Source organism: Synechococcus sp. W65.1, from assembly GCF_047461615.1.
Lineage (GTDB): Bacteria > Cyanobacteriota > Cyanobacteriia > Thermostichales > Thermostichaceae > Thermostichus.
In genome coordinates this window covers 4,562-116,177 of the sequence record NZ_JANSHI010000008.1, presented here as the reverse complement: position 1 = coordinate 116,177, position 111,616 = coordinate 4,562, and the positions used below count along the sequence as shown (strand labels likewise).

Below are 111,616 nucleotides of genomic sequence, written 5' to 3'. Positions count from 1 at the left end.
CTCGCCGTTGCAGATGACTTTGGCCTCGGGGTACCACTGGGGGTGAATGCCTTTCTTGGGCATGAGAGCCTCCTCCCTGGGTGGATATAAGCCTGTAATAAATGTCTATCAACCCAATACCTACCGCCGCAATGCCGGCCCTTACCGCTTCGAGTACTGAGTAGCCTTGCGGGCTTTGCGCAAGCCGTACTTCTTGCGCTCCACAGCGCGAGGATCGCGGGTGAGGTAGCCCTCGGCCTTGAGGGGGCCGCGGTTGGAGGGATCCAGCTGGCAGAGGGCGCGGGCTACCCCCAGCTTGATGGCATCGGCCTGGCCGTGGAGGCCGCCCCCATGGGCTCGCACCAAGATGTCGTAGGAGTCCTCTAGGCCAAGGAGCTCCAGCGGCGCCTTGACGCTGGCCAGGAACGCCGCCTGGTACTGCAGGTACTCCTCGCCAGGCCGGTCGTTGATGATGATCTTGCCCGTGCCAGGAACCAGGCGCACGCGAGCAATGGCAGTTTTGCGGCGCCCAGTTCCCCAGTAGACGGCTCGCGGGTTGCTGGCTGTCTGGGTCATGCTTGGGCTCCTGGGATCGTGTGGATGGGATAGACCTGTGGCTGCTGGGCCTGGTGGGGGTGGTGGGGGCCGGCGTACACTTTCAGCTTGGTAAATTGCCGCCGCCCTAGGCGGGTGTGGGGCAACATCCCCTTCACCGCCTTCTCGATCACCCGCTCTGGCAGGCGGGCTTGCAGTTGGGCAAAGGTCTCCACCTTCATCCCGCCGGGACGGCCAGAGTGGCGGCGGTAGAGCTTTTGGGTGCGCTTTTTGCCGGTAACCACCACTTTCTCAGCGTTGATGACGATCACGTAGTCCCCCGTATCCAGGTGGGGGGTGAAGTTGGGCTTGTGCTTGCCGCGCAAGAGGTTGGCCACCACTACCGCTAGGCGGCCAAGGCGCTGGCCAGCCGCATCAATTACGTACCAGCGCGGGGCTAAGGTGGAAGGGGTAGGAAGGGGAGTCTTGTTCATGGCAGCTAGGAGAGAGAAGGGACAAGAGAAAGAACACCTGCCGGCCAAGAAAGGGATCCCCAGAAGGGCAGAGACTGCGGAAAGCGTTGGCCAAAGGGATCCCTAGCATAGCCCACATCCAACAGGCACAGGCCCTGTGGAGGGGCGCTGTAGCGGGTGCGCATCTGGCTCCAGTCGTTGTGTTGCCAGAGGTGGACAAATTGCTGGGGGCTGAGCTCGCCCCGGCCCACCACCTCGAGAGACCCCACCAGCAGCCGCATCATCCGGTAGAGGAAGCCGCTGGCCTGCACTTCGATGCTGATGAGATCCCCTACTCGTTGGCAGAGCACCTCCTCCACCCGCACCCACGAGTGCGGTCGATCGGATCCCCGCCGGCGGAAGGCTTCCAGGTTGTGCTCCCCCAAAAGGGAGCGCAGCGCCTCGGCCATTGGCTCCACCTGCAAAGGCGAGCGCACTTGCCAGCTAAAGGGCCGCCAGAACACATCTGGCCGCTCGCGATTGAGAATGAGGTAGCGGTAGCGGCGCCACCTGGCGGAAAAGCGGGCATGCCAGTCCTCGGCCACAGGCGCTGAAGCCAGTACCACTATATCTTCCGGTAGGCAGTCGTTGAGCACCCGTGCCCACTCCGTGGGCGGAATGCCGCAGGTGGTGTCGAAGTGAGCTACTTGGCCAGCCGCATGTACCCCGGTGTCGGTGCGCCCTGCTCCGTAGAGGGTAACGGGGTGCCCGGCCCGCGAGGCAATGGCCTCCTCTAGTACCCCTTGTACGGTGCGGTGGCCCGCTTGCCGTTGCCAGCCGCGAAAGTCCCTGCCCAGGTACTGAATCTTTAGGGCAATGCGACGGCTTTGCATGAAGCCTACACCAACTCGATGACGGCCATTTCTGCCCCATCGCCCCGCCGGCGCACGGTGCGCAAGATGCGGGTGTAGCCTCCCGCTCGATCTCGGTAGCGCTCGGGCGCCTGCTCAAACAAGGATCGCACTAGATCCTTGTCGTAGATGTAGGCCAGTGCCTGCCGCCGCGCTGCCAGGGAGCCATCCTTGGCTAGGGTAATCATCTTCTCGGCTGTGGCCCGAACAGCTTTGGCGCGGGCTTTGGTGGTAACAATTCGCCCTTCCCGTAGCAAGGCCGTGGTCAGGGCCCGCAGCAGAGCCTTGCGTTGGTCAGCAGGCTTGTTGAGATGAGGAGTACGACGGCGGTGACGCATGGTAGCCTCTGCTTTTTGTCCTCGAGTTTCAGGCAGCTTGGGGTTTTGAGCCCCACCCTGGGCAGGCTAGGTCCTGCTCCTTTCGCGGGGCAGCGTCAGGCCAAAGCGGTTTTTCAAAGCTTGCACCACCTCTTCGGCGGATTTCTGGCCAAAGTTTTTGATCTCCAGCAAATCTTCCTCGGTATGGAGCAGCAGATCCGCCAGGGTGTGGATCTGGGCTCGCTTGAGGCAGTTGTAGGCCCGCACCGAGAGCTGCAGCTCCTCGATGGGGATTTGGTTTTTCTGGGTGTCCTCCGCTGGCTGGGGGGCTGCTGGGGTGTCAAAGCTAACCTCCTGCAGCGGCGAGAACAGACCTACCAAAATGCGAGCTGCTTGGCTAAGCGCTTCCTGGGGAGTAAGGCTGCCGTTGGTCCAGATCTCCAGAACTAGGCGATCTTTTTCCAAAGACTGCCCCACCCGGGCTGGCTCGACGGTGTAGTTGACCTTGCGCACCGGCATGAAGACGGAGTCAATTTGGAGAAAGTCAATGGCCATGGATTTGCTGTCGGCGTAATCGACGGCGCGATAGCCCCGTCCACGGCCAATCATGAACTCCATCTCCAGGATGGCTCCCTCCGCCAGCGTGGCAATGTGGTGACGGGGGTTGATCACCTCTACGCCGCTGGGCAGCTGCAGCTTTTCAGCGGTCACTTCCCCCGGCCCCTGCGCTACTAGGCGGCCCACCTGCGGCTCAGGAGAGCTGGAGCGCAGAACCAGCTCCTTCATGTTGAGCAGGATCTCCATCACGTCTTCCCGCACCCCGGGCACGGTGGAAAACTCGTGGCTTACCCCGGCAATGCGCACGGCCGTCACTGCCGTGCCTTCGAGGTTGGAAAGCAGCACCCGGCGCAAGGCGTTGCCTACCGTGATCCCCTGACCGCGCTCCAGCGGCCCCAGGGCAAATTTGCCATAGTAAGCCCCATTGGCTTCCTGATGGGATTCGAGGCACTCAGTCTGATAGGGAGCAGCACTGGCTGCTGCTTTGCTGGTTGAATGGTGGAGGGTTCGGCTGGTTGGCATCATGGCGTAGCCCTGTCTGTCTGGCTAGCTATGCGTTGGAGAAGGTAGTCCCCCTCTGGTGCTAGGGGGCTAGGATTCTAAAAACAAGCTCTTGGCTTCCCTAAAAGTCGGGATCCTAGACGCGCCGCCGCTTAGGGGGCCGGCAGCCGTTGTGGGGAATGGGAGTGATGTCACGAATGAGGGTGATTTCTAGGCCTGCCGCCTGGAGAGCTCGAATGGCTGTCTCTCGACCGGCTCCGGGACCGCTGACCATGACCTCAATCTGCCGCATGCCGTTCTCCATGGCTTGCCGCGCTGCGCTCTCTGCTGCCACCTGGGCGGCAAAGGGAGTACCCTTCTTGGCACCTTTGAATCCGGTAGAACCTGCCGAAGCCCAACACACGACGTTGCCGTTGGGATCGGTAATGGTGACGATGGTGTTGTTAAAGGTGGACTGGATGTAGGCCACGCCGTTGGGGATATTTTTCTTGACCTTGCGTCCGCGCCGTTGCTGCTGAGCCATGACCTCTGCGTCCTTGTTGACTTAAAGTAAGGTGTACGGAGATTGGGGGGAACAGGACTTACTTCTTGGCTGGCGGTTTCTTCTTGCCAGCTACCGTTTTCCTAACTCCTTTGCGGGTGCGGGCGTTGGTGCGGGTGCGCTGGCCACGCACGGGCAACCGCAGGCGGTGACGCCGACCTCGGTAGGTGCCGATGTCAATGAGGCGCTTGATGTTCATCGCCTCCTGACGGCGCAGATCCCCCTCCACTTGGTACTCGTTTTCCACCACAGCCCTTAGGGCGGCTATCTCCGCGTCGGTGAGGTCGCGGGTGCGGGTATCGGGGTTGATGCCCGTTTTGGCCAGAATTTGGCGGGAGCGGGTTAGCCCAATGCCGTAGATGTAAGTGAGGGCAATCTCAATTCGCTTGTCTCGGGGGATGTCAACGCCCGCAATTCGTGCCATGGTTAGGGGTACCTTTCCAACAAACTCAAGTAAACTGGCTTCCTAAAGTTGAGTTATTGCAGTCGGGAAGTGCTTTGCCAAAGGCATGGCTTAGGCTGCACCAACTGCCCCTTGTTTCCAGCGCTGCCTCACTCCTCCGTCCCCTGCTTTTACCCTTGCCGCTGTTTGTGCTTTGGGTTGGCAGGACAAATGACCATCACCCGGCCACGGCGGCGAATGACTCGGCACTTTTCGCAGATTCGTCGGACGGAGGGCCGCACCTTCATGGCTATCCTGCCAAAACCAGCGAATATCCATTCTAAGGTCACCGGGACAAGCTGTCAAAAATCGTTTGGGCTTTCTCAGTGGGTTGGCTATGCTGGTTGGGCAGAGGAGCAGAGCAGGGCTGGGGATCAAATGCGCTGGCAGTGGCTGATTGTGGTGAGCGGCCTGCTAGGTCTGGGATCCACGGTTTGGGCCCAGGAGATGCCGGTGGCCTCTCAAGACGCTGCCAGCCCCCTGAGGGCGGAGAAGTTATTACCACTCCCCAGCTCGGCGGATCGCATTGACGGCGTGCCGGAGCGGGGCTGGCTGGCGGTGGGGCTGCTGGAAGCCCAGGCGGTAATGCTGCTGGATGGGTCGAGCGGGGATCCCCTGTGGCAAGTGGCGGTGGGTTTTGCCCCCAGCGTGGTGCGGGTGGATGCGCCACGGCAGGTGGTCTATGCCTCTGGCCTCGAGGCTCCTGGGGTGGTGGCCCTCGATCTGCCAACTGGGGAGCTGCTCCGGACTTATGAACTGCCGGCAGGAGTCTTGGATATGGCTGTGGATCCTGCCAGGGGACGGGTTTTTGCCTCCCTGCCCGCCGCCCAAAGCTTGGCGGTGATCCATTGGGGGGAAGCGGAGCAGCCTCAGGCTCGCCACTTGCCGCTGCCCGGCCCCCCTTTGGCTTTGGCCTATGACGCCCGGCAGGGAGTGCTATTTGTGGGCCTGGGTGGCGGGGATCCCCTCAGTGTGCTGGTGGTCAACCCCGACAATGGCGAGCTGCTGGCCCGCTGGCGCGGCGGTCATACTCCAGAGGCGATGGCTCTGGATGCCCAGCGGCAACGCCTGGTGGTGCTCAACTCGGGTAGCCAAGAGCTGACCGTGCTGGATCTAAGCCGCAGCGGCAAGCTCCTGCAGCGAGTTGGCCTAGATTGGCGGCCGACGCGGCTGGCCCTTTCCCCCGATGGGCGCTGGGCCTACGTGAGTGCCCGCAGCAGCGACCGCCTGCAAATTGTGGATCTAGAGGCGGGGCGACTGGTTACCTCCCTACGGCTGGAGGGACAGCCGACAGGCTTGGCGATGCTGGGCGATGGGGATCTGTGGGTGGTGGCGGCAGGGATCCCAGCTCTGCGCCGTCTAGAAGCGCAAGTGGGCAAGAGCAAGACGGAGGCCCGCCAGGAGGAGCTTCCCTCTGCAGGCCAGCGCGGTGTGGTGACGGGACGGGTGCTGGATATTGCCGGCCAGCCTGTCCAGACTGGGGTTGTCCGCCTTGCTGCCACCGCCACCCAACCCCAACAGACAGTTCCCATTGCCGCCGACGGCACCTATGTCTTGCCAGAGCTGCCGGCGGGGCTGTACCTGGTGGATGTGGAGGTGCCAGGGTTTCCCCCCACTAGCACCCAGGTGGAGGTGCGGGCTGGTTTTGTGTCCACCCAAAACATTCGCCTGCCGCCAGGGCAGCCGGCCCACCAGCCGGAGGGCATTGGCCTGTTGCCGGATGAGCCGGTTTACTCGGATGAGCTGGCCCGGCACCTCAGCGTTGCCCTTCAGGAGCTGCAGCCACAGCGGCCCGTGATCCTCCTAAAGGGACCGCTAGGGCCAGATCCCCGCTTTGAGCCGCTCCTGCCACTTGTCCAGGGCCTAACCTTGTTGGATCGGGATGAGCGCTACACCGCCGACTTGGCCAAGCTGAAGGCCATCGGCGACGCCCTCGGCTTGCGCTACATTCTCCTAACCCACCTGCAAATCTCGCGGGATTACAACCGACAGGGCAGCCCGCTGCTGAATATGGCCCTGCGCTTGCTGGCGCCGGCAATCCCGGTGGAGATCCCCAACTTTACCCCTAACCAGCTGCGCAGCCGTGGTGTGGTGGTGGTGGTGGACTTGCAGAAGGATCGGCCAGGGGATCGGGCTCGCTACTACGAGGCCTATGGGCGGGATGACGTGGGCGGGGAGCCGCTGTTTGAAGATGCGGCGGCGGGCCTGTTTCGGCTGCAGGTGCGCAACATGGTGCCCCTCTTTATCCAGCAATGGCAGGCCAATAACCCCTTTGCTGGGTAAACTACCCCACGGCTAAATCTGGGGGCTGCCGCGCCGCCTCCTTCAGTGAGGAGCTTGCCTGTGGAGAACCCCCTGCAATTGGCGGACGTCGTCATGGCTGTTCTCGTTTTCCTTTTCTCGCTGCAGCGCAGGATTGGCCGGGGCGGCCTGGCGCTTGGCAGTTGGCTAGCCCTGGCTGCGGAAGTCTCGGCCCAGGCTCTGGCCACCCCCCCTCTCCCTCTGACGGCGTTGTTTCCCCACCGGGATCAGGCGGAATCCCAGGCGCGTCTGGTGGGGCAGGTGAGCAACAGCCTGGGGCAGCCGGTGGCCGGGGCGCAGGTGCACTTAGAGGGCTTGGAGAACCTCGCTCAGCCCATCCAAACGGACGAGCAGGGCGCCTTCGAGCTCAACCAAGCTCCGGCTGGGCGCCGGCTGCTGACGGTGTGGCACCCCGATTACGAAAAGGCAGAGCAGGAGATCCTGCTGCAGGCAGGCCTGACCACCCCTGTGGAGGTGGTTTTGCAGGTGCCCCTCCGGCCCCAGCCGCGGCGTCGCCTTGGCATTTTGGGGGTGGGAGGGCTGGACCATACCCGGCTTTTGAGCCAGCGCCTGGCCATAGAGGTGGTGCGCCTGGGTCTGATCCCCAACACCGAGAAGGTGGTGCCCCTGGACAACCGCCGCCTGCAGCCGATCCTGCGCCAGGTGGGCTGGCCCATCTACGAGCTGTTTGAGTGGGATCGCCGCAAGCCAGAAGCGGTGAGCCGGTTTTTCGACTACCTAGGCCTGGAGGCCATTGTCATCGCCCGCGTCGATGTCCTCACCCGCCCGACTTCGCCCACTGAGGTAAGCCTGCGCTCCCGCAGCCGCCTGGAGCTGTGGAGATTTGACGAGCAGGGCAACCTCGTGGCGGAGGTTCTGGCGGAGGCCAGCCGCAACCAGGTGGAACGGGGCAACCTCAACGCCGACGACCTGGCCCAGCTCTACCAAATCCAGGTCACGCAAATGGCCGCCGAAATCGGATCCCGCTGGAAAAAGAACCACCCGCTGGCCTCTTACCTAGAGCTGGCCCCAGGCGAGGCCCCAGTGCCACCTTCGCGCCTGGATACAGCCGTGGAGCTGGTCATTCCCACCTCCTAAGGGCTTTAAGTAGGGACTGGCATAGCAACGGCGGCAGGTTAAAGTAGCACTGAGGATCCCTGCTGACGTCTCCTGCCCATGGCTTCACCCCACCAACCCGCAAGGCCGGAAGGGGATAAGCCCCTCCTTGCTGCCTCTGACCCTGAAGGGGTAGCCACTGGCAACTTGCCTCCAGAGGCAGCAACTGCCGCTCTGGCTGCAATTGGGTCCGCAGGAGAGCGCCGCTGGCTGCTGGGGGGAGCGCTTGGGATCTTTCTGATGAGCCTGGGGCTGCGCCTATGGCGACTGGCCGAGTTGCCGGCGCCGGTGTTCGACGAGGTGTATTTCCCTCAGTTTGCCCAAAATTACCTCGACGGGAAGCCCTTCTACGACGTACATCCGCCCCTGGGGAAGTACTTCATCGCTCTCAGCATCCAACTCTTTGGCCGCAACGAGTGGGGCTTTCGCCTAGCTACCGCCTTGTGCGGGTCCTTGATTCCGCTTTTGCTGGCTGGCTTGGCCTATCGCCTCACCTACCACGTGGGCTTTGCGCTCCTAAGTGGGGCTCTGCTGCTCACGGACGGGGTGTTTCTGGTGGAGTCCCGCTTTGGCCTGATTAACGTGTACTTGGTTGCCTTTGGCCTGGCGGCCTTGATTTTGCTCCTAAGCGGGCTGGAACGCCGCGGTTGGCAGCGGACTCTTCACCTCACCGGCTCCGGCATCCTCCTGGGGGCGGCGGCTTCTGTGAAGTGGAATGGCCTCTGGTTTGCTTTCATGTTTGCCCTCCTGGGGATCCTGGTCTGGGGGGTGGTCTGGCTGCGCCCGCAGTGGCTCCCAAGGCTGGGGATCTTGAGCCAGATCCGCCGCCTGCGCTGGTGGCACTATGCCTTTTGCTTTGCCCTTGCGCCGCTGGCCTTTTATGCCCTTCAGTGGATCCCACACCTGCAGCTCAACCCGCAGCAGGGGCTGACGCTGGATTGGAGCTGGACTGGGATCCAGAACTACTTTCGCTCTCTAGTGCTCATCAATCAGGCGGTTTACAGCGGGCACCTGCATGCTGATCTTGTGGTCGATGAGAACACCCCCGTTCACCCCTATTGCTCCACCAGCTTGCGCTCCCTGGTGGCCTGGTTCCCAGCGCTACGACCTTGGCTGACCACCCCCTTGGCCTCGGCGGGGGCCTGGTCTTGGCCAATTATGGGCCGCCCGGTGGGCTACTACTTCAGCAGTCAGGGCAACCTGTGGCGAGCAGTCCATGGCCTGGGCAATCCCTGGCTGTGGTGGCTGGGGACAGGCTCGATCCTGGTGCTGGTCTGGCGCGGGATCCGCCGCTTCCACGGCCTGGAAGCCTTTATCTTAATCGGCTACGCGGCCAACTACCTGCCCTGGTTCCTCGTCAGCCGCTGCGTCTTCATCTACCACTACATGAGTGCTCTGGCATTCAGCACCCTGGCCCTGGCCTGGCTGGTGCTGCTGGGCTGGCGGCACTACCGTCGCTTCTGGCGGCGGGTGAGCTGGATGGCGGTGAGCTTGGTTTTGGCGTCTTTTCTCTTCTTCTTCCCTGTTTGGTTTGGCCTTCCCCTCAGGCCAGACCAGTTTTATGCGCGCATGTGGTTCCGCCCCACCCCGACACCGCTCTTCTGCTTTAGCCCCCAGGCCTGCGAGCGAGCACCCCTACGCCTGCCGCCTGTTCCTGGCTTGAACTGGATTTGAGGGGGGCATGGTAAGCTTTGGGCAGTTTGTCTAGGAGAAGCTGGGCTTCCTTGCCGGAAGGCGGGGTGTGGTTTGTTAAGCGCTTGTGGTGGAGGTAGTGGTAACCTATGGCTCGATCCTGCCCGCGTCCTGCCAACTCTCCCCGCCGTTACCCTGGCCAGCCGGTTCCTGTCGGCGTCATCGGGGTCGGCAACATGGGCCAGCACCATGCTCGCGTCTTTAGCCTGATGAAGGACGTGCAAGTGGTGGGCGTGGCCGACATCAACGTGGAGCGGGGCCTGGATGTAGCCAGCCGCTATCGAGTCCACTTCTACGAAGACTACCGGGAGCTGCTGCCCCACGTGGCCGCCGTGGCCATCGCCGTTCCCACCGTTCTTCACCACGAGGTGGGTATGGCCTGCCTGGAGGCGGGGGTACACGTGCTCATTGAAAAGCCCATTGCCGCCAGTATTGCCGAGGCAGAATCCCTGGTCAACCGCGCCGCCGACTGCAATTGCATTCTGCAGGTAGGACACATCGAGCGCTTCAGCCCCGTCTTTCAAAGGCTGGGGCAAGTTTTGCAGCGCGAAGAGCCGCTGGCTTTTGAGGCCCACCGACTCAGCCCCTATTCCGACCGGGCCAGCGACGTGTCGGTGGTGTTTGACCTGATGATCCACGACATCGACCTGTTGCTGGAGCTGATCCCTTCCCCTGTAACCCAGATTACTGCTAGCGGCAACCGCGCCTCCAACTTAGGCTACCTCGACTACGTCACAGCCACCCTCACCTTTGCCAACGGCGCCATCGCCACCCTCACTGCCAGCAAGGTTACCCACCGCAAGGTGCGCACCATCGCCGTCCACTGCAAAAATGCCCTCGTGGAAGCCGATTTTCTCCACAACGAGATCTCGATTTACCGCCAGGGAGGCGGCAGTAGCCACGACTACGGCCAGGCGCCCTACCCGCGGGAGGGCCTTATCGAGAAGGTTTATATCGAACCTATTGATAAGCTGCATGCCGAGCTAGAGCATTTCATCAACTGTGTGCGGGGCGGCAGCCAGCCTTCGGTGGGCGGGGAGCAGGCCCTAAAGGCCCTAAAGCTGGCCTCGGAGGTGGAGCGGATTGCTCTGGACGGCTGTGCCTGGCGCGAAGCCAAGCCTCGCTGCAGTTTCTTGCCGTAGCTCCCTAGGGGAGGAGAGCCAAAGCCTTGGTAGGAAAAAATCTAGCTTTGGCAATGGGCGGCGTGGCAACAGGGATCTTGGCCGGCCTTTTGGGTATCGGCGGCGGCACGATCCTGGTGCCCTTGCAGGTCAGCTTGGGGATCCCGCCGCTGCAGGCGGTTGCCACGAGCAACTTTTCCATGCTCCTCACCTCCCTCGCAGGCAGCTTCCAAAACTGGCGCAGGGGAATGCTGGATCCCAAGCGGGTAATTCTGCTGGGGATCCCGGCTCTGTTCACAGCCCAAGGGGGGGCAATCCTTGCCAGTCACCTGCCCGGCTATCTGTTACTAGCGGCCTTTGGGGTGCTGTTGCTAGCGAACATTTACCTGGTGGAGCTGGGCAAAACCGCGGTCGCCCACGCCCAAGGGTTGGGGAGGCCAGGTGCTGCGGCCGGCAGGGCGAAGTCCCCCGATGCAGGGAAACTCGGCAACCGCTCTGCTATTAGGATCCCGATGCCTCCCTGGCTGGCCCGCATCCTGACCGGGGGCGCTGCCGGCTTGTTGGCGGGGCTTTTCGGCATTGGCGGTGGCATTATCCTGGTACCGCTGCAGATCCTGCTGTTGGGGGAAGCCCTCAAGGTGGCCATCCAAACCAGCTTGGGAGTGATTGGGATTACAGCCGCTGCTGCCACCTTCGGCCATGCTGGCCTGGGCGATTGGATGGCGAACGCCCTGGGTTTTGGGGAGGGCACCCTCCGCCAGAACGTGCTCTGGATTCCCGGCCTCATCTTGGGGATGGGGGGATTAGCCGGCGTTCAGGTCAGCACCCGCCTCTTGCCCAGATTGCCCGAGGCAGTGGTCAGGCTACTGTTGCGCAGCTTTCTGGCCCTGGTTTCTCTCTACGTTTTTTGGCAGGCCTGGCAAAGCTACGAATAAACCGGATTGCCTTGGCCAAGCAGATCCCTGTAGTTCTGCTTGCTGAGGTCATGGACAGGGTAGCTGCCAAAAAGTTTGAGGATCTCGGCAATGGCCTCCAAGGCCGCAATGACCTCATCAGGCAGATAGGGTTGGCCGACCGGGTTTTCCAGATCGACAAAGAAGACGTAGGTTCCCGCCGATTTCTTGGTGGGGCGGGACTCAATGCGCGACATGTTCAGGCCCCGCTCGGCAAAAACTTGCAGCGGCTTCAGCAGCGCTCCTGGCACATTGTGGGGCAGGCTAAAGGCCAGGGAAGTGTGGGATCCCCCCGGTGAAGATCCGCAGCGGCCCACCACCCAAAAGCGGGTGGAATTGTCCGGGTGGTCGTTGATTGGGCAGGCCAAGACCGGCAGTTGGTAAAGCTCTGCAGCCCGCTCTGAGGCGATGACAGCAGCTTTGGGCTGGCTTGGCAGCCGCTCCAGTTCTTCGGTGGTGGAGCGGGTTGGGATCAAGGTGGCCTGCGGCAGGTGGGATCGCAACCAAGCCTGACATTGGGCCAAAGCTTGCGGGTGGGAGTAGACCTGCTCAATCTGCTCTAGCCGGGAGGCACAGCTGATGAGGGCATGGCGAATTGGCAGAATGAGCGCCTGGCGAATGCTTAGCCCTTCCAGTTGCCAGAGGGCATCTAGGGTCATCGAGACGCCGCCCTCGACGGAGTTTTCTACCGGCACCACTGCCCAGGCCTGCTCGCCGGCAGCCACCGCTTCCAAGCAGGCGCTAATGGTGGGGTAGGGCACCAAGGGGTGGGATCCCTGGCTGTGGAGGTGGGGCTGCTCGGGACAGGCCAGCAGGGCGGCTAGCTCCGTATAGGTTCCGGCAGGGCCTAGAAAGGCCACTGGCGCAGAGGAGACGATGGAGTCCATCCCTTCAGCTTTCTTGTTCAGGATTGCTGTGGGCTAGCTCTAACTCTACCGTCTTGGCGTTGCGCAGCTGCAGGGGACAGTCAGGTTCTGGACAGAGAGGATTGGCCGCCACCCGCTCCATGGCCTTGGTCACTTCCAGGCGAATTTGCCTCTGCAACTCCTGATCCGCCTGGATAGCCTCTAGGGTGTATATAGAGCCTTCAAAACTAGTAGTGTAGCGGGGCTGGAGGTTGTTGAGGGCCAGCGCAGCGGCATCGTGACAGAATCTTTCGCACAAGCAGTAGCGCTGCTGGCTTTCCATGAGCAGCAGCTCGTTCACCATCTCCAGAACAGCCCGCTCCATCTGATTTTCCAGTTTCTTCAGAGGTTTGCGTGCTTCCATGGGTGGGATCCCCTCGCCGTTGTTTTCGTTGTCTTAAAAGTCTTATAAAGGCTTAAGGCCGCTGCCAACCTCTCTGGAAAAGTTGCCGCTCTTTGGCTGGGAAATAACTTCTCCCGCTTTCCTTCCTTCACATAGAGATGGGACTCGGGACTTGTGTTCCCAGTTTCGGGAGCGCTTGCACCTAACGTACCCAAAAGCAACGCGGTTATCAACTTGCGTCTCAAAGGGTCTGGGGGGGAAGAACTAGTCGCCCGGCCAGGGAAGTCCGACCCTAGATTCCCGGGTCAGCCTCCTGCTGCAACCCTGCCTTAGAGCCTTGCAAGAAGCCGGCCATACTAAGCCTATACTAAGCCTCCCCTTCCAGCGGCTGGGAGTGTCACTCTATCTCTAGGGGACTGGCGTCTCCTGCGCTACAGCCCCCAACCCGTCGTCCTAGACTGCTACTGGAGGATTGCTATGACCACACGGGTAGCCATCAATGGATTTGGTCGCATTGGCCGCTCGTTTTTGCGAGCGCTGCTCTCCCAGCCAGAGCGGGGGCTGGAGGTGGTAGCGGTTAACGATCTAACCGAGCCGGAAAATCTGGCTTACCTACTCCAATTTGACTCTGCCTACGGCCGCCTGCCCCAGACGGTGAGCGTTGCCGATGGCCACCTGCACGTCGGCAGCCACAAGATCCGAGTTCTGGCAGAACGGGATCCGGCGCAACTGCCCTGGAAAGATCTGGGCGTCGAACTGGTAATAGAGTCCACTGGCCTGTTTACCAAGCGGGAGGGAGCAGCCAAACACCTGGAAGCTGGCGCCAAAAAGGTGATCATCTCTGCTCCTGCCAAGGGTGCCGACCTAACAGTGGTGATAGGGGTCAACGACGACCAGTACGACCCCGAGCGGCATCACATCGTCTCCAACGCCTCCTGTACCACCAACTGTCTGGCGCCGCTGGCCAAGGTCTTGCTGGATCACTTTGGCATCGAGACGGGCTTTCTCACCACGTGCCATGCCTACACTGCCACCCAGGCCATTGTGGATCGCCCGGATCCCAAGGACTATCGCCGGGGCCGCTCGGCGGCGGTGTCGATTGTGCCTTCCACAACAGGGGCAGCTACGGCAGTTGCCGAGGTCTTGCCTGCCCTGAAAGGGAAGATGGACGGCCTGGCACTGCGGGTGCCCACCCTAACCGGCTCGATCGTGGACTTTGTGGTGCGCACTGAGCGGCCCATCACCAAAGAGGCGGTTAACCGAGCTTTTGTCGAGGCTGCTGAGGGGCCGATGCGCGGGATCCTGGCCATTGCCCCGCCGCACATTGTCTCGGCAGATATCATCGGCGATCCCCACTCTTCAATTGTGGATCTGGAGTCGACGATGACGCTAGGGGATCGCACAGTGAAGGTGCTCTCCTGGTACGACAACGAATACGGCTACGCCTCGCGGCTGGTGGATCTGGCAGCCAAAATGGCGGCTGCACTGTAGAGCTTTAGTCCCAGCCTAGGTCGGTGCGCTCGAGCCAGGAGCTATCCAGGGCAGCCAGCGCCTCGGCTGCGGCTATGCCGGTTTCCGGGTGGCGCCAGTGGGGATTGATTTCGCACAGGGGGGCCAGGACGAAGGGGCGCTCCATCATGCGAGGGTGGGGCAGGGTCAGGGCGGGGCTGTTAAGAACCCAATTGCCCATGGTCAGCAGATCCAAGTCCAGCGTTCTGGCCTCCCAGCGTATGCGCCGCACCCGCCCTGCTTCCTGCTCGATGGCCAGCAGCGCCCTGAGCAACTCCAGGGGGGATTGGTAAGGCGGAAAGGGATCCAGGGCCACCACGGCGTTGAGGTAGTCGGGCTGGCCCGGCGGCCCTCCTTGGGCAGGGCTGCGGTAGAGGCTGGAGCGGGCCACCACCTCTCCCAGACGCGGCAACTTCTGCATGGCCGTGCGCAACTGCTGCAGCGGATCCCCGAGGTTGCTCCCCAGAGCTATGTAGGCCAGGTCAGGCTTCATGGAGGGGTGGAGCGACGGCGGACGATCTCCACGTACACATCGTCAAACAGCCCTGCCAGGGGGGCTTGCGGCTTGTGCACCCGCACCGTCAGGGCTTCCACCTGGGGATAGCTCTGCCACAGCCGCTCGGCAATCCGGTCTGCCAACGTCTCAATCAACCGGTAGCGCTGCTGGGTCACCTCTTCCCGCACTGCCTCGTACACCTGGGCGTAGTCCACGGTGTGGGCCAAGTCATCCTCTTGGGGAACCAAGGCAAGCTGCAGCTCCACATCCACCACAAAGCGCGCCCCCAACAGGGCCTCCTCAGGACGATAGCCGTGGTGGGCATGGAAGCTAAGACCCCGCAGCACCAGCCTAGTTTGGCTCACGGTGCAGCCCTTCCCAAGCCGCTAGAGCGGAGACATGAGCAGGGACGTTGTGCGCCCGCACCAGGGTAGCGCCCCGGCTGGCGGCAAAGAGGTGCACGGCTACGCTGGCGCTATCCCGCTCTTTGGGCACAGCAATGCCGGAAAGCTGGCCGACAAAACTTTTGCGCGAGGCTCCCACCAAAACGGGGTAGCCATAGGCCACTAGCCGCGGCAGGGCTCTGAGGAGGGCAATGTTCTGCTCGGCGGTTTTGGCAAAGCCCAGGCCAGGATCCAAAATGACACTGGGCACACCGGCTGCCAGAGCCCGCTCCGCTTGGTCCTTGAGAAAACCAAAAACTTCTCCCTCAAGGTCGTCGTAGTCGGTGAGCTGCTGCATGGTGCGCGGCTCTCCCCGCATGTGCATGATGACCGCTGGCACCCCCTTCTCGGCACACACCTGCATCATCTGTGGATCCCGCAGCCCGGTGACATCGTTGATGATGTGTGCCCCCGCTGCCAGAGCAGCAGCAGCCACCTCTGTTCGCCGTGTATCGACGCTGAGGAGAATTCCGGATCCTTCTAGAGCCCGAATTACAGGCAAAACCCGGTCGCACTCCACCTCTACCGGCACCGGCTCCGCCCCCGGCCGGGTAGACTCGCCGCCGATATCCACAATCAGAGCTCCCGCTGCTGCCATGGCCTTGGCCGCTTGCACGGCTGCCTCCACGGATCCCCACTGGCCGCCGTCGCTGAAGCTATCGGGGGTTACATTGAGTACCCCCATCACCGCCACTCCCCGCCAAGAAAGACGGTACCCCTCCTCTGTCCGTTCCGCTCCAGGCAGGGGACGCCGGGAGATCAAGCTAGTAACGCCCATAACTCTTGTAAGCTACTTCGCTGTCAGAGCGGCTGCCCAAGAGGGAGGAAGTGCGAGCCTAGCTGAATTCCCTTGCTCTGTTGGGACGCAGACTGCTTGGAGTGGCACGGCATCTGGGTGTATCCGTCCTAGTAGGGGGATTGAGGGGGGACATCACCTGAGGTTGACAAGGAGGGATCCGCTGCCAGCCAAAGGGTAGCTTCAGCAGAGGAATCCCTCCCGCTTGAGCTAGAACATAATGTCGTCTTCCGAACGACCCCAGATGCACCAGATGATGGAAGCAAAAATTGCCAGGTAAACCCAGGCCATTGGCCCGTATTGCAGCAGGTCCATCAATGCGTCCCTTAAAGCACTTGTTTATCTAGTCCAATTATTGTGATGTTTCGTTACAGCGTCAACGGCTTTCTCAGGAAAGGGCCCCTAGACATGGAAGCGGAAGAGCATTACATCTCCTTCCTGAACCACGTAGTCTCTGCCCTCGCTGCGCACCAGACCCTTCTCCCGAGCAGCACTCAGGGATCCCGCTGCCACTAGATCCTCATACGCTATCGTTTCCGCCCGGATAAAGCCCCGCTCAAAATCCGAGTGAATGACCCCCGCCGCCTGGGGAGCAGTGGCACCGGCAGGGATTGTCCAGGCGCGGGTTTCTTTGGGACCAGAGGTAAAGTAGGTGCGCAGGCCCAACAGCTCGTAGGTGGCGCGGATCAAGGATTTCAGCCCCCCTTCTTTCACCCCCAGCGACTCTAGATAAGCCTGTCGCTCTTCAGGCGGCAACTCCACCAATTCCGCCTCCACCTGGGCCGAGACCACCACCACACGCGCCTCCTCTGCCTGGGCCACTTGCCGCACCTGCTCTACCCAGTCGTTGCCAGTGGCTAGCTCCGTTTCTGCCACGTTGGCGGCGTAGATGACCTTCTTGCGGGTGAGCAGCCCCAAGCCTTTGATGGCGACCTCCTCCTCTGCGCTAAGGGGCACCAGGCGAGCCGGCTTGCCCTCGTCCAGAGCAGCCTGCAGCTTCTCCAGGGCCTGCAGCTCTACTTGAGCCGTTTTGTCAGACTTGGCCTGCTTGCGCACCCGTTCCAAGCGTCGCTCAATCTGGGCCAGATCCGCTAGAGCCAGCTCTAGGTTAATCACCCCTATGTCTCGCACGGGATCCACCGAGCCAGCCACGTGGACAATGTTCTCGTCTTTAAAGCAGCGCACCACATGCACGATGGCGTCCACCTGGCGGATGTGGGAGAGAAATTGGTTGCCCAAGCCCTCCCCCTTGCTGGCACCAGCCACCAGCCCGGCAATATCGACAAACTCGATTTGGGCGGGAACAATGGCCGCCGAGCCACTGATCTTAGCCAGCACCTCCAGGCGCTCGTCTGGCACGGCCACCCGTCCGATGTTGGGCTCGATGGTACAGAAAGGAAAGTTGGCCGCCTCCGCTTTGGCATTTTCGCAGAGAGCGTTGAATAGAGTCGATTTGCCCACATTGGGCAGGCCGACAATTCCAGCTCTAAGCATTGAGAGTGGGAGGGAAAAAGTCCGTTGCGAAACTTTACTTTGACGTTAGCATTTGTCGCCTCCGGCTAGTGCGCCTACCCAGAGGGCAGCTCCGCGGCAAGCTGGGCAAGGTTCCTCAGACCCGTTCCAAAAAGACCACTCCCTCTACATGGCCTGTTTGGGGAAAGAAGTCAGCAGCTCGCCATTGGGTTAGGCGGTAGGATCCCTCGGCCATGAGGATTTGCAGGTCGCGCGCCAAGGTGGCAGGATGACAGCTAATGTAAACGATCTGCCGGGGCCGTTGCTGCTTTAGGATCTCAAGCACCTGCCGCTCGCAGCCCCGCCGCGGCGGATCCAACACCACAACATCGGCAGGAGGCAGAGTCGGCAAAACCGCTTCTACTGCGCCCTGGAAAAACTGGGCCGAAGTGATGCCGTTGAACTGGGCATTGTAGCGGGCCTGGGCCACCGCCGCGGGCAGAACTTCCACCCCCATCGCCCGTTTGGCCCGCTGGGCCAAGAGCAGGGTTAGGGTGCCGATGCCACAGTAGGCATCTAGAACGGTCTCCTCGCCGCGCAGATGGAGCTGATCCACTATCCAGGTAAAAAAGGCCTCCGCCTGCTCTGTGTTGACCTGGAAGAAGGAGGTGCTATCAATCCAAAAGGAAAGACCGGCCAGTTCTTCCCGCAGGGATCCCCGTCCAGCAATGACCTCCGTTTGCTGGCCAAAGATGACGTTGGTGCGGGCTGGGTTGAGGTTGAGGCAGACCCCCACCAAGTCGGGGTAGCGCTGCATCCAGCGTTTGGCCCACCTTTCCAGGTGAGGTAGGTCGCGGCTGCAACTCACTAGAGTGAGAAGCACCTCGCGGGTGCGGCGGCCAATGCGCAGGCCCAGATGGCGCAACTGGCCTTGGTGGCGGCTTTCGTCGTACACACTCCAGCCGGTTTCTTGCAGATCCCGCTTGATTTCCCTCAGGAACACGTCCAGTCGCTCGTCCTGGACAGGGCACTGGTTGAGGTTTACCAAGCGGTGGCTGCCCCGTCGGTAGTAGCCCATGCGCAGCGGCTGGCCCTCTGCTTTGGCAATGGGGTAGGTGACCTTGTTGCGGTAGCGCAGCGGCTGCGGGGATCCCAAAATGGGGACGGGCTCCGGCAGGGAAAGGCCGCCAATCCGCTCTAGCGCGTTGCGGAGAATTTGCTGCTTGGTGGCCAACTGCTGCTCGTAGCTGACGTGCTGCCACTGGCAGCCACCGCACTTGTCGGCAACAATGCAGGCTGGACGCACTCGGTGCGGCGAGGGAGTAACGAGCGAACGAATTCGCCCGACCAGGTAGTTGCGCTTGATCTCGAGAACCTGGGCCACCACCCGATCCCCGGGCACGCCTTGGGCTACAAACACCACCCGTCCCCGCCCGTAGCCAAGCGTGTGGGCAATGCCATCTCCTTCGGGAGTTAGGTCGGTGATCTCCAGGGATAGGAGATCCCCTGGCTTGATGGGATCAGGGGCCAGCAAGGGGATTGGCTGCTCCATGGAAGAAGGTGGGGCACTCCAGATACCACTGAACTTTTTCGGAAATGGGTTAGCAACAGCTTTTTACTCCCCTTCTGGAGAGGCATGCTCTCACCTCCCATCCCCTCTCTCCGAGGAAAAGGGGAGATTGGATGAGGGGGGACGTGAGTCAATCGTGGGTGAGACAATCCAATCGATACGCAAGAAAATCCGGCAACCGAGACAGAATAAACAGAGTAATCCCAGAAAACGCAAGGACGGAACTCTATTGTGGCATTGGCTGGGACACCTGGCTTGGGAAGGGAGCCGCTGGAACTCCATTTTGCTCGCTGTGGAGCGGATTGAGGCTGGCTCCCCAAACGGCCCCCAAAAGCAAGGTCATCAACAGGTGAAGGCGGCCATCCAAGATCACCACGTCCACTATCCCGGCAGCAAAAAACGCTGTTAGGGCCAGCACCATGCCCAGAAGGAGCCCCTCCTGGGAGCAGCGCCAGGCTCGCCAGCCCCGCGCCAAGATCCAGCCCCACAAGGCCAGATAGCCCAGCAGCAGAGGGATCCCGCCTTCCGCCGCCAAGTGCAAGTACAAGTTGTGGCAGTGGCCTAGCAGCTCGGGCGGGTCCTGGGCATTGTAGAGCTCGGGAAAGCTCTGCCAGCCCCAGCCGGTCAGGGGCCGCTCCCGCACCATCTGCAGGGCAAAGCGCCAGGCATCGAGGCGGTTGGCGGTTGAGCTAAAGTGGGGGGCCTGGGGATCCCAGGTGTCCGCCAGACGGCTCCAAATCAACGAAGGCACAACTGCCCGCCAGCCGGGCCAATCCAAAGCCGCCGCCAAGCTGGCTAGCCCCAGGCCGGCCAAGAGGGCGATCCCCCACCAACAGCGCCGCAGCACCAACCCAATGAGTAGAGCCAATCCCCCTGCCCCCCAGCCGCTGCGGGAGGCTGTCAGCAGCAACAGCAGAGATCCCAGCCCCAGCATCGCCACTAGCCCTGCTCGGGTGAGGCGGGATCGAGTTACCCCCCACAGCCCTGCCGCCAAGCACAGGTGGATCACTAGGTAAATGGCCAGGAGGTTGGGGGAGGTAAAGGCCGCTGCCGGTCGCTCCCCGCCAGCCACTCCCGTAATCCAGAGCGGCCCCAAGAAGAGATGGCCCTGCCACCCCCACAGGACCTCTCCCCAGCCCAACAGCAGCATCAGCCCACTGCCCAGCACCAACACCTGCGCCAGGCGCCGGCGACTTTCAGGATCGGCCAGCGCTGCCCCAAAGGCCGGCAGCATCAGCAGAAAGGGCCAGTAGTTAAACATCCCCGGCAAGCTCAGCCGCCAGTCTTCCCCCAGCAGCGCCGTTGCCACTGCCGCCGCGCTCAGCAGGCCCGCCAAGCCCAACAAGGGATCCCGCCGGATCTGCTCCCAGTAGCGGCCATAGCTCTGCACCGTCCCCACCACCGCCAGCAACAGACTAGGGGCCAGGTTGACTGGGATCAGGGCCGCCGACCCCAACAGCCAGCCCTGAGGTTGCGAAGGCCGGGGATCCGGCAACAGGTCTTTAGAGGCAACTGAGGCAGAGAAATTACTCATCGTCGATGGGGATCCCCGCTCGTACCCGCCCCTGGCCAAAGTAGCGGCCAAACTGCAGCTCGTAGACCTCGTCTTCGTCTTGGGTTTCCACCCACAGCTCGGAGCGGGCATAGCCCACGCACAGCAGCCCGTAGCCCTGCTCCTTCAGCTCCCGCGAGATCCCCATTGCCTCCGGCTGGTAGAGGGATCCCCGCCGGATCCGCACCGCACAGGTGGTGCAGGCACCGTTGCGACAGGCAAAGGGAAGCTGGATCCCTTGGGCTTCGGCAGCCTCCAGGATATATTGGTCGGCGGGCACCTGGATGAGATAGTGGGCGTCTTTCTGGCGGTCGTGGATGTGAACCGGGTAGGAACGCATGGAGGAGCAAGATGAGGAGACTTCTCCATGATCCCACAAGACTTGAGGGGAGTTGGGCTACTTTCCAGCTCCGTAGGATAAGCTGAAGGCAGGGCGCCCAGGAGAGCAGCCTATGCTAGAAACCCCTAATTCCCCCCTGCCCTCAGAGGAAAAACTGCCAGCCACCTTCTCGGCTGAAGTTTTTCACAAGCTCCTCGAGAGCAATACGGAAACTCGCCCCTGGGGCAGCTTTACGGTGCTGGACGAGGGCCCTGGCTACAAAATCAAGCGGATTGTGGTGCTGCCCAAGCGTCGTCTTAGCTTGCAGATGCACTACCACCGCAGCGAACACTGGATCGTCGTTGCCGGCACCGCCAAAGTAACCTGCGGCAACGAAGAGCGGCTGATCACCACCAACCAGTCTACCTACGTGCCCCCCTGCACCAAGCACCGCCTGGAAAACCCCGGTGTCATCCCGTTGGTGATCATCGAGGTGCAAAACGGCCAGTACCTGGGCGAAGACGACATTGTCCGCTTCAGCGACGACTACGCCCGTGCTACCGGTGAGCAAGCGACTGCCTCCTGAGCAGGCCCCCTAGAAAGGGGAAAAGGCCATCAACAGCAGGGCACCAAGCAAGCCCAGTGCCACCTGCACCGCCTGCCCAAAAGGAGGGTGGCTGGTCACCACTTCGCCATAGCGGCTCTGGAAGCGGGACAGATCCAGATAGGGAGCCACCCCCCGCCGGAACCACCCGACCACTGTTCCCTCTTTGCCAATCAGCCCTGCGGCCTGCCTGGCCCCAAACAGGAAGTTGCCCAGTGGCCCAAAGCGGGAAGCGTAGCGCAAGAACATCATCCCCGTCTCATCCTGGAACTTGAGGTCGGCGCCAAGGCGATAGCCCGGATTCCCCCGCCCAATTACCCGCCCCTGCAACTGCATTGGCAACCCGCGCAAGGGGCTGGTGTAGGGGTTGCTCAGCGCCTTCAACACCGTCAACGCCGGCGGGTTCTCCAAGCTGGGGTACATCACTGGCATCTTCAGCAGCAGGCCCAGGCTGGCTCCCGCCAGGGCCAGGCCGGCAAACATGCCGTAAGATCCTGCCTGTAGAGCTGGGATCCCAAGCCCCATTCCCAAGATTGCTCCCAGCCACTCGGCATTCAACAGCAGCATGTCCAGGAGGAAACTGCCATAGAGCTGCTGGCGGTTGAGCTGCTTGCCTTGGGCCACCACGCTGGCTATATCGAATTCCACCGGCAGATCCAGTTGCTCGGCATAGGTGGCTAGCGCCCGCACCCGCTTGCCGGTGAGGGGATGGGTGGAGTTCAGCTCCATCCACCAGGCCCAGGGGTTAAACGGATCCCACAAAAACACCCTGCCCACCTGGCTGGGATCCGAAGCAAGCCGGTAGGCTGTCCCCACCGTCCCTGCTGCCTTGGCGTCGTAGATCCCCAAGGCCCGCATCCCCTCCAACAGGCGGGTGCTGCGCCGACGAGTTTCCTCGTCCTGCTCCCGCTCTCCCTCCTGAACAATGCCCAAGGCAATTTTCACCAGAGCCCGTGCAAGGGCATTGGGGTTGCCGGTGGTTTCGGCAGCAAAGTAATCGGCAAAGTACTCCCGCACCCGCGACAGATACAGCACCAAATAGGAGCCAGCCACGTAGAAGAGGTAGGCCACCAGCGCCAGGAAAGCCAGGTTTTTCCCCCCTCTGCGGTTACGGCCCTCACTGCTCCCGCGATCGCGCACATAGACATAGAGAAGGTAGAGGAGCTGCAATAGCGTGGAAGCTAGGGTCATGACAGCGAAATCCCAGTGGATAACATGCCCCAGCTCGTGGGCATAGACCGTGGCCACCTCTTCATCTTCCAGGTAGGTAAATAGGCCCTCGCTGACAACAATGCGGGCGTTATTGGGCAGGCTGCCATAGGTGAAGGTGGTGGGGTTTTGATCGGGGATCAGACCCAGCTTCGGCTGCTTTAGCTTGTGCTGCCGGCAGACGCGTTCAATCACCTCCGCGCTTTCGGGGCTGCGGCACTCAATTTCCCCCAAGCTCACCCACTGGGTGCCGTAGAGGCTCTGCTGGATCCAGTCCATCACCCAGGGGGACAAAAAGAAGACTAGGGCGTTGAAGGCCAGGGCAAGCAAAACGGCGAGAAGGAAAGAGCCGAAAGAGAGCCCTCCTTCCAGGGTGCCGAAAACAGCCAGGGCCAGCACAAACACCATGCCAAACAATAGGCCTAGGGTCAGGCCTGCGGCCACTGTCAGGTTGCCGGCAAAGCTGGCCAAAACCAGCGCCACCCCCCCTTGGGGAGCGCGATAGTTGCGTTTTGCCTGGCCGATTTTGCAGCCTGAGGCGGCGGGATCCAAATCAGCCAAGGTGCGGCTAGGGCTGAAACAGTAGCGGCTTAGCCAAATGCTCAGCAGGCGCAGCTCATAGGGGCTAAGACTCTTCAGAGGTTCCAGCCACAGAGATGCTTCCACTGACAGCGTCACCGTGGAGACAGCGCTGGGGTTGCGAAACAAGGTGGGCAGTAGGGGCAGCACCTCCTCTTTTTGCCCAGAAGTGAGGCCGTGAAAACCCAAGACTGCCTGGCGCACCACGCTGGAGGGTTGAGGCAGGTCGGCAGTGAGCAACTGGCGGTCTAGGACAAAGCAGTAGTGGCTGAGATCTGGCTGCAGAGTCCCTTCTGTGGTTAGCCCCGGCCCCAGTCTCACCTGCGTCTTCCAGTCAGCCTGCTGCTGACCCATAGGGCGACTGTAGAGAGCTAAGCGCTTGACTTGGGGGTAGCGGCTAGCTACAACCTTCCGGAACCAAGCGGTTAGCTGCTCGTAGTTGAGGGCAGCATTGGCAGGGCGATTGAGCATGACCACCAAAGCATAGTCCCCAGGGCTGTCTTGGAGGGGCTGGGCCTTGACTTGGACTCTCAGGCGCAGATCGGCCAGGGCCCTCTCCAGCCAGTGCGCCACTTCCTGCTCGTTCATAGTCATCTCCCGCAGTAGGGGGTTGACGTTCTCCTCAGCCCTGAAGGGCGGGGATTCTTCCCCTACTTGCTGTGCTACACAGCGTGCGGCTTGTACCGCAAGATCTCAACCAGTGTCCGTTTGTCCTAGGTCTAGAGGATCACCAGCGGTGGGCTGCGCTTGCCGCTGAAGAGGAGTGGCAGATGGGCTCTTCCCCTGCACCCGGTAGGAGCAATGCTGCCAGGGCGGTTTGGCCTCGGGTCGCCGGCACTGGCGCCACGATCTACTGAAGTGCCCAGTTTGAGCTTGCAGACGGTGTCCACGGCCAAGGCTAACGGGCTGAGTTGGTAACAACAGGTGGCTTATCCCCCTCCCAGCGGCAGCACTGCTCCACTAGGTCGGAGAGCAACCTAAGCAAAGCTCAGCCTTAGAAGTTTTTGGCTACACAATCGAGCGCTGTCCCTCGGGGCTAATGCCAATGATGGTGAGCTGGCAATCGAGCAGCTTAAAGCCGTATTTTTCCGCCACCTTTTGGCTGATGCTGAGGATGGCATTGTTTTTAAACTCAATGACCTTGTTGGTTTTAATGCAAACCAAATGGTGGTGGTGGCGGGGAGCCGGATGGTTGATCTCGTAGTGTTTGTGACCTTCCGTCAGCTCCAGCTCCCGCAAAATGCCCATGCGTGTCATTAGCTTGACAGTGCGGTAGATAGTGGAGAGGCTAACTTTATGGCCTTCTTCCTGCAACTTCTTGTGCAGCTCCTCGGCACTCAGGTGAGTCCCCTCGGGTAGGTTTTGAAAGGTCTGTAGGATAATCTCCCGTTGCCGAGTGGCTCGCCAGCCCCTCGCGTTTAGCTCCGCCTTGAAAGCTTCTTCCGTATAGACCATGACCCTGCCCCTCCACTCCTAGGCAACGCGGCCGTGACCGTCAATAAGTTCTGTAATTGATAATAGCTTCTGATAGCTTCCCTAAGAGCCCTGCCAGCAGTTTTCCCTCCTGGAGCAGTTGCAGCGTCTGGTCTAGCTTGTCCCCCTAGGATGAGCTAGCCTACTCTTGCAGCATCTTGCTGGCGGCAAGTTTGGGCTACCATGCTCAGGAAAAGGCCTGTCCTAGCAGTGTTGGCAAGTATTGAGGAAGGCGGAAAAAGATGCGCTTTGAGCAGCCCAAAACCTATTCCATTTCTCTAACTGGCTGGGGTTTTTGGCTGGGATCCCTGGCCGTGGCAGCTTTGCTAACCGGGCTCGGCCTGGGCTGGCTGATGGTTGGCTTGGTATCCCTGCTTTTGTTTTTGCTCTCTCTACCGCTGTTGGTGCTGCTGGCCTTCCGCTGGTGGGCCCGCCGCTGGATTACGACAGATCGCTGCCCGGTCTGTGGGTCAGAGGCGCAAGCTCTTGAAGGCAGCCACTTCTTTTGTCCCAGTTGTGGCGAGCCCCTGTTTGTTGCCGATGGATACTTCTACCGGCAAACGCCCCCTGGCACCATCGACGTGGAGTCTGGGGAAGAGAGCAGCTGGGAGTTACCCAGCTGAAGGATTTATCCTCGCGGCGCTTTGAGGGTTGATGAGCCGGTGGAGACGCGGAGTAAGAGCAGGGGTTGGGCTGCTCTCAGCAGCAGGGCTCTGGCTAGGGGCGCTGCCCTCTTCGCCGGGATCCCTGCAACCTCAGGTGCAAATCCATCTAGCGCAGTTAGCTAGGCGGGGGTTTTCGCCTAGGGGGCAGGGGGTTTGGCTGCAAAGAGGCGACCAAGTTTTGGGGCAGCACCAGGGATCCACCCCTCTGCCGGCCGCCTCGCTGACTAAGGTGGCCACTACCCTGGCTGCTTTGCAGCAGCTTGGCCCGCAGCACCGCTTTGTTACCACCTGGTTGGCCACTGGCCCCCTAACCGCTAAGGGAGTTTTGCAGGGGGATCTCTGGGTTTTGGGAGGAGAGGATCCTTTTTTCGTGTGGGAAGAGGCCTTCTTGGTGGGCAACGCCCTCAACGCCCGGGGGATCCGCCAAGTGCGCGGGGATCTGGTGGTGGTAGGCCGCTTTTACATGAACTTTTCCCTGGATGTAGCTCGCTCGGGAGCTCTGCTGCAGCGGGGGCTGGATGCGCGGCGCTGGCCGCCAGAAGCCCAGATCCAGTTTCAAACCTTGCCTCCCGGCACACCCAAGCCCCAGGTGGAGATCTTGGGCTCGGTGCGGATTGCCCAGCAAATCCCAGCTAACGCCCAAGTTTTGCTCAGACATGAGTCGCCCCCCCTTATTCACTTGCTCAAGCTGATGAATCTCTACAGCAACAACTCCATGGCCGAGATGTTGGCCACGGCGGTGGGGGGAGCAGACCAGGTGGCTCAACTGGCCCGTGAGGCCGCAGGGATCCCGCCTACCGAGCTACAGCTAGTTAACGGCTCGGGGTTGGGAGTGGAAAACCGCATTTCTCCACGGGCCAGTGTGGCTTTGTTTCAGGCAATCCAACTGCTTCTGGAAAAGCAAGGGCTTTCTCTAGCCGATGCTTTTGCTGTCGTCGGCCAAGATGGGGGAGTGTTGGAGCGGCGGCTGTTGCCGGAGGGGATGATTGCCAAATCCGGCACCCTCAGCGGCATCAGCACCTTGGCGGGAGTCTTGCCAACCGAAAGGGGGGACATTTGGTTTGCCCTGATGAACAGCGGCGCCCCTTTGGCTGACTTGCGTGCCTGGCAGGAACAATTTCTCAGCCAGCTCCAGTCCCAATACGGAGCCCCCGCCACCTTGCCTGAGCGTTGGAGGGAGGTGAAGATCCCACTAGGCTTGAGCTTCTACGCCGCAGCGAGTCAGTTTCAGCCAGGGGGATCGCTTTGCCAGTGGGGCGTACAGGAGTCGAACCTGTGTAAGGCAAATTATGAGTTTGCTGCCTAAACCGCTCGGCCAACGCCCCTTCTTTACTCTACTTTAGCGCCCCTAGCTCTATCCTGATCCTCCCCGCCCAGAGCCTTGCAGCGCCAGCTGACTCTGACCTACTCCTCTTCCTCCATCTCGAAGTCCTCGACGAAGTCGTCGCCGATCAAGTCGTCAATCTCCTCGAGATCGTCGTCTAGGGTAATCTCAGGAACTTCAATTGGCTGTTCCAGCAAGCGACCTTCCTGGCGTAGCCAGTCCAAGATAGAGAGGCCGCCTCTGGAGGGCAGGAGCACCGGAGGTTGATCCCGCGGCTCCTCCCGCAGAGAAGGGTTGTGGTAGTACATACTGTCCAGGCAAAGGGAAAAAATCGAAACTGCTCCCCTCAAGCGGGGGGGTGAGTCTGGCTAGCGGCTATTTCCTAGCTTAGCGTAGGCCTGCCAGGCCTGCAAAAAGCGCTGCAGCACCCGCTCTAACTGAATGGCTCGCGCTGCTTTAAATAGCAGCCGATCCCCCGCCTGCACCTGGTGCAGCAAGATTTCCAATAGGGTTGATTCGTCCCTACAGCGCTCTACCTGAGCCGCTGGCCTCTGCTCAATGAGCGGCTGCATTTCCCCCTCGGGATCCAAAAGCAAAAGCCGCTCCAACCCCAAAGGGGCAGCAGCGCGCCCCACCTCTGCGTAAAGGTAAGGGGCATGCTCCCCCAGCTCCCGCATGGGGCCGAGAATGGCCCAGCGCCGTTTTCCGGGGGTTTGGGCCAGAAGCTGGAGAGCCGCGATCATGGCCTCTGGCGAGGCATTGTAGGTCTCATCCCAAATTTCCACATCTCCTGCCAGCTTGAGGTGGCGGTTACGCCCCTCCAGGGGCGTGGGCAAGAGGATAGGCTCTCGCAAGCGTTCCCAATCCAACCCCAAGCTGCGCACAGCGGCCAGCACCCCCATCCAGTTGAGGGCATGGTGCCTGCCTGGCAGGGGCACCGGCAAGGTCAAGCCCTCCACGGTAACCGTCTGCGCCTGCGGATCCCACTGCCCTCGCAGCTCACCCTGGTCAAGGCCGTAGGTGAGGGTTGGCCCCGACCACACCCTGGCGGCAGTGGCCAGCAGCAAGGGATCCTCACCGTTGAGCAGAGCCACTCCCCCTTGGCCTAGCTCTTGCAGCAGCTCGCACTTGGCGGCGGCAATGGCCTCGCGGGATCCCAGTCTGCCGATGTGGGCAGTGCCGATATGGGTAATCAAGGCGTGGGTAGGCTGAGCCGTCTGGGCCAGGCGGCGAATTTCGCCGGGGCCGCGCATGGCCATTTCCAGCACGGCAAACTGGTGCTCAGGTCGCATCTGCAGCAGTGTCTGGGCCACGCCAATGTCGTTGTTGTGGTTGGCTTCGCTTTTGAGAACGCTGCCGTAGCGGGAGAGGGCAGCCGCCAGCATTTCCTTGGTCGTGGTCTTGCCCACTGAGCCGGTGATGGCCACCACGGGAATGGCAAACTGCTCCCGCCAGGCTCTGGCTAGGCGCTGGTAGGCAGCTAGGGTATCTGGAACCCGAAAGTGAGGTGCAGCCACCGGCTGCTGGCTGATGACAGCAATGGCCCCTTTGCTCATGGCGTGGGGAATGAAATCGTGCCCGTCAAAGCGCTCTCCCTTGAGGGCAACAAAGATCGATCCCGGCTGCAAGCGGCGGCTGTCGGTGCAGAGGGTCTGAACCGGCCAGCTCAACAGCTGGGGATCCCCTTGCAGAGGGGTTTGCAGCAGCTCGGCCACAGCTTGTAACGTCAGCATGGGGGTCAATGAGTTGAGCCTGGCTATCGCGTAGGATAGCCAAAAGAAGGCTCACCTGCTTCTCCAACCAAGTTAGCTAGGCTGCTGGCATCCGCAGGTGTTGCACGAGCGCCTGTAGTCCTAGCAAGTAGCTATGGGCCCCAAATCCGCTGATTTGCCCAAGGGCTACAGCCGCGATGTAGGAGTGCTGGCGGAAAGGCTCGCGGCGGTAGATGTTGCTTAGGTGAACTTCTACAGTAGGCAATCCCACAGCGGCAATGGCGTCGCGCAGAGCAATGCTGGTGTGGGTATAGGCGCCTGGGTTGATCAAAATGCCGGCATGCTGCTGGCGAGCGCGGTGAATGGCGTCGATGAGCACTCCCTCATGGTTGGACTGGAGGATCTCCAGCTTTACCCCCAGCAGCTCTGCTTGCCGATGCAGAGCCTGATCCACCTGCTCCAGGGAAACTGAGCCGTAGATGCTGACCTCCCGCTCCCCCAGTAGGTTAAGGTTGGGGCCGTGCAACACCAAGATGCTCAAAAGCTCGCCGCTGGTGGCTAGGGCGGTCGGATTAACGACGACGAGGGGATCCATTTTCTACCGGAATGGGTGCAGGTTGGGGCTGAGGACTTCCCAGCAAAGCGTCAATGACACGTTCCACCCACTCGCGGATCTTTTCGAGAACCTTTTCTACCCAATCCATCCGACCTGCCTCGTAGGAGTTACAAAGCTCTCGGGGGAGTTTAACCCGTGGACTTCCATGATAGCGCTTCTTTCCAAGAAACAGGGAAATGCCCTAGTGGAGAGCACCTAAAAGCAGAATGTCCACGGCCAGCAGGGCCCCAGCAAAGGCTAGTAGGCTGCGCACGATCTGGCGTTCTTGCTTGGAGCGATGGGATCCCCCCAGCCGCAGCCAGCGTAGGGACTTGGGAAAGCGGTAGAGCATACAGAAAGCTCCTCGAGCCACTTGGGGAGTGTTGACGCTACAAATAATCATGCCCCATTCTCCAAGTGGCCGATCCCACCTAACTTCCCTTCGCTGGGGGGAAGGTGGGCCGCAGTGGCCAATTCCCTTTGGAGTGATTTTCTGTCGATGACCACTCCCCTAGCCCAAGCCGAAACGGTTTTTCAGCGCTGCTGGGATCACTGGCAACCGCTGGCCAAGCGTCCCGACCTGCAGCCGGAGCTGAAGGCTCTGTCTGCTCTGCGCAGGCGACTGAGGGCGCGGTTATTTTCCATTGCCGTGTTTGGGCTGGTCAACCGCGGCAAGTCAGCAGTCGTGAATGCCCTAGTTGGCGAGGCTCGGCTGGAAGTGGGGCCCCTAAATGGCGTGACTCAAAAGCCGCAATCGCTGCTGTGGCGACCGGGGCCAGGGATCCCTTGGCAAGTGCGGCTCATCGATACGCCTGGCTTAAACGAGGTCAACGGAGAAGCGCGCGAACAGTTGGCCTGGGAGGTGGCCCGGGCGGCGGACTTGATCCTGTTTGTAATCGCCGGCGACTTGACCCAGCTGGAGTACCAGGCGCTACTGGAGTTGCGCACCCTGCACAAGCCCCTCCTGCTGGTGTTGAATAAGTGCGATCTCTACTCGGAGGCGGAGCTGCAGGCAATTCGCGAACAAATTAGCCGCCACCTGGGCTGGGTGTCGCCGCAGGAGATCCTGACAGTGTCCGCTTGCCCAAAACCCCAGAAAGTCCGCACCCACTGGCCAGATGGCCGCGTCACCCTGGACTGGGAGCGACCTGCCCCCCAGATCGAAGCTCTGCAAGGCCAAATTGTGGAGATTTTGCAGACGGAGGCGGAGTCCCTCCTGGCCCTCAATGGGCTGAAGCGGCTGGAGCGCCTCCAGGCTCAGCTTTGGCAGAAGCAGTGGCAGTATCACGCTCGCCATCTGGAGCAGTGGGGTACAGCCTGCGCCCTTGGCAAGGGGGTTGCCGTGGGCTTAGCGCCCCTGGGCTTGGATCTGCTGCTTGCGCCCCTCCTGGATAGTCTGTGGCTGTTGGGCTTGGGGATGCGGCTGCGCCTGCCCTGGGGATCCCTCCGCAGGGCTCTAGAGGACTTGGGGCGACCGCTGCTGCTTAATGGAATGCTGCTGCTGTTGGCCGAAGGGCTGGGCACCTGGCTGGGAGGCAGTTGGGGCAACGGTCTCCTGGCGGGAGTGGTGGCAGGGGCAAGCCTATACCGTCTGGGATCCCTGACGCCGCCCCTGCTGAGCCGCTGGGTCAGCGAAGGGTTTGGCCTGGGGGCCGTCCTGCGGGATCTCGTGGGCAGCAAGGAGCTAGCTGCCAAGGTCTAGGGGGCCTAGTCCTGCCCCATCTCGGCAGCGTGGTAGGAGCTGCGCACCAAGGGCCCAGAGCGCACCTGGCGAAACCCCATCTGGCGGGCAATCTCGCCCAGCTCAGCAAACTCCTCTGGCGTCCAGTAGCGCTGCACTGGGCGGTGGGCCAAGGAAGGCTGTAGGTACTGCCCCAGGGTGAGCCGCTCGCACCCCACTGCCAACAGATCCCGAAATGTCTCCAACACTTCTTCGCGGGTCTCCCCGTGCCCTAGCATGAGGCCGGACTTGGTGGGCAGGTTGGGATCCAGCTCCTTCACAGTTTGCAAAACCCGCAGGGATAGGTCGTAGCCAGAACTGCGCCGCACTGCCTGCGACAGCCGCCGCACCGTCTCAATGTTGTGGTTGTAGCAGGCCGGCCTGGCCGCCACCACCCGGGCAATGCAGTCGCGATCCCCCCGAAAGTCAGGGGTAAGCACCTCGATCTGGATCCCAGGACAGCGCCGCCGGATAGCCTCCATCACCTCCACGAAGCGACCAGATCCCTGGTCGGGCAGGTCATCGCGGGCCACCGAGGTAAGCACTACATAGCGCAGCCCCAGCAGCTCCACCGCTTCGGCCACCTTTTCCGGCTCTTCCGGGTCGAGGGGAGCAGGCCGTCCGCTGGCCACTTGACAGAAAGAACAGGCGCGGGTGCAGATCCCGCCCATCAGCAGAAAGGTGGCAGTCCTTTGGCTGTAGCACTCGGCCCGATTGGGGCAGCGTCCCTCCTCGCAGATGGTGTGCAGTCCCCGCTGCTTGATCACCCGCTGAACTGCCGAGATATCGCTGGCCTTGCCGATAGAGCGCTTGACCCAACTGGGAAGGAGGCTACCGGGCATGGGAGAACCGCTTGCTAGGGCTAAGTACCTGGGAAAGAAGCCTTATTCGAGATAGCGTCCACTGGGGCATAGACGCCTTCCCTGCCCTTGGCTGGAAAAGGGCTAGGTTACCTGAGGAGAGGCTAGCATCTGGTTGACGATGCGCTGCACAATTTGAAAGCCAGTTACCGCCTGCCAGCCCAGGATCCCCAAGATCACCACATTGAGCAGCAGGTGGACATTGCGGGCCCAGACTTTTTGGCCATCCTTCATCAGGGGTGCCAAAGCGGCAGAGGTGGTTACCAGGGCTACAATGCCCAGGCCGGCCAGCAGGTGGGGCCCAACAAACAGCTTGTGGCTTCTAATGTAGGTCACGGCCATGCCTCCCAGGGCCCCAAACACCATCAACAGCAAGAAGAGAGATCCCGCCAGGAAATGCCGCTGGCCAAACTTGCCCTTAATCAACTCCTTGCGCTCTTCCGCCGAGGCGGTGCGCAGCCGCCGCACCTGGAGACCCAGATAGAGAGTATAGAGAGCTAGGGCAGAGGCCAAGATCATCAGCACCGGGTGAAAGAAGGGCAGAGCCAATTCCAGCCAGCGGGGAAGTTGAATGGTGCTCATAAAAGCCACGCAAAGAAGAGGAAGTTGCCCCTAACTTAACCAATTTCCCTCTCCTGAAGCAAGGGCGTATATGGACTCCAACAGTTGGGGTGCTATCTGGGTTAGGTGCTGGTAGAGGCGGATCTGCCGCCGGCAGCGGGCGAGGTTGTGATCCCGGCGACTGGCGTACCGCTGCGGATCCCAATTCCAGTAGCAGTCCTCGAACCAATCCAGCAAAAAGCGCATCCCCAACTCCAGCGTCATCAACTGGATCCCTTGCAGAAGGAGCTCTGGCTGCAGAGCGCGCAGGTTGCCGGTTTGGGCGTAGCCGCGCAGCCCTGCTAGGATTGCCTCGGCCTCAACGGCCTCCCCTCTCCGGCCCCAGGAGCGCAAGGCATCTCCTAGCTCAACGTACAGGTTGTGGTCCATAAAGGTGTCGAGATCCACCAGGCCGGCAAATTTTCCCCTTTCGTCAAACAAAAAGTTGTTGAATTTGAGATCGGCATGGATAATCTGAGTCGGAAGTCCTGGCGGCAAAAGCAACCTGGGCACGGTCTCGACAAAAAATTGCCACTCTGCCCTTATTTCTGGGTCGGGGCTGCGCTGGCAGAGCTGCTGCCAAAAATAGGCCGTGTCGTGAAAATGTGGGATCTGAAAGCGAAAAGAGTAGTGCCATCCGGCCAAAAGGCGATGTAGGCGCCCAACTGCCGCCCCTGCTTGTTCCAGATAGCTCCAGGCAGGAGGAGTTGAGTAGGAGGAGCCCGGCAGGCAGTCCATAACCCGCCACAGCCCTCCCCCCCAGCTTAGGTGCAGGGAGCCATCGCAAGCGCGGCGGAATTGGGGAACCGGAAAGCCCTGCTGCCGTAGCCAAGAGCCAATGGCCTGGCCATCTTCGGTAACCGCCGGGTCAAATTGGGGGTGGAGGTGCTGGACAACGAAGGATCCCTGGCCTGTCTTGAGCTTCCAGGTTTGGTGAACAAGGCCCCCACCGAGGGTTTCGAGCAGCTCGGGCTCCCCTAGTTGAAAGTGGCGAATCAAGGGATCCAGCCAGGCAAAATCTGGCGTAGGCAAGTCACCCGCCCAAGTCCTAGCCATGGATGCGCGGATCCGGCTGAGCGGGGAGGCCAGGCCCACCCGGCTGCAGGGCAGACACTGGCCCAGGCTGGTTCAGCGGCAAGGGATCCCCGGCTGCCAGAGCCAGCAAGTTGGCCCGCAAAACCGAAGCTGGCTGTTCTCCAATGGCCGATCCCACCACTTCCCCTTGGCTGTCCAAGAAGAGAAAGTGAGGGATTCCGTTAACCCGATAGCGGCTCAGCTCCGGCAGCCACTTGGGGTTGTCCACATTGAGCATGACGAAGTTAATTTGCTGGGCAAATTCCCTCTTCAGGTTGGCCAGAAGAGGCGCCATGGAGCGGCAGGTGATGCACCAGTCGGCATAAAACTCCACTAGGGAAGGCTTGCCGTTGGCCTGCGCTTCCTCCCAAGGCACAGCCTCTGCCGCCAGCGTTGCCAAGCTCGTGCCAGCCTGACGCGCTTGGTTGGCCAAAAACAGACCTGCTGCCAAAAGCACGGCTATGGCGGCAACCAGGCCGTTGCGCAGTCGTTTTGCCCAGCTTTCCCCCTCGATTCCTTCCTTTGCCATGACAGTCTTCCTCCGGGTACCTCCAGGTAAGAGAGGGGGAGCTTTGTTCTCGATTGCAGCTCTGAGGCAAGTTGTCAATTGGCAGCTTTACGGCGATTGCGACGGGCTGCTACTGCTTTCCGCTTGCGCTTTTCCAGGCTGCTTTCAAAGTGCCGATGGTTGCGCAGATCCCGCAAAATGCCCGCCTTGGCAACTTGGCGCTTAAAGCGACGCAGCGCCGACTCAATCCCTTCGTTTTCGCCGATTGTCACCTGGGTCATAGAGAGATCGTCTCCTTCCTGAATTAACTGAAGTTGTCGGGATCTCTATCCTAAACTATCTCTTGCCACCCGATGGCGACTACTGGGCACGGCTGCCAAAGGTAATCCCAGAAACTACCTCCCCCTCCCGTAAGTTCACCGTCACGGAGGCTGTCGCTCCCTCCCGGGGAGAAGGGGAAGGCATTGGTAGCGGTGTTGGCCTGGGGGCACCACCAATTACCGATTCCACAAACCCGACAAAGCTGGATACCCGTGTATACACCCCATAGAAATTGGGCTGGGCGCAACCTTGGCCAAAGCTGGTGATCCCGGCTAGGGCAAAGCCACTGCTGGTAGGAACAACCAAGGGCCCACCGCTATCACCCTTGCAAGTATCCACACCCCCCTGAGGAAAACCGGCGCAGAGCATGGTGTCTAGAATGACGCCGTTGTAAGACTGGGGAGCATTGCACACCTCGTTGCTGACGAGGGGAACTTCGGCCTGCTGTAGAGCCCTGGGAAAGCCGCTGGGCTCCTCCTCGAGAGTGCGGGGGAAGGTGGCTCCCCAGCCAAGGATGGTGGCGAGAGTACCAGGGGCAGTCAGGTTGGTTTGGTTGGACTGCACCAGCGGCAGGGTAGGCAGGGCCACTGGCCGAGAGAGGCGCACCAGGGCAATGTCATTCCCCCCCTCTGGCCCTCGTCGGGGGTCGTAGTTGGGGTGGATAACAATTTGCGCAGCCCGAATTCGCTGGCCGGCACCGATTTGCAAGACGGTGGTACCCAACAGCAGATCCAGACTTTGGACATCCACGTCCGGCTCGCCTCGAGGGTCGAAAAAGCAGTGGGCGGCGGTAAGCACCCACTCCGGGGCAATCAGGGATCCCCCGCAAAACTGCGCCTGAAAAGGATCCGGTTCAGTCGCGTCTAGCAAGGCCACCATCCAGGGAAAGGCTCCCGGCTGAGCCGGCCTACCACCGACAATCCGCCCCGCTCCTGGGCGCGGCGTGGTGAACACTCGCCCTGGCGGCAAAAGGGCAGTGACGTGGTAGGTGCCAGGGGGCAAGTTGGAGAAACGAAAGTTGCCGTTGGCATCGCTGACGGTGCTGGGTTCCCCTGGGTTGAGGCGTCCATTGCTGTTCAAATCCAGAAAGGTGGTGATGCCTGCTAGCCCTGGCTCTCCTGGATCGCGCAGACCATTGCCGTTGAGATCGTCGAAATGGGATCCCTCGATGCGCCCTGCAGGAGGGGCTGGAAGCGGCGGCAGGGGACGACTGGAACCCCCACCACCACAGGCACTTACGCTCAGAGCCAAACCCAACCCCAGGAGCACAGACCATGAGCGAGCTAGGCCAAAGAAGGGATGGAATCGGGAGGAATAAGGCATGGTCAGATTCTGCAAGGCTAGCCGGCTATGCTAGCCAAGCATACCCTGCCGACCGATGAAGAGTTAGGAAAGGTCTGCAGTCGGGAAAAAAGGGCCTCACTATCCCCTGCAGCCGGTATAAGGCAGGGATCCTCAAACGCGAAGCGGGGCCGTTCGCCCTTTGGGCAGGCTGTAGGAGGGTGAGTCTGCGCTGAAAGAGTGTTACGCTCTTTAGCTAGGTGCAAAGGGATCCTTAAAGTATGCAAGCCATCACCCTGCTCGGCTCCACCGGCTCCATCGGCACCCAAACCCTGGACTTGGTAGCCCAGTATCCTGATCGCTTTCGGGTTGTTGGCTTGAGCAGCCACAGCAACGTCACTCTTCTGGCCGAGCAGGTGCGGCGGTTTCGGCCTCAAATTGTAGCCATCGGGCGGGAGGAGCTGCTGCCGGAGCTGCGATCCCTGCTGAGCGGCCTGCAACCTCTGCCAGAGCTAGTGGCAGGAATGGAGGGGCTGTGTCAGGTGGCGGCCCACCCCGAGGCTCAGCGGGTGGTGGCGGGGATCGTCGGCTGTGCTGGCCTGTTGCCCACCCTGGCTGCCATCCGCGCCGGCAAGGACATTGCCCTGGCCAACAAAGAAACCCTGGTGGCAGGCGGTCCGGTGGTGCTGCCCCTGGTGCAAAAGCACGGCGTGAAGCTCATCCCCGTGGACTCGGAGCATTCGGCCATCTTTCAATGTCTGCAGGGAGTGCCAGCGGGATCCCTGCGCCGCATCTGGCTGACCGCCTCAGGGGGAGCCTTTCGCGATTGGCCGGTGGAGAAACTGAACCAGGCGACGCTGGCCGATGCTCTCAAACACCCCAACTGGGTGATGGGGCGCAAGATCACCATTGATTCAGCCACCCTGCTGAACAAGGGCCTGGAGGTGATCGAGGCCCACTGGCTGTTTGGCCTGGACTATGACCGGATCGAGATCCTCATCCACCCCCAGAGCATTGTCCACTCCTTGGTCGAGCTGGCAGATACTTCTGTTCTGGCCCAGTTGGGCTGGCCGGATATGCACCTGCCCATTCTCTACGGCCTCAGTTGGCCGGAGCGCCTCTCCACCCCCTGGGAGCCTCTGGATTTGGTAAAGCTGGGATCTCTTACCTTTAGGGCGCCGGATCACCGCAAGTACCCCTGCCTACAACTGGCTTATGCTGCTGGGCGGGCAGGAGGAACCCTGCCAGCGGTGTTGAATGCGGCCAACGAGGCGGCGGTGAACCTCTTTCTGCAAGAGCGCATCCGCTTTCTGGATATCCCTCGCCTTTTGGAGCAGGTGTGCGAGCGGCATCAGGTCATTGCCAATCCCAGCCTGGAGGACATTCTGGCAGTGGATGCCTGGGCGCGACAGCAGGTGGAACTCTTGGCGCAGCAGGCCCCAGCCCAGGTTCTAGCCTGATCCCTACCGGGGGGATCCGGCCCAGCGCTAGAGTGGGAAAAGGCTTGAGGAGCACCTGAGTGGCCAGATCCCACTGGCAACAGTTGCTTCACTATCTGCGCCCCCACTGGCAGCAGGTGGTGTTGGGCATTGCCTCCCTGCTGGTGGTCAACAGCCTGGGGGTGTTCCTGCCCTGGTATGTCAAGCTGGCCGTTGACGATCTCAGCCAGAACCTGGCCACCCTGGCGCCCAGCCGCATCGCCCTCCACGCCCTGGTGGTGTTGGGTGTCTCCACCCTGATGATGGTTATTCGCATTGCCTCGCGGGTGTGGATGTTTGGGGCAGGACGGCAGGTGGAGTTTCGCCTCAAGCAGGCCATCTTCGAGCATTTGCTCACCCTGCAGCCTTCCTATTTTTTTGCCCAGCAGACCATCGGGGACATCCTCACCCGCATCACCAGCGATGTGGAAAATGTCCGCCGCCTGTTGGGCTTTGCCCTGCTTAACTTGGCCAACACGATCTTTGCCTACGGCAGTACGCTGCCGGCCATGTTTGCTATTGAGCCGCGTCTAAGCGCTCTGGCCCTGTCGGTGTTTCCGGTGATGCTGGTGCTGGTGAAGTTAAGCAGCAACCGCCTGCAGCAGGAGCAGCTTCAGGTGCAGCAGGAGCTGGCGGATCTCAGCGATCTCATCCAGGAGGACATAAACGGCATCACCTCGATCAAGGTGTATGCCCAGGAAGAGCACGAGCAGCAGGAGTTCCGTCGCCGCAACGACCGCTTGTTGCAGGCCAATTTGCGCTTGGCCCTCACCCGCAACCTGCTGTTCCCTTCTCTGGTGGCTTTGGTTAGCCTCAGCCTGTTGCTGCTGCTCACCGTGGGCGGGCCCCAGATTGCCGCGGGGCGGCTGACGATTGGGGATTTCTCGGCGCTCACCCTCTACGTAGAACGGCTGGTGTTTCCCACCGCTTTGCTGGGCTTTACCCTTACCGCCTACCAGCGGGGCCAGGTTAGTCTGGAGCGGATCGATGCCTTGCTGCAGGTAGAGCCCACCATCCGCGATGCCCCGGAGGCTTTGCCCCTTCCTCTAGAGAAGGTGCAGGGCCGTATCGAGGCTAGGGGTCTGACTTTTGCCTACACCGACACGGGATCCCCAGCGCCAGCTCTACAGGATCTGCACTTTTGTCTCGAGCCGGGCCAACTGGTGGCGGTGGTGGGGCCAATTGGGGCGGGCAAGTCCACCCTGGCCAATGCCCTTCCTCGCCTACTGGAGATCCAGCCGGGGCAACTGTTTTTGGACGGACAGGACATCACCCGGATCCAACTGAGATCCCTGCGCCGGGCCATCGCCTATGTGCCCCAGGAGAGCTTTCTATTCAGCGCCACGGTTCGGGACAACATCCGCTACGGCAAGCCGGACGCTGAAGACTGGGAAGTGGAATGGGCCGCCAAAGCCGCCCACATCCACGCCGAGATCCTCAACTTTCCCAAGGGCTACGACACGCTGGTGGGAGAGCGGGGCATTACCCTCTCCGGCGGCCAACGACAGCGACTGGCCCTGGCGCGAGCTTTGCTAGTCGACGCGCCAATTTTGATTTTGGACGACTGCCTCTCCAGCGTGGACAACCAGACCGCCCAGGCCATTCTTCGCCACCTGCGCCAGGCCACGGCTCAGAAGACGGTGCTCTTTATCACCCATCGCCTCACGGTGGCGGTGGAGGCAGATCAAATCTGGGTCATGGACAAAGGTCGCATTGTGCAGCAGGGATCCCATGCCGAGCTGCTGGCCGACCCGCAGGGGCTCTACGCTACCCTCTGGGCTAAGCAAAAGCTGGAGGAGGCCCTGGCCTAGGCTGCAGTTAGCAGCTACCCTAACCAGCAAAGCGGTGGGGAGTGGCAAAAGCATGAGAAGTCTGGGTCAATTGCTAGAACAAGCCGGGATCCAACCCCAAGTGGTCCAGGGATCCCTAGAAGGAGTGTGGGTAAAAGGCCTCTGCGCCGATTCCCGCCAGGTGCAGGCGGGGGATCTGTTTTTGGGGATGCTGGGATCCCGCGTCGATGGCGGCGAGTTTGTCGGGGAAGCGCTCACTAGAGGAGCGGTGGCGGCCCTTCTTTCCCGGGAGGCTTGGAAGAAGGTTAGCGGAGAGGCTGAGTGGGGGAGTCAGCCCCTTCTGGTTTTGCCTCGCGTCGGCCTCAACAAAGCCGTGGCCCAGGTGGCGGCAGCCTTCTACGGTTTTCCAGCTCGCCAACTGACCCTAGTGGGGGTAACCGGCACCAACGGCAAGACGACCACCACCCACCTCATCGAGCACCTGCTGCAGGCTGCTGGCCGTCCTGTAGCCCTGCTGGGCACCCTCTACAACCGCTGGCCAGGCCACTATGAAGTTACACCCCACACCACCCTGTTTCCCCTAGAGCTGCAGCGCAGCCTGAGACAGGCCAAGGAAGCCGGCGCCGAGGTGGCGGTGATGGAGGTGAGCTCTCACGCTTTGGCCCAGGATCGGGCGTGGGGCTGTGCCTTTGCCGCTGCCGTCTGGACCAACCTCACCCAAGATCACCTGGATTTCCACGGCAGCATGGAGAACTACTGGCAGGCCAAGGCCACCCTCTTCCGGCCAGAGTATTTGCAGGGGCGGGCAGTGGTCAATGCCGACGACGCGGGCGGACGGCGGCTGCTTGGAGCCATTTCAGCCTCTCTGGAGCCCTGGGCCTATTCCCTCAAGCCCCTAGAAGGGATCCCCGGCCTATGGCCCAGCCAAGTTCACCTACATCCCACCGGCCTCAAGGCAACCCTGCACACCCCTATGGGCAGCTTTGCTGTGGAGGCGCCCCTGGTGGGATCCTTCAACCTTTCCAACTTGCTGGCGGCGGTAGGGGTAGCGCTGCACTTGGGGATCCCCCCTGAGGCCATCCAGTCGGCCTTGCCCCGTTTTCCCGGAGTACCGGGGCGAATGGAGCGGGTGAGCCTGCCAGGGCAGGACATCACGGTAATCGTGGACTATGCCCACACCCCCGATGGGCTGGAAAACCTGCTCAAGGCGCTGCGCCCGCAAGTTCAAGGCCGGCTGATCTGCGTCTTTGGCTGTGGCGGGGATCGCGACCGGGGTAAGCGCCCGCAAATGGGCCGCATTGCCGCCACCTGGGCAGATCAGGTGATCGTGACCTCAGATAACCCGCGCACTGAAGATCCGCAGCGGATCTTGCAGGATATCTTGGCTGGGATCCCTGGAGCCCCCTGGGCCGTGGAGGTGGATCGGCGGCAGGCCATTCGTCTAGCCATCCTCGAAGCTCAGCCAGGGGATACGGTGGTCATTGCCGGTAAAGGCCACGAAGACTACCAGATCCTAGGCACTGAGAAGATTCACTTTGACGACCGGGAAGAAGCGCGCGAGGCCCTTGCTCTGCGTCTAGCCCATCTATCCCGCTAAACGGCGGTGCTGCAGCATCAGCTCCACAAACTCGCGGAAGAGGTGATCGGCATCGTGAGGGCCGGGGCTGGCCTCTGGGTGGTACTGCACTGAAAAGAGGGGCAACTGGCGGTGGCGGATCCCGGCCACCGTGCGGTCATTTAAGTTGAGGTAGGTGATCTGCACGTCCTCAGCCGGGATCGAAGCAGCGTCTACTGCAAACCCATGGTTTTGGCTGGTGATTTCCACTTGCCGCTCTAGCCCACAGGGATGGTTGAGGCCGCGGTGGCCAAACTTGAGCTTGTAGGTGGATCCTCCGAGGGCTAGGCTGAGGATCTGGTGGCCCAGGCAAATCCCAAACAAGGGCTTCCCGCTTTGCAGCAGCGCCTGGGCGGTGCGGATGGCCGCGGTCTCTGCCGCCGGATCCCCAGGCCCGTTGGAGAGAAGGATCCCGTCGGGGTTGTAACTCAAGATCTCCTCAGGAGTGGCGTGGGCCGGCAACACCACCACCCGGCAGCCGTAGCGAGCTAGGCGGCGCAAGATATTGCGCTTGATGCCAAAATCTAGCGCCACCACCCGCAAGGGGGGATCTGGGACCGGGATCCCTTGGCTGCGGCCATAGTCCCAGTCGGCAGGGGTGGGCTCCAGCCACTCGTAAGGCTTGGGCGTTGTAACCTCTGCCGCCAGGCTTAGCCCCTGCATGGAAGGGGCTTGGCGCACCTGCTCCAGCAACGCCTGCGGGTCCAGGATCTCGGTCGAAATAGCTCCATTCATCACCCCCTGGGAGCGCAGCCGCCGCGTCAAAGCCCGCGTATCCACCCCGGCAATGGCCGGGATTCCATGCTGTTTGAGGTAGTCAGGCAGCGTCCCCATGGCCCGCCAGGAGCTAGCTAGGCGAGACACGTTGCGGGCAATCACTCCCGCGACCTGGGGCCGGGCCGATTCTTGATCCAGCTCATTGACTCCGGTGTTTCCCAGCTCAGGGCAGGTAAAGGTCACAATCTGCCCCCGGTAGCTGGGATCGGTCATCACCTCCTGGTAGCCGGTCATGCCCGTGTTGAACACCACCTCACCCACCGCCGTGCCCGGCGCCCCAAAAGACCAGCCGGCAAAGGAAGTGCCATCGGCCAGCACGAGCAGAGCCGGCTGCCGAGTTTGCCAGGGGAAGGCTTTTTGTGGAGCTTCAAGAGTTGGGGAAGAGGTAAGCATAGCCAATGACCTACGGCAGCTTAGGACAGGAGCCTGGCAACCTTTCAGCCACGGCCTGACCATCCTACCCCAGCTATCCTTCCTCTGGCTCGCTGGTTACATTGCCACACTCCGGATTGTTGTCCTTGCGAAGAGTGCCGATCAAAGTGCTCACCACCACGCAGCGGTTTTCTCCCTGAGAGTAGGTGCTGCTGACGACAAAGCGTCCTAGCTGACGCGCTCGCCCTTCCGAGTCGAAAACAGCTCTGCCATCAGGGAAGTTGTTGCGTACCGTTACAAAGTTATTCAGGCGCACCCGCTGACAGGGGGTAGGCTCATCGCAACGGCCTTCCTCGTCTTGGATCACTAGCGTGGGAACCCTTGGATCCGCATTGTCGATCCCAACCACCCAAGCACGACCTTGGAGAGAGGCTTTGGCGTTAGTGCGGGCGGTGTGCAGGGCGCGCTCCACCTTGTTTTGGGCATCCTCCAGTTGGATCCGCGCCCAGATGTTGATCCCAGAAGGAACCGCCAGCCCGGCCAGGATGCCGATGATGACCACCACCGCTAGGACTTCTGTCAGCGTAAAGCCCCGGGATCGAAAAGGCTGAGCTCGGCCAATTGCTTTTTTCTCCAAGGCCAACATGGTGGACATTCCCCCTAGGAGAGCTGACGGTTGATAACACCGCGGGCAAGAACCCGTGTTTGCATTGGCAGCAAGTAGCGCGACACCTCTGAGATATCGACGCTGGTGGCATTTCGGATGTAGCGACGGAAAAGGCCAGGGTTGGCCCGCTCCATGGCCGTGGCGGTGATGTTGATGATCACATCCTGCGGTCGGTCAGCGCCGACGCTTTGCCGCACGCAGACAAAGAAGCCCACGTCGTTTTCGTTATCTCCCAGCCCTGGGAAGGTGACGCCGTTGGGCCTGCCGCCACCAAAGGCATAGCCCTGCGGGCAAGCGGGCGCAACCTGCGGACTTCCCTCCCGGCTGCTGAAGATGTTGGAGACTAGAGTTGTCAGGCGGGGGCCTCGATTGCCCGCCTCGGCAATAGGCTGCTGGGGCTCTTGGAGCCTTTGCAGAGCCTGCTGAGAGGGCCAGGCAAGAAAACCCTCCTGGAAAGGATCGGGATCAACCCTAAAGAATGGGCTGCGCCCAGCACAGTTATTTTGACCCTCAGTGTTGAAGGGTTGCAACTCAAAACGGTCGATCCGCGCGTTGCCTTCCCAGGGAGTGCGCCCCGTTGGGTTGCCGGCGTTGTTGTAGTTGCGGCGTAGGTAGTACACCACCAGGGTGTAGATGCCGCGGCGGCTGACAAGAGTGTCCCAATCCGCATTTCTACCGTTCTGATCGCGCGGGAACTCAGGAGGTGGTTGGACAGGTAGGATGGCGCGGCCTTCTCGAATCTGTTGCAAGTTGGGGATTTGGTCTCCCGGAGTACCGTCCTCTCGCCGAGTACGGTAACATCCCTGCGGGATCGGCTCTAGCTTCCAAAAGGCAACAACCGGGATAGCGTCATCGGGCCGGCGGATCCAGCCCGGCGTGTAGAGCCGTTGAATGACATCCGGGATCCCGTCTCCGCTAGGCTGTTCGGTGTCGTTGTAAATGTAGAGAGCTTCTGCCAGATCCTGCTGGATAGATTCCATGGCCTGGGTCAGCTCCGCCTGCACCTGGGTACGGCCCGTCTCTTCCCGATCCAGCCGCATCGTCTCGATGACAATCATCGCGGTGGCCAGGAGAAAGATGGAGGCAACCAGCAGTGAGACCAACAGCTCAATGAGGGTAAACCCCGCACTCTGGTAAACCCTGCGGCGAAAAACCTTGAACATAGGAAAACACCACCTTTTTGTGAGCCTGCAGGAGGAGCTTACCCGTCGCTTCAAAGCGAGGTAGGGCTTGGGCTGGGCAGCGGGAAGGCATTGCAGTTGTTGGTCGGTGTTCCACCTCTGGCTTGAACATCGGCCAAAACGGCGCGGCAAACATCCCCCAAGTTGGCAGCAGGGTTAACTTCTACAAAGGAGGTGGCTAGTGGAAAGAGCCAGACATCGGCATTGGCCAAGTTCTGGTTAGCCGAAACCACCTCCCTCCTCAAGCCAGGCAGCGCTCGGCGAGTGTTTGGATCAAAAGAAAAGCGGTGGTAAACCCTCACCCCCATGCGAAAGCTGCAGGGCACCCCCTCAATGACCCTGTTTTCACGGCGGTCGATGCAAGGTGCCCCTGCGTCGCGGAAGGTTTGGATGACGTATTCTTCAGGGTTACGCCCCGGCACTTGGACCCGAGCCACGCGAATGGAATAGTTGTTCCCATCTGTGTCCATATCGGTAGGAGGTGGGGTATTTGCCAGCGGGTTGGCTCCCACCTTGGGCAGGCGGGCTAGTTGAGCCGGATGCCGAAAAGCACGAGGGTCGTCAGATAGCTCGATATCCACCAGGGTGCGGATGCGGTCCACCTCCTCCTGGGCCAGGCGGTTGGCCAGCTCCACCCGCTCGCTCATGGCACGCCGGTAGGCAATCACCGTGAGGGTAGGGGCCAGGGCAGCCATGGCCAGGGCCACGAGGACTACCGAAGCCAAGACTTCAATGAGGGTGAAACCCTCTGCTTGTTGTTGCTGCCAAAGCCGCCACTTGTTCATGGATCCCTCGCCCTTCTGCCCCTATCCTAAATCTGCCCCTAACCGGGCAGGTCAATATCAGTTGAACTCCTCGCAGCCACCAATCCGGGCAGACGGATCCAGCCGCACACCCGGCTGATTCTGGAGTGCGCAGCGCAGCCGCCGCACGTACGGATCTTGTGGATCTAGCTCCCGCAAGAACTCGGTGCGCGTGTTGGAGGGGAATTGGAAGCGGGACGACACAGGGCCGGGGCGGCGGGCAATTTGCAAGCCCACGTCATAGCCGAAGCGGCGATTGGGCGGGAAGTAGTAGTCGAAGCCCCGCACAAAGGTTGGATCGTCTACCAGATCGGGTGGCTCAAAGCTGTGCTGCAGGAAGGGGCCGGTGGCGTAGGTGCTGTAGTTAAGCTGGATCATCGAGCCGCTGAAGAAGAGGTTGGTATCTTTCCACAGCTCGTTGAGGCGTAGGAAGTTGTGCATGCCACCGGCGGTTTGATGCAGCCGCGAGGGCAGGGTGCCGCTGATGGCAATGGCATTCACCCGCGTTTCCCTGGCCGGCTGGAGCTGCCGGTTTTGGGTGCCGTTGTCGTTGCGGCGGCGCTGGTTCACATCGGTTGAAGCCAGCTCTTGGAAGCGGGGAATGGGAATGGGCCGACGGGTCACCTCATCCAGGATTACCCCCAGCACCGGGTTTTTGTCGGCAAAGCCAGTGGCGGGACTGTTCAGGTCCAGGGTGAACGGCTCCACATCCACCCAGACCAGGCCATCGCCATCGCCGCCGTTACGGTCGATCTGAACCTGGATGGTGTTGCCGTTGGGCTTGACGTAGAAGCAGAGGCCATTGCGAATATCTTCACTGCCCTCGTGGTTAATGTAGTATCCGTCCGCATACTTGGACGCGGGAGTGTAGGCTTGGGTCGCGGCGCTTTTGTTGACTCGGGCATAGGGGTTGAGCACCATCTGCGGCTGAATTTCTAGCTGAATGGGGTTGCCGGGAGGCTCAGGAACCAGATCCAACCCAAACAGCGGATCCCGATCTCGAATCTCATCCGGATCCGGTTGATTGTTGCCGTTTTTGTCCACAAAGCGCAACGTGCTGGGGCGGCTGTTACCGGTGTAGGCGGTGTACTTGAAGCGGTCGTTGAAGTTGGGGCGAAATACCCCCGGCACCCAGAAGCCGCCTTCGGAATCTGGGCCTTCCTCCTCCAAGGGGCAGCCCACCGTCAGATCTTCACTAAGTAATTTGCGCCTTAGCGCTCGGGCCCAGGGGCGGGTTCTCTCTGTAAACGGGCCTTGTAGAGCCGCTCCCCTGATAGCCGGGCGGATGCCAGGCTCCTTGCTAGGATTTGCAATCTGAGAGGGCAAGTTGCCCTTCAGGCCATTGCGGGCGGCATAAGCTGGCTCGCCAAACATCCAGTTAAAGGCCGCTTGCAGAGCCTCGGCAGGGCTGGGCCACTTGGGCGGCTTGGGCACCCCTGCCTTCACCTCCAGCACCGGCGAGAGCTGCGGCTCCAAGGCAATGGTCACGCCTTCAGTAGAAGCCTTGGCCACGCTATGCACGCTGACCGTCTCGGGTTCTGGATCCGCTTGCACCTCCCGAGCAGGTCGCAGCTCCACCGTGTTGGGCTTGGCCGCCATCCACTCGCCCAGAGGGCTCTTGGAGGGAGTTTCTGGAGCAAAAGTGCTCGGCCCGCAGGGAGGCCCCTGGCAGGTGAGATTTTGCCTCTGCGTCTCGGTTGCTGGACAGGTGGGGCTGCTGGTGCTGGCAATTAGGTTGCGCGTTCGAGTTTGGGTAACCGTTCTAGTTTGGCCGCAGGCAACCTGAACCTGGCTGCAATCTGGGGGTGACCAGGGGCTCCACTCGCTGTAGTTGCAAGTCTTCGGGCAGGTAACCGTTTGGGTTTGCGTCCGGGTGGTGGTCCCGCAAATCGAGGTGCAGGTCTCAGTGCGGCTCTGAGTTATCTGCAGGCCGCCGTTGGCCACCGTGCACGCAGGAGTCCAGGCTGTATAGGTGCAGGTAGGCTCCGGAGGCTGGCAGGTGATGGTTTGGCGTTCAGTTTCGACAAAGGGGCTTTGGCTGCGACAGAGCGGGGTTACAGTGCGGGTGCGGCTCTGCGTAATGGTAGCCCGGCTGCACTGCTGCTGCTGGGTACACTGAGGCGTCCAATCTGACCAAGGCCCGTAGTTGTACTGCGGCTGGCAGGTGATCTGCCGAGTTTCCGGCGTTGGCGCGCTGCCAGGGCAACCGGCAGGCAAGGTGGCCGTTCTGGTTTGGGTGATGGTGGTGGCCACACAGATGTCGGTTCTACATGCAGGACTCCAGTCTGTCCAGATGGGATTGCAATTGAGAGGGGCTTCGCAGTACTTCTGGTTGGGTAACAGAGGTTTATTCCGATCCGGCTGGCAAGGTTTGTTGACCGGCGGCAGCGGCTTTAGGTAGCGCAGGTCGTAGTTTTCTAGATCACTGCCATCGCGAGTGGCAAAGCGCAGGAAGGCATCGCCGGTATTTTCGTAGGTCTGGATCTCCACCAAGTAGGGCGAGGGCTGGGATGGATCCGCGCACTCCAGCTCTAATCGCAGGGTGACCAGGTTACCGTTGCCGCCGCTATCCTGCCTATCCTCCCAGGCTTCGGCACCCGCAGCATTGGGCCCTAGGCTGAGCGAAGTTCCGTTCCAGGCTCCATGGTTGACAAAAGTGGCACTGGAGCCGTCCCGCCGTCGAATGATCAGCCGCGCGCCATCGTTGCTGAAGAGACGGTAGCTCTGTAGGCCAGGCCAACGGGGATACAGCTCCCCTACCCAGCGCACCACGAAAAAGTCGTTGCCGTTGTTGTTGCCATTTGGCCCGCCCCCACTTCTACGCCGCCAGCAGGAGCGCTGGAAGTTGAAGTGACCCGGGAAGTTGAGATCATCTGCGTCGGTCAGCAGATTCGTAAAACCATTGTTGCCATCTGGCTCTCCGCAACTAGGCATCCAGAACCAGTCGCCGCGATCCCGTCGATCTGGGGTGCCAGCCGGCGCCGACAAGCGGCAAAGGGGCTCCCGAATGTCCGCCAAAGACCTGTTGCACTTAGAGTCGTCATACAGCCGCCGCTTGAAGGGAGAGTTGGAGTTCAGCGATGTGCTGCTGCCGAAAAAGTACTGGAAGCCTCCCCACCAAGGGAAACCGCTGCCGCTGCGGGCAAAGGGGGCTAGGTTGGTCGGGTTATCGATAGCATTGCGCACGCAGGCCCAGCGTTGGTCATTGTTGGCGCTGTCCAAGTTGGTCGTGGGGCAAGTGTGAGCACTGCTGGTAAAGCCGTTGTTAAACTGACCAAGGGCATCGGGCACGCCTTGCGCCGGGAACACCGGATCCGGCCAGCGCACCGCCCGCAGGTAGGGCAGGTTGGCATCTTGAGCAGCTCCGAGCAGGGGGCCTACGACTCCGCTGGTGGCAAACCCTGTGTCGCGTTTGTACTGGTTCTGCGGGCTGGTCAGCCAGCCGTTGTAGTACTCGGCCAGCAACCCAGAGCCGCCGGGATCCGGGCAGGGTCCCAGCGGAGCCACCAGCACCCAGCGGGAGGTATCCAGCACCGGGTTGCCCAAAGCGGAGATGCGGGTGCCGAAGTTGGCATAGCCCACATCGGGTGCCCGCAAGGGCCGCACTGCCAGCACGCCACCGCCCGCCGTTCTGTCATCGTTATTGGGATCCGAATCGGCGTTGTTGAAGGGAGCCAGAATGGTGTCGCGGGCAAACACATCCGGCCAACCCGGCTGGTTGAGGTTGTCGCCTAGGTTCTGGGCCCCGTTGGTGTTGTCGAAGCGGAGGACACCAGCGCCGCCTCTGGTGGGATCCGGAGCCGGCCAGTTGTTGCCGCGGATTACCAGCGCTTGGTTGAGGAAAGAAGTGTTGGCTCCTAGGTTATCCCCGCTGCAGCCGTAGTAGTCGTTGCGGCGAGGGGCTGATGCCCGCCCACCGTTGTAGTCCTGCCTGGGGTTGTAGTTAACGCCGCCGCCATTGAGGGTGCCATCCTGGACAAAGGCATCATCAATGCTGCCATCGCAGAAGTCGGCAGAGAGAATGTTCACCGAGTCGCCCAAGACCTCGCTGGGCCGCCAGAGATCGGCAGGCTCCCGGCTATTGTTTGGGTCTACCACCCGAGCAAAGCGCCGGTCTTCATTGGCCCGCCGCCGCCCGTAGAAGTTGCTGTAGAGGCCGTCTGCTCCGAAGTTAAGAAGAGTTGTGAACTCCTCCAGCCGCTGCCCGTCCCTCGTCTGGTGCAGGTTAAAGTCCCCTTGGATGTAGACAGGGTTATCGGAAATGAAGGACAAGCCAAAGAGAGCTTCAGTAGGCTTGATGTCGTTACTGGGGTTAAACACACTGCGGGCCAACACTGCCCCGTTGCGCAGCCGGAAGCCGTAGGGCCGCCGATCCGGATCCGCGTAGTAGTCCACCGGCTTAGGGCTAAGTCCGGCATCGGAAACAGGGGGATCCCAGACCGTTTGGCCATTATTGGCCGTGCCTCGATTCGGCTGACCGGCGTTCATAACGCCAGCGCTGCCCAAAGTGCCGCGGGCGTTTGCGTTGCGCCATCTGGTTAGGTAGCTATCATCAGTGTCATCAAAAGTGCCCAAGGGTGGGCGGGCAATGGCATCTTCCCGCACGGCATCTTCCCGGAAGGCGTAGAAAATGCCACCCTCGCGGCCTTCTTGCACACCGGCAGGCAGCCAAGTATCTCCGTTGATCAACCCGTTGGCCTGATCCCTGACATTGTTGGTCAAAAGGGCCAGGTCAATGTTTAGGGCCCGCACTGCCATCGCCTCGCGGCCATCGTAAAAGACGGAATCTTTGAAGGGCACGCGACGACACTCGTTACCAATCCGAATGAGATCAAATTGGTTGCTATTGGGGCCAGCAGCAGTGCAATTGGCTGGGGCATGGGGCAAAGTCCACTGGTCAATGGTAGGCCGGGGCTCCAGCCTCATGGATTCCAGATCCACCACGGCTTGATAGGTTACTGGCCCCTGTAGGAAGGGGTAGGCCTGCCTCCGCTCATCTTCAAGGGGATCGTTGGGGTTGGGAGGCACGCTGTGGTGGAAGGTCTGCAGAGGGAAAATGTAGCGCAGCGGCAGATAAAACCGGTTGGCCGCTTCTCGGTCCCCAGCTCGGCTGGCTTGGATGTCGTTCCAAAGGATCTGAGCTCCTGGATCCCCGTCCTCGGCGGCATCCCGAATGCGCAGGATGTTGTCGGCCAGCATGCCCAACATGCAGCCTGCCGTTTGCAGGGTGGTTTGGTCGGCCAGGCTCAATTGGTCAACAGAGGTGCCTCGGTTGACGATATCAATAACCCGCCGCAGCTCGGAGAAGTTGCCAAAGGCGGTGATGAACGGATCCGGGTGAATGCGGCCCAGCTCTTGCCTAGGTGGGTAGGCCCCGTCGGGATCGCCAGCAAAATTAGCCAGGTTGGTGAGCGCCGTCCACAAAGGAGTGCCACGCCGCAGTTGCTCCCGCATCGGCTCGGGGTCATACTCCCAAACGTTGGTGCCCTCGCCGGTAAAGAAGTTGATACCCAGTTGGTTGCTCTGGTCACCCGCGGGAAACGTAGAAGCCCGCTGCAAGCTCCAGGGAGTGCCGGGGTGGGCTACCGTGGCCAGGCAAGCAATGGGGAAGCGCCCATCTCGTTGGCTGTAGTGGTAAACGGCTGTGGCCTGCACCGCCGCCGGGTTATCTCGCAGCGTCAGGCGTTGCCGCGCCTCGTTGCTGATAAAGATGGCCTGCAGCTTGGTGGGATCGTCGGGATTCCCAGCCGGCACCAAAGGCAGAGGCAAAGAATCGGTGCGGGTCAGCTCCAGCCGCTGGCCCACGATCACCCGCAGACCTTCCACACGGGCCCGCCGCTCCCAATAGCCATCCAAGCCCACCTCGGAAAGGGCGCCTGGGGGTGGGTTGTCCTCGGTCAAAGACTCATTCTGGTTGTTCCTGGCATTAGGAGGAATCGGGCTACCGGCACCGACACCAAACCTCTGAGCAAAGGTGTCCACGTCGCAGCCCCTCTGCGGGTCAGGTTCGACCGGTGGACGGTCATAGCTGGCTTTGGGGCCAAAGCGGTTGTCGGCCCGATACACATCGTCCACGTAGGGGGGGCAGACTTGGTCTGTCGTTGACCGAAAGCCGCCAGCTTTAATCCGGCCGTTGAGAGGAGAACGTGCCAATCCTTCTGCATCTTGGGCATAGGATCCCCGGCTGCGCATGCGACCAAAAAGGTGGAGCTCCAAGGGATCCAGCGCCACATTTTCTGGCTCTACCTGGTTCTGCACCGAGTCAAAATTTTGGTTGTTCAACCGAGCCAGCACCTCTGGCGCTTTGTCTTGCTCGCCAGAGTGAACATCGAAAATCAGAGTATCGCTCACCTGCTGGCCGGCGTAGCCAATGGCCCCTGCCACCAGCTCTCCAAAGGCGGTAATCTCGGAGTTTTCCCGCGGCATGTAGAAGCAAGACTGCTCCGAGCTGATGGTGAAAGCCCGGAACAAGTTGTTGGAGCCATACCGGAAAAAGAGGCTGCCCCCAGCGTAGATGGCGCCGTTCCAGTTGTAGCCGGGGGTGAAGAAGAACTCTACATCGCCGCGGCTAAAGACCCCCCACTTGTTGAGCAGATCCCGCTTCCGATCCTGCTGGAACTGCAAGGCCGAGATGGCGCGGGTGGTGGAGTCGGCCCCCTCAATGGGAAGAGTAACTGCATAGACCTGAAAGGGCTTTTGCAAAGATGAGCCCACCTGGAACCAGTCCCCCACGTTGGGGTTGACCGTCTGTCCAGCCGGAGAATCGGTACACCCCGCCAAGGCCGAACCCTGCAGTGGACCACTGCGGATCACCAGTCGCCGCGCCCGTTCAGTATCGCTGATATTTCCCTCAAAGCCCTCCAGTCTGTCTCGGCCCTCTACCGGCGCACGACGAGCATGAAGGATGGTATAGGCTGTTACGGAGTCATTGAGGCCGTTGTTGTCGGTATCCACCAAAAACCACCAAGCCGGGGCTTGCCGCCGCACTTCGATTCGCCGACCTGGATTCTGGGGATCGGGCACGCGAGCCGTGTAGGTCAACAGGAAACGCTCCTCGTCGGGAAGGGTGTAGGGATCCGAGGCTTCCGCAGGCACCACTTCGCCATCGTTGAGCAGGGCAGAGGTGAATTGCTCATCAGTGGGAGCACTGACAGGCAGGCGGCGATCCCGGACGAGGTAGTCGATCTTGGCCCGCGCCCGGTCGATGGCGGCATTCAGTTGTCGGCTAACCGTCTGCTCCGCCCGCTCCACCTGGGTTTGGATGGTGCGCTGGGTAGATCGAGTAAGCAACCCCACCGTTACCAAGCTCAGCACCAGCACGATTAAAATCGCCACTGGCAGCACAAAGCCGCGCTCGCGGATCCTGCCCCGATCCACCGGGATCTTCAGAGAGCTGAGCAAGCGCAGGACAAGTTTGAGCAACAGCGGGGAAGGAGCAGACATGGCTGTATCCCGGAGTATGCGAGTGCCAAGATAGCAACAGTATGCAAGGGATCCCGAGTCTCAGACATCCCCACGGGTGGGGGGAAGGGACAGCCTGCTCTTTTCAGGATTCCCAAGCTTTTACAAAATCCCCAGTTGCTGCGCTTTGAGCAGGGCGGTGACGCGGTCGGTGGCGTCCAACTTGCGGTAGACAGCGCTGGCGTACTCTTTCACGGTTTCGACGCTAATGCCAAGGCGGCGAGCAATTTGTTTGTTGGCTAGGCCCTCCTTCATCAGTTGCAGCACGCATAGCTCGCGGGGGGTAAGCCTGGGCAGCTCCTGGGGGGCGGGCAGCCAGTCGTGGTCGGGGTTGGCCAAGATCTGGCGGATAACGCGGGCCAATTCCGCCGGCTCGGTTTCTTTGGAGAGGTAGCCTTTGGCCCCCGCCCGCCGCGCTGCTTCGATTAGGGCCGGCTCGTGAAAAGTCGTCACCATCACCACCACCACCGGCAGGCCCAGCTCGACAATCTGCTGGCAGGCAGCGATCCCGTCCCCACCAGGCATGCGCACATCCAAAAGGGCCACGTCGACGGGGTGGTGGCGGCAGTACTCAACAGCCTGGGATCCGGTCTCGGCCTCGGCTACCACCACAAACCCCTGGGCTTCCAGGGCAAACCTCATCCCTAGCCGAAACAGAGGATGGTCGTCGGCAATGAGCACGCGCACAGGAGAAATCATAGGATCCCGGCCAGGAAGAGGGCACAACTTAATCTGCCCAAAAGAGGGATCCCCAATAAAGTGCCCTCACCCCCAGCCTGGAGAGGAGCTATTTTACAAAGACCATGCCGCGGGTCTTGGGGTTGAAGGTGGGATCCAGCCGGGTCTGAGCATTGTACAGGGCACCGGTCAGATCGGCTTCTTCCAGAAAAGCTCCCCGCAGGTCGGCCCCGCGCAGATCGGCCTGGCGCAGGTTGGCTCTCGTCAGGTCGGCGCCGGCAAGAACAGCCCCGCGCAAATCGGCTTCGCTGAGGTTAGCTACCTGAAGATTGGCCCCTGTGAGATTGGCCTGCTGCAGGTTGGCTCGGCTGAGATCCGCTTCCCACAAAAAGGCTCCCCCCTGATCCGCGCTGCTCAGGTTGGCGCCGCGCAAGTCGGCCAAGTTGAGGATGGCCTGGGAGAGGTTGGCAGCTTGTAGATTGGCCTGCTTGAGGATGGCTTCTTTCAGGTTGGCCCCCCGCAAATCCACTCCCGCCAGTACGGCTCCCGTCAGATCGCAGGCGGGACAATCTCGGCCAGGAAGAACGACTTGGGATCGACCCAGTTGGGCCTCAAGCTCCAGTTGGGCAAAAGCTGGAGGTGCCGGGATCCCCATCCCCCACAGGGCGAGGAGACTGAGACTGCCCCAAGACCGAGGCCAGGCCATCTTCTTCACGGGGAACCGTTCACCAGAGGTCTGCCCTCAAGGCGGCTGGCAGTGGGGGCAAAAGTAAGCTGAGCGGCTTGCCAGCTTGATCCGCTGAATCGGGGTGCCACACAGGCGACAGGGATCCCCTTCTCGACCATATACCCACGCCTGACCCTGGTAGTTGCCGTTGAGCCCCCGCAGATCCCGGTAATCGCGCAGGGTGGTGCCCCGCTGCTCCAGCCCCGCTTGCAACACCCGGATCAAGGCTTCTCGCAGGCGGCTCTTGGCAGCGTCGGAAAGCTGCGAGGCAGGTGTCAAGGGGTGGATGCCGCTCAAAAACAGGGCTTCGTCGGCGTAGATGTTGCCCACTCCCGCTAGCAGCGACTGATCCAGCAGGGCGGCTTTGATGGGGCGGCGGCTTTTCCGCAAGGCGGCTTGGAAATAGGTTTCTGAAAAGGCGGGCGAAAACGGCTCTGGCCCCAGCCTCTGCAAAGCCGTGATCACCGCCTCCGGCTCCACCCCGGCAGGCACCAACCACATCTGGCCAAAGGTACGCGGGTCCACAAAGCGCAGCTCCCACCCCTGCTCCAGGCGCAGTCGAACCCGGGTATGGGCTGGCAAAGGCGCGGATCCCTGAACCCAGAGCAACTGCCCCGTCATGCCTAGGTGCACGCCGAGAACCGCTCCGGAGTCCAGGGATCCCAGAAGATACTTGCCCCGACGCCGCCACTGGGTCAAATAGGCGCCAGCCAGCCCCCGCACAAACTCCTCTTGGCCGGGGTAGGCCAAGGTGCGAGGAAGAAGCACTTCTGCCGCCAGGATGCGCAGGCCAAGAGTCAGGCACTGCAGATCCCGCCTAACGGTTTCAACCTCCGGCAGCTCGGGCACGGGAGGGCTTGGGTTTACTTTTTGGAAGCGGCTTTGGGCTTGGGCTCCTCCACCACTTCCAGCTCGTCTTCGCGGAAGTTGTTGGTGTTGATGTTGTAGTAGTTAACCTTGTCAAAGCGGACGATCACCGGGTAGAGAATGCCGCTGGTATCCACCGCCGCAACTGTCCCCACATCCCGATACCAGTAGGATTCTTTCCGCAAGACACGGACTTTGGCACCGCGCTGAATCGCCATAGAGGTTTTCTCCATTACCTGCCCTTCAGATTACCGCTCTGAAAGACTTATACAGCCCCGGGCAAAAGCAGACTTTCGCTCGGCGTTGAGCCTTTCTTCCTGCTTCAGCGACCCATGGCTAGTGGCAGAGCCCACCCCTACCACCCCGCCAGAGGGATCTCCACAGGCGTAACTTCCCCGCGAGCTGCAGGTAGTTGCTCCTTGCCCACATAAGGCACACCGGCTAAAGACGGAGCCAACTTTAGCCTAGGCAAAATGCCTACCAGAAAAGATGTACTTGCAAGCCTACTAGCTCAGCCCATCTACGTCAAGGCAGAAGGTTGGTTATGCCACAAAGTGGCCAATTGTCTGGTGAATCAAGGACTAGAGGAGATCCCTAGTCGGCAAGAAGGCTGCGATTTCCGAATTTTTGTAACAGGGAAGGCAAAGCCTAGCCCCTAAGGCGAGAAGCGGCTGAGGTTGCGATCGTGAAGAAATGCAAAGTATACTGAAGGGCAGGTGCCGCTTGTGGAGGTTTCCATGTCCAACCCCAACCTGTCTGAGCCCAAGTTTGGCTTTAACGAGTACGCCGAGCGCCTCAACGGCCGCGCAGCTATGATTGGCTTTGTGCTGGCCATTGTCATCGAAGCGGTAACAGGCCAAGGCGTCGCCTCCTGGCTAGGTCTCATTCAGTGATCCCCCTCAGGCCCTAGCACCAGATCAAGCTTGCCGTGGAGCAGGCTCTTTGTTCTTTAGCTGATCCCTTCTTGGCGCTTGGCAATCGGCATGCGCCAGCCGGTGCCAAAGGCCCGATCGGTAACCCGTAGGCCAGGGGGAGCCTGGTGGCGCTTGAACTCAGCATTCTGCACCAGCCACAGCACCTGCTGCACCGTGTCAGGGTCAAACCCCTGGGCCACCAGCTCAGCGGCCGACTGGTGCTGTTCGATGTGCCGCTGGAGAATAGCGTCCAGCAAGTCGTAGGGAGGCAGGCTGTCGCTATCTTTCTGGCCGGGCCGCAGCTCTGCTGAGGGGGGCTTGGTGAGGATGGGGAGGGGAATCCGTTCCTGGTGGCGGTTGATCCAGCGGGCCAGGCGGTAGACCCAGGTTTTGGGCACATCGGAAATCACGGCCAGGCCGCCGGACATATCCCCGTAGATGGTGCAGTAGCCCACCGCCAGCTCCGACTTGTTGCCCGTGGTCAAGAGCAGCCGGCCAAACTTGTTGGAGAGGGCCATGAGCAAGGTGCCGCGAATGCGCGACTGCAGGTTCTCTTCCGTGATGTCAGAGGGCAGGCCAGCGAAGGGCTCAGCCAGGAGGTGCTGGTAGCTCTCCATAATCGACTGGATGGGCAGCTTCAGGGTAGGGATCCCCAGGTTCTGCGCCAGTTGGTAGGCGTCCGTCAGGCTGCCCGGGCTGGAATAGGGAGAGGGCATGAGTACCCCCAGCACCCGCCCCGGCCCTAGGGCGTCGGCGGCAATGACGGCAGTTACCGCTGAGTCAATCCCCCCCGACAGGCCCAGCAACACCTCGCGAAAGCCGCATTTGCTGACGTAGTCGCGGGTGCCTAAGACCAGCGCCTCGTAGAGCTCTGCTTCCGGCTCCGTTGGCCAGCGGGATCCCTGAACTTCCGGGCCTTCCTCAGGAGGGTGAACCAGCGCCTCCACATCTACAATCAGGCAGTCCGGCTGAAAGGCAGCGGCTTGGGCCACCACCCGGCCCCGGCAGTCTAGGGCGCAACTGGCCCCGTCGAAAATGAGGTCGTCGTTGCCCCCCACCTGGTTGACATAGAGGATGGGCAGGGCGTGCTTGCGGGCCAGGGATCCCAGCATTTCCACCCGCAATTTCTGCTTGCCCAGGCTAAAAGGCGAGGCCGACAGATTGATGAGCAAATCGGCGCCGCAGCGGGCCATCTCGTCTACCGGATCCCGGTGGTAGCGGCGGTGCTGCCAGAAGTCGCGGTCGTTCCAGATGTCTTCACAGATGGTGAAACCCAGGCGATAGCCGCCGTACTGGACAGGCTGGGGCTGGGATCCCGGCTCAAAGTAGCGGTCTTCGTCGAAGACATCGTAGGTGGGCAAAAGCGACTTCTGGAACCAGTGGCGGATCTGCCCCCCCTCTAGCCAGGCCGCGGCGTTGTAGAGAGGCCGCCCCTCCGGCAGGGGGTTGGGCTGCACGGATCCCACCACCACCGGAATGCTATCCCGCAGCCGGTCAGCCAACTGCTGCAAAACTTGGCCTGCCCTCTCGACTAGAGCAGGGTAGAGCAGCAGGTCCCGGGGCGGGTACCCCAACAAGGCCAGCTCAGAAGTAATCGCCAGCTCTGCCCCCTTGGCTGCTGCCGCCTCGACCGCCGCACGGATGCGCTCGGCATTGCCGCTGAGATCGCCAACGGTATAGTTAAGTTGCAACAGCGCTACCTTCACTTGGCTCCCCTAGCCGAGAATGGCGGACTCCACGATGATACGCCAGCTCAGACTTAGGTTTGGCTAGAGGCGGGTTGCACTGTTGCCGGCAACTCGGTTTCGGCGTCTGGGTGGAAGTAGCGGTAAATCTGGCGGGCCAGCTTGGGGCCAATGCCTGGCACCTGGGCCAACTGCTCTTCGGTGGCCACTTGAATGCGGGCAAGGGAGCGAAACGCCTCCATGAGCAGCTTTTGGCGCTGCTTGCCTAGGCCAGGGATCTCCTCCAAAACAGAAGCCTGTTGGCGCAGTTTCCGCTGCTGGCGATGGTAGGCAAGGGCAAAGCGGTGGGCCTCATCCCGTAGGCGCTGCAATAGCAGGCGAGCTGGATCTTGGGGCGGCAGCCGCAGCGGCTCGGGATCCCCAGGCCGAAAGATTTCCTCCTCCCGCTTGGCCAAGGCAATGACCGGCAGGTGATCTAGCCCCAGCTCCGCCAGAACAGCCATCACTGCAGCCAGTTGCCCTTTGCCCCCGTCGATGAGCACCAAGTCCGGCTGATCCTCAGGGGTCATTTTGCTAAAGCGACGCCGCGCCACCTCGGCATGGCTGGCAAAATCGTCGGAGTGGCCAGGACGCACCTCGGGGTTGCGAATCTTGTAGCGGCGGTAGTGCTGCTTGGCTGGCAGGCCGTCGATAAACACCACCTGGCTGCCCACCGCATCGGATCCCTGAATGTGGGAAATATCGTAGGCTTCCAGGCGGCGGGGGGCTGACGGCAGATCCAAAACTTCTGCCAAGCGCTCCAGGGCTGCTGCCTCCCGGTCTGCCAAGCGCTGGCTGCGGGCTAGCTCCAGCTGGGCGTTCCGCTCCACCAGTTCAATCAGCTCGGCTTTACTTTGCCGCTGGGGGGCAATGAGACTGACTTTGCGCCCCTTTTTTTGGCTTAGCCAAGACTCGAGAAAATCGCGATCCGGCAGCTCGTACTGCGTCAAGATTTCCGAGGGAATTTCCACCGGATCGCAGTACTGGTAATGCTCCTGCAAAACCCGCTGCAAAATCAGGGCTGGATCGTCGCCCCGGTTTTCGGCCACAAACCCCAGCCGACCCACCAGCTTGCCCGCTCGCACCTGAAACAACTGAATACAAGCCCGCGAGTCGTCCATCGCCAAGGCCAGAGCATCGCGGCTAACTGTCGAGTTGGGCAAAGACACCTTCTGGGATTCGCCCAACTGTTCTAGGCCGCGGATTTGATCCCGATACCGCGCTGCTGCCTCGTAATTTTCTTGCTCAGCCGCCTGGGCCATTTTCTCCTTCAACTCCCGGATGAGCTCGTCCGTCTGCCCCTGGAAGATCATCGCCACTTGAGCAACGGTCTTGCGATACTCCTCAGGGCTGATCAAGCCCTGACAGACACCAGGGCAACGCCCGATGTCGTAGTTCAAACAGGGGCGATCTTTGTAAAGTGGCTTGGGACGCTGGCGCAAGGGAAAAATCCGCTTCACTAGCCCAAGGGTGTACCGCAGCAGGCCTACATCGGTATAGGGCCCGTGGTACTTATCTTGATTTCGGTCGAGACGGCGGTGGCGGGTAATGTAAATCTGAGGGTAGGGCTCTGACCATGTAATGCACAAATAGGGGTACTTCTTATCCTCTTTGAGGAGAACATTGTAGGGTGGCTGATAGGTTTTAATCAGATTGTCTTCTAAAGCCAGGGCCTCACTCTCGTTATCAGTTACAATAAACTCGATCTCGCACACCTGGGCTACCATGCGCTGAATGCGAGGGGGGAGATCCCCAAGGCAGCGAAAATAGGATCGCACCCTGGAGCGCAGCTTCTTAGATTTGCCCACATAGAGGATTTGATCGCTGGCATCTCGCATGAGGTAGACACCAGGCTCAGCCGGGATCTCCTTGAGCCGACTCTCCAGAAGCTCTGGGCTTTGGATGAGAGGGATAGTCATAGCGCTAGCCTCAGGGATCCTGGTTTTGCCCCCATCCCCTTTTCCGGCGGAAGGAGGGGAGTCAAAGCTGTAACCCCAATCTAGCAACAGCCCTGCACCGCGGAGTGCAAGCGAGCTGGCTCAGGTAATATGGCTTGGCAAAGAGGGGTTTAGGGGTGAATCTGTACCGGGATCTGCTGCAGCCGCTACTGTTTTCCGGGCTAAGGGCTGACCCAGAAACCCTCAAGGTGGCGCTCCTACGCACCTTGGAGTGGCTAGATGTTACCCAGGCCACGGGGATCTTGAGTCTTTTGGAACGCCTCTTCTGCTATCGGGATCCCTGCTTGGAGGTGCGGCTGTGGGGGCTGAGCTTTCCCAATCCCCTGGGTCTCGCTGCAGGCTTGGATAAGGACGGCGTAGCTTTGGGAGTCTGGCCCCACCTGGGCTTTGGCTTTGTGGAGGTGGGCACCGTCACTCCCCAGCCCCAGCCGGGCAATCCAAAGCCGCGCCTATTTCGGCTGCCCCAGGATCGGGCTGCCCTCAATTGCATGGGCTTCAATAACCAGGGAGCAGCAGCTTTGGCCGAACGGCTGCGCCGGCTGCGTCAACGTCTTATCCCCATTGGCGTCAACCTGGGCAAAGGCAAAGCCACGCCGCTGGAAGCCGCCGCCACCGACTACCTGGCCAGCTTTCGGGTGCTGCGGGAGCTGGGGGACTATTTTGTGGTTAACGTCAGCTCCCCTAACACGCCAGGCTTGCGATCCCTGCAGGCTGCCAAGCACCTGGAGCCCATCCTGGCCGCTCTCCAAGAGGAAAACCAAGCCAAGAAGCCTCTTCTGGTCAAGATTGCCCCCGACCTAGACTGGCCAGAGATTGACGCCATTCTGGAGCTAGCTCAAGCCTACGGCCTGGCTGGGATCATCGCCACCAACACCACTCTGCGCCGCGACAACCTGAAAACCCGCTTCCTCCCTGGTCTAGGGCCTTTGACAACAGCAGCCGGCGGCATCAGCGGCGCCCCGCTGCGAGAGCGCTCCACCCAGATCATCCGCTACATCCACCAGGCCACGGGGGGACAGCTGCCCGTTATCGGCGTGGGGGGCATCTTTACCCTAGACGACGCCCTGGAGAAGCTTGCTGCCGGCGCCAGTTTGCTCCAGGTCTATACCGGTTGGATCTATGAAGGGCCAAGCCTGGTTCCTCGCCTGCTGCGCGGCCTTGCTGCTAGCCGGCAGGGAGCCTGCTCGATCCCATCCGGGCGTAAGATTGTTGGTTAAGGATCCCCAAGGGAGCCTGCCGGTGAGCCTGCTGCAACACCTTTTCAAAACTTCCCATCCCGTTATCGGAGTGGTCCATCTGTTGCCGCTGCCCACCTCCCCCCGTTGGGGCGGCAACCTGGAGCAGGTTATTGCCCAAGCGGAACAGGCCGCCACGGCCTTGGCTGCAGGGGGCGTTCACGGGATCCTGGTCGAGAACTTCTACGATGCCCCTTTTGCCAAGGATCAGGTAGACGCGGCGGTGGTGAGCGCCATGACGGTAGTTGTCCAGCGGATTAAGACGTTGGTCTCCCTGCCCATCGGGATCAACGTCCTGCGCAACGATGGCTGTAGCGCTCTAGCCATTGCCGCCTGTGTGGGAGCGCAGTTTATCCGCGTCAACATCCTCTGCGGGGCAATGGTGACCGACCAGGGCCTCATCGAGGGGAATGCCTACCGCTTGCTGCGCTACCGCCGCGAGCTGGGGGCCCAAGACATTAAAATCTTCGCCGATGTGCTGGTGAAGCACGCCCAGCCTCTCGGCCCCATTAGCCTTGAGGCGGCTATCCTGGATACAGTGGAGCGAGGACTTGCCGATGCCATCATTGTCTCCGGCGAGGCGACCGGCAAGCCGCCTCTTTTGGAAGATCTCAAGCTAGCCCGCCAAGTTGCTCCTCAGGTACCCCTTCTCATTGGCTCAGGGGCCACCGCTGAGAACATTGGTACCCTCATCCAGCACGCCGATGGAGTGATCGTGGCCAGTTCCCTCAAGCGGCTGGCTCGTTCTGGGGGTATGCTGACAGGCCATGCAGAGCTTTTCCCCCTCATTGACCCCATTCGGGTGCGGGAATTTGTAGAGGCGTTGCAGCAGGCGGTAGGGGAGGGCCCCCCTGCCTCTACCTACTTAGCCACCCCTACTTCTAGTTGTAGCTAGACTTTGGGGGTTTCTCCTCATGCTGCCGTCTGACTACAGGGGCGGGGATTCTTCTAGTCCAGTACCTGAGTCCCTGGAGGAGAAGGCGTGGAGCCAGCTTAAGGATCAGGTTCCCCGCCTTTGGGTCGTCGACGACAATTCGGTGACTCGCTGCTCCGTGGGCGAGGTTCTCAAAGCCTGTGGCTACCAGGTGGAAACCTGGGAAGATGGCCAGATGGCCTGGGAGCAGCTGCAGGCGCTCGACGAAAGCCAGTGGCCGGATATGGTGATCTGCGATTGGGTGATGCCCAAGCTGTCAGGGCTGGATTTCTGTCGCCGTCTCAAGGGAACCACCGCTGGCCAGTTTGTCTACTTCATTTTCCTCACGGCCCGCTCTGAACTCAAGGATTGCCTTCAGGGGTTGGAGGCGGGGGCAGATGAGTTTATCGCTAAGCCGGTGGCTCCTGAGGAACTGCGGGCACGGGTGCAGGCAGGGCTGCGTTTACAGCGGCTTGTCCAAGCTTTGGCTCAGGCCAACCGCCAACTGCAAGCCCGCAACGAGCTGTTGGAGTCTCTGGCTTTGACGGATCCCTTGACTGGAGCCTTGAACCGCCGCGCCCTTGACCAGGCACTGCCCCGTTTGCTGCAGCAGGTGGGGCCGCAAGGGAAAGCCCGCTACCGCTACCTCTGCCTATTGATGCTGGATGTGGATCACTTCAAGCAGATCAACGACACCTACGGCCACTTCATCGGCGACTGCGTTCTCCAGGCCATTGTTGAACGGCTGCAGCAGCACCTCCGCCCCTCCAGCCTGCTCTACCGCTACGGCGGGGAGGAATTTGTCTGCGTTACCCCTGGTCTAAGCCCCTCGCGCTGTCAACGGTATGCTGAGTCGCTGCGCCAGGCTATCGCCAGCCGTCCCGTTGAGGTTTCACCCCGTCGCAGACTGCCCGTAACCATTAGCATTGGCGGGGTCGTGATTAGCGAAGATCACCCCCTGCCGCCAGAGGTTGCCCTCCAGCAAGCCGATGAGGCCCTCTACCAAGCCAAACGGGCAGGACGCAACCGGCTGCAGCTTTTCTGGCCACCAGCACCCTTTTCGGGGAATGCGCCGGAGGAGGTCCTCTGAGGGGCTTTACGGGCTGCTGTTAGCTTCTAGGCTGAGATCGGCAGTGGGAGCAATTTTGCTGAGCTTAATCTTGGGATTGCTACTGACAAATTGCTGCAGAGTCCATTCATTCTTAAAGAGCAGAACCGGCCTATCCTGAACATCCTTGACAATCAGAGTGTTAAACAGACTGGGAAGATCCCGAAGAGCCTCCCAGCCGTTTTCTACCCAGCGAGCCAGCGTGTAGGGCAGCATCTCCAGGCGGGTTTCAACGTTGTATTCATGTTCCAGGCGGTACTGCAGCACCTCAAACTGCAACTGGCCCACCGCGGCCACGATTGGATCCCGTTTGGATTCGTCAAGGGAGTACATAATTTGCACCGCCCCTTCTTCCCGCAGCTCTGACACCCCTTTCTGAAACTGTTTAAATTTGGAGGGGTTGGGATTTTTGAGATAGGCAAAAAGCTCCGGGGAAAAGCTTGGGATCCCGGCGTAGCGCAGCTTTGGGCCAGTGTAGAGCGTATCCCCAATTGTAAAGAGGCCAGGGTTATTTAGGCCAATCACATCCCCAGGGTAAGCTTCGTCAATGGAGATGCGCTCTTGAGCAAACAATTTCTGGGGGTAGGATAGGCGGATTGGGCGGTTGAGGCGGGCATGGTTGACCACCATGTCTTTCTCGAACTTGCCGGAGCAGATGCGCACAAAAGCAATGCGATCCCGGTGGCGGGGATCCATATTGGCCTGCAGCTTAAAGACAAAGCCTGTGAACTCAGGATACTCTGGAGAAATCAGCCCAGCCGTACTTTCGTGGGGCATTGGCGGCAGGGAGTACTCCAAAAACGCATTGAGAAACAGCTCCACCCCAAAATTGGTCATGGCGCTGCCGAAAAAGACAGGAGTTTGTTTCCCAGCATGAACCTGTTTGAGATCCAAACTGGGCATAAGGCCATCCAGGATCTCCAATTCTTCCTTAAATCGGTAGTAGAGATCTTTTTCGATTAGGTCTTCCACTTGGGGATCCCCGAGTTTAATAACTGTATCTTTGACTCGTAGCCGTCCCCCGGAGACTCGCTCAAAGAAGTGAAACTCGTGAGTGCGTCGGTCAAACAAAGCTGTGAAGCGCTCCCCTGAGCCAATGGGCCAGGTAACAGGATAGGGCTTAAGGCCCAGCTCGCTCTCGATTTCGTCCATGAGCTCGAGGGGATCCCGGCTGGGGCGATCCATCTTGTTGATGAAGGTAAAAATCGGCAGCCGCCGCATTTGACAGACTTCAAACAACTTGCGGGTTTGGGGTTCTAGCCCTTTGCCGGCATCTTCTAGCATCACGGCGTTGTCCACTGCCGCCAGGGTTCGGTAGGTGTCTTCGCTAAAGTCCTGGTGGCCAGGGGTATCGAGGAGGTTGAGGCGAAAGTCGCGATAGTCAAATTGGAGCACCGTCGAGGTGATGGAGATACCCCGCTGTCTTTCCAGTTCCATCCAGTCGGAGGTAACCCGCTTTTGAGCGCGGCGGGCCTTCACGGCTCCAGCCTCCTGAATGGCTCCTCCGTACAGCAACAGCTTTTCCGTAAGGGTGGTCTTTCCAGCATCAGGGTGGGAGATGATGGCAAAAGTGCGCCGCTGCTGGATGGCTTTGGCCAGGTCTACTTCCTTCATCGTCAAGAAGCTCCTCTAGGTCAACCAGGGCGCTGGCAGCATCCAGTTTCCCGCCTTAGAGGGAGGAGAGAAAGCGGTGCAGTCGCTCCAGACCTTTTTCCAGGGTGACGCGGTCGGCGGCGTAGGAGAGGCGAATACAGTGATCGGCTCCGAAGGCCACCCCTGGCACGGCAGCTACATGGTGCTCTTTGAGCAGCCGTTGGCAGAACTCCACCGAGCTCAAGCCGGTCTGGCTGATGTTGAGAAAGATGTAAAATGCGCCCTCTGGCTCCGGACAGCTTACCTTTGGCAGGGTGCGGATCCCCTCCAGCATCAGATCCCGCCGCCGCCAGAACTCTTGGCGCATCTTTTCTACCGCTGGCGCTGAAAGGGGGCTGGTGAGGGCCTCTAGGGCACCGTATTGGGCAAAGGTGCAGACGTTGGAGGTGCTGTGGCTTTGCAGGCTGATGGCCGCCTCGACGATGGGCTTTGGCCCTGCCAAGTAGCCGATGCGCCAGCCGGTCATGGCATAAGCTTTGGCAAAGCCGCTGCTAAGGATAGTGCGCGGCAGCAGCTCTGGAGAAAGGGATCCCAGGCTGAGGTGGCGAGCTTCGCCGTAGACGAGCTTCTCGTAGATCTCGTCGCAGACCACGTAGAGATGGGGAACTGAGAGGATCACCTCCGCCAGCGCCTCCAGCTCGTGCCGGTGATAGACAGCGCCGGTGGGGTTGGCTGGCGAGTTAAGAATGAGCAACTTGCTGCGGGGGGTGAGGGCCTGACGTAGCTGGTCGGCAGTGAGCTTGAAGCCCTGGGCCTCTTGGGTCTGAACCCGCACCACTTGAGCGCCTGCCAGAGCCACCATTTCGGGATAGCTGACCCAGTAGGGGACGGGCAGGATGACCTCATCCCCTGGATCCAGCAGCACCATGGCCAGGTTAAACAGGGTTTGCTTGCCGCCGTTGCTAATCAAGATCTGCTCGGGGCTATAGTCCAGGCCGTTTTCCCGACGCAGCTTGTCGGCTACCGCCTGGCGCAAGGCGGGGATCCCAGCGGTGGGGCCGTAGCGGGTCTTGCCTTCCTGCAGGGCGCGAATGGCAGCCGCCCGAATATGTTCAGGGGTGTCAAAGTCCGGCTCGCCGGCGCTCAGGATACAGACGTCCAGACCCTCTGCCTGCATGGCTTTGGCCAGGGCCGAGATCGACAGCGTTGCCGAAGGGGAAAGGCGGGCAACCCGTTGGGACAAGCCAGCAGCAGACACCATCAGTTAGGGATCCTGGGGTACAGTTGGGCTAGTTCTCAGCACCTAGGCTACGGCTGTCAAGAGGCGGCTGCCATCCACCAGCAGCAGCTTGTGACCTTCCCGCTCCGCCAGCAGATCCCAGAACTCCCCCGCTGTAGCCCCTGGCAAAAACCCTTCCAGGCGTAGCCGCAGGGGGGGAAATTGTTTGCTCCCCTGAGGCTTGCGCCGCACTGCTACCCAGATGTAGCCTTCGTGGGGCTCGACAACGCCGCGAATGTTAAAGCCTTCCTCCGCATCTTCAGGGGCAGGCAAAAAAGGCTCATCTTCTGCCGCTGGGTCTTGCTCCTCCTCTGGCAGAGCCAGGATGCGGATGACGCTTAGGCCCAGAGTGCCCCCCGAGCGCGGCTGGGGCTGCACGTAGTACCAGTAGGTGCGGCCGCTCTCAATACAGTGGGTAAAAGGGCGCAGCAGCCCGGCGCGGCCAGGGGTGGCTGGGTACTCCACGCCATCGCTGGCAACCAGCGTCGCCTGGGCATAGGTCTTCGGGATTGGCTTCAGGGATCCCTTAATCAAGCCCAGCGCGCGGAACTGGTAGGGGTGGGCAGGGGGGGGAATAGGGTTCATAGGGCCTAGGCAACGAAGGCAGAGCCTCTAGGTCTCAATCTAACTTTAATCTTATGGCGATAGCCTCCCCAAGAAGTATAGGAGGCTGCTAGTCCAGCAAAAATTGCACCCACTTTGGCGGCGGTGGCAGCGGACAGCGGAAGTGCTCCATGACCAAGGCTGCCACCAAATGCACAGTAAATGCATAGACAAGGGAGTTAAAGGCAATAAACCCTAGGACCACCACCTGAACCATCCAAGGTTCCGCCACCCAGTACAGGCCGAATCGGCCCAGAGACACGTCCAGCAGCCAGTTGGTCAGGCCAGTGAGCTGGATGGTGAGATAGATCCAGAGGTTTTCTCCCAGCAGCAGCGAGGAGAGCAGCAATTGGAAAACCAGACCAAAAGTGCTGAGGGCAGCGCCGCTGACCACCGAGAGATACCAGGAGAGGCGTTGCCGCCACAGGCAGGCACACCAATAGCCTAGAAGGCCGTAGGGAATGACATAGAGGATACTGCGGGTGGGCCCCATCAGCACCGTCAGCAGCAAGGCGGAGACCCCCAGCGCCATGGCCCCAGTGCGGGGATCCCAGCGCATCACGGCCAGTGCCACCGGGATAGGGAAAAACAGGCGCATAAGCGGGGCCAGCGGCGTGTAGCTCAAGATCCAGATCAAAGCGGCAGTGCTGGCCAAGAAAGCCGTCTCCACCACCCTCAACGCAGGAGAAGGGGGTGGCGAGGGGGGTAAAGGGGGAGAATCACCCTGCACAGGAGGCTCAGCTAGGAAAAGACATCTGTTCCCAGCTTAGGCCAGCAGTGGCCGAGTTGGCGGAGTGGGATCTTGGCGCCAGGCGCAAGCTCTGGCACCCTCCCAGCGCACCTGCCAAACTTGGCCTGCCACCGTCACTGCATCCCCTGGGCGCAACTTGCGCCCCCGCCGGGTTTCCACCTCGCCGTTGACGCGCACCTGCCCCGCCTGGATGAGCTGCTTAGCCCGCCCGCCGGTGGGGACAACTCCCGTGAGCTTGAGAAATTGACCCAGCTTAATGTAGGGATCTCCCCCTCCAGAAGCTCGAGCCGTTGTGGCCATAGCGTTCTTGCTTGTCGGCTAATTCCATTCTCAGGCGCTCTGCTGGCAAGGTGCTGAGATGGCCTAGGGCTGCAAAGCTGAGGTCGCCGGAGCTTCTACAGTCGACCAGAACTCGTAGGCGGCCTGGGAGAGTTTGGCAATCAGCTCCTCCGCTCTGGGATCGTTGGGGGTTTCCCGCTTCACCCACACCGCCGCTATGTAACGCCGCCCGTTGGGCAGGTCGAGGATCCCGGCATCTCCGACCACCGAGCTGAGGGTTCCCGTCTTGTGGGCAATGCGCACTTCTGGGTCTAGGCCAGGGCGAAAGTAGGAGGGCCGCTGCGTGCGCCAGAGGATGTCCAAAAAGCGGTCGCGGCTGCGGCGACTAAGCAGGCGCCCCTGCTCCACTTGGCTGAGCAGCCAGACCATATCGCGCGGGCTACTGGTGTTGGCGCCCTCTAGATCTGGCAGCCATTGAGAAATCTGCGTGTGTTGCAGCCCCCACTGGCGAAACTTTTGGTTGAGGGCTTCTCGACCGCCCAGGCGATCCAGGATCAAGTTGGCGGCAAAGTTATCGCTGACGGTGCTCATGAGGGTGGCTGCCTCAAGAGCAGAGACCTGGGATCCCAGAGGACGGGTTTGCAAAAGGCCGGCTCCCCCCCCCTTGAGCTCTTCCCGCAGCGTTAGCTTTTCATCTAGCCGCACCTGCCCAGTGTCCACTGCCTGCAAAAAGGCTAGGAGAATCGGGATCTTGAGGACACTAGCAGCAGGAAAAACCTGATCCGGCCTCACCCCCGCAAAGGCGCCAGTTTCCACCTCCCAAAACAAGGCTCCCACCGTCAGGCCCGGCTGGTCGGCCAGGGCAGCTAAGCGCTCCTGCAAAGCAGGGATTTCCTCTCCTTTGAGGAAGTCTGTGGGCAAGGCAGGGGGGGGATCCCCAGATCCTGCTGCCACCTGCTCTGTCCGGGGAGGGGCGGTGGATTGCAGCAGGCGCGACAGGCCAGCCATCGTCAGACCCAGAATTAGGCTGAAGCCCAAGCCCCTGAGCAGCACCTCCTTAAAAGCCCTGGGCCGGCGTAGGCGAGAGGGACGAGTTGCCCGTTGGCGCACTCGGGCAAGGGCCTTTTGGCGAGAAAGGCGCAAGAGGGATCCCGCAGCAGGTAGCAGACGCTCAGAAGCAAGGTGTTGATGAAGCCCTGCCTGCCGGGATCTTTCTGGAGCTGAGCTGCTGCCTCTTCCCTCCCTTCCCCTAGCCATGCCTGCCCCAACGCCACTCTTTTGGCCAATAATGGCAACTTGCCTCCGGAACCTCAGTTTAACAAAGCACCCCCTGGCCAACCCAGCCATAGCCGGGGGGAACCTGCCCCGGTGTAGAGTCGGAGGGGGGCTAGTTGGCTATCCTGAAAGTAGGCTCTTGGGAAAAACTTTCCAGCTCCTGCGCTTGGTTCCCCACCCCACCGCTGGAGCTGGGGGAGGCGACGATGGCTAACTACAACCGCGGCATTATGCAGTTCAAGGGGGCGGATAGCCCCATTGTGGTGCTGATCTCGGCCAGCGTTGTGGCGGGAGTCGTCTCGGCCTTGATCTGGTGGGCCCTGCACTTTGCCTACGCAGCTTGAGATGCCATCTCAGCAACCCGAGGAAGTGGAGGTAGAGGCGGCAACCGTCGACGGGCAACGGCTGGGCTGGGAAGAGGCAGTTCAGCAGCGCCTGAGGCGTTCTTTGCTGCAGTGGTACCGCAAGGAAGGCCGGGATCTGCCCTGGCGGCGCACCCGAGATCCCTACGCCATCTGGGTAGCGGAAGTGATGCTGCAACAGACCCAGGTGGCTACCGTGATCCCCTACTTCCAGCGCTGGATGGAGGCTTTGCCCGGGATCCCCGACTTGGCGGCAGCCTCCCAAGAGCAGGTGCTGAAATTGTGGGAAGGCCTGGGCTACTACCGGCGGGCGCTAAATCTGCACAAAGCCGCTCAAATCCTGATGCGGGAACACGGAGGGCAGTTTCCCCGCAACCTGCAGCAGGTGCTGGCGCTGCCAGGGATCGGGCGCACAACGGCTGGGGGCATTCTCAGCGCTGCCTTTGACCTACCCCTGCCGATTTTAGAAGGGAACGTCAAGCGGGTGTTGGCTCGCCTGGTGGCTTTGCCCCAGCCACCAAGTCGCTGCCTGCCTCTCTTGTGGCGGCTTTCGCAGCAATTACTGGATCCCGAGCAGCCCCGCACCTTTAACCAGGCTCTGATGGACTTGGGCGCTACTGTCTGCCGGCCCAGGCGGCCTCGCTGTGGTCAGTGCCCTTGGCAGGCCGATTGCGCCGCTTACCATCGAGGTCAACAGCACCACCTGCCTATGGCTGAACCCCGTCCCTTGCGCCCTCACAAACAGATTGCGGTGGCCATTGTCCTGCGGGAGAACGAGATCCTCATCGATCGGCGCCCGGAAAGCTCGATGCTCAGCGGCCTGTGGGAGTTCCCCGGTGGCAAGATCGAGCCGGGAGAAACCCCTGCGGAGTGTGTGGTGCGGGAAGTGAAAGAGGAAGTGGGCATTGACATCGCCGTGGTAGCGCCGCTAGCCACCGTTGAGCATGCCTACACCCATTTCACCATCACCCTCATGGCTTTTATCTGCCGCTATTTGGGCGGAGAAGCTCAGCCTTTACAATGCAGTGAAGTCCGCTGGGTCAAACCGGCAGAGCTGTCGCAGTTTCCTTTTCCAGCAGCTAACCAAAAGCTATTTCCCTACCTGTACACTTGGCTAGAAGAACACGGGCTTTGCCAGGAGCCCAAAAGATCTTTGCCAGGATGATACCTAATCGCTGCAGTGAGGCGCGGATATGCTGGTCACTTTGGAGAAAGCAGGGGAGATTCTCGCCAAGGGATCCCATACGGCCATTCCGACCACCGATGGCAAGGTTGCTCTGGTGCCCAAGGGAAAAGAAGACCTCAAGCTAACAGCTGCCGAAGCCATTAACTTGATGTTTTACGTCGTTCGCTCCACTGACCCCCCGGAAAAGGTGATGGTGCAACTGCAGGAAGCTGTGGCCAAGGCACAAGCCCCCGATCCCGCCGAAGAGCGCGCCAGAAGATATCGGGAAATTCGCGGCGTCTAGCCGGAGGGGGCGCACGCATTTTGGCCTAGAGGCGGCTGCGCAGTTTGTAGCTCTCTAGAGTGTTGGCCAGCAGCATGGTTACCGTCATCGGCCCCACGCCACCCGGTACGGGTGTGATGGCGGCAGCCCGCTCTTTGACTGCCTCGTAGTCCACATCTCCCACCAACTGCTCCGACCCGTCAGGGCCTTGGATGCGGTTAATGCCTACATCGACGACCACGGCCCCTGGCTTTACCATTTCTGCCTTGAGCAGGCGGGGACGCCCCACCGCCATGACCACAATGTCGGCACTGCGGGTTACTTCGGCCAAGTTGGGTGTGCGGGAGTGGGCCATGGTAACCGTGGCGTCGGCGGCCAGCAACATCAAGCTCAAGGGCTTGCCCACCAGAAGGCTGCGGCCGACCACCACCGCTTTTCGTCCGGCAACCGGGATCCCTTCTGCCTCCAGCAGGCGCATCACGCCTAATGGGGTACAACTGCGCAGGCCGGGCTCGCCGCGCACCAGCCGGCCCAGGTTGAGAGGGTGGAGGCCGTCCACGTCCTTGGCAGGATCGATGGCTAGAAGAGGCGGGATGGGATCCCAGCCAGGGGGCAGCGGCAGTTGCACCAGGATGCCATCGACGCGCTCGTCCCGGTTGAGTTGGGCAATGGTGTCGAGCAGATGGGCGGGGGAGTCCTGGGCGGAAAAATGGCGACCAAAGGAGGCGATGCCCACCCGCTCACAGGCCCGCTCTTTGCCGCGCACGTAGGCAGCACTGGCAGGATCCTCTCCAACTCGCAGCACTGCCAACCCTGGGGGGCGCCCCACCCGCGGGAGCCAAGCTTGCACTTGGGCAGCCATCTCGGCTTGCAGGCGAGCAGCTAAGGCTTTGCCATCCAAGATCTTGGCAGCCATGGAGGGCGCCCCACGAGGTCTTGACAACTTGACTATCTTCAGGAGCTCGGCTCCCTTCGTCAAGCCTTGCTGCCGTCGAGAACCAGCAGCACGGGCATTTATGTCCCTAGAACTCGCGCAGCTCTTCTTCGTCGTCGGGTCCTAGCTGCTCAATGATGATCTCCACTTGCTGCCGTTTTTCCTCCAAAAACTCGGCGCAGCGCTTTAGGGTTTGGGCGGCCTGCTGGAAGCGCTCCACCACCTCCTCCAGATCCAGCTCCCCCGATTCAATCTGGGCAATCAAACTTTCTACTTCGGCAATGGCTGCCTCGTAGCGCCAGGGATCCTCACGTTTGCGGCGGCTCATGGCTCTCCTCCACTCGAACCCAGAAGCTTCCCCCGGCCAGCTCTATGCACAGGCGAGTCTGAGGCGGCAGGCAGGGGTTGCGGACGAGAGATCCCCGCTCGTCGCGCACGAGGGCGTAGCCCCGCCGGAGGACGGCCGCGGGATCGAGGGCTTGGAGGTGCTGCTGGAGAGCTTGGTGGCGCTGTTGTTGCTCTTGAAGGCGATGGCGCACGGCCTGAACTAGGCGCTGTTGCCGTTGCAGCAGGTGCTTCTGGGCCTGGTGCAGCAGCCGCTCGGGATGAATTTGGAGCAGACGGTGGTGGGCATGGTGCAGGCGCTCCTGGGCCTTCTCCAAAACCTGCAGGGTGCAGGTGACCAGCCGCTGCCGGAGCTGGGATCCCTGGCGCTGCAATTCCCGCAGATCCGGCACAACCCGTTCGGCTGCCGCTGTGGGGGTGTGGGCCGCATAGTCAGCGGCGTAGTCCGCCAAGGTCTCATCCCGCTGGTGGCCGATCCCAGTTACCACCGGAATGCGGCATTCGGCAATGGCCCGCACCACCCGTTCATCGTTAAAGCAGGCCAAATCCTCGCCGGCTCCGCCTCCCCGGGCAATCAGCAGCACCTCCGCTCGCCCATCCCGTTCCACCCGGCGAATGGCCCGCACAATGGACTCAGGGGCCGCTTCCCCTTGCACTTGAGCTGGCGAAAACAGCACCCGCAGCCCCGGGTAGCGCTGGTTGAGGGTGCGGCGGATATCTCCCCAGCCAGCGGCGTCGGGAGAGCTGACGACAGCAATGCACTGAGGGTGGGTGGGCAGAGGCCGCTGGTTGTCGAACAGGCCTTCGGCGGCCAGGCGGGCCTTGAGCTGCTGGAATCTCCACGCTAGGAGGCCTTCCCCTGCTGGCAGCAGTTGCCAGATGACCAGGCGGTAGTAGCTGCCGCCGCTGTAGATGCCAACTTGCCCCAGCGCCAGCACCTGTTGACCCACTTTTGGCCAGAAGCTGAGCCGGGCCGTCTGACTTTGCCACACAACCCCCCTGAGGACGTCGCCGCTTTCTGGATCCACCAGGGTCAGGAACAGGTGGCCCGTGTGGTTGCGCTGACAACTGGAGACTTCTCCAACCACCCACAGCCGGGTCAAATAGGGATCCCCGCCCAGCAGCGACTTGAGGTAGCGGGACACTCCCCCAACCGAGAGGAGGGGAACTTCCTCGCCCAGCAGGGACTCTATCACCTCCTCCAGGTTACTGCGGTTAGCCAGAGCCCTTGCTTGTGGATCGGGATTCGGCATACGCAGCTCCCGAATACCGCTGGGAATGTCCGAGACCCCATCTAGAATAGGCGACGACAAACCAAGGGAGGAGGTGGCTGCGGTGACTTTTGCCCATTGGCTGGGGCTGGGGGCGCTGCTGGGCCTGTTGGCGCTGCTCTGGCAGATTCGACAGATCCTGCTGCTGGTGTTTGCAGCCATCGTCCTGGCAGTAGCCTTGGATACTCTAGCCCAGATTCCCCAGCGCTACGGCTTTCGCCGCGGCCCCTCCCTTCTCATCACGGGCTTGACGGTTTTGGTGGGCGCGGTCTTGGTGGGGCTCATCGTGGTGCCGCCTCTACTGGAGCAGTTGCGCCGGCTGTTGACCGACGTGGTGCCTGCGGGGATTGTGCAGGCACAGCGGCTGTTTGAGAGCCTAATCCTCTTGCTGCCGACCGACCTTGAGCTGCCGACGCTGCGGGAGTTGGCCAATAGTCTTGTGCCCCAGGCCACCGAATTGGTGCGCCAGGTGCGCGACTTTTTCTCCCAGTCCTTCACTGCTTTCTTTGCCACCCTGCTCAACTTCTTGTTTGTGATCATCCTCACCATCTTGCTGCTGGTGGATCCCCCGGCCTACAGCCGCGCCTTTGTTTCCGTTTTCCCGGCCTTCTACCGCCCCCGCGTTCGCTACATCCTCAAGCGCTGCGAGCTGGTGCTGCGGGGCTGGCTGGTGGGGATCTTGTTTACCAGCACCTTGGTGATGGTGCTAAGCGGCATTGGCCTCTGGATTTTGGGTGTGCCCCTGATCCTAGCCAACGCGGTGCTAGCGGGCCTGTTTAACTTCATCCCCAACATTGGCCCCACCCTGAGCGTGGTTGCCCCAATGCTGGTGGCCCTCACCGACGCCCCCTGGAAGTCCCTAGCAGTGCTAGGGCTGTACATCTTCATCCAGCAGCTTGAAAGCAGCGTCTTTACCCCGCTTGTCATGTCGCGCCAGGTGTCGCTTTTGCCCGCCTTGACGCTGATAGCTCAAATCACCTCGGCCTTTTTCTTCGGGGTGCTGGGCCTATTCTTGGCCGTGCCCTTGGCGGCCATCCTGCAGGTGTGGATCCAGGAGGTGCTGATTCGAGATGTGCTGGATCCCTGGCGAGGCCCACGAGCCCGCCCCTTGCTCCTGTCTGAGCTGGGAAGGGATGGGAGCTCGCCCTCCCGGCAGCCGGAGAGAACAGATCCCAGGCTGCTCCCCCCATCGGGCGGAGAGGTTTAAAGCGTCAAGCTCCTTAACATTTGTCCTAGAACCGCAAAAGCGCTCCTATAGTGAGGATCCCCCTCTCCGTGTTGGGATGGGAAGCGCCATGTCCCACTTCACCACCCTGCAAGTGCAGATTAAAGATGCCGAGCTGCTGGAAGAAACCCTGAAGGAATTGGGCTACAGCGTGGAGCGGAACGCCAGCCTGCGGGGCTACCTCTGGAACCGCACCCACGCCGACTTGGTGATCCGGCAAAAGAACGGCTTCGACATTGGCTTTCGCCGCAAGGGGGATCACTACGAGCTGGTGGCCGATCTCTGGGGAGCCGGCATCGATCCCCAGACGTTCCTAGCGCCGATTTTGCAGCGCTACGCCTACAAAAGCCTGCTGCGCTCGGCCCAGCAACAGGGCTATGCCATCGAGGCGGAAGAGCGCCTGGAAGATGGCACTATCCGCGTGGTGGTGGGGCGCTGGGTGTAACTGAGCCCACCTCCGCCGATGAACAGCAATCCTCAGCCAGCGGTGGGGTCTAGCCCTCGCCCTTGGGATCTGGTGTTGGGAGGACAAGCTGCCGCCAGCGGTGCCCCGCCTTACGCCTTGGTCTTAGGGGGTCTTGAGGGGGCGCGGCGGCGGCTCACTCGGGGTGAGGAGGCGGTGCGTCTAGCCACCTTGCCCCAGTTGCTGCAGTACGGGCCGGCAGGTCTAGCGGAGCTAGTAGCAGCCCTGGCCGGCAACAGCTCCTGGGCAGTGCGCTTGGCGGCGTGGCGGCTGCTCTCCCAGCTCGAGCAACCCGAGGCAGAGGAAGCGTGTCGGACCTACAGCCCCTTTCGGCCGGTGGGAGGAGCGCAGGGGGTAATCGTGGCCTATCGGCGCGGGGAGCGAGACTTTGCCTACGCCGACTTGGAGGGAGTGGATCTGCAGGAGGCACGGCTGGGGGGTGCCAACTTCTACGAAGCCAATTTGAGAAAGGCTAACCTGCGCCTTTGCAACTTTAACGGCGCCCACCTGCGCCAAGCGGATCTGCGCCAAGCCAATTTGCAAGGGGCCAAGCTCAGTGGCGCCCTCCTAGAAGGAGCGGATCTGCGGGGAGCCGACCTGAGGGGGGTAAAAGTCAGTGGCACCAGCCTGCGCGGATCCCAGCTTTCAGACGCCACCCACTTGGAGGAGCGGCTGCGTCACATCTGGCAGTTGCAAAACTGGGGGGGAGAGGGGCAGGATCTGGCCGGCCAAGACCTCAGCAAAGCTGACCTGCGGGAGCTGGTGCTGCGGCAAATTTGTCTAAGGGGAGCCAACCTCAAGGGGGCGGATCTGCGCGGATCCAACCTGGAGGAAGCGGATCTGCGGGGGGCCAATTTGCAGCGGGCAGATCTCCGGGGGGCCAACTTGCAGAATGCCGACCTAGAGGGGGCTGATCTCCGCGGCGCCGAGCTGCGCCAGGCCCAGTTGCAGGGAGCTAACTTGCGCCGCGCCGACCTCAGCGGGGCTAATTTGGAGCAAGCCAACCTAGAAGGCGCCCAGATCGAGGGCCTCAAGCACAGCGGCGCCCGGATTGCCGGCCTGATCTTCCCCGACGGCACCCCCCTCAAGCCTTGGTGGTGGTAGGCCGACCCTTCCTCCCAAATCCAAAGGAATCCCAAGATCCCCTCGCCCTTCTCCAAACCTAGCTCACCATGGGAGTAGAGATACCTAGGGGGTGGAGCTATGGTTTTGGCAGAACAGCTCTCGAGAAAACCGCTCACCGACGAGGAACTGCGCAAGATCGACGCCTACTGGCGGGCTGCCAACTACTTGTCAGTGGGGCAGATCTACTTGATGGACAATCCGCTGCTGCGGGAGCCCTTGAAGCCAGAACACGTGAAGCCGCGCCTACTAGGGCACTGGGGCACTACTCCAGGGCTGAACTTTATTTACGTGCACCTCAACCGCATCATCAAGCGGGAAAACCTCAACGTCCTCTACATCACCGGCCCCGGCCACGGCGGCCCTGCCCTAGTGGCCAACACCTACTTGGAAGGCACCTACAGCGAGGTGTACCCCAACATCACCCAGGATGTCGAAGGTCTGCGCAAGCTCTTTAAGCAGTTCTCCTTCCCCGGCGGCGTGCCCAGCCATGCGGCTCCGGAAACCCCCGGCTCCATCCATGAGGGGGGGGAACTGGGCTATGCCCTAGCCCACGCCTTTGGGGCAGCCTTTGACAACCCCGATCTGCTGGTGGCCTGTGTGGTAGGGGATGGAGAAGCGGAAACCGGCCCTCTAGCTGCCTCCTGGCACTCCAACAAGTTTCTCAACCCCATCCGCGACGGGGCGGTGCTGCCCATTCTCCACCTCAACGGCTACAAGATTGCCAACCCCACCATCCTGGGCCGCCTCAGCCGCGAAGAGCTGCAAAGCCTGTTTGTGGGCTACGGCTACAAGCCTTACTTCGTGGAGGGCTCCGAGCCGGCAGAAATGCACCAGTTGATGGCCGCCACCCTCGACACCGTTATCCATGAAATCCAAGAAATCCAGCACTATGCCCGCAGCAAGGGGGATCCTACCCGTCCGCAGTGGCCGATGCTCATCCTGCGCACCCCCAAAGGTTGGACTGGCCCCAAAGAGGTGGACGGCAAAAAGGTAGAGGACTTCTGGCGCTCCCACCAGGTACCGCTGGCGGATCTGGCCCAAAAGCCGGAGCACCTCAAGATCCTGGAAGAATGGCTGCGCAGCTACAGGCCAGAAGAGCTCTTCGACGAAAACGGCCGCCTGCTCCCCGAGCTGCAGGAGCTAGCTCCCAAGGGGGAAAAGCGCATGGGCGCCACTCCCTATGCCAACGGCGGCTTGCTGACGCGGGAGCTGAGGATGCCAGATTTCCGCCGCTACGCCGTAGACGTCCCGCGCCCTGGCACCACGGAAGCCGAGGCCACCAAGGTGCTGGGGCAATTCTTGCGGGATGTGATGAAGCTCAACCCCCACAACTTCCGCCTCTTTGGCCCTGACGAGACCGCTTCCAACCGGCTGGATGCCGTGTTTGAGGCCAGTGACCGCACCTGGGTGGCCCCTACCTACGACTACGACGAGTACCTCTCCCCCGATGGGCGGGTTATGGAGATCCTGAGCGAGCACGTCTGTCAGGGCTGGCTGGAGGGCTACCTGTTGACCGGTCGCCACGGCTTCTTCTCCTGCTACGAGGCCTTCATTCACCTGGTGGACTCGATGTTTAACCAACATGCCAAGTGGCTGAAAACCTCCCGGCACATCCCCTGGCGGCGGCCCATCCCTTCCCTCAACTACCTGCTGACTTCCCACGTGTGGCGGCAGGATCACAACGGCTTCAGCCACCAGGATCCCGGCTTTCTGGATCACGTGGTCAACAAGAAAGCCGATGTTATCCGCGTCTACCTGCCCCCCGATGCCAACACCCTGCTCTCGGTGGCGGATCACTGCCTGCGCAGTCGCCACTACGTCAATGTCATCGTGGCGGGGAAACAGCCGGCTCTGCAGTACCTGGACATGGATGCCGCCATCAAGCACTGCACTCAGGGCTTGGGGATCTGGGAGTGGGCCAGCAACGACCAAGGCTCCGAGCCGGATGTGGTCATGGCCTGCTGCGGCGATGTGCCGACGATGGAGACCCTGGCGGCGGTGGACTTCTTGCGGCAGCACCTGCCGGACATCAAGATCCGGGTGGTGAACGTGGTAAACCTGATGAAGCTGCAGCCGCCCAGCGAACACCCCCACGGCATCAGCGACAAGGAGTTTGTCAGCATCTTCACCCCCGACAAGCCCATCGTGTTTGCCTTCCACGGCTATCCTTGGCTGATTCACCGCCTCACCTACCGCCGCCCCAACCACCACAACCTCCACGTGCGCGGCTACAAGGAGGAAGGCACCACCACCACTCCCTTCGACATGTGCGTCCTCAACCAGGTGGATCGCTTTAACCTGGCCAACGATGTATTGGAGCGGGTGGAGCGCTTCAAATACCGGCGGGATCACCTCCAGCAGCTCATTCGGGACAAGCTGGTGGAGCACAAGCAGTACATCTGCAAGTACGGCGAGGATTTGCCAGAGGTGCGCAACTGGAAGTGGCCCTACTAGGGGATCCCCCTCTGAGCCGCGGGCAAGCTAGAGTTTTCTTGAGCTCTGCCTGCTAGAGTTTTCCCAAGCTTGGAGATTGAGGGTGTGAGGGGTTTAGAAAAGATGGAGGGGGATACCCTTTCCCGACTGGAGGTGGAGGAGGCGGACTGGGGCGGGGCGGCGCTCTCCCTAGTTCTGGGCCTAGCGCTCTCGGCCTTGGTGATGGGAAGCCAGCCCCAGGTGCTTCTTCCCTTTGGGCTGAGCGTGCTGGGATCGGCGGTGCTGGGATCCCTGCTTCTTCCGCTCTTGCGGCGCTGGAAGGCAGGGCAGGTCATCCGCGAGGAGGGACCCCAGTCCCACTACAAAAAAGCGGGCACGCCAACCATGGGCGGCCTTAGCTTTTTGCCAGTGGGGCTGCTGGTAGCCGGGAGCTGGAGCGACTGGGATCCCCAGTGGCTGGCGGTGGCCCTCCTGACCCTGGCCTACACCTTGGTTGGCTGGCTGGACGATTGGCTGGTCATCCGGCAGCGCTCCAACAAGGGGTTGCCCCCCCAATCGAAGCTTTTGCTCCAGGTGGGGATTGGCCTGGTTTTCTGTGGCTACCTGGCTTGGCAAGGGATCCCAACGGTTCTCACGCTTCCGGGAATAGGCTCCCTCTCCCTAGGCGGGCTGTTTTGGCCGCTGGCTTTGTTTGTGCTGGTGGGCACCAACAACGCCGTCAACCTTGCCGACGGCATGGACGGCCTGGCCGCAGGGGTGGTGGCCCTTGTCTTGGCAGGGCTGGGGCTGACGGCAACGGATCCCGTTTTGGCGCTCCTAGCCTTTGCCTTGAGCGGCGCCTGTCTGGGCTTTCTGGTGCACAACCACCATCGGGCCCGCCTGTTTATGGGGGATACCGGCTCCCTAGGCCTGGGGGGCGCTCTGGCGGGGCTGGCGCTGCTGGGAGATCAGCTCTGGGCTCTGGCCTGGATGGGCGGGATATTGGTGGCGGAGGCGCTGTCGGTAATCCTACAGGTGGGCTACTTCCAATACACCAAACGCAAGACCGGCCAAGGCCAACGGCTGCTGCGCATGTCTCCTCTCCACCACCACCTGGAGTTGGGGGGCTGGTCGGAGGTGCAGGTGGTGGGGTGCTTCTACGGGCTAACAGCGCTATTGGTGGGGGTGGGCTGGCTCTGCTGGCAGGGGTCTGGAGGGTGAGCCTCTCTAGGGCTGCAAGATCATCGACCAGGAGCCGCTTGCCTCATCCCAAAAAGGCGCCAGCGACTCTCCCACCACATTTGGGCCCCAGTAGCGGCGGGTTCCATCTAGGGTAAAAGCCACCACAACATCGCCGGGGCCAATCTGCAGCGGCTCCTCCCCTAAGCTCAGCAGCAAACCCTGGCTGCCTCCTTCGCCAGGGGCAAAATCCCAGTGAGCCGTTTCGGGGTTGGTCAGCCGACTGCTGCTGCGCAACAAGATCACTAAGCGAATGGGGTGGGGAGTGCGGTTGCCAACCCGAAAGGGGCCAGTGCGAACCGATTTCGAGGTTAGGACAGAGGTCTCCCCCTGCCTAGACGAACTGGGCGGGGATGTGGCAATTAGGGGAGCTGCAATCCCCCTAGGAACAGCCAGACTCCAAACCAGGGCAGCAGCCAAGCCCAAGGATCCCCGCCGTACGCTAGCCGGCAATGACCTGCCGGTCACTTGGGCAAAGGGCTTTGAGAGGGCGGGAATGGCCATCAGAATTCCTGCCAGCAGGAAGGCTAGGTGTCGGATGGAGAGCGCTACCTCCCCAACTGCTCTCGGGCGGCGTTGCCCTAGGGGGTAGCACGTCTATTCTCTTCATATTCTCTCGGAAAGCGAGAGGAAAAACAGCTCCCCTGCTAGGGATTGACCGCTCGACATTGCCATCCCTGCGGGCTGCGCTCATAGAGGGTTCGCCGTTGGGGGTAGATTGCATCCCCCCTGAGCTGCAGGTGATCCACCTCCGTTGGATCCAACAGTAGGAGGACAAAAGTGGGCGGCGGCGAAGATGCCTTTTCGGGGGTTAGCTCGGTAACAAAGGCCTCTGGTGGAGCAAGAGGACCTTTGGGTTCTGGCCAAAACCAGAGCAGCCGTCCTTCTTCTGGAATTTGTTGCCACAACTGTTGCCGCTGCTGCTGCGCTTGCGGATCCGGATGGCCAGCGGTGATGGCTTCCAGGGTGCCGGCGATGCGGAATTGCTCGCGCGTTTTGGCAAAGTACCAGCAGATCTGGGCCAGGGGACAGTGGGCAATCTGGTGGATCTTCTCGCTGCGGCTGTCCACCGCCAACTGGATGCGGTCGGTCTCGCCCAAGAACCCCCGGAAGACCACTGTGCGGTTGCGCGGCCGCCCGCAGGGATCCACCGTGGCCAACTGCAAATAGCGTGCAGCCGGGTCGCTGCGGTTGCGGTGCAAGGCCGCTTGGAGCTTTGCTCGCCAGGAAGAAGCCTCGGCTGGGCTATCCTTCAACTTGTCCATAGAGGTTCGCAGATGCCCGCCAAGCAAGACTTAACCGCCAGGGGGGAGCCTACCCTTGCGGATCCCTGGACTGCCCTGGCCCGGCGTTGGGATCCAGCGCAGGGGGATGAAAGCGGTGCTCCAGCCAGCTCTCCGCTGCCCCCTCAAACCGCTCTGGCACCGGCTGTTTCATTGGCAGTTTTTGGAACACTAGACTGAGATACTCGCTGTACCACGGCGAGCGGACTTCCCGCACCTTGTACCACACCGAGCGTGACATCAACAGCGTCCGCTCCACCTCCTGGGCTCCCAGCTTAAGCAAGAACTCTTCCCGTTCCGGCTGGTAATCGGTGGAGGCCAACGCCAAAGCCTGCGGCGGATAGGCTTGGGTGAGCTGGGCCATCTTGGCCATGAGCTCTGGGTAGAGCCAGGTGTAGGCGGGGTGAACCGTAAGCTTGGCCACGTGCGGCTGCTGCCCCGTCCGATCCAGCTTGAGGTTGAAATAGCCGATGGCGGTTCTCCGCTCGGGCTCGTAGACACACATCTCCAGCCGTTCGGTTTGGCTGACGGCACACCTGGCCTGCTCCAGAAGCCACTCCAGGGGGCTAGTGCGGAAGTCGCCCACGTTGCGGTCGTACACCTGGCGCACCGTGGCCGGCATGGATCCCGTATCCAGTTGGTAGATGGCGTAGGCATCTCGGTTAGTCACCGGCACCAGGTTGGGCAGCTTGGGCTCGTGTTGGCTGAGGGCGGCCAGGATCTCGGGCGGGATCGACCAGTAGGTAATCTGGGCTAGGGGCTGGAAGCCATTGTGCCGGTAGAGGGCTATCGCCCCCTTGTTGTGGATGTTCACCTCCAGAATCCAGGTGCGGGCCTCGCGAAAGTGCTCCATGCAGTGTTTGAGCAACTTAGACCCAATTCCCTGACGCTGGGCCGAAGGCGCCACCGCAATGTGATCCACCCGCCAGGTGCTGCGGGAATGGTTAAAGGGAGAAACCTGAATAACTCCCTGGATTTTGCCCTCCAGCTCCGCCACATGCACGGTAAACATGTGCTGGAAGCGGCTGGGAAACAGGCTTAGGGCTCTTAGAAGCCCGTACCACTGGCGCAGCCTCCGCAGTTGGCGACGAATGTCTACCGAGCGACTGCCATACTCTTCTTCAAAAGCTTGCGCCAAAATCTCCTCCACCGCCTCCAGATCCCCCAGTTGGGCCGGGCGGAGAATCAGCTTGGGAGCCTCGCGGGGGGCTTCGGAATCTGGAGTAGGTTTTACCGTTGTCCTGTCCATGTTAAAGTTCCGGGGGGAACATTCAAAGCATAGCCCAGAATCCTCCTTCTTCTAGGGAGGTTGTTGCGGCCCCGAAAAAATTTTGTGTGGTCGCTTGGCCAGTTAGGCGCTGGCATCGAGCAACGCAAAGTTGCTGAAGCTAAAGCGCTTCTCAACAACACCAGCTTCCGTCTCGGTTTGAATGCGCCGCTCGGAGAGGATGTAGTACTTGCCCACTTTGGTGTAGAGGTCTTCAAATTGGCTGCGCCCACCCTTTTGCTCACCGGTCTTGGCGTCGTGGTAAACAGAGTCGTAGCGGTGGGAGAGGTAGCCTTCGCCGGTGTCGTGGCTGCTGAAGGTGTGAATGGTAACCACCACGCCGTGAATGTGCCGATGCACCATGGTAATTTGGTTGTCGCGCACGTGGTAGCGATCCCCCTCGGCTTTGCCTCCCACGAGGATCTCCACCGAGCCATCGGGCAGGATTTGGCCGTAGCGAAACGTGTTTTGGCCGTGGGCTTCGGCAAAGCTGCGGCGCACCCGGTGGACGGAAATCTCCCACATCTGCTCTTGGATGGCTTTCCGAGCTTCCTCATCTTCCACACCGGTTACCGTGGCTTTCAGGTCTGCCCCCAGGTGCACCTGACCCACAAACATGCGCTCTCCATCCCAGTAGGTGACCTCTGCGCTATAGCCCGGAAAGTCGGGATCCCAGGTGTAGCGATTTTCGTAGGCAGCCCGAAACAGTTCTTCGGCAGAAACGCGAGTTGCGGTCATCAGGGATCTCCTTCTTGCAAGAGATTCTCATCACCCTCCATTGTACTGCTCTCCCCTGTTGGGCTAAACCCAGCCGCCCGCGCTGGGAGCCTGCATTCAGGGAAGTGGCTGAGCGAATCCTCCTCTGCCACTATAGGGTAGAAGCAGGGCTGTAGGAACTTCTCTTCCTTCCTCACTCCCGGTTTGGGCCTGCTAGTTTAGCCGCTGCTGTGATCCCCAGAGTATTCTCTGAAGTGCCTACCTTATTTTTGTGGGTGAGGAGGAAGATTGAGAGATTTTGACAATCGCGGCAACAGAGCGTTCTCTCGCATTGACCCGGCGGGGCTCTTGGAGCCTGAGCTGTGGCCGACCCCCACAGGGATGGCAGCCTCGTCAGAGATAGCAGGGCCGGTTCTAAAAATTGTTGGCAAGCAGACCCTAAGCGGCCACGTTCCCATCGGGGGATCGAAAAACTCAGCTTTGGCTCTCATGGCCGGATCCCTCTTGGCCCCTGCCGCTTGTCGAATTCACAACGTGCCGCGCCTGCTGGACATCGAACGCATGGGGCAGATCCTGGCCACCCTGGGGGTTAAGGTGTCCCATGTCGGCAATACCCTTGACCTAGACGCCAGCTCCCTGAGGACTTGCCAGGCTCCCTATGAATTGGTCAGCCAGTTACGGGCCAGTTTCCTTATCATCGGACCGTTGGTGGCGCGGCTGGGAGTGGCCAGGGTGCCCCTACCGGGCGGCTGCGCCATTGGCTCGCGTCCCGTGGATCTGCATGTGCGGGGTTTGCAGGCGTTGGGGGCAACGGTTCAGATTGAGCACGGGGTGGTCCACGCCTATGCCCGTAAGCTGGTGGGAACCCGCATCTACCTCGACTATCCCAGCGTTGGTGCTACGGAAACTCTGATGATGGCTGCTACGCTGGCCGAAGGGGAAACGGTGATTGAAAATGCCGCCCAAGAGCCAGAGGTAGCGGACCTGGCCCGTTTTTGTCAGGCGATGGGAGCCCGCATCCGTGGCGTAGGCACCAATACCGTTGTGGTGGTGGGGGTGCCGCGTCTGCATGGCACAGAGTACACCGTCATTCCCGATCGCATCGAGGCCAGTACCTATCTCATCGCTGGAGCGATTACCCGCTCTGAGCTCACCGTGGGGCCGGTGATTCCGGATCACCTGCGGGCGGTGATTGCCAAGCTGCGGGACATGGGGCTGCGGGTGGAGGAAGAAGGCCCCAACCGTCTGCGCATTGCCCCGGCTCAACTCAGCTCAGGCTGGATTTGTCAGGCCACCGATATCCAAACCCTGCCCTACCCGGGTTTTCCCACCGATGTGCAGGCGCCAATCATGGCTTTGGCTGCTCTCAGCGAGGGCAGTTGCACCATTGAGGAGACAGTGTTTGAAAACCGAATGCACCACATCCCGGAGCTTAACCGCATGGGCGCGGACATTCGTCTCAAGAACCGAGTGGCCATCGTCCGGGGGGTGCCGTCTCTGTCAGGGGCGCCGGTGGTGGCTACGGATTTGCGGGCGGGGGCGGCCTTGGTGTTGGCTGGCCTGGCGGCCGAGGGCTGCTCCACCATCTACGGGCTCCACTACATCGACCGCGGCTACGAAGCCATCGACGAAAAGTTGCGCAATGTCGGGGCCAAGGTGTATCGCTGTAACAACCCGGCAGAAGACCCGACTACGGCCTAGAGTCAGCCAGGGATAACCCCTTCCCGGCTTCAGCGTTCCCTAAATGTAGGTGTCAAGCCATGTCCTACGTGTATGACTGTGTTATCGTCGGCGCCGGCCCTGCCGGCGGAGCTGCCGCCTACCACCTAGCCAAGCGCGGGCGCTCGGTGCTGGTCCTGGAAAAGGATCCCTTGCCCCGCTACAAGCCCTGCGGGGGCGGCGTCTCCCCCATGGTGGCGGCCTGGTTTGACTTTGACTTCAGCCCCGCCATCTCGCTGAAGATTCGGCAAATTCGCTACACCTGGCGGGGTGGGGATCCAGTGGTGGTCGAGTTGGATCTGAAAGAGCCAGTGTGGATGGTGCGACGGGAGGTTTTCGACGCCTACCTAATCCAGCAGGCCCAGAAGCAGGGGGCCACCCTCTGGGCTGGATGTGCCGCTGCCGGCCTTGAGTGGCAAAGTGACCGCTGGCAGGTAATGACTCCTGCTGGCCCGGTCTGGGGCCGGTACGTGATTGGGGCTGATGGGGCCAAGGGGTCGATGGCAAAGTGGCTGGGCTTTCGCAGTCGCCAGTGCCGCCTGGCCGCTGCCCTAGAGGCGGAAGTAGCTGGCTTGGAACCGCAAACTGCCGCTGCTCACTTTGACTTCGGCAGTGTTAGCAATGGCTACATTTGGAACTTCCCCAAGGCGGACGGCTACTCGATTGGAGCTGGCACCTTTCGGGGTGGCCAGAAACAAAACCTGCGAGAAATAGCCAGCCAGTATGCCCACAACTTTGGCATCGACCTCAAGTCGGTTAAGTCCTTTGGCCATCCCCTCTGCCTTTGGGACGGGGATCAACCCCTGCACAGCCAAAATGCGCTCCTGGTGGGAGATGCCGCCTGTGTTGTCGACCCGTTTACCGCCGAAGGGATCCGTCCCTCCCTCCTCACTGGCATGCTGGCGGCGCAGGCCATCGACCAAGCCCTGGCAGGGGATCCCGAAGCCCTGGCCAACTACTCCGCCCGCGTCCAACAGGAGTGGGGCACAGAGATGCGCTGGGCCAAGCGGATTGCGGCTCTGTTCTACCGCTTTCCCGGCGTGGGCTACCGAGTTGGCGTCAAGCGACCGGGAGCCACCCGGCGTATGGGCCAAATCTTGGCTGGCGAGCTGCGCTATAGCGATGTGGCCAGCGCGGCCATTCGCCAGTTGAGTGCTGGTCTCTTGGCCTAGACAGCTTGCTGGGAACTGCAGCCAGGATCGTCAAAGCGGCGGCTCATCAACAGACAGTTGCGGCCATCGGCCTGGCGAGTGTAGCTCAGGTGGGTGGAGAGGGCTTTCATCAGCAAAATGCCCCGTCCTCCCTCGGATTCGGCGTCGGGGAGAGGGTTGGCTGCTAGGTTTTGGGCAAAGCCCTCCAAGTCAAACTCCTGACCCTGATCCCAGATGCGTAGCTCTAGTCCCTGCGGCGTCAGCGTCAGCTCGATATCGATAGGCGTGCTGGCGGGCAGGGCGCGATGGGCATGGCGGACGGCATTGGTAAACCCTTCCGCTAGAACCAACTGGCACTCCAACCAGATGGGATCTGGAATACCCGCGTTGCGAAAGGACTCAAACCAAGTCAAAACTTCACCTAGGGCATCCAAAGTCGTGTCAACCCTCAGCGCAAAGGCTCGTTTTTCCTCTGCCGGAATCTCTGCCTCACTCAAATTGCGCCCTACTCCGAAGTTCTCCCTCAGCAGGAATGACCCGGTCAAATTCTAAACCAACCTGCTTCAGCCGCTTACCCCCCCTTTTAGGGGGCACTGAGGCTTGCTGTAGCCGCGCCTTCAACTTCCCAAGGGAATGAGAAGCTGCCCAGGAAGAAGCTAAGGGGAAGGGTCTGGGCAGTAGGGGTTAGGATCTGTGAAGATTTGGCCTGTTCTGGCTATGAGTCTCTCTACCTGGAAGCGCTGGTTGGACTCTTTTCTCATTGCCCTGGCCCTTCTGATGTTTGCCGGCTTTGTCTGGTTTGTTTTCTCGGTAACAGCAGCCTTCTTCGGGATTACCCTAGGCTACAAGCTCTGGCTGCGGCTGTGGCTACCTTTGTTTCAGCCGTTGCTGGGGATCCTGACAGCCGGCGCTTTGCTAAGCGGCGTGTGGAGTTGGCTCTCCCGCGATCGAGACCATCAGCAGCCCTAAAGATCCGCCGGCGCCAAGAGGCCACAGACTGACTCTATACTGAAAACGTATCTAAATGTTGAGCACCTGAGGCAGTCTGGCGTCGTGTTTGTCCTATCTGGCTACGAGTACCTGCTGGCTTTCCTCATTGTCTGCGCCCTGCTGCCAGTTTTGGCCCTAGGGGCCTCAGCCCGTTTGTCTCCCAAACGGCAGGGAGCCCTGCGAGTCAGCACCTATGAGTCGGGGATGGAGCCGTTTGGGCAGGCCTGGATTCAGTTCAACATCCGCTACTACATGTTTGCGCTTGCCTTCGTCATTTTCGATGTGGAGACTGTGTTCCTCTACCCTTGGGCAGTAGCTTTTCACCGCCTGGGGCTGCTGGCTTTTGTGGAGGCTTTGATTTTCATTGCCATCCTCGTAGTGGGTCTTGTCTACGCTTGGAGAAAAGGAGCGCTGGAATGGTCATGACCTCTAAGGAGCCGGAAGTCTTGTTCCCGGCCTCCCCTCCGCAAGTGACTACGGATCTTTCCAACAATGTTATTCTCACAACGGTAAACGACCTCTACAACTGGGCCAAGATGTCCAGCCTCTGGCCGCTGCTCTATGGCACCGCCTGCTGCTTTATCGAGTTTGCGGCGATGCTGGGATCCCGCTTTGACTTCGACCGCTTTGGCCTTTTGCCTCGGACTTCGCCGCGCACCGCTGATTTGCTCATCACAGCGGGAACGGTAACCATGAAGATGGCGCCGGCGCTGGTTAAGCTCTACCAACAGATGCCCGAGCCCAAGTACGTCATTGCCATGGGAGCTTGCACCATCAGCGGCGGCATGTTCAGCTCTGATTCCTACACCGCTGTGCGAGGGGTGGATAAGCTCATCCCCGTGGACGTGTACATTCCCGGCTGCCCACCCCGCCCTGAGGCCATCATGGACGCCATTGTCAAGCTGCGCAAGAAGATTGCCGCTGAGGACATGCGGGAGCGGGGCCGTCTGCAGCAAACCCACCGCTACTACACCGTCAAGCACAACCTTAGACCTGTGCCCGAAGTCATCACTGGCAAGTACTTGGAGAGCGAAACCCGCCAGGCTCCGCCGCCGGAGCTAGCTGCCGCCATTGGCCTGCCCGTGCCGCCGGCCCTGCAGACTGCCGACTTCAAGCGGGTAGAGCAACAGCTCAAAGCCTTGCAAGGAGGGGCCTGAGATGACGGATCCCAAAACGCCGGAAAGTCCGCCGCCTGCCTCTGAGCCAGCCGAGTCGCTGGCAACGCGGGAGCGAGGTCCAGTTTCTCAGTTTCTTGCTGACAACGGCTTTGACCACCAGTATCTGGGCAGGGATGCGGCTGGAGTAGAGCTACTGGAGGTGGAGCGGGACTTTCTCCTGCCCGTATGCACCGCTCTCTACGCCTATGGCTTTAACTATCTTGCCTGCCAGTGCGGCTATGACCTAGGGGCAGGCCAGCCGTTGGTTAGCCTCTACCACTTGATTAAGCTGACGGACGGAGCGGATCGCCCGCCGGAGGTGCGCGTCCAGGTGAAACTGCCCCGCGACGATCCGCGGGTGCCCTCGGTGTACTGGATCTGGAAGTCGGCTGACTGGCAGGAGCGGGAGACCTATGACATGTACGGCATTATCTTTGAAGGTCACCCTAACCTAAAGCGGATCCTGATGCCAGAAGACTGGATCGGCTGGCCGCTGCGCAAGGACTATATTACGCCTGACTTTTATGAGTTGCAGGATGCCTACTAAGAGGGCTCCCTCAACCACCTGGCTGGCGTTTGCAGGATAGGCGAAAATGTGGCCGTTTTTGCTCTTGGCAATCTACGCAGGAGGGGTTTGGTACTCGCTCCGCAAGGCAGATCGCCTCTACTCGGGATCGGGAAAATGGCTGGTCTCAGCTCTCTGGCCAGTCCTGCTTTTCACAAACCGTCGGTTTCGCCAAAATTGGCGCCGCCCCTTGCAGAGATGAGTCTCCTAGCCTATAGGCACCTTGTTGCACCCCCAGACGGACCAACAACTTCGGGATCTCATCGCTAGCCGCATCCGCGCCCAGGGGCCAGTGACTTTTGCCCAGTTCATGGAGTGGGCCCTCTACGAGCCGGAGCTGGGCTACTACGAGCGGGGCTACCCCATTGGCCCTGACTACTTAACGGCTCCCCACCTGGCGCCCGACTTTGCTCACCTGTTGGCGGAGCAGATTCACCAGTTCTGGCAAGTTCTAGGCTCCCCTTCTGCTTTTGCGGTCGTTGAGATGGGGGCAGGCAGCGGTCGCCTGGCTGAAGATTGGCTAACCTACGTGCGCTCGGCTTACCCTGCGTTTTGGCAGGCTCTAGAGTACGGGATCCTGGAGCGCTCTGCCTCTTTGCGGCGGCTGCAGCAGGAGCGCTTGGCGGGCTTTGGGGAGAAGGTGCGCTGGCTGGCGTGGGACGAAATCCCGGAGGAATCGGTAACTGGCTGTTTTTTCTCCAATGAGCTGGTGGATGCCTTTCCGGTCCATCGGGTGCAGGTGCAGGGAGGGTCTTTGCGGGAAATCTACGTGGATTGGACAGAGGGAGGGTTTCAAGAGGTGCTGGGGGATCCCTCAACCCCCGCGCTAGAAGCGTACTTTGCCCGGCTGGGGATCCCAATTACCACCTACCCCTCTGGCTACCAAACCGAGGTCAACCTCAAGGCCCTTGAGTGGCTGCAGCTCCTGGCCCGTAAGCTGCGGCGGGGCTACGTGCTGACCATCGACTACGGCTATCCTGCCCAGCGCTACTACAGCCCCCAGCGCTCCCAGGGCACGCTCCTAGCTTACCGCCGACACGCCACCTCTGCGGATCCCTATAGTCGGGTGGGGTGCCAAGATCTCACGGCCCATGTGGACTTTACAACCCTGGAACAGGTGGGGGAATCCCTGGGACTCAAGCGACTGGGCTTCACGCAGCAAAGCTATTTTCTGGTAAACCTGGGGTTGGCGGAACGGCTGGCCGCCCTCAGCCAAACAAGCGATGGGTCAGGGGGCGTGGGCCAGGTGCTGCAGCGGCGCTTTGCGCTCCAAGCGCTGATCGATCCGCTGGGGCTAGGCAGCTTTGGGGTGCTGCTGCAGGCCAAGGGCTTGAGTGAGTTGGAATCTACCCAGCGGCTGCGGGGCTTTGCCGAGCCGGAGCTAATGCCTATGGGCGGGGCGGGCTTGAAAGTGAACCCTACGGCAGGGTTTGGTAGCGGCACTTACAGCAGTTCGAGAGATCCCTGGCTAAAATCCCGCGGCAGCTAGGCCGTAACTCCTGAGAGGTTCTCGGTGCGCTTGGAGCTGTTGCAGGCTTTTCTAAACGTCGTCGAAAGTGGCAGCTTTTTGGCTGCAGCCCGCCGCAGTGGCCTAAGCCAGTCTACCATCAGCCGCCAAATTCAGGCCTTGGAGGAAGAGGTGGGCGTCCCGCTACTGCACCGCAAGAGCCCAGTGGCCCTGACGGTGGCGGGGGAACGGCTCCTACCCCATGCCCGGCGCATCTGTCAGGAGTGGCAGCAAGCCCAAGCCAGCATTCGGGAATGGCTGCAGGGCGAGCAAAGCGAGCTCTGCGTTGCCGGGATCCACTCCCTGACTGCCTATCGACTGCCGCCGGTGCTGCAGGAGTTCTGCCGAGAGTACCCGCAGGTGCAGTTGCGGGTTACAGCTCTAGGCAGCGACCGCGCCTTGAAGGTGCTCAAGGATGGGTTGGTGGATGTGGCTTTGGTGATGGAAAATCCCTGGCTAAGGCGGGGGGACGAACTGGTAGTGGAGCCCCTGTATTCCGAGCCCATCCAGGTGTTGATGGCCACCAGCCATCCCCTCAGCCGCTACGAGCGGATCCCTTGGCCGGTGTTGGCCGAGTACCCCCAGGTCGTGTTTAAAGATGGCTATGCCATGCGCACTTGCGTGGAGTCCCACCTGGCCCGCCAGGGGTTAACTCTCAAGGCAGCGCTGGAGCTGAACACGCTGGAGGCCTTTCGCGGTGTCGTTCGCCAGGGGCAGTTGATTGCTCTCCTGCCAGAATCGGCTCTAGTGGACTGCCACGCCGACCCAGGGTTGCAGGTGCGGCCCACCGACCCCCCCTTGTTGCAGCGACAGGTAGTGGCAGTAACCACCCGTGATCGCTATCAGATCCCGCCCATTCGCCGGTTTTTGCAGTTAGCAGCCCAGTTGCTCCGCCAGCCTGCTTCCGACGCCAAGGCAGATAGGGATGCCTCCTGGGTTTCTGCCAAGTTCGCTCGCCCTAGACTGCCAAAGCTATGAGCCACGAGTTTCGCGAGCTTTTGAAGAAAATCAGCAGCGGCACCCACACTCACGAGGATCTCACCCGCGGCGAAGCCGCCCAGGCCACTCGGCTGCTCCTTGCGGGCAAAGCCACCCCGGCCCAGATTGGGGCCTTTTTGATTGCCCACCGCATCAAGCGCCCCACCGCCGAAGAGCTGGCTGGTATGTTGGATGCCTATGCCGAGTACGGCCCTCGCCTTCCCCAACGAGATCTGCCCCATCCCTTGGTTATCTTTGGCCACCCCTACGACGGCCGCTCGCGAACAGCGCCGCTGGGGGTGTTAGTGGCTTTGGTATTGGCGGCAGCAGGAGCAGCTGTTTTGCTCCATGGTTCCGGCTGTTGCCCTCCCAAGTATGGTCTACCCTTGGAGGTGGTTTGGCGAGGCTTGGGGGTGGACTGGCGAGGATGGTCGCTGGAGCAGGTGGGCCGATGCCTGGAGCAAACTGGCTTGGGATTTTTGTACTTGCCAGACTGCTTCCCCCAAGCGCAAGCTCTGATGGAGTACCGGGATCAAATCGGCAAGCGCCCTCCCCTGGCTACGCTGGAGCTGGTTTGGGCACCCTATGAGGGCCCCTTCCACCTGGTGGCCGGCTATGTGCATCCGCCCACCGAGGCCACAATGCTGGAGTTGTTTGCCCTGCAAGGGATCCAAAACTTTACCACGGTCAAGGGACTAGAAGGCAGCAGCGACCTGCCGCGGGAGCGGACAGCTATCCTCAACCACCGCGGGGAACGGCTGCTGCTTAAAGCCCGCGACCATCACCTGGCTGGCCCGGAGATCCCGCTGGCGGAGGAGAAAGAGTTGCTGCGGCAGATGCACCAGCTCCTCAACGGGGATCCCTCCCCCCTTGCCCCAGCGGTACTCTGGAATGGCGGCAGCTACCTCTGGCTGCTGGGCTATGCTCAATCTCTCAGCGAGGGGATCCAGCAAGCAGAGGAATTGCTCCGCTCTGGCCGAGTGAGGGAAAAGCTGCAACAGCTCCAACACCTAGCTTGCCTGGCCCAGCTTTCCTAAAAACCAACTGGCCCAGCTCTTGAGGAGGGCCTGACCGGCTAGGCCCAGAGCATCAGCCGCAGCTCATAGGGATCGGGCATATCGGGGTGAAAGGGCAATAGGCGGATGGCCAACCCCTGCAAGCCGCTGCTCTCGTAGCGAACTTGGCCACAAAAGATGGCGCGATCCCCCACTGTCTCCACGTAGCGCAAGGGGGTTGCCCGGCCGTTTTGGATCTGGCCCTTGTCGTCCACCGACCCCTGGTAGGCTTGAACAATCACATCCTGCGGCTGCAGGGATCCCAGCTGCACCTCCACCGTTACGGTGAGGGGTTCCCCGGCCATCACCACTTCCTGGACCTGGCTATCCCGGCCGGCAGAAGGCTTGCCAGTGGGCTGTCTTGGGTTTTCAATCCGGACCTCGAGAACCCGGAGGTTGTACCAGTTCTCCTGCAGATGGTTCCGCCAACGGGTAAACTGGCGGGCCGCCTGGAAGTTGTTGCGCCGCATGCGGTCAAAGGAGTTGCTCAACGGAATGTAGGCTCGCTCGGCATACTCCCGAACCATGCGCTGGGTGCTGAAGCGAGGGCAGTTGAGGCGGATTGCCTGCTTCATGCGCTGAATCCAGGCATGGGGCAGGCCGTCGCTGCCGCGTTGGTAGAAAAGAGGAGCTACTTCCTTTTCCAGGAGATCGTAGAGGGCGTTGGCCTCCACCTCGTCCTGGTAGGCGCGATCCTCAAACTCCTCGCCGCGGCCAATGGGCCAGCCAGTCTGGTAGTAATCTGCCTCATCCCACCAGCCGTCCAAGATGCTCAGGTGCAGTCCGCCGTTAGCCGCTGCCTTCATGCCGCTAGTACCGCTGGCCTCGCGGGGGCGCAGGGGGGTGTTCAGCCACACGTCCACCCCGGCCACCATTAAGCTAGCGATGTACATGTCATAGTCTTCGATAAACACCAGCCGCTGGCGGAACTCTGGCTGGCGCGACACCTGGACAATCTGGCGGATCAACTCCTTGCCGGCTGTATCGCGAGGGTGGGCCTTGCCGGCAAAGATAAACTGCATCGGGTACTGGGGATGGTTGATCAGGGCTTTGAGCCGCTCCAGGTTGTGGAGCAAGAGAGTGGCCCGCTTGTAGGTGGCAAAGCGGCGGGCAAACCCAATGGTAAGCACCTCTGGGTTGAGGGCTTCTGAGGCCCGTTGGATCTCAGCCGTCGAGGCTGCCCGCTTTTGCAGCTGCTCCACCAGGCGCTGGCGGGTGAAGTCAATGAGGCGAGCGCGGCTGTGCTCGTGCGCCCGCCACAGTTCCGCATCCGGGATCCGATCCACCTTCTGCCAGAGAGGATCCGAGGGAGGAGCCTCCGCCCAATCCGGCCCCAGGTAGCGGTCGTAGAGAGCTTGGTTTTCCTCCCCCACCCAGGTGCGGACATGCACGCCATTGGTGATGGAGGTAATCGGCACCTCCTCTTGCGGGATCCCAGGCCAGAGGGGGCCAAACATCTTGCGGGCGACCGCCCCATGGAGCTTGCTGACGCCGTTAACAAACGAGGCCATGTTGATGGCCAGCACCGCCATGCTGAAAGGGGACTGGAAGTCGCCTGGATTTTCTCGACCCAGGGCCAAAAAGTGCTCCCGACTTAGGCCCATCTGGCGGTAGTAGGAGCCCAGGTAGTAGTCGATTTTGTCTGGCGGGAACAGGTCGATCCCCGCAGGCACTGGCGTGTGGGTGGTAAACAGCTGGCTCGACTTAGCCACCTGCCAGGCCTCCTCAAAGCTCAGCCCTTGCTCCACCATCAACAGGCGGATCCGCTCCACTGCCAAAAAGGCAGAGTGCCCCTCGTTCATGTGGTAGACAGTGGGGTGGATCCCAAGGGCGCGCAGAGCCCGTACACCACCGATCCCCAGCATCATCTCCTGGTGGATGCGCACATCCTGGTCGCCCCCGTAGAGCTCGTCGGTGATGTCCTGGTCGTACTGGCTGTTGGGCTCGATGTTGGTGTCGAGAAGGTATAGGGGCACTCGCCCCACCATGGCTTTCCAGATGCGGGCAAATACCTTGCGGTTGGGGTAGTCCACCTCAATGCGAATCTCGCGGCCCTCCGCGTCTCTTTGCAGCTCCAGGGGCATGTTAAAGAAATCGTTGATGGGGTAGCGCTCCTGCTGCCAGCCATCGGGGCTGAGGTACTGGCGGAAATACCCCTTTTGGTAGAGCAGGCCCACACCCACGAGCGGCAGGCCCAAGTCGCTGGCTGCCTTGAGGTGATCCCCGGCCAACACCCCCAAACCCCCTGAGTAAAGAGGCAGACAGTCGGCCAAGCCAAACTCCGCGGAAAAATAGGCGTAGCATTCCCCTTCCACCGCATGGGATAAGCGGTACCGACGGTACCACGTGTCTCGTTGGAGATAGCTATTTAGTTGCTGGCTAGCTCGCTCCAGTTGGGCTAAGAACCCCGGATCCTCTGCCAATTCATCCAGGCGTTCCTGCCGGATCTGGCCCAAAAGAGCCACAGGGTTGTGCCCGCAGGCATCCCACAGATCTGGATCCATGCGCCGGAACAGGGTGCGGGTTTCTACGTTCCAACTAAAATGCAGGTTGTAGGCCAAAAAGCGCAGGCTCTCCAAGGCAGGCGGCAGGTAAGGGATTACCCTAAACGTGCGTAACGGCTTCATATTTTGTTAGGACAAGTGCAGGTCGCCACTGCCAAGCTACCCTGACCTCGGCGGGAGAGCTTAGCTTTTTACAGCTTCTTTCGAGTTAAGGCCGGGCTCCTGCCTACAGGGAACTGAGGCATAGCCCATTCACCTATGGATCCCACTACACCCCTGGCCGACACCATTGCTGCCATTGCCACCGCCGTGGTGCCCGAGCAGGGCAGCATTGGCATTGTGCGCCTTTCCGGCTCGCGGGCTCTGTCCATTGCCCAGGCGATCTTTACTCCCGCCCGCCGCAATGCCACCTGGGAGAGCCATCGCCTTCTCTATGGCTGGATCCATGACGAGAAGGGCCACCCACTGGACGAAGCTCTGGCTGTGTGGATGCAGGCCCCCCGCTCCTACACCCGCGAGGATGTGGTGGAGTTCCATTGCCACGGCGGCATTATGGTGGTTCAGGCTACCCTGCAGCAGTGCCTGCGCCAGGGAGCCCGGCTAGCGCAGCCAGGGGAGTTTAGCCTGCGCGCTTTCCTAAACGGTCGCATCGATCTAACCCAGGCCGAAAGTGTGGCTGATCTGGTGGCAGCCCGCTCTCCGCAGGCAGCTCAAATGGCGCTGGCGGGTCTGCAGGGCAAACTGGGACAGTCTATCCGCGCCCTGCGCCAGGCGCTCCTGGGCTTATTGGCCGAGATCGAGGCGCGAATTGACTTTGAAGAGGATCTGCCCCCTCTGGATGTCCCGGCTTGGCAGGCCCGGCTGCAAGACATTCAGGCTCAGATGCAGGCCCTGCTGGCCACTGCCGAACGGGGGCAACTGCTGCGCACTGGGGTGAAAGTGGCCATTGTCGGGCGGCCCAATGTGGGCAAGTCCAGCCTGCTCAACGCCTGGTCAGGGCAGGATCGCGCTATTGTCACGGATCTACCTGGCACCACTCGGGATGTGGTGGAGTCCCAGTTGGTGGTGAGAGGGATCCCCGTCCAGCTCCTGGATACCGCCGGCATTCGCGCCACTGACGATCCGGTGGAGCGGCTGGGGGTGGAGCGCTCCCAACGGCTGGCCCAGACCGCCGATGTGCTGGTGCTGGTCATCGATGCTCAGGCGGGCTGGACGGAGGCTGATGCGGCTATCTATGCCTCTATCCGCCACCGCCCCCTGATTCTAGTGATCAACAAAACTGACCTCGCCTCCCCCAACGGCATTTCTCTCCCCCCCGAAATCACCTACCGTGTCCCTGCTGTTGCCGCCCAGGGCAAGGGGATCCCAGAGCTGGAAGAAGCCCTGGAGCAGCTTGTTACCCAGGGGCGACCCCAGCCCAACTTGGAGGTCAGCCTCAACCAGCGCCAGGCCGCCGCCCTCCGCCAGGCCCAAGCCAGCCTAGAACAAGTGGCCCAGGCCATGCGGGAACAGCTCCCCCTCGATTTCTGGACCATCGACCTGCGGGGGGCGCTGCACGCCCTTGGCCAGATCACCGGCGAGGAGATCTCCGAGGCAGTCTTGGATCAGATCTTTAGCCGCTTTTGCATTGGCAAGTAACCGCTTGCTAACTCATACTCATTCTGAGTTTGTGTTAGTATAGGCCCAGTTGGGAGCTGACAGACTGATGGCCCCAGCGGATTCCACAACAGTTGGGAGGTTGGCTATGGTTAGCGCCGAAAAAACCCGTCTCTACCCCACTCAGCTCGACTTGCCGGCCGAGGCCCGCGCGCAACTGGTGGAGCTGCTCAACCAGTCTTTAGCGGACACCCTGGATTTGAAGACTCAGGTGAAGCAGGCCCACTGGAACGTCAAAGGCATGAACTTCATCGCCCTGCACGAGATGTTTGACACCTTTGCCAGCACCCTGGAAAACTACGTGGACATGCTGGCCGAACGGGTTACGGCCCTGGGGGGCATTGCCCGCGGCACGGCCCGCATTGTCGCCCAAACCTCGAGCTTGCCTGAATACGACCTGACGGCTGAAGACGGTCGGGCTCACCTGCAGGCTTTGGCGGCCCGCTACGGTCAGTATGCCGCTGCCGTTCGGCGCAACATTGACCGCGCCACCGAGCTGGGGGACGCCGACACTGCCGACCTGTTTACCGAGATCTCGCGGCAAATCGATAAAGATCTCTGGTTTATCGAGGCCCACCTGCAGGCTTAAAGAGCTAATTGTGGGGTAACAAAATGGTTGCCAGTGCTTCTCTCCTTTACTTGGCAGCTTTGGCAGGCATCCTGGGGGTGGTGGGTTTCTTTGTCTTGCGTGGGGTGCTGCGCCTATGGGCGCAGGAAAAAGTCATTCGCGAGCTCCAGCCCCGCCTAAGCAAGGGCAAGGGATCCCCCCAGGAGCACTACGAGTTGGGCAGCGTCTACCTGCAAAAGGGTCTCTACGAGCAGGCCATCGTCCAGCTCAAAAAAGCCCTGGAAGTGGCTGGGGAAAACATCCCCCCGGTTTGCAACGCTCTTGGCTTTGCCTACTTTAGCCAGGGGCAATACGATCTGGCCATTCGCTACTACAAAGATGCGGTGGCGGCAGATCCGGCCTATGTAACCGCCTGGAATAACCTGGGCCATGCCTACGAGAAAAAAAATCTCTACGGCCCTGGCCTGGAAGCCTACGAGACCGTGTTGAATCTGGATCCCCAAAATGCCATTGCCAAGCGCCGCGCCGAGTCCCTGCGCAAGCGTCTGCAGCCCAGCTCCCGCGGCTAATTGACAATTGCTGGCCTTAAAAGAAAGTGGAGGTTAGGGATCCGGTACCGTATTGGCGGGGCTGGTATCATGTTTTGGAAAACGCGAGAGACCGCTTCATGAATGCACAGTCGGTGGCACCGGTAGTTTTGGTCATTCTAGATGGCTGGGGTTATCGCGAGGCCGCGGAGGGCAACGCCGTGCTGGCTGCCCGAACCCCCGTCATGGATAGCCTATGGGCTACCTATCCCCATACCCTGCTGCAAGCTTCGGGGCGGGCCGTGGGTTTGCCAGAAGGGCAGATGGGCAACTCCGAGGTGGGCCACCTAACTCTGGGAGCAGGGCGGGTAGTGCCGCAGGAGTTGGTGCGCATTAGCGATGCCATTGAGACGGGATCCCTTTTTCAAGAGCCTCTTTTGGTGGAAGTTTGTCGTCAACTCAAGGGGCGGGGAGGCCGGTTTCATTTCATCGGGCTCTGCTCTGCAGGAGGGGTTCACTCCCACATTGACCACCTCTACGGCCTGCTGAAACTGGCAGCGCAGGTGGGGATCCCTGCCTACGTTCATGCCATTACCGATGGCCGCGATACTCCCCCTTGCGAAGGGGCAACAGTTCTGGCCGCTCTCCAAAAAGAGCTGCAATGGCTGGGCAACGGCGTCATCGCCACCCTGAGCGGCCGCTACTACGCCATGGATCGGGATCGCCGTTGGGAGCGCACCCAGAAGGCCTACGAGGTTATGACGGAAGATGGCCCTGGCTGTGGCCGCAGCGCTGCCGAGGTGATGGCAGACTTTTACGCCCAGGATATTACCGACGAGTTCATTCCCCCCACCCGTTTGGCGCCGGGAGCAGTAAGGCCGGGAGATGCAGTCATCTTCTTCAACTTCCGCCCGGATCGGGCCCGCCAGCTTACCCAAGCTTTCGTCTGCCCCGACTTTTCCGGTTTCCAGCGCTGCCTTATTCCGGACCTCACCTTCATCACCATGACCCAGTACGATCCCACCTTGCCGGTGCAGGTGCTCTTTAAGCCGCAGAACCTGGATCACCTGGTAGGGCAGGTGGTAAGCGAGGCTGGCCTTAAGCAATTGCGCATTGCCGAAACGGAAAAATACGCCCACGTCACCTACTTCTTCAACGGCGGCCTCGAGCAGCCCTTCCCTGGGGAAGATCGCATCTTGGTTCAAAGCCCGCTGGTGGCCACCTACGACCAAGTGCCGGAGATGTCGGCGAGGAAAGTCACCGACAAGGCTATCGAAGCCATTGCCCGCGGCGAGTACAGCCTGGTGGTGCTGAACTACGCCAACCCTGACATGGTGGGCCACACCGGCAACTTTGAGGCCACGGTGCGGGCTCTGGAAACGGTAGACCACTGCCTAGGTCGCCTGCTGGCGGCAGTGGTAGACGTAGGGGGCACCACCCTCATCGTTGCGGATCACGGCAATGCCGAGCTGATGTGGGACGACCAGGGCAACCCCTGGACCGCTCACACCACCAACCCCGTGCCCTGCATTCTGGTGGAGGGCGAAAAGCGCAAGATCCCGGGCCGCGGTGGCGACGCCAGGCTGCGTTCCGGCGGCACCTTGGCTGATGTCGGACCCACCCTGCTCGAGATCTTGGGCTTGCCGCAGCCCCCTGAGATGACGGGGCAGTCCCTCCTGCAGCCGGCAGAATACACCCTCCTGCAGCGGCAGCCGGCGCCTGTGGGGCGCTAAAACCCGCCCTCCCCTACTCGGCTACTGGGATCCCTTCTTGGATTAGCCAAGCCCTCACCTCCTCCCAGCTGCGGTAGAGAGCCAAAACCCGGGAGCGCTCAGGGTGATAAGGGGCACTAAGGCGCTCTAACTGTAAGAAGCGAGCCTGAGGAGGGATCACCGGCACCTCTGGATCGGGGGGAGTGGGCCGGCGCAGGGAGCTGCTATAGCCGCGGTAGATTAGCACCAAGTCCGTTTCCCCCTCGCTTTCCACCTCTACCCGCAGCACCTCCTGGGGGTGGGCTTGGCTGTAGCGCTCTAGAGCCAGCGGCCAGGGCAGGGCGCTCATGCTGCCAACTCCCTTTTCTCGGTAGGGGGCCGCAGCCGCCAAACGAAATAGACGCTGTAGAGTAGGTAAACTACCAAGCCCCAGGCCCCTAGGCTCCCGAGCAGCTCGGGGGATACATTGGGATGGAAGATCTCTCGAAAGCCCAGCGGCGGCTCAAACCAGGCTCGACACTGGAGCGACAAAGAAGCCTGGAAGGCGCAGGGCACAAAGGCTCCTGAAAAGAAGAACCCGACCCCCATATAGCCAGTCAGGATCCACCGCCAGAGCAAGAAAGCCCGCGCTGCCCAGCTTCTCGACTGCTCGAGGGCGGTGCTCCAATCCCGCCAGAACCAAAGGCTGAGCGGGATCAAAAGCCGTGCCATTGCCCCGCTCAGGAAACTGATGGGCAGGCCGCCAATCATGAGATATACGGTTACCGCCAACAGGCTAGACACCCGCCAGTAGGCAATCAGAAGCTGGATCAGGGGCCCCAGCCCCACCGCAAAAGCCCAAACCAAGAGAGCTAGCGGCACCACCACGGTCAGCGCCACAGCTAGGCTGTAGTCCGCCCAAATGGCTTTCAGCAGCCACTCCTGTGGGATCATCCTCTCCTTCTCTCCTTCCTGACCCTAGTATGCTGGGATCCGCAGCGAGATTCCCCAGGGTTACAGGATATTACAAGTTCCTAACTACCCCTCCCCAAGACTTTACGCCGCAGGCCTTTGGAAAGTTTTCCAATTCTTGACATTGCCCATCCAGGAAGGTGGTAGATTCTTAGAGGAACACCTCGTGGGCCAGCCGTCTTTCTGGAGGGCAGATGGGAGTTTCCTAGGGCCTTGGTTTGGCCTGGCGTGTTAAGTATTGTTACTCAGCCATGGTATTTTGGGTTAAGGCCAACCCCTAAGAGGTAGGAATCCCGCTTCCATGTCCCCTTCTTTCAGACTTCTCTCCCACAGTCCCAGCCGCTGGAAGGCAGCCCAGTGGAAGCCCAGGCCCTTGCCTCCTCTAGAGGACGTGCCCCTTTCTCAAAACGATGAGGAGGAGAGGGGTTGCCAAGCTTCGCTGCAGCCAGAGCCAACCTCTCGCGAGGGGACAGTGGGCAGAAGCTATGCGGCACTGCAGTTATGGCTGGCGCTAGTTACCCTTAGCGTGAGCCTGGCCATTGCCCTGGGGTTGGCCTTGGTTTACTCACCAGGGGTTGCAGGCAACTACTTGCTAGGGGCAATGGTCGGCGTAGTCTATCTGCGCATGCTGGGCCGCAGCGTGGCAGAGCTGGGCAAAACTCGCAGCCGCTTAGGGGTGACGCGCCTAGCTCTGTTTGTTGGGCTGATGGTTTTGGCTGCGAAGGTAAAGTCCCTACAGATTTTGCCCATCTTCTTTGGGTTTATGACGTATAAGGTCACCCTGCTCATCTACCTCGTCCAGACGTTGAGCCGTTTATCTTCCTCTTCCTGATGCTTATGAGCCCGTCCTTCTCCTCGCCTTTTCTCCTAGCAGAGCTTGAGGTTGGCCATCACCTCTACTGGCACCTGGGCAAGTTTACGGTCCACGGCCAGGTTCTGATTACCAGTTGGATTGCCATTGCCCTAATTTTGACGGTGGTGCTGCTGGGCACTCGTCAACTGCAGCGGGAGCCCGCTGGCTTGCAGAACTTTGTTGAGTATGTTTTGGAATTTGTGCAAAGCATTGCCCGTGCCCAGATTGGCGAGAAAAACTTCCGGCCCTGGGTGCCCTATGTTGGCACCTTGTTTCTGTTTATTTTTGTCTCCAACTGGATGGGGAATCTTTTCCCCTGGAAGTTGATCCCCTTGCCGGAAGGGGAGCTGGCTTCTCCCACCAACGACATCAACACCACTGCCGGCTTGGCGCTGCTTACCAGTATCATGTATTTCGTGGCCGGCATCAGCAAGCGGGGGCTGTCCTACTTTAAAAAGTACATCGAGCCCACGCCGGTTCTGTTGCCCATCAACGTTCTAGAAGATTTCACCAAGCCCCTCTCCCTAAGCTTCCGTCTGTTTGGCAACATCTTGGCCGAGGAGCTGGTGATTGCGGTGTTGGTGTTGCTGGTGCCCTTGTTGATCCCGGTGCCGGTGATGATCCTGTTCCTGTTTACCGGAGCCATTCAGGCTTTAATCTTCGCAACCCTCTCGGCGGCTTACATTGGAGAGGCGCTGGAAGGCCATGGGGGTGGGGATCACCACGATTGAGCTGCCGAGGAGTCGGCGAGGGCTGGGGCGCTCAGCTCTCCCCACCTCTTCCGGGGGTTGTTGCCGGGGCTTGGTAAGGTTTGTTGGGGCCGAGGGCCTGTGCCCAGAGGTCGCCGACAAGGGGGCGATCGGCTCGGATACTCCAGCCAGATCACCTCAAACCAAAGGCGCTGTTGCAGTCGTGCCTACTTCTGTTCTGTAACGACGAGGAGAATCTCACGATGGCTATGGATTCGTTAACCTCTGCTGCCTCTGTTTTGTCTGCTGCTCTGGCTATTGGTTTGGGATCCCTGGGTCCAGGGCTGGGCCAAGGGAATGCTGCTGCTGCGGCCATGGAGGGGCTGGCCCGCCAGCCAGAGGCGGAAGATAAGATCCGCGGCAGCCTGTTGATCAGCCTGGCCTTCATGGAAGCTCTGACCATCTACGGCTTGGTGGTGGCGCTGGTGCTTTTGTTTGCTAACCCCTTCGCCTCCTAGTGCTGTCGTCTTGGGGGCAGTCTGGACAGTCCCTGCCGGCTTGCCCCCTAGTCTTGCTTCAGCTCAGAATCCCGTTTTTGTCCCTGAGGCCCCATGCTCTCCTCAGCCCTTTTGGCCGTCGAGGCCGCCGAGAAAAATGGTCTCTTCGACTTGGATGCCACCCTGCCCATCATCGCCATTCAATTTCTGTTGTTGGTAGCCGTGCTTAACTCTCTCTTCTACGAGCCGGTTACTCGGGTTATTGACAGCCGCAACGACTACATCCGCTCCACCCAGGCGGAAGCCCAGGAGCGGTTAGAGAAGGCAACGGCCCTGGCCCAAGAGTACGAGGCAGAGATTAGCCGAGCTCGCCTACAGGCGCAGGCCGTGATTGCCGAGGCGGAAGCGGCTGCTGCTCGCATCCGTTTAGAGAAGCTGGCGGCAGCTCAGGCAGAGATCCAAGCCAAGCTGGAAGCGGCGCGGCGGCAGGTTGAGCAGGAAAAGCAAGCAGCCCTTGAACAGCTGCAGCAGCAAGTGGAGGCCATCGCCGCCCAGATTACCGAGAAGTTGCTAGGCAGCGTCCGTTGAGTGGCTGGTTAAACGTTCCCTGGGGAGTAGCTTGTGATGCTAGGGTTTAGCTGGATGCCCGCTTGGCTTTTGGCCGTGGCTGAGCCAGGGATCCTCGAGGCGGTTCTAGAAAGCAACCTCATCAACATCGCCATTATCCTAACTTTGCTGTACCTCTTGGGTCGCCGAGTGGTGGGGGAAGCGCTGGCCAAGCGGCGGGAAAGCATCCTCGAAGAGCTGCGGCAGGCGGAGCAGCGCAAGCAGGAAGCCCTCGAGAGGCTGGCGGAGGAACAGCAAAAGCTGGCACAGGCCCAGCAGGAAGCAGAGCGCATTCGCCGTCAGGCGGAAGCTAGCGCAGAGGCCCGCCGTCAGGAGCTGTTGCAGCAGGTGGAGCAGGAGATCGAACGGCTGCGCGCCAAAGCGGCAAGGGATCTTGCCGCCGAGCAAGAGCAAATTCTCCAAGAGCTGCGCCGCCAAATTGTTCGCCAAGCGCTGCGCAAGGTGGAACAGGAGCTGCCGCAACACCTCAATGAGCAGATTCACCATCGCCTCATTGAGCAAGGGATCCAAATGCTTGCCCGCTAGGTGAGTTCAGGAGAAACGGAAACCCATGCTGAACCGGAAAATGGCTCTTAGGGTAGTGGATCCCTACGCCGAGGCCTTGGTTTCTCTGGCTTCTGGACAGGGGTTGCTAGACACCTTTACCGCCGATGTGCGCTTTATTGCCGCCGTTTTGCAGGCCACGCCGGAGCTGGGCCAGTTTCTGGCTAGCCCCCTGGTGAAGACGGAAGCCAAGAAAAACCTTCTGCAGCAGGTGTTTGCCGATCAGATCCACCCGCTGCTGCTCAACGCCCTTCAGCTGTTGACCGACCGCCGCCGCATCATGTTCCTTGGGGCTCTCTGTCAGCGTTTCTTGGAGCTGCAGCGGAAACTGCAAAACATTGTTCTTGCGGAGGTAGCCGCCGCAGTGCCCTTGACCGAAGCCCAGCAGCAATCCATCCGGGAGCGGGTGAAGGACTTCACGCAAGCTAGCAGCGTGGAGCTGCAGATTAGCCAAGATCCCACGGTGCTAGGCGGAGTGATCCTCAAGATTGGCTCCCAGGTCATTGACCTCAGCTTGCGCGGCCAGTTGCGCCGGCTGGCGCTGCAGCTCAGCTAGCTTAAGTTTTGAGATCCCCTTTCCTGAGAGGACTGCCATGCCTACCATTCGCCCAGATGAGATTAGCACCATCATCAAGCAGCAGATCGAGCAGTACAACCGGGAGATGCAGGTCTCCAATGTCGGCACGGTTCTGCAGGTAGGAGACGGCATTGCCCGCATCTATGGCTTGGAGAAGGTGATGGCCAGTGAGCTGCTGGAGTTTGAGGATGGCACGCTGGGCATTGCTCTCAACCTCGAGGAGGACAACGTCGGCGCCGTGCTGATTGGCGACGGCCGTAACATCCAAGAAGGCTCTACCGTCAAGGCCACAGGCAGAATTGCCAGCATTCCCGTAGGGGAAGCCCTGCTGGGCCGCGTGGTCGATCCCTTGTGCAATCCCCTCGACGGCAAAGGGCCGATTCACTGCACCGAGACTCGCCTCATTGAGTCCCCAGCTCCCAGCATCATTGACCGCCGCTCGGTGTATGAGCCGCTCCAGACCGGCATCACGGCCATCGACGCCTTGATCCCCATTGGGCGGGGACAGCGGGAGCTCATTATCGGCGACCGCCAAACGGGTAAGACCACCCTTGCGGTCGACACCATCCTCAACCAAAAAGGACAGGACGTCATTTGCATCTATGTGGCCATCGGCCAGAAGCAGAGCAACATCGCCCAGGTGGTGAACATCCTAACCGAGCGGGGGGCAATGGACTATAGCATCGTGGTGGCTGCTGGCGCCGACAGCCCGGCCCCCCTACAGTGGCTGGCTCCTTACTGCGGGGCCACCATTGCCGAATACTTCATGTACCAAGGCAAGCACACCCTGGTGGTCTACGACGACCTGTCCAAGCAGGCAGTAGCCTACCGCCAGATGTCGCTGCTGTTGCGCCGTCCCCCCGGTCGGGAAGCCTATCCGGGCGATGTGTTCTATCTGCACTCGCGGCTACTGGAACGGGCAGCCAAGCTCAACCGCCAATTGGGCGAGGGATCCATGACCGCCCTGCCGATTGTGGAAACCCAGGCCAATGACGTGTCGGCCTACATTCCCACCAACGTTATCTCCATTACCGACGGCCAGATCTTCCTGGAGTCGGATCTGTTCAACGCTGGCATTCGCCCAGCCATCAACATTGGCATTTCCGTTAGCCGCGTTGGCTCGGCGGCGCAAACCAAGGCCATGAAGAAGGTCGCTGGCTCCCTGAAGGTGGAACTGGCGCAGTATCGGGATCTGGAAGCCTTTGCCCAGTTTGCCTCCGACTTGGATGAGGCCACCCAAAAGCAACTGGCCCGCGGCCAACGGCTGCAGGAGATCCTCAAGCAGCCCCAATATTCGCCCCTGTCTTTGGACCAGCAAGTAGCCATTATCTATGCGGGAACGCAGGGCTACCTGGACGACATCCCGCTAGAGAAGGTCTCCAGCTTCAAGCAGGGCCTGCTGTCCTACTTGAGCACCGCCCATCCCAAATATGGCGAGATTGTCCTCTCCACCAAGCAGCTTACCGAGGAGGCGGAAGAGATCCTAAAAACCGCCATTGCAGAGTTCAAGCAAAGCTTTGTAGCTCAGGCAGCCTAGGGGCAGATCCAACAAGAGAGAGGGTTATGGCCAAGCTAAAGCCAATTCGGGATCGCATCAAGGCAGTGAAGAACACCCGTAAAATCACGGAGGCCATGCGCCTGGTGGCGGCAGCGCGGGTGCGGCGGGCTCAGGAGCAGGTGATGGCTACCCGTCCCTTTGCCAATCGCCTGGCCCAGGTTTTCTATCGGCTGCAGACGCGGCTGCGGCTGGAAAATGTCGAGCTGCCCTTGCTAAAGCAGCGCCCTGTGGCAACAGTGGGCCTGCTAGTGGTGGCCGGGGATCGGGGTCTGTGTGGCCCCTACAACGCCAACGTTATCAAGCGTACTGAAGAGCGAGTGGGCGAGCTGCAGGAAACAGGGCAGCAGGTGCAGCTTTACCTGGTAGGCCGCAAGGCGGTGCAGTATTTTCAGCGGCGCTCTGCCCCTATCGCCAAGACCTACGTGAATCTGCCGCAGATCCCCACTGCCGCTGAAGCCGCTCAAATTGGGGATGAGCTGCTCTCCGCTTTCCTCTCCGAGAAGGTGGATAAGGTGGAGCTCATCTACACCCGCTTTGTCTCCCTGATTAGCTCGCGGCCAGTGGTGCAATCCCTGCTGCCTCTAGACCCTACGCGCCTGGCTGCTCGCGACGACGAGATCTTTAACCTGCTGGTGCGGGGGGGAGAGTTTACCGTCGAGCGCAGCAAGATCGTTGCTCCTGTCTCAGCCCCGCCGCCGGACATGATCTTCGAGCAGGATCCCGTGCAAATCCTGGATGCGCTCCTGCCTCTGTACCTGAACAATCAATTGCTGAGGGCTCTGCAGGAGGCAGCAGCCAGCGAGCTGGCGGCCCGGATGACAGCTATGAGCAATGCCAGCGACAACGCCACTGAGCTTATCCGTACCCTCACCCTTGCTTACAACAAAGCTCGGCAAGCGGCCATTACCCAGGAGATCCTCGAGGTGGTGGCAGGTGCCGAGGCCCTCTAGGTCTCTTCCCGTCCGGAAGAGTACAAGTTACGCTGCCGGGCCATTTGGGAGTTGAGCAGGATGACAGGCAAGAGCCCCACCAAGACAATTGCCAAAGCAGGGGCACCGGCCTCGGCCAGGCGTTCGTCGGCAGCCATGCGGTAGGTGTGAACGGCCAGGGTATCAAAGTTAAAAGGCCGCAGCACCATCGTGGCTGGCAGCTCCTTCATGACATCCACAAACACCAGCAGCATTGCCCCCAAGATCCCGCCTCCCATCAGCGGCAGGTGCACTCGCCACAGGGTGCCCAGGGATCCCTGCCCCAGGCTGCGGGCTGCCTCGTCCAGGCTGGGGGGGATGCGCAGCAGGGTTGCCTCGACGGTGGCTAGAGCCACTGCCAAAAAGCGCACCAAATAGCCAAATACCAGGGCGGCGATGGTGCCGCTCAGAACCAAACCGGGCGGCTGCTGAAAGAGCACCTGCCGCAAGTAGCTCAGCAGTTGATCCAGTCGCCCTAGGGGAAGCAGAACTCCCACGGCAATCACCATACCTGGCAGCGCGTAGCCTAAAGAAGACAAGCGCACTGCCAGCCGCAGGCTCCAGGTGGATCCCCGCTGCAGCCGCAGCCCATACAGCACCACCACCGACACCGAAACGGCAATCACCGCTGTGATGGTGGCTAGTAGAAGGCTATTCCGGGCGTAGCTCCAAAAGTGGCGGCCCACCGCTCCCTGGCGCAGGGTCATCTGGAGCAGGATAAGGGCGGGGACGACAAAGCCTAGCCCAACTGGGATCCCACAGGCTAGCCACGCTCCCACCGCTCGGATCCCCTGCAGACGGTAGCGGGCTAGAGCTGGCCTAAGCCCTTGGCGATAGTAGCGCGCCCGCCGGCGCAAGAATTGCTCCAGGCCCATCAGCAGCAACACCCACAGCAACAGCAGCGCCGAGAGCTGAGCTGCTGCCACCGGATTGCCGAGGGCCGTCCAAGTGCGGTAGATGCCGGTGGTAAAGGTATCGACCCCGAAGTAGCTGACGGTGCCGAAATCGTTCAGGGTCTCCATCAACGCTAGGAGGCAGCCAGCCACGATCCCTGGCCGCGCCAGAGGCAAAGCCACCCGGAAAAAGCTAGCCCAGGGCCCGTAGCCTAGGGAACGGCTCACCTCCAAACAGGCCACCGACTGTTCCTGGAAAGCTAGCCGCGCCGAGAGATACACATAGGGGTAAAGAGTCAGCGTCATCAGCAGGATTGCCCCCCCCAGCGAGCGAATGTTGGGGAACCAGTAGTCGCCGATCCCCCAGCCGGTGACCCGCCGTAGCCAGATCTGGAAGCCCCCAGTTACTTGCAAAAAATCGGTGTAGGCATAGGCCAACACATAGGTAGGGGCTGCCAGGGGCAACACCAGCATCCACTCCAGCCAGGCCCGCCCCCAAAACTCGCACATCGTCACCAGCCAGGCGGTGCCGCTGCCCACCAGGATGACTCCCAGCGCCACCCCCGCCATTATCAGCAGGCTGTTGCGCACATATAGCCCCAAGACCGTGTCAGCCAGATGCTCCCAAACCTGCCGCTCGTCGGCAAGGAGGCTGAGCAGCACGGTTAGCGTGGGAATCAAAATTAAGCCCGTCAAGGCTACGGTCAGCAACGTCCAGCCGCTGAACCATCGCCTCCAAGCGCTCTTGAATTTAGCCAAGCTAGCTTTCCCATCAACTGCAATGGCAATTCCTGAGAGCTGGCAAAAATCTGATCTAGCCATACCGGGGAGCCAAGAAGAAGGCTCTCGGCAACCCCGGCATTTTGGGTGAACCTAGCCCTTACCGCCAACCAGCCCGATCCATGACTTTCAGGGCCTCGGGGGTAAGGCGGCCAATGCTGGCGGCGTTGATCGTGTCTTCCTTGAAGGTGCCAAAGCTGGCCACTACCGAGTCGATCTCCGCCCCTGGCAGCACCGGGTACTCGTTGTTGCTCTGGGCAAAGATGGCCTGCGCCTCCGGGCCGGAGAGAAACTCCAGAAACTGGATGGCAGCCTCTTTATTGGGAGCGGTTTTCAGAATGCCGGCGCCGCTGATGTTGACGTGAGTGCCGCGATCCTTTTGGTTGGGGAAGAAGACGCCGATTTTCGCTGCTACAGCGCGATCTTCAGGCTTGTCGGATTTGACCAAACGCGCCAGATAGTAGGAGTTGACCAGGGCCACGTCTCCTACGCCAGCGGCTACGGCTTTGATTTGATCAATATCTCCCCCCTCCGGCGGGCGCGCAAAGTTGGCCACCAAGCCCCGCGCCCACTTTTCCGTCTCCGGGATCCCGTGCGCCAAGATGATCGAAGCCGTCAGAGACTGGCTGTACACATTGCTGGAGGAGCGAGTGAGCACCTTGCCCCGCCACTTGGGGTTAGCGAGATCCTCATAGGTGGACAGCTCCTTGGGATCCACCTTGTCCTTGTTGTACATGATTACTCGCGCCCGCTTGGTCAGGCCGAACCAGTAGCCTTCCGGATCCCGCAGGGATTCTGGGATGTTTTTAGCGAGCGTCTCCGACTGGATAGGTTGAAACAAGCCTTCGTTTTGAGCTCGCCACAGCCGGGCCACATCTACTGTCATGAAAATGTCAGCGGGGCTGTTGGCTCCCTCGCTGCGGAGGCGCTGGAGAATCTCGTCGGCGTTGCCCTGCACCCAGTTTACCCTAATGCCCGTTTTCTGTCTGAAAAGTTCGTATAGTTTTTCATCTGTGCTGTAGTGCCGAGAGGTGTAGAGGTTGACCTCCCGGTTGGCGCCGCGAGCCGAACGCCCCAGCGAGCCTACTGTCAAGGCTACCGATCCCAACACAGCTGCGTTAACCAACTGCCGTCGCGATAAGCGCATACCCAACTCCTAAACTCAAAAAAAATCTCAGGGAAAGCTGCTGCACTGATTTCGTCAGCAGCAACGGATCTGGCCCTAGAAGCGGACCAACCCTTCCAAATCCTGCTTTTCTAGACCAAGCTTATTGAGAGGCTGTATCAGTAGCTTCGCCCTAGGCAATGATAGGGGATCTCAAGTACTGAGTCAAGCTCTTAGGAGCTATTCTCACCAAGAGGATTAAAGTTGCGGCAGATGGGGCAGGTGGAGGGTAAAAGTTGTCCAGCCGGCGGCGCTGCTGACCTCGATGGATCCGCGCAACTGATCCACCATCTGTTTCACCAAGGCCAGGCCTAGACCCGTGCCCCCTTCCTTCCAGGGATCATTGCTGGGAATGCGGTAAAAGCGCTCAAAGATGCGCGTGAGCTCCTCGGCAGGGATCTCTTGACTATTGCTGACCTGGATGCGGCTTCGACAATTTTCCGTTTCGATCTGCAAGCGGATGGATCCCTGGGGTGGGGTGTATTTCACCGCATTGTGCAGCAACTCGCGCAGGATTCGCCCTAAGAGCAAGGGATCTGTCGTGAGGGAGCTCTCCAGGGGAACGCTGGCTTGGAAAGTTTGCCCCTTGGCGCGGGCCCGCTCTTGGGTAACCGTCAGCAGATCCCCCAGCAGCTCCCGCCAGGTGAGGGCTTGGATGTTCAGGGCATAGGCCCCGGCTTGTAGCCGCTGCAGATCCAGCAGGTCGTTGATGAGCTCGATTTCCCGCTGACATTCCCGCTCGGCAATAGCCAGGTATTGGGCTCGCTTCTCCTCAGAGGGAGCTATCTGCAGCATTTTGAGAGCCATCCTTAGGCTGGTGAGGGGAGTGCGCAGCTCGTGGCTGACGATGCTGATGAAGTCGTCTTTCAATTGGTTGAGGCGCTCTAGAGCTTGCACCTGCTCTTGGGCAGCTTGGAACCAGCGCGCCTGGCGCAGTCCAATGGCACATTGGTTGGCCACCTGCTGGATAAGTCGGATCTCCTGGTCGTCGAAAGGACGCCGAGCCGATCGAAAGATCCACAGATCCCCCAGGACTTGGCCTTTATCTAGCAAGGGACAAGCCATCACTACTTGGCGGTTTTCCAGGGCTTTCCCTGAAAAGCAAAATAGACAAGACTGCCCTCTGAGCAGTTGTCGATGAACGTCTCCGTAAGGGCCTCTCTGCAAAGGTACAGAGAGATTTAGGTAAGACTTCGAGCGGGGGCAATACTCGTAGCGGATGGTGGCAAGGGTGAAATCGGCGTTGTAAAGGCTGATGTCGCAGCCATCGGCATCTAGACTTTCTCCCAGCTCGCGCACGGCGGCGCTGAGGATCTCAGCTTCGTCGAGAGAATCGCGCACGCGGTTGGTAATGCTTCTTAGGAGAGCCTCAAATTGCAAAGCCCGCTCTAGCTCCGCAGTGCGCTGCCGCACTTTTTCTTCTAGCGTTTGCTTTAGAGCTTTTACCTGCTCGTACAACTGAGCCTGTTGCAACGCGATAGCCAACTGGTCGGTCAGCTTCTGCAAAAGCTCAATTTCCCACTCCTGCCACGGGCGGCTGGATTGGCAGTGCTGCGCCACCAAGAGGCCCCAAAGGTCTTCACCCCGTCGGATTGGGATCACCAAGTTGGCCTGGGCCTGGAAAGATTCCAAGAGCTGCCGATAGCAAGGATCCAAACTGGCGGTCGCCACATTTTCGATGGCTTGCACAAAGCCCTGCTGGTACTTGCGATGGCAGGGATCCCTGTGGAAATACTCATCCCACACGTAGCGGCCCAGGTGGCTGGGCCAGGGATCCACCACTGACTCAGCGGCCACAAACCCCCCTACCCCCTCCTGCAACTGGTAGATCATTACCCGATCCACCTGGAGAAACTCCCGCACCTCGGCAGTGGTTGTTTGCAAAATAACTGGCAGGTCTAGAGCTTGTCGGATCCGCCGCAGCAAAGCCCCTAGTAGTCGCTCCCGCTCTGCTTCTTGCATCAACAGATCCTGAGCCTGCTTAAGAGGAGTTATGTCCACAACAACGCCACAGACGGCATAGGGATACCCCTGGCAATCTCGCAGGGCAAATTTGGTAACCCACTGGCTCAATTGCTTGCCATTGCGGGAAAAAATCCGCTCGTAGCTGACAGGATCCGGGGATTGGAGAGCTTTCTGATCCTGCTCTCGGAACTCGCGGGCCTCTTCGGGAGTGAAAAGCTCATCATCCAGCTTGCCAATAAGTTCTCCTAGCTCAAAACCTCTCTGTTGTAGATAAAACCTGTTGGCGTGAAGATAGCGCCCCTCCAGGTCTTTGAGGAAGATGGAAAAAGGGATCCCGTCCAGAAGAGCTCTAAGGCGAGCCTCACTTGCTTGTAAAGCCAGCTCTACCTCTTTTTGCTCGGTGATGTCTTCCGTAACACCTACAAAGCGGATGATTTCTTGCCGCTCATTAAAAATAGGCTGACAGGAAGTGCGTAACCAGCGCAGGCTGCCATCTCGATGGAAGATGCGGTAGGTGATTGGCTGCTCCCCTCGAATAACTCGAGGAAGAGATCGAAGAACACGGGGCAGATCTTCAGGGTGAAGCCTTTCTTTCCAAAGATCCGGTTTTTGATAAAACTCCTCCGGTGTGTATCCCCAGATGCTTTGACACCGGGGGCTTTCGTAGAGAACTTGGCTGAGATCTGCGGAACATACGAAGAAATTCACCGGCACAGCCTCGGCCATTTCCCGAAAGCGGGCTTCGCTTTCCCGCAAAGCTAGTTCCACCTGCTTTTGTTGGGTAATGTCGCGGCTGCTGCACACAATCCCCTGCACTAAAGGATCCTGCAAAAGGTTGGTGCAGCGGCTCTCCAGCCACACCCAATGGCCATCGGCATGCTGGGCCCGATAGACCAAGCTGAGCGTCTCGCCAGGCCGAGCCTTGAGTTGCTCAAGAGCATCAGCAACGACCTGCCGATCCTCAGGGTGAACCCAATCCAAAGGCAGGGCTTCTCCCGAATTGGGGACACGACCCAAAATTTTCTCAACAACTGGGGGATTTAGGATGTATAGCAAACCTTGGGCATCGATCCGGCACAAGACGTCATGGCTGTTGTTGATGAAGGCGCGAAAGCGCTCCTGCTGCTCTGCTAGCTTTTGTTGCAGGCGCTTTAGCTCGGTGATGTCTAGGCTAACGCCGAGAACCCCCCAACCTTCCGATTGCTCCCTCAGGGGCACGGCTACGGAATAGATATGGCGCTCTTCTCCATGAATGATTTCTTTCCTCTCGCACTTGGTAACTTCCCCTTGAAGGACAGAGGTGAAATCTTTCTGCCGATCGGAGTGGTCTTGATTCACCTCCTCCAAAGAAGTGCCCAGCAGATCGCCAAACCAGGCGCGGTCGGTGGCATTTTGTAAAATCAGCACTCCTTGAGGATCCCTGGCCCACACCGATAACGGCAGGGCATCTAGCAAAGCGCGCAGTTGGGCTTCCCGCAGCCGCAGGTTTTCTTCCAATTGCTTCTTCTCGGTAATGTCTCGGCCTAGCCCACGAATAAACTGCAACCGGCCCCGCCAGTCAAAGATGCCCTGGTTGACCCACTCAAACCAGCGCACCTCTCCCCGCCCATCTATTAACCTACTGACTTGGCTAAAGAAGGGGTGCTGAGGAGTGAGCTGGGCTATTTTCTGCCGCACCTCCTCTTGCTCCTCTACTGGCAGGGCCTCAAGCCAGCGCCTGCCCCGCCAATCGCCTAAAACCTTCCGACAAGTTTCGTTGCACTCCACAACCGTTGTATCCGCCAGCGCCAGCATGACGATGTCTGCAAAGCCCAGCTGAGCTTGCTGCAGCTGCCGCCTTTGCCAGTAGATCAGCACTGCTAGAGAAGATCCCCAAAGGACTAGCCAAAGCCAAGTGGGCAAAGTGTTCTGGCTGAGTAAGGTAATCAGGTTAACCAAATCCCTAGGGACGCTCATAGAAGTTAGGCTGGCCGATTAATCGGTAGCATTTCTAA

The 111,616-nt window shown here is 60.7% G+C and carries 107 protein-coding genes, 1 tRNA gene and 1 pseudogene (1 of these 109 only partly in view); 46 read left to right on the top strand and 63 right to left on the bottom strand.

The window, feature by feature from the left end; translation table 11 throughout:
* The 9 genes from rpmE to rpmJ all read right to left on the bottom strand — a co-directional run.
* On the bottom strand, positions 1-63 hold the beginning of the coding sequence (gene rpmE, locus NW806_RS06370; protein WP_414395874.1) for a 50S ribosomal protein L31. The gene continues 162 nt to the left of window position 1, outside the view; 63 of the gene's 225 nt are visible here — the first part of the coding sequence; its start codon is at positions 61-63; the stop codon falls past the left edge of the window.
* Between the two features lie 78 nt (positions 64-141).
* Complete coding sequence (rpsI, locus tag NW806_RS06365; protein ID WP_414405850.1) at positions 142-555, bottom strand: 30S ribosomal protein S9; 414 nt, start codon at positions 553-555, stop codon at positions 142-144.
* Complete coding sequence (gene rplM / locus NW806_RS06360) at positions 552-1,007, bottom strand: 50S ribosomal protein L13 (RefSeq protein WP_414410439.1); 456 nt, start codon at positions 1,005-1,007, stop codon at positions 552-554. Before rplM ends, rpsI begins: the two co-directional genes overlap by 4 nt.
* Before the next feature lie 5 nt (positions 1,008-1,012).
* Positions 1,013-1,858, bottom strand: coding sequence for a tRNA pseudouridine(38-40) synthase TruA (gene truA / locus NW806_RS06355; protein ID WP_414410438.1), 846 nt, complete (start codon positions 1,856-1,858; stop codon positions 1,013-1,015).
* 5 nt (positions 1,859-1,863) lie between these two features.
* On the bottom strand, positions 1,864-2,214 hold the full coding sequence (rplQ, locus tag NW806_RS06350; RefSeq protein WP_414395870.1) for a 50S ribosomal protein L17: 351 nt from the start codon (positions 2,212-2,214) through the stop codon (positions 1,864-1,866).
* Between the two features lie 66 nt (positions 2,215-2,280).
* Positions 2,281-3,273, bottom strand: a complete 993-nt coding sequence (locus NW806_RS06345) for a DNA-directed RNA polymerase subunit alpha (protein WP_414410446.1) — start codon at positions 3,271-3,273, stop codon at positions 2,281-2,283.
* 115 nt (positions 3,274-3,388) lie between these two features.
* Positions 3,389-3,775, bottom strand: coding sequence for a 30S ribosomal protein S11 (rpsK, locus tag NW806_RS06340; protein ID WP_414395869.1), 387 nt, complete (start codon positions 3,773-3,775; stop codon positions 3,389-3,391).
* 58 nt (positions 3,776-3,833) lie between these two features.
* On the bottom strand, positions 3,834-4,217 hold the full coding sequence (gene rpsM, locus NW806_RS06335) for a 30S ribosomal protein S13 (RefSeq protein ID WP_414395867.1): 384 nt from the start codon (positions 4,215-4,217) through the stop codon (positions 3,834-3,836).
* A 149-nt stretch (positions 4,218-4,366) separates the two neighbouring features.
* Complete coding sequence (rpmJ, locus tag NW806_RS06330; RefSeq protein WP_414395865.1) at positions 4,367-4,483, bottom strand: 50S ribosomal protein L36; 117 nt, start codon at positions 4,481-4,483, stop codon at positions 4,367-4,369.
* 130 nt (positions 4,484-4,613) lie between these two features.
* Here rpmJ and NW806_RS06325 point away from each other — a divergent pair, with 130 nt between their 5' ends.
* From NW806_RS06325 to NW806_RS06305, 5 genes are all read left to right on the top strand, one after another.
* The gene (locus NW806_RS06325) at positions 4,614-6,518 is read left to right on the top strand and encodes a carboxypeptidase regulatory-like domain-containing protein (protein WP_414410437.1); all 1,905 of its coding nucleotides are present in this window, start codon (positions 4,614-4,616) and stop codon (positions 6,516-6,518) included.
* 60 nt (positions 6,519-6,578) lie between these two features.
* A complete protein-coding gene (locus tag NW806_RS06320) occupies positions 6,579-7,634 on the top strand; it encodes a carboxypeptidase-like regulatory domain-containing protein (protein ID WP_414410436.1) in 1,056 nt (351 codons plus the stop codon).
* 78 nt (positions 7,635-7,712) lie between these two features.
* Positions 7,713-9,326 carry a phospholipid carrier-dependent glycosyltransferase gene (locus NW806_RS06315; protein ID WP_414410435.1) on the top strand — a complete coding sequence of 538 codons (1,614 nt, stop codon included), beginning with the start codon at positions 7,713-7,715 and terminating at the stop codon, positions 9,324-9,326.
* Positions 9,327-9,433: 107 nt separating this feature from the next.
* Positions 9,434-10,486 (top strand): Gfo/Idh/MocA family oxidoreductase, encoded by a 1,053-nt coding sequence (locus NW806_RS06310; RefSeq protein ID WP_414410434.1) that lies wholly within the window; start codon positions 9,434-9,436, stop codon positions 10,484-10,486.
* Between the two features lie 53 nt (positions 10,487-10,539).
* Positions 10,540-11,400, top strand: coding sequence for a sulfite exporter TauE/SafE family protein (locus NW806_RS06305; protein WP_414410445.1), 861 nt, complete (start codon positions 10,540-10,542; stop codon positions 11,398-11,400).
* Here NW806_RS06305 and pheA read toward each other — a convergent pair.
* Positions 11,391-12,305 (bottom strand): prephenate dehydratase, encoded by a 915-nt coding sequence (pheA, locus tag NW806_RS06300; RefSeq protein ID WP_414410433.1) that lies wholly within the window; start codon positions 12,303-12,305, stop codon positions 11,391-11,393. The two genes, NW806_RS06305 and pheA, sit on opposite strands and share 10 nt — an antisense overlap.
* A 4-nt stretch (positions 12,306-12,309) precedes the next feature.
* Positions 12,310-12,687: a late competence development ComFB family protein gene (locus NW806_RS06295; RefSeq protein WP_414410432.1), complete on the bottom strand. Its 378-nt coding sequence runs from the start codon at positions 12,685-12,687 to the stop codon at positions 12,310-12,312.
* Positions 12,688-13,143: 456 nt separating this feature from the next.
* On the opposite strand from NW806_RS06295, the gene gap reads away from it, so the two are divergent.
* Positions 13,144-14,157, top strand: a complete 1,014-nt coding sequence (gap, locus tag NW806_RS06290; RefSeq protein WP_414410431.1) for a type I glyceraldehyde-3-phosphate dehydrogenase — start codon at positions 13,144-13,146, stop codon at positions 14,155-14,157.
* 4 nt (positions 14,158-14,161) lie between these two features.
* Here gap and folK read toward each other — a convergent pair whose 3' ends face one another.
* The 7 genes from folK to NW806_RS06255 all read right to left on the bottom strand — a co-directional run bounded on the left by folK (position 14,162) and on the right by NW806_RS06255 (position 20,824).
* On the bottom strand, positions 14,162-14,668 hold the full coding sequence (gene folK, locus NW806_RS06285; RefSeq protein ID WP_414410430.1) for a 2-amino-4-hydroxy-6-hydroxymethyldihydropteridine diphosphokinase: 507 nt from the start codon (positions 14,666-14,668) through the stop codon (positions 14,162-14,164).
* Positions 14,665-15,036, bottom strand: a complete 372-nt coding sequence (gene folB, locus NW806_RS06280; protein ID WP_414410429.1) for a dihydroneopterin aldolase — start codon at positions 15,034-15,036, stop codon at positions 14,665-14,667. The genes folK and folB overlap by 4 nt, the downstream gene beginning before the upstream one ends.
* A complete protein-coding gene (gene folP / locus NW806_RS06275) occupies positions 15,023-15,892 on the bottom strand; it encodes a dihydropteroate synthase (protein ID WP_414410428.1) in 870 nt (289 codons plus the stop codon). Before folP ends, folB begins: the two co-directional genes overlap by 14 nt.
* A gap of 420 nt (positions 15,893-16,312) precedes the next feature.
* Entirely contained in the window at positions 16,313-17,404 is a 1,092-nt protein-coding gene (gene ychF / locus NW806_RS06270) for a redox-regulated ATPase YchF (RefSeq protein WP_414410427.1), read from the bottom strand.
* A gap of 115 nt (positions 17,405-17,519) precedes the next feature.
* On the bottom strand, positions 17,520-18,914 hold the full coding sequence (gene rlmD, locus NW806_RS06265) for a 23S rRNA (uracil(1939)-C(5))-methyltransferase RlmD (RefSeq protein ID WP_414405836.1): 1,395 nt from the start codon (positions 18,912-18,914) through the stop codon (positions 17,520-17,522).
* A gap of 244 nt (positions 18,915-19,158) precedes the next feature.
* On the bottom strand, positions 19,159-20,466 hold the full coding sequence (locus NW806_RS06260; protein ID WP_414410426.1) for an O-antigen ligase family protein: 1,308 nt from the start codon (positions 20,464-20,466) through the stop codon (positions 19,159-19,161).
* A complete protein-coding gene (locus NW806_RS06255; RefSeq protein WP_414395836.1) occupies positions 20,459-20,824 on the bottom strand; it encodes a 2Fe-2S iron-sulfur cluster-binding protein in 366 nt (121 codons plus the stop codon). Before NW806_RS06255 ends, NW806_RS06260 begins: the two co-directional genes overlap by 8 nt.
* Before the next feature lie 112 nt (positions 20,825-20,936).
* On the opposite strand from NW806_RS06255, the gene NW806_RS06250 reads away from it, so the two are divergent.
* Entirely contained in the window at positions 20,937-21,389 is a 453-nt protein-coding gene (locus tag NW806_RS06250) for a phosphomannose isomerase type II C-terminal cupin domain (RefSeq protein WP_414410425.1), read from the top strand.
* Between the two features lie 9 nt (positions 21,390-21,398).
* Here NW806_RS06250 and NW806_RS06245 read toward each other — a convergent pair whose 3' ends face one another.
* Both NW806_RS06245 and NW806_RS06240 read right to left on the bottom strand, forming a co-directional pair.
* Positions 21,399-23,783, bottom strand: a complete 2,385-nt coding sequence (locus NW806_RS06245) for a M48 family metalloprotease (protein ID WP_414410424.1) — start codon at positions 23,781-23,783, stop codon at positions 21,399-21,401.
* Between the two features lie 420 nt (positions 23,784-24,203).
* On the bottom strand, positions 24,204-24,650 hold the full coding sequence (locus tag NW806_RS06240) for a Fur family transcriptional regulator (protein ID WP_414395828.1): 447 nt from the start codon (positions 24,648-24,650) through the stop codon (positions 24,204-24,206).
* 260 nt (positions 24,651-24,910) lie between these two features.
* Here NW806_RS06240 and NW806_RS06235 point away from each other — a divergent pair, with 260 nt between their 5' ends.
* Together NW806_RS06235 and NW806_RS06230 are read left to right on the top strand one after the other, a co-directional pair.
* Positions 24,911-25,291, top strand: a complete 381-nt coding sequence (locus NW806_RS06235; RefSeq protein WP_414410423.1) for a hypothetical protein — start codon at positions 24,911-24,913, stop codon at positions 25,289-25,291.
* Between the two features lie 31 nt (positions 25,292-25,322).
* Positions 25,323-26,438: pseudogene (locus NW806_RS06230) on the top strand (D-alanyl-D-alanine carboxypeptidase); the annotation flags it as partial.
* 147 nt (positions 26,439-26,585) lie between these two features.
* Here NW806_RS06230 and NW806_RS06225 read toward each other — a convergent pair.
* From NW806_RS06225 to NW806_RS06200, 6 genes are all read right to left on the bottom strand, one after another.
* Positions 26,586-26,658: transfer RNA gene (locus tag NW806_RS06225), tRNA-Ile, on the bottom strand.
* A 79-nt stretch (positions 26,659-26,737) separates the two neighbouring features.
* On the bottom strand, positions 26,738-26,965 hold the full coding sequence (locus NW806_RS06220) for a DUF3134 family protein (protein WP_414410422.1): 228 nt from the start codon (positions 26,963-26,965) through the stop codon (positions 26,738-26,740).
* Between the two features lie 60 nt (positions 26,966-27,025).
* Positions 27,026-28,390: a UDP-N-acetylmuramoyl-tripeptide--D-alanyl-D-alanine ligase gene (locus NW806_RS06215; RefSeq protein ID WP_414410421.1), complete on the bottom strand. Its 1,365-nt coding sequence runs from the start codon at positions 28,388-28,390 to the stop codon at positions 27,026-27,028.
* A 76-nt stretch (positions 28,391-28,466) separates the two neighbouring features.
* Positions 28,467-28,964, bottom strand: a complete 498-nt coding sequence (aroQ, locus tag NW806_RS06210) for a type II 3-dehydroquinate dehydratase (protein WP_414405828.1) — start codon at positions 28,962-28,964, stop codon at positions 28,467-28,469.
* Complete coding sequence (locus NW806_RS06205; protein ID WP_414395819.1) at positions 28,942-29,073, bottom strand: hypothetical protein; 132 nt, start codon at positions 29,071-29,073, stop codon at positions 28,942-28,944. The genes aroQ and NW806_RS06205 overlap by 23 nt, the downstream gene beginning before the upstream one ends.
* A gap of 93 nt (positions 29,074-29,166) precedes the next feature.
* On the bottom strand, positions 29,167-29,367 hold the full coding sequence (locus NW806_RS06200; RefSeq protein ID WP_414405827.1) for a hypothetical protein: 201 nt from the start codon (positions 29,365-29,367) through the stop codon (positions 29,167-29,169).
* 96 nt (positions 29,368-29,463) lie between these two features.
* On the opposite strand from NW806_RS06200, the gene NW806_RS06195 reads away from it, so the two are divergent.
* Positions 29,464-30,666, top strand: coding sequence for an Era-like GTP-binding protein (locus NW806_RS06195; protein ID WP_414410420.1), 1,203 nt, complete (start codon positions 29,464-29,466; stop codon positions 30,664-30,666).
* Positions 30,667-30,671: 5 nt separating this feature from the next.
* On the opposite strand, the gene lipA is transcribed toward NW806_RS06195, so the two are convergent.
* The 6 genes from lipA to NW806_RS06165 form a co-directional block, all read right to left on the bottom strand.
* Positions 30,672-31,526 carry a lipoyl synthase gene (gene lipA, locus NW806_RS06190; protein WP_414410419.1) on the bottom strand — a complete coding sequence of 285 codons (855 nt, stop codon included), beginning with the start codon at positions 31,524-31,526 and terminating at the stop codon, positions 30,672-30,674.
* 102 nt (positions 31,527-31,628) lie between these two features.
* A complete protein-coding gene (locus tag NW806_RS06185) occupies positions 31,629-32,126 on the bottom strand; it encodes a DUF4079 domain-containing protein (RefSeq protein ID WP_414395810.1) in 498 nt (165 codons plus the stop codon).
* Positions 32,127-32,156: 30 nt separating this feature from the next.
* Positions 32,157-33,200: a phosphotransferase enzyme family protein gene (locus NW806_RS06180; RefSeq protein WP_414410418.1), complete on the bottom strand. Its 1,044-nt coding sequence runs from the start codon at positions 33,198-33,200 to the stop codon at positions 32,157-32,159.
* A complete protein-coding gene (locus NW806_RS06175; protein ID WP_414410417.1) occupies positions 33,193-33,747 on the bottom strand; it encodes a thioredoxin domain-containing protein in 555 nt (184 codons plus the stop codon). The genes NW806_RS06180 and NW806_RS06175 overlap by 8 nt, the downstream gene beginning before the upstream one ends.
* A gap of 74 nt (positions 33,748-33,821) precedes the next feature.
* Positions 33,822-34,007: a 30S ribosomal protein S21 gene (gene rpsU, locus NW806_RS06170; RefSeq protein ID WP_414395804.1), complete on the bottom strand. Its 186-nt coding sequence runs from the start codon at positions 34,005-34,007 to the stop codon at positions 33,822-33,824.
* 79 nt (positions 34,008-34,086) lie between these two features.
* The gene (locus NW806_RS06165; protein WP_414410416.1) at positions 34,087-35,298 is read right to left on the bottom strand and encodes a trypsin-like serine protease; all 1,212 of its coding nucleotides are present in this window, start codon (positions 35,296-35,298) and stop codon (positions 34,087-34,089) included.
* 311 nt (positions 35,299-35,609) lie between these two features.
* On the opposite strand from NW806_RS06165, the gene NW806_RS06160 reads away from it, so the two are divergent.
* Genes NW806_RS06160 through NW806_RS06150 form a run of 3 tightly spaced genes read left to right on the top strand, consistent with a single transcriptional unit; the run spans position 35,610 to position 40,193 of the window.
* Positions 35,610-36,788, top strand: a complete 1,179-nt coding sequence (locus NW806_RS06160; RefSeq protein WP_414410415.1) for a 1-deoxy-D-xylulose-5-phosphate reductoisomerase — start codon at positions 35,610-35,612, stop codon at positions 36,786-36,788.
* Positions 36,789-36,847: 59 nt separating this feature from the next.
* On the top strand, positions 36,848-38,617 hold the full coding sequence (locus tag NW806_RS06155; protein WP_414410414.1) for an ABC transporter ATP-binding protein: 1,770 nt from the start codon (positions 36,848-36,850) through the stop codon (positions 38,615-38,617).
* A gap of 52 nt (positions 38,618-38,669) precedes the next feature.
* Complete coding sequence (locus NW806_RS06150; RefSeq protein ID WP_414410413.1) at positions 38,670-40,193, top strand: UDP-N-acetylmuramoyl-L-alanyl-D-glutamate--2,6-diaminopimelate ligase; 1,524 nt, start codon at positions 38,670-38,672, stop codon at positions 40,191-40,193.
* Here the strand turns inward: NW806_RS06150 and carA are convergent.
* The 9 genes from carA to NW806_RS06105 form a co-directional block, all read right to left on the bottom strand.
* Positions 40,182-41,381, bottom strand: a complete 1,200-nt coding sequence (gene carA, locus NW806_RS06145; RefSeq protein ID WP_414410412.1) for a glutamine-hydrolyzing carbamoyl-phosphate synthase small subunit — start codon at positions 41,379-41,381, stop codon at positions 40,182-40,184. The two genes, NW806_RS06150 and carA, sit on opposite strands and share 12 nt — an antisense overlap.
* 73 nt (positions 41,382-41,454) lie before the next feature.
* A complete protein-coding gene (locus NW806_RS06140) occupies positions 41,455-42,015 on the bottom strand; it encodes a Tfp pilus assembly protein FimT/FimU (RefSeq protein ID WP_414410411.1) in 561 nt (186 codons plus the stop codon).
* Positions 42,016-42,020: 5 nt separating this feature from the next.
* Entirely contained in the window at positions 42,021-43,190 is a 1,170-nt protein-coding gene (locus NW806_RS06135; RefSeq protein WP_414410410.1) for a type II secretion system protein J, read from the bottom strand.
* 50 nt (positions 43,191-43,240) lie between these two features.
* Positions 43,241-43,993, bottom strand: coding sequence for a prepilin-type N-terminal cleavage/methylation domain-containing protein (locus NW806_RS06130; RefSeq protein ID WP_414410409.1), 753 nt, complete (start codon positions 43,991-43,993; stop codon positions 43,241-43,243).
* Between the two features lie 57 nt (positions 43,994-44,050).
* Positions 44,051-51,454: a hormogonium polysaccharide biosynthesis protein HpsA gene (hpsA, locus tag NW806_RS06125; protein WP_414410408.1), complete on the bottom strand. Its 7,404-nt coding sequence runs from the start codon at positions 51,452-51,454 to the stop codon at positions 44,051-44,053.
* Positions 51,455-51,574: 120 nt separating this feature from the next.
* Entirely contained in the window at positions 51,575-52,171 is a 597-nt protein-coding gene (locus NW806_RS06120; RefSeq protein WP_414410407.1) for a response regulator transcription factor, read from the bottom strand.
* Between the two features lie 88 nt (positions 52,172-52,259).
* Positions 52,260-52,856 carry a pentapeptide repeat-containing protein gene (locus tag NW806_RS06115; RefSeq protein ID WP_414406267.1) on the bottom strand — a complete coding sequence of 199 codons (597 nt, stop codon included), beginning with the start codon at positions 52,854-52,856 and terminating at the stop codon, positions 52,260-52,262.
* A gap of 36 nt (positions 52,857-52,892) precedes the next feature.
* Complete coding sequence (locus NW806_RS06110) at positions 52,893-53,726, bottom strand: DNA-formamidopyrimidine glycosylase (protein ID WP_414410406.1); 834 nt, start codon at positions 53,724-53,726, stop codon at positions 52,893-52,895.
* Between the two features lie 14 nt (positions 53,727-53,740).
* Positions 53,741-53,962 (bottom strand): photosystem I reaction center subunit IV, encoded by a 222-nt coding sequence (locus NW806_RS06105; protein ID WP_414395781.1) that lies wholly within the window; start codon positions 53,960-53,962, stop codon positions 53,741-53,743.
* A gap of 519 nt (positions 53,963-54,481) precedes the next feature.
* On the opposite strand from NW806_RS06105, the gene NW806_RS06100 reads away from it, so the two are divergent.
* Positions 54,482-54,637 carry a chlorophyll a/b-binding protein gene (locus tag NW806_RS06100; RefSeq protein ID WP_414395779.1) on the top strand — a complete coding sequence of 52 codons (156 nt, stop codon included), beginning with the start codon at positions 54,482-54,484 and terminating at the stop codon, positions 54,635-54,637.
* Positions 54,638-54,693: 56 nt separating this feature from the next.
* On the opposite strand, the gene NW806_RS06095 is transcribed toward NW806_RS06100, so the two are convergent.
* A complete protein-coding gene (locus NW806_RS06095) occupies positions 54,694-56,364 on the bottom strand; it encodes an NAD+ synthase (RefSeq protein ID WP_414410405.1) in 1,671 nt (556 codons plus the stop codon).
* A 53-nt stretch (positions 56,365-56,417) separates the two neighbouring features.
* On the bottom strand, positions 56,418-58,301 hold the full coding sequence (gene uvrC / locus NW806_RS06090; protein WP_414410404.1) for an excinuclease ABC subunit UvrC: 1,884 nt from the start codon (positions 58,299-58,301) through the stop codon (positions 56,418-56,420).
* A 155-nt stretch (positions 58,302-58,456) separates the two neighbouring features.
* Here uvrC and NW806_RS06085 point away from each other — a divergent pair, with 155 nt between their 5' ends.
* The 3 genes from NW806_RS06085 to NW806_RS06075 are packed head-to-tail and all read left to right on the top strand — an operon-like array spanning position 58,457 to position 61,578.
* Positions 58,457-59,557: a quinone-dependent dihydroorotate dehydrogenase gene (locus tag NW806_RS06085; protein ID WP_414410444.1), complete on the top strand. Its 1,101-nt coding sequence runs from the start codon at positions 58,457-58,459 to the stop codon at positions 59,555-59,557.
* 22 nt (positions 59,558-59,579) lie between these two features.
* Positions 59,580-60,470: a photosystem I biogenesis protein BtpA gene (gene btpA / locus NW806_RS06080; protein WP_414406263.1), complete on the top strand. Its 891-nt coding sequence runs from the start codon at positions 59,580-59,582 to the stop codon at positions 60,468-60,470.
* 19 nt (positions 60,471-60,489) lie between these two features.
* The gene (locus tag NW806_RS06075) at positions 60,490-61,578 is read left to right on the top strand and encodes a diguanylate cyclase (protein ID WP_414410403.1); all 1,089 of its coding nucleotides are present in this window, start codon (positions 60,490-60,492) and stop codon (positions 61,576-61,578) included.
* 6 nt (positions 61,579-61,584) lie between these two features.
* On the opposite strand, the gene NW806_RS06070 is transcribed toward NW806_RS06075, so the two are convergent.
* From NW806_RS06070 to NW806_RS06045, 6 genes are all read right to left on the bottom strand, one after another.
* Positions 61,585-63,210: a peptide chain release factor 3 gene (locus NW806_RS06070; RefSeq protein WP_414410402.1), complete on the bottom strand. Its 1,626-nt coding sequence runs from the start codon at positions 63,208-63,210 to the stop codon at positions 61,585-61,587.
* Positions 63,211-63,265: 55 nt separating this feature from the next.
* Complete coding sequence (locus NW806_RS06065; protein ID WP_414395767.1) at positions 63,266-64,450, bottom strand: pyridoxal phosphate-dependent aminotransferase; 1,185 nt, start codon at positions 64,448-64,450, stop codon at positions 63,266-63,268.
* 42 nt (positions 64,451-64,492) lie between these two features.
* On the bottom strand, positions 64,493-65,053 hold the full coding sequence (locus NW806_RS06060) for a hypothetical protein (protein WP_414395766.1): 561 nt from the start codon (positions 65,051-65,053) through the stop codon (positions 64,493-64,495).
* Positions 65,054-65,141: 88 nt separating this feature from the next.
* Complete coding sequence (locus tag NW806_RS06055; protein ID WP_414406259.1) at positions 65,142-65,801, bottom strand: DUF2232 domain-containing protein; 660 nt, start codon at positions 65,799-65,801, stop codon at positions 65,142-65,144.
* A 36-nt stretch (positions 65,802-65,837) separates the two neighbouring features.
* Positions 65,838-66,122 carry an RNA-binding S4 domain-containing protein gene (locus NW806_RS06050; RefSeq protein ID WP_414410401.1) on the bottom strand — a complete coding sequence of 95 codons (285 nt, stop codon included), beginning with the start codon at positions 66,120-66,122 and terminating at the stop codon, positions 65,838-65,840.
* Between the two features lie 63 nt (positions 66,123-66,185).
* A complete protein-coding gene (locus NW806_RS06045; RefSeq protein WP_414410400.1) occupies positions 66,186-67,244 on the bottom strand; it encodes a serine hydrolase in 1,059 nt (352 codons plus the stop codon).
* A gap of 248 nt (positions 67,245-67,492) precedes the next feature.
* On the opposite strand from NW806_RS06045, the gene NW806_RS06040 reads away from it, so the two are divergent.
* The 3 genes from NW806_RS06040 to NW806_RS06030 are packed head-to-tail and all read left to right on the top strand — an operon-like array spanning position 67,493 to position 69,207.
* Positions 67,493-67,720: a hypothetical protein gene (locus NW806_RS06040; protein ID WP_414410399.1), complete on the top strand. Its 228-nt coding sequence runs from the start codon at positions 67,493-67,495 to the stop codon at positions 67,718-67,720.
* Between the two features lies 1 nt (position 67,721).
* Positions 67,722-68,903, top strand: a complete 1,182-nt coding sequence (gene mutY, locus NW806_RS06035) for an A/G-specific adenine glycosylase (RefSeq protein ID WP_414410398.1) — start codon at positions 67,722-67,724, stop codon at positions 68,901-68,903.
* A gap of 28 nt (positions 68,904-68,931) precedes the next feature.
* The gene (locus tag NW806_RS06030) at positions 68,932-69,207 is read left to right on the top strand and encodes a hypothetical protein (protein WP_414410397.1); all 276 of its coding nucleotides are present in this window, start codon (positions 68,932-68,934) and stop codon (positions 69,205-69,207) included.
* Between the two features lie 25 nt (positions 69,208-69,232).
* Here the strand turns inward: NW806_RS06030 and folD are convergent, their stop codons facing one another.
* The 3 genes from folD to xseA form a co-directional block, all read right to left on the bottom strand.
* Positions 69,233-70,102 (bottom strand): bifunctional methylenetetrahydrofolate dehydrogenase/methenyltetrahydrofolate cyclohydrolase FolD, encoded by an 870-nt coding sequence (folD, locus tag NW806_RS06025; RefSeq protein WP_414410396.1) that lies wholly within the window; start codon positions 70,100-70,102, stop codon positions 69,233-69,235.
* 106 nt (positions 70,103-70,208) lie between these two features.
* The gene (gene xseB / locus NW806_RS06020; RefSeq protein ID WP_414395752.1) at positions 70,209-70,448 is read right to left on the bottom strand and encodes an exodeoxyribonuclease VII small subunit; all 240 of its coding nucleotides are present in this window, start codon (positions 70,446-70,448) and stop codon (positions 70,209-70,211) included.
* Positions 70,429-71,718 carry an exodeoxyribonuclease VII large subunit gene (gene xseA, locus NW806_RS06015; protein WP_414410395.1) on the bottom strand — a complete coding sequence of 430 codons (1,290 nt, stop codon included), beginning with the start codon at positions 71,716-71,718 and terminating at the stop codon, positions 70,429-70,431. Before xseA ends, xseB begins: the two co-directional genes overlap by 20 nt.
* Before the next feature lie 73 nt (positions 71,719-71,791).
* Between xseA and NW806_RS06010 the strand changes: the two genes are divergently transcribed.
* The 5 genes from NW806_RS06010 (at position 71,792) to mraY (ending at position 78,182) form a co-directional block, all read left to right on the top strand.
* A complete protein-coding gene (locus tag NW806_RS06010) occupies positions 71,792-72,943 on the top strand; it encodes an AI-2E family transporter (RefSeq protein WP_414410394.1) in 1,152 nt (383 codons plus the stop codon).
* An 88-nt stretch (positions 72,944-73,031) separates the two neighbouring features.
* On the top strand, positions 73,032-73,406 hold the full coding sequence (locus NW806_RS06005) for a DUF1257 domain-containing protein (RefSeq protein WP_414395746.1): 375 nt from the start codon (positions 73,032-73,034) through the stop codon (positions 73,404-73,406).
* Positions 73,407-73,424: 18 nt separating this feature from the next.
* Complete coding sequence (locus tag NW806_RS06000; protein WP_414410393.1) at positions 73,425-74,528, top strand: pentapeptide repeat-containing protein; 1,104 nt, start codon at positions 73,425-73,427, stop codon at positions 74,526-74,528.
* 99 nt (positions 74,529-74,627) lie between these two features.
* Positions 74,628-77,003: a phosphoketolase gene (locus NW806_RS05995; RefSeq protein WP_414410392.1), complete on the top strand. Its 2,376-nt coding sequence runs from the start codon at positions 74,628-74,630 to the stop codon at positions 77,001-77,003.
* Positions 77,004-77,105: 102 nt separating this feature from the next.
* Complete coding sequence (gene mraY, locus NW806_RS05990; protein WP_414410443.1) at positions 77,106-78,182, top strand: phospho-N-acetylmuramoyl-pentapeptide-transferase; 1,077 nt, start codon at positions 77,106-77,108, stop codon at positions 78,180-78,182.
* A gap of 6 nt (positions 78,183-78,188) precedes the next feature.
* Here mraY and NW806_RS05985 read toward each other — a convergent pair whose 3' ends face one another.
* The 4 genes from NW806_RS05985 to NW806_RS05970 all read right to left on the bottom strand — a co-directional run bounded on the left by NW806_RS05985 (position 78,189) and on the right by NW806_RS05970 (position 81,488).
* Entirely contained in the window at positions 78,189-78,704 is a 516-nt protein-coding gene (locus NW806_RS05985) for a hypothetical protein (protein WP_414410391.1), read from the bottom strand.
* Between the two features lie 143 nt (positions 78,705-78,847).
* Positions 78,848-79,465, bottom strand: coding sequence for an Npun_F5749 family FMN-dependent PPOX-type flavoprotein (locus NW806_RS05980; RefSeq protein WP_414410390.1), 618 nt, complete (start codon positions 79,463-79,465; stop codon positions 78,848-78,850).
* Between the two features lie 49 nt (positions 79,466-79,514).
* Positions 79,515-80,732: a GNAT family N-acetyltransferase gene (locus NW806_RS05975; RefSeq protein ID WP_414410389.1), complete on the bottom strand. Its 1,218-nt coding sequence runs from the start codon at positions 80,730-80,732 to the stop codon at positions 79,515-79,517.
* Positions 80,733-80,834: 102 nt separating this feature from the next.
* Positions 80,835-81,488 (bottom strand): DUF3386 domain-containing protein, encoded by a 654-nt coding sequence (locus NW806_RS05970; RefSeq protein ID WP_414410388.1) that lies wholly within the window; start codon positions 81,486-81,488, stop codon positions 80,835-80,837.
* Positions 81,489-81,848: 360 nt separating this feature from the next.
* Between NW806_RS05970 and murA the strand changes: the two genes are divergently transcribed.
* On the top strand, positions 81,849-83,168 hold the full coding sequence (gene murA, locus NW806_RS05965) for a UDP-N-acetylglucosamine 1-carboxyvinyltransferase (protein ID WP_414395920.1): 1,320 nt from the start codon (positions 81,849-81,851) through the stop codon (positions 83,166-83,168).
* A 59-nt stretch (positions 83,169-83,227) separates the two neighbouring features.
* The gene (locus tag NW806_RS05960) at positions 83,228-84,358 is read left to right on the top strand and encodes a geranylgeranyl reductase family protein (RefSeq protein ID WP_414410387.1); all 1,131 of its coding nucleotides are present in this window, start codon (positions 83,228-83,230) and stop codon (positions 84,356-84,358) included.
* Here the strand turns inward: NW806_RS05960 and NW806_RS05955 are convergent.
* Entirely contained in the window at positions 84,355-84,882 is a 528-nt protein-coding gene (locus NW806_RS05955; protein WP_414410386.1) for an ATP-binding protein, read from the bottom strand. The two genes, NW806_RS05960 and NW806_RS05955, sit on opposite strands and share 4 nt — an antisense overlap.
* Before the next feature lie 172 nt (positions 84,883-85,054).
* Between NW806_RS05955 and NW806_RS05950 the strand changes: the two genes are divergently transcribed.
* The 7 genes from NW806_RS05950 (at position 85,055) to NW806_RS05920 (ending at position 90,571) form a co-directional block, all read left to right on the top strand.
* Positions 85,055-85,306, top strand: a complete 252-nt coding sequence (locus NW806_RS05950; RefSeq protein ID WP_414410385.1) for a hypothetical protein — start codon at positions 85,055-85,057, stop codon at positions 85,304-85,306.
* An 84-nt stretch (positions 85,307-85,390) separates the two neighbouring features.
* The gene (gene ndhC / locus NW806_RS05945; protein ID WP_414405908.1) at positions 85,391-85,753 is read left to right on the top strand and encodes a photosynthetic/respiratory NAD(P)H-quinone oxidoreductase subunit C; all 363 of its coding nucleotides are present in this window, start codon (positions 85,391-85,393) and stop codon (positions 85,751-85,753) included.
* Positions 85,744-86,484 (top strand): NADH dehydrogenase subunit K, encoded by a 741-nt coding sequence (locus NW806_RS05940; protein ID WP_414395725.1) that lies wholly within the window; start codon positions 85,744-85,746, stop codon positions 86,482-86,484. The genes ndhC and NW806_RS05940 overlap by 10 nt, the downstream gene beginning before the upstream one ends.
* A 1-nt stretch (position 86,485) precedes the next feature.
* Positions 86,486-87,031: an NAD(P)H-quinone oxidoreductase subunit J gene (locus NW806_RS05935; RefSeq protein WP_414395724.1), complete on the top strand. Its 546-nt coding sequence runs from the start codon at positions 86,486-86,488 to the stop codon at positions 87,029-87,031.
* A gap of 244 nt (positions 87,032-87,275) precedes the next feature.
* Positions 87,276-88,538, top strand: coding sequence for a class I SAM-dependent methyltransferase (locus NW806_RS05930; RefSeq protein ID WP_414410384.1), 1,263 nt, complete (start codon positions 87,276-87,278; stop codon positions 88,536-88,538).
* 24 nt (positions 88,539-88,562) lie between these two features.
* Positions 88,563-89,534: a LysR family transcriptional regulator gene (locus NW806_RS05925; protein WP_414410383.1), complete on the top strand. Its 972-nt coding sequence runs from the start codon at positions 88,563-88,565 to the stop codon at positions 89,532-89,534.
* Positions 89,531-90,571, top strand: a complete 1,041-nt coding sequence (locus NW806_RS05920) for an anthranilate phosphoribosyltransferase family protein (RefSeq protein ID WP_414405911.1) — start codon at positions 89,531-89,533, stop codon at positions 90,569-90,571. Before NW806_RS05925 ends, NW806_RS05920 begins: the two co-directional genes overlap by 4 nt.
* Positions 90,572-90,609: 38 nt before the next feature.
* Here the strand turns inward: NW806_RS05920 and glgP are convergent, their stop codons facing one another.
* On the bottom strand, positions 90,610-93,216 hold the full coding sequence (gene glgP, locus NW806_RS05915) for an alpha-glucan family phosphorylase (RefSeq protein ID WP_414410382.1): 2,607 nt from the start codon (positions 93,214-93,216) through the stop codon (positions 90,610-90,612).
* A 135-nt stretch (positions 93,217-93,351) separates the two neighbouring features.
* Here glgP and mnmE point away from each other — a divergent pair, with 135 nt between their 5' ends.
* The 4 genes from mnmE to gpmI all read left to right on the top strand — a co-directional run bounded on the left by mnmE (position 93,352) and on the right by gpmI (position 97,577).
* A complete protein-coding gene (gene mnmE, locus NW806_RS05910) occupies positions 93,352-94,731 on the top strand; it encodes a tRNA uridine-5-carboxymethylaminomethyl(34) synthesis GTPase MnmE (protein WP_414405913.1) in 1,380 nt (459 codons plus the stop codon).
* 106 nt (positions 94,732-94,837) lie between these two features.
* Positions 94,838-95,338, top strand: a complete 501-nt coding sequence (gene dps, locus NW806_RS05905) for a DNA starvation/stationary phase protection protein Dps (protein ID WP_414395712.1) — start codon at positions 94,838-94,840, stop codon at positions 95,336-95,338.
* Positions 95,339-95,361: 23 nt separating this feature from the next.
* Entirely contained in the window at positions 95,362-95,886 is a 525-nt protein-coding gene (locus NW806_RS05900; RefSeq protein ID WP_414410381.1) for a tetratricopeptide repeat protein, read from the top strand.
* A gap of 98 nt (positions 95,887-95,984) precedes the next feature.
* A complete protein-coding gene (gene gpmI / locus NW806_RS05895) occupies positions 95,985-97,577 on the top strand; it encodes a 2,3-bisphosphoglycerate-independent phosphoglycerate mutase (protein WP_414410380.1) in 1,593 nt (530 codons plus the stop codon).
* A 13-nt stretch (positions 97,578-97,590) separates the two neighbouring features.
* Here gpmI and NW806_RS05890 read toward each other — a convergent pair whose 3' ends face one another.
* Together NW806_RS05890 and NW806_RS05885 are read right to left on the bottom strand one after the other, a co-directional pair.
* Positions 97,591-97,905 (bottom strand): hypothetical protein, encoded by a 315-nt coding sequence (locus tag NW806_RS05890; RefSeq protein WP_414410379.1) that lies wholly within the window; start codon positions 97,903-97,905, stop codon positions 97,591-97,593.
* Positions 97,902-98,489: a DUF3177 family protein gene (locus NW806_RS05885; protein WP_414410378.1), complete on the bottom strand. Its 588-nt coding sequence runs from the start codon at positions 98,487-98,489 to the stop codon at positions 97,902-97,904. Before NW806_RS05885 ends, NW806_RS05890 begins: the two co-directional genes overlap by 4 nt.
* A gap of 319 nt (positions 98,490-98,808) precedes the next feature.
* On the opposite strand from NW806_RS05885, the gene NW806_RS05880 reads away from it, so the two are divergent.
* From NW806_RS05880 to NW806_RS05845, 8 genes are all read left to right on the top strand, one after another.
* Complete coding sequence (locus NW806_RS05880) at positions 98,809-99,339, top strand: hypothetical protein (RefSeq protein ID WP_414410377.1); 531 nt, start codon at positions 98,809-98,811, stop codon at positions 99,337-99,339.
* 5 nt (positions 99,340-99,344) lie between these two features.
* The gene (gene atpB / locus NW806_RS05875; RefSeq protein ID WP_414395700.1) at positions 99,345-100,091 is read left to right on the top strand and encodes a F0F1 ATP synthase subunit A; all 747 of its coding nucleotides are present in this window, start codon (positions 99,345-99,347) and stop codon (positions 100,089-100,091) included.
* A 227-nt stretch (positions 100,092-100,318) separates the two neighbouring features.
* Positions 100,319-100,567, top strand: coding sequence for an ATP synthase F0 subunit C (gene atpE / locus NW806_RS05870; RefSeq protein WP_414395918.1), 249 nt, complete (start codon positions 100,319-100,321; stop codon positions 100,565-100,567).
* 93 nt (positions 100,568-100,660) lie between these two features.
* Complete coding sequence (locus NW806_RS05865) at positions 100,661-101,134, top strand: F0F1 ATP synthase subunit B' (protein ID WP_414405918.1); 474 nt, start codon at positions 100,661-100,663, stop codon at positions 101,132-101,134.
* A 54-nt stretch (positions 101,135-101,188) separates the two neighbouring features.
* Positions 101,189-101,698, top strand: coding sequence for a F0F1 ATP synthase subunit B (locus NW806_RS05860; RefSeq protein WP_414410376.1), 510 nt, complete (start codon positions 101,189-101,191; stop codon positions 101,696-101,698).
* A 25-nt stretch (positions 101,699-101,723) separates the two neighbouring features.
* Positions 101,724-102,272, top strand: coding sequence for an ATP synthase F1 subunit delta (atpH, locus tag NW806_RS05855; protein ID WP_414410375.1), 549 nt, complete (start codon positions 101,724-101,726; stop codon positions 102,270-102,272).
* Positions 102,273-102,309: 37 nt separating this feature from the next.
* Entirely contained in the window at positions 102,310-103,830 is a 1,521-nt protein-coding gene (atpA, locus tag NW806_RS05850) for a F0F1 ATP synthase subunit alpha (RefSeq protein ID WP_414410374.1), read from the top strand.
* A 26-nt stretch (positions 103,831-103,856) separates the two neighbouring features.
* On the top strand, positions 103,857-104,801 hold the full coding sequence (locus NW806_RS05845; protein ID WP_414410373.1) for a F0F1 ATP synthase subunit gamma: 945 nt from the start codon (positions 103,857-103,859) through the stop codon (positions 104,799-104,801).
* Here the strand turns inward: NW806_RS05845 and NW806_RS05840 are convergent.
* The 3 genes from NW806_RS05840 to NW806_RS05830 form a co-directional block, all read right to left on the bottom strand.
* Positions 104,798-106,423 (bottom strand): ABC transporter permease, encoded by a 1,626-nt coding sequence (locus NW806_RS05840; protein ID WP_414410372.1) that lies wholly within the window; start codon positions 106,421-106,423, stop codon positions 104,798-104,800. The two genes, NW806_RS05845 and NW806_RS05840, sit on opposite strands and share 4 nt — an antisense overlap.
* Before the next feature lie 169 nt (positions 106,424-106,592).
* On the bottom strand, positions 106,593-107,639 hold the full coding sequence (locus NW806_RS05835) for a Fe(3+) ABC transporter substrate-binding protein (protein WP_414410371.1): 1,047 nt from the start codon (positions 107,637-107,639) through the stop codon (positions 106,593-106,595).
* A gap of 216 nt (positions 107,640-107,855) precedes the next feature.
* Positions 107,856-111,578 carry a PAS domain S-box protein gene (locus NW806_RS05830; protein ID WP_414410370.1) on the bottom strand — a complete coding sequence of 1,241 codons (3,723 nt, stop codon included), beginning with the start codon at positions 111,576-111,578 and terminating at the stop codon, positions 107,856-107,858.
* Between the last annotated feature and the right edge of the window lie 38 nt (positions 111,579-111,616).

What these genes read in the sequence shown, in the direction of transcription:
- rpsI (WP_414405850.1), bottom strand. Translation starts at nt 555, where the DNA reads ATGACCCAGACAGCCAGCAACCCGCGAGCCGTCTACTGGGGAACTGGG.
- rplM (WP_414410439.1), bottom strand. Translation starts at nt 1,007, where the DNA reads ATGAACAAGACTCCCCTTCCTACCCCTTCCACCTTAGCCCCGCGCTGG.
- truA (WP_414410438.1), bottom strand. Translation starts at nt 1,858, where the DNA reads ATGCAAAGCCGTCGCATTGCCCTAAAGATTCAGTACCTGGGCAGGGAC.
- rplQ (WP_414395870.1), bottom strand. Translation starts at nt 2,214, where the DNA reads ATGCGTCACCGCCGTCGTACTCCTCATCTCAACAAGCCTGCTGACCAA.
- NW806_RS06345 (WP_414410446.1), bottom strand. Translation starts at nt 3,273, where the DNA reads ATGCCAACCAGCCGAACCCTCCACCATTCAACCAGCAAAGCAGCAGCC.
- rpsK (WP_414395869.1), bottom strand. Translation starts at nt 3,775, where the DNA reads ATGGCTCAGCAGCAACGGCGCGGACGCAAGGTCAAGAAAAATATCCCC.
- rpsM (WP_414395867.1), bottom strand. Translation starts at nt 4,217, where the DNA reads ATGGCACGAATTGCGGGCGTTGACATCCCCCGAGACAAGCGAATTGAG.
- rpmJ (WP_414395865.1), bottom strand. Translation starts at nt 4,483, where the DNA reads ATGAAGGTGCGGCCCTCCGTCCGACGAATCTGCGAAAAGTGCCGAGTC.
- NW806_RS06325 (WP_414410437.1), top strand. Translation starts at nt 4,614, where the DNA reads ATGCGCTGGCAGTGGCTGATTGTGGTGAGCGGCCTGCTAGGTCTGGGA.
- NW806_RS06315 (WP_414410435.1), top strand. Translation starts at nt 7,713, where the DNA reads ATGGCTTCACCCCACCAACCCGCAAGGCCGGAAGGGGATAAGCCCCTC.
- NW806_RS06310 (WP_414410434.1), top strand. Translation starts at nt 9,434, where the DNA reads ATGGCTCGATCCTGCCCGCGTCCTGCCAACTCTCCCCGCCGTTACCCT.
- NW806_RS06305 (WP_414410445.1), top strand. Translation starts at nt 10,540, where the DNA reads ATGGGCGGCGTGGCAACAGGGATCTTGGCCGGCCTTTTGGGTATCGGC.
- pheA (WP_414410433.1), bottom strand. Translation starts at nt 12,305, where the DNA reads ATGGACTCCATCGTCTCCTCTGCGCCAGTGGCCTTTCTAGGCCCTGCC.
- NW806_RS06295 (WP_414410432.1), bottom strand. Translation starts at nt 12,687, where the DNA reads ATGGAAGCACGCAAACCTCTGAAGAAACTGGAAAATCAGATGGAGCGG.
- gap (WP_414410431.1), top strand. Translation starts at nt 13,144, where the DNA reads ATGACCACACGGGTAGCCATCAATGGATTTGGTCGCATTGGCCGCTCG.
- folK (WP_414410430.1), bottom strand. Translation starts at nt 14,668, where the DNA reads ATGAAGCCTGACCTGGCCTACATAGCTCTGGGGAGCAACCTCGGGGAT.
- folP (WP_414410428.1), bottom strand. Translation starts at nt 15,892, where the DNA reads ATGGGCGTTACTAGCTTGATCTCCCGGCGTCCCCTGCCTGGAGCGGAA.
- ychF (WP_414410427.1), bottom strand. Translation starts at nt 17,404, where the DNA reads ATGCTTAGAGCTGGAATTGTCGGCCTGCCCAATGTGGGCAAATCGACT.
- rlmD (WP_414405836.1), bottom strand. Translation starts at nt 18,914, where the DNA reads ATGGAGCAGCCAATCCCCTTGCTGGCCCCTGATCCCATCAAGCCAGGG.
- NW806_RS06260 (WP_414410426.1), bottom strand. Translation starts at nt 20,466, where the DNA reads ATGAGTAATTTCTCTGCCTCAGTTGCCTCTAAAGACCTGTTGCCGGAT.
- NW806_RS06255 (WP_414395836.1), bottom strand. Translation starts at nt 20,824, where the DNA reads ATGCGTTCCTACCCGGTTCACATCCACGACCGCCAGAAAGACGCCCAC.
- NW806_RS06250 (WP_414410425.1), top strand. Translation starts at nt 20,937, where the DNA reads ATGCTAGAAACCCCTAATTCCCCCCTGCCCTCAGAGGAAAAACTGCCA.
- NW806_RS06245 (WP_414410424.1), bottom strand. Translation starts at nt 23,783, where the DNA reads ATGAACGAGCAGGAAGTGGCGCACTGGCTGGAGAGGGCCCTGGCCGAT.
- NW806_RS06240 (WP_414395828.1), bottom strand. Translation starts at nt 24,650, where the DNA reads ATGGTCTATACGGAAGAAGCTTTCAAGGCGGAGCTAAACGCGAGGGGC.
- NW806_RS06235 (WP_414410423.1), top strand. Translation starts at nt 24,911, where the DNA reads ATGCGCTTTGAGCAGCCCAAAACCTATTCCATTTCTCTAACTGGCTGG.
- NW806_RS06220 (WP_414410422.1), bottom strand. Translation starts at nt 26,965, where the DNA reads ATGTACTACCACAACCCTTCTCTGCGGGAGGAGCCGCGGGATCAACCT.
- NW806_RS06215 (WP_414410421.1), bottom strand. Translation starts at nt 28,390, where the DNA reads ATGCTGACGTTACAAGCTGTGGCCGAGCTGCTGCAAACCCCTCTGCAA.
- aroQ (WP_414405828.1), bottom strand. Translation starts at nt 28,964, where the DNA reads ATGGATCCCCTCGTCGTCGTTAATCCGACCGCCCTAGCCACCAGCGGC.
- NW806_RS06205 (WP_414395819.1), bottom strand. Translation starts at nt 29,073, where the DNA reads ATGGATTGGGTAGAAAAGGTTCTCGAAAAGATCCGCGAGTGGGTGGAA.
- NW806_RS06200 (WP_414405827.1), bottom strand. Translation starts at nt 29,367, where the DNA reads ATGATTATTTGTAGCGTCAACACTCCCCAAGTGGCTCGAGGAGCTTTC.
- NW806_RS06195 (WP_414410420.1), top strand. Translation starts at nt 29,464, where the DNA reads ATGACCACTCCCCTAGCCCAAGCCGAAACGGTTTTTCAGCGCTGCTGG.
- lipA (WP_414410419.1), bottom strand. Translation starts at nt 31,526, where the DNA reads ATGCCCGGTAGCCTCCTTCCCAGTTGGGTCAAGCGCTCTATCGGCAAG.
- NW806_RS06185 (WP_414395810.1), bottom strand. Translation starts at nt 32,126, where the DNA reads ATGAGCACCATTCAACTTCCCCGCTGGCTGGAATTGGCTCTGCCCTTC.
- NW806_RS06180 (WP_414410418.1), bottom strand. Translation starts at nt 33,200, where the DNA reads ATGGCTAGGACTTGGGCGGGTGACTTGCCTACGCCAGATTTTGCCTGG.
- NW806_RS06175 (WP_414410417.1), bottom strand. Translation starts at nt 33,747, where the DNA reads ATGGCAAAGGAAGGAATCGAGGGGGAAAGCTGGGCAAAACGACTGCGC.
- rpsU (WP_414395804.1), bottom strand. Translation starts at nt 34,007, where the DNA reads ATGACCCAGGTGACAATCGGCGAAAACGAAGGGATTGAGTCGGCGCTG.
- NW806_RS06160 (WP_414410415.1), top strand. Translation starts at nt 35,610, where the DNA reads ATGCAAGCCATCACCCTGCTCGGCTCCACCGGCTCCATCGGCACCCAA.
- NW806_RS06150 (WP_414410413.1), top strand. Translation starts at nt 38,670, where the DNA reads ATGAGAAGTCTGGGTCAATTGCTAGAACAAGCCGGGATCCAACCCCAA.
- carA (WP_414410412.1), bottom strand. Translation starts at nt 41,381, where the DNA reads ATGCTTACCTCTTCCCCAACTCTTGAAGCTCCACAAAAAGCCTTCCCC.
- NW806_RS06140 (WP_414410411.1), bottom strand. Translation starts at nt 42,015, where the DNA reads ATGTCCACCATGTTGGCCTTGGAGAAAAAAGCAATTGGCCGAGCTCAG.
- NW806_RS06135 (WP_414410410.1), bottom strand. Translation starts at nt 43,190, where the DNA reads ATGTTCAAGGTTTTTCGCCGCAGGGTTTACCAGAGTGCGGGGTTTACC.
- NW806_RS06130 (WP_414410409.1), bottom strand. Translation starts at nt 43,993, where the DNA reads ATGAACAAGTGGCGGCTTTGGCAGCAACAACAAGCAGAGGGTTTCACC.
- hpsA (WP_414410408.1), bottom strand. Translation starts at nt 51,454, where the DNA reads ATGTCTGCTCCTTCCCCGCTGTTGCTCAAACTTGTCCTGCGCTTGCTC.
- NW806_RS06120 (WP_414410407.1), bottom strand. Translation starts at nt 52,171, where the DNA reads ATGATTTCTCCTGTGCGCGTGCTCATTGCCGACGACCATCCTCTGTTT.
- NW806_RS06115 (WP_414406267.1), bottom strand. Translation starts at nt 52,856, where the DNA reads ATGGCCTGGCCTCGGTCTTGGGGCAGTCTCAGTCTCCTCGCCCTGTGG.
- NW806_RS06105 (WP_414395781.1), bottom strand. Translation starts at nt 53,962, where the DNA reads ATGGCGATTCAGCGCGGTGCCAAAGTCCGTGTCTTGCGGAAAGAATCC.
- NW806_RS06100 (WP_414395779.1), top strand. Translation starts at nt 54,482, where the DNA reads ATGTCCAACCCCAACCTGTCTGAGCCCAAGTTTGGCTTTAACGAGTAC.
- uvrC (WP_414410404.1), bottom strand. Translation starts at nt 58,301, where the DNA reads ATGACTATCCCTCTCATCCAAAGCCCAGAGCTTCTGGAGAGTCGGCTC.
- NW806_RS06075 (WP_414410403.1), top strand. Translation starts at nt 60,490, where the DNA reads ATGCTGCCGTCTGACTACAGGGGCGGGGATTCTTCTAGTCCAGTACCT.
- NW806_RS06070 (WP_414410402.1), bottom strand. Translation starts at nt 63,210, where the DNA reads ATGAAGGAAGTAGACCTGGCCAAAGCCATCCAGCAGCGGCGCACTTTT.
- NW806_RS06065 (WP_414395767.1), bottom strand. Translation starts at nt 64,450, where the DNA reads ATGGTGTCTGCTGCTGGCTTGTCCCAACGGGTTGCCCGCCTTTCCCCT.
- NW806_RS06060 (WP_414395766.1), bottom strand. Translation starts at nt 65,053, where the DNA reads ATGAACCCTATTCCCCCCCCTGCCCACCCCTACCAGTTCCGCGCGCTG.
- NW806_RS06050 (WP_414410401.1), bottom strand. Translation starts at nt 66,122, where the DNA reads ATGGCCACAACGGCTCGAGCTTCTGGAGGGGGAGATCCCTACATTAAG.
- mutY (WP_414410398.1), top strand. Translation starts at nt 67,722, where the DNA reads ATGCCATCTCAGCAACCCGAGGAAGTGGAGGTAGAGGCGGCAACCGTC.
- NW806_RS06030 (WP_414410397.1), top strand. Translation starts at nt 68,932, where the DNA reads ATGCTGGTCACTTTGGAGAAAGCAGGGGAGATTCTCGCCAAGGGATCC.
- folD (WP_414410396.1), bottom strand. Translation starts at nt 70,102, where the DNA reads ATGGCTGCCAAGATCTTGGATGGCAAAGCCTTAGCTGCTCGCCTGCAA.
- xseB (WP_414395752.1), bottom strand. Translation starts at nt 70,448, where the DNA reads ATGAGCCGCCGCAAACGTGAGGATCCCTGGCGCTACGAGGCAGCCATT.
- xseA (WP_414410395.1), bottom strand. Translation starts at nt 71,718, where the DNA reads ATGCCGAATCCCGATCCACAAGCAAGGGCTCTGGCTAACCGCAGTAAC.
- NW806_RS06005 (WP_414395746.1), top strand. Translation starts at nt 73,032, where the DNA reads ATGTCCCACTTCACCACCCTGCAAGTGCAGATTAAAGATGCCGAGCTG.
- NW806_RS06000 (WP_414410393.1), top strand. Translation starts at nt 73,425, where the DNA reads ATGAACAGCAATCCTCAGCCAGCGGTGGGGTCTAGCCCTCGCCCTTGG.
- NW806_RS05995 (WP_414410392.1), top strand. Translation starts at nt 74,628, where the DNA reads ATGGTTTTGGCAGAACAGCTCTCGAGAAAACCGCTCACCGACGAGGAA.
- mraY (WP_414410443.1), top strand. Translation starts at nt 77,106, where the DNA reads ATGGAGGGGGATACCCTTTCCCGACTGGAGGTGGAGGAGGCGGACTGG.
- NW806_RS05985 (WP_414410391.1), bottom strand. Translation starts at nt 78,704, where the DNA reads ATGGCCATTCCCGCCCTCTCAAAGCCCTTTGCCCAAGTGACCGGCAGG.
- NW806_RS05980 (WP_414410390.1), bottom strand. Translation starts at nt 79,465, where the DNA reads ATGGACAAGTTGAAGGATAGCCCAGCCGAGGCTTCTTCCTGGCGAGCA.
- NW806_RS05975 (WP_414410389.1), bottom strand. Translation starts at nt 80,732, where the DNA reads ATGGACAGGACAACGGTAAAACCTACTCCAGATTCCGAAGCCCCCCGC.
- NW806_RS05970 (WP_414410388.1), bottom strand. Translation starts at nt 81,488, where the DNA reads ATGACCGCAACTCGCGTTTCTGCCGAAGAACTGTTTCGGGCTGCCTAC.
- murA (WP_414395920.1), top strand. Translation starts at nt 81,849, where the DNA reads ATGGCAGCCTCGTCAGAGATAGCAGGGCCGGTTCTAAAAATTGTTGGC.
- NW806_RS05960 (WP_414410387.1), top strand. Translation starts at nt 83,228, where the DNA reads ATGTCCTACGTGTATGACTGTGTTATCGTCGGCGCCGGCCCTGCCGGC.
- NW806_RS05950 (WP_414410385.1), top strand. Translation starts at nt 85,055, where the DNA reads ATGAGTCTCTCTACCTGGAAGCGCTGGTTGGACTCTTTTCTCATTGCC.
- NW806_RS05940 (WP_414395725.1), top strand. Translation starts at nt 85,744, where the DNA reads ATGGTCATGACCTCTAAGGAGCCGGAAGTCTTGTTCCCGGCCTCCCCT.
- NW806_RS05935 (WP_414395724.1), top strand. Translation starts at nt 86,486, where the DNA reads ATGACGGATCCCAAAACGCCGGAAAGTCCGCCGCCTGCCTCTGAGCCA.
- NW806_RS05920 (WP_414405911.1), top strand. Translation starts at nt 89,531, where the DNA reads ATGAGCCACGAGTTTCGCGAGCTTTTGAAGAAAATCAGCAGCGGCACC.
- glgP (WP_414410382.1), bottom strand. Translation starts at nt 93,216, where the DNA reads ATGAAGCCGTTACGCACGTTTAGGGTAATCCCTTACCTGCCGCCTGCC.
- mnmE (WP_414405913.1), top strand. Translation starts at nt 93,352, where the DNA reads ATGGATCCCACTACACCCCTGGCCGACACCATTGCTGCCATTGCCACC.
- dps (WP_414395712.1), top strand. Translation starts at nt 94,838, where the DNA reads ATGGTTAGCGCCGAAAAAACCCGTCTCTACCCCACTCAGCTCGACTTG.
- NW806_RS05900 (WP_414410381.1), top strand. Translation starts at nt 95,362, where the DNA reads ATGGTTGCCAGTGCTTCTCTCCTTTACTTGGCAGCTTTGGCAGGCATC.
- gpmI (WP_414410380.1), top strand. Translation starts at nt 95,985, where the DNA reads ATGAATGCACAGTCGGTGGCACCGGTAGTTTTGGTCATTCTAGATGGC.
- NW806_RS05890 (WP_414410379.1), bottom strand. Translation starts at nt 97,905, where the DNA reads ATGAGCGCCCTGCCCTGGCCGCTGGCTCTAGAGCGCTACAGCCAAGCC.
- NW806_RS05885 (WP_414410378.1), bottom strand. Translation starts at nt 98,489, where the DNA reads ATGATCCCACAGGAGTGGCTGCTGAAAGCCATTTGGGCGGACTACAGC.
- NW806_RS05880 (WP_414410377.1), top strand. Translation starts at nt 98,809, where the DNA reads ATGTCCCCTTCTTTCAGACTTCTCTCCCACAGTCCCAGCCGCTGGAAG.
- atpB (WP_414395700.1), top strand. Translation starts at nt 99,345, where the DNA reads ATGAGCCCGTCCTTCTCCTCGCCTTTTCTCCTAGCAGAGCTTGAGGTT.
- atpE (WP_414395918.1), top strand. Translation starts at nt 100,319, where the DNA reads ATGGATTCGTTAACCTCTGCTGCCTCTGTTTTGTCTGCTGCTCTGGCT.
- NW806_RS05865 (WP_414405918.1), top strand. Translation starts at nt 100,661, where the DNA reads ATGCTCTCCTCAGCCCTTTTGGCCGTCGAGGCCGCCGAGAAAAATGGT.
- NW806_RS05860 (WP_414410376.1), top strand. Translation starts at nt 101,189, where the DNA reads ATGCCCGCTTGGCTTTTGGCCGTGGCTGAGCCAGGGATCCTCGAGGCG.
- atpH (WP_414410375.1), top strand. Translation starts at nt 101,724, where the DNA reads ATGCTGAACCGGAAAATGGCTCTTAGGGTAGTGGATCCCTACGCCGAG.
- atpA (WP_414410374.1), top strand. Translation starts at nt 102,310, where the DNA reads ATGCCTACCATTCGCCCAGATGAGATTAGCACCATCATCAAGCAGCAG.
- NW806_RS05845 (WP_414410373.1), top strand. Translation starts at nt 103,857, where the DNA reads ATGGCCAAGCTAAAGCCAATTCGGGATCGCATCAAGGCAGTGAAGAAC.
- NW806_RS05835 (WP_414410371.1), bottom strand. Translation starts at nt 107,639, where the DNA reads ATGCGCTTATCGCGACGGCAGTTGGTTAACGCAGCTGTGTTGGGATCG.
- NW806_RS05830 (WP_414410370.1), bottom strand. Translation starts at nt 111,578, where the DNA reads ATGAGCGTCCCTAGGGATTTGGTTAACCTGATTACCTTACTCAGCCAG.